Here is a 108277-nt window from a genome sequence, read left to right on the forward strand (position 1 = left end):
CGCCGGTCCTGCACACGCACGACCGCTACGGCCACCGCATCGACGAGGTCGAGTACCACCCGTACTACCACGAGCTGATGACCGTGGCGGTCGAGCACGGCCTGCACGCGGCGCCGTGGGCGTCCGACCGCGCCGGCGCGCACGTCGCGCGGGCGGCGAAGGTGCTGGTGTGGAACCAGGCCGAGGGCGGGCACGTCTGCCCGATCTCGATGACCTACGCCGCGGTCCCGACGCTGCGGCACAACCCGGAGCTGGCCGCGGTGTACGAGCCGCTGCTCGCCGCCACCGAGTACGACTTCGGCCTGCGCGTGCCGACGACCAAGCGCGGGCTGATCGCCGGCATGTCGATGACCGAGAAGCAGGGCGGCTCGGACGTCCGCGCCAACACCACGACCGCGCAGCCGTCCGGCGACGGAACGTACGTGCTGACCGGGCACAAGTGGTTCACCTCGGCGCCGATGTCGGACATGTTCCTGACGCTGGCGCAGGCGCCGGGCGGGTTGTCCTGCTTCATGCTGCCGCGCGTGCTGCCCGACGGCTCGCGCAACCGCATCTTCTTCCAGCGCCTGAAGGACAAGCTCGGCAACAAGTCGAACGCCTCGTCGGAGATCGAGTACGACGGCGCGGTCGGCTGGCTCGTCGGTGAGGAGGGCCGCGGGGTCCCGACGATCATCGAAATGGTCAACAACACCCGCCTCGACTGCGTGCTGGGCAGCACTTCGCTGATGCGCCAAGGGGTCGTGCAGGCCGTGCACCACGCGCGGCACCGGTCGGCGTTCGGTGCCCGGCTGGTGGACCAGCCCGCGATGGCGAACGTGCTGGCGGACCTGGTGGTGGAGTCCGAGGCCGCGACGACGGTCGCGTTGCGCCTGGCCGGTGCGACGGCCGATCCCGGACAGCAGGCCTTCCGGCGGCTGGCGCTGGCGGTGACGAAGTACTGGGTGTGCAAGCGCGGCGCCGCGCACACCGCCGAGGCGCTGGAATGCCTGGGCGGCAACGGTTACGTCGAGGACTCCGGCATGCCGCGCCTGTACCGCGAGGCGCCGCTGCTGTCCATCTGGGAGGGTTCCGGCAACGTCGCGGCGCTGGATTCCCTGCGCGCCATGGGCAAGCAACCGGAGTCGGTCGAGGCGTTCTTCGCCGAACTCGACCTCGCCGCCGGCGCCGACGCCCGGCTGGACGACGCGATCGCCCGGCTGCGGAAGGAACTGTCCGACCTGGAGGACCTGCCGTACCGGGCGCGGCGGCTGGCCGAGATGATGGCCCTGGTGCTGCAGGGCTCGCTGCTGGTGCGGTACGCGCCGAAGGCCGTGGCGGACGCCTTCTGCGCGTCCCGGCTGGGCGGTGACTGGGGCATCGCCTTCGGCACGTTGCCGACCGCGGTGGACACCAGGGCCATCATCGAGCGGGCGTTCGTCAGCTGACGTCCTCGATCGCGGTGCCCTTGGTCTCGCGGACGAACTTCAGCGCGAACGGGATCGACAGCAGCGCGAACGCGGCGTAGATCCAGTAGGTGACCGACAGGTTCCAGCCGGCCATGCTCGGGAAGCTGACCGTGACGGCCCAGTTGGCCACCCAGTTCGCGGCGGTGCCGACGGCGAGCGCGGCGCCGCGGATGCGCAGCGGGAACATCTCGCCGAGCATGACCCACAGGATCACGCCCCAGGACATCGCGAACGAGATGACGAACAGGTTCGCGAACACCAGCGCGACCGGGCCCCACGCGCCCGGCAGGGTCAGGTCGCCGTTGACGGTCTGCGCGTTGCCGAACGCGATGGCCGCGACGCCGAGGCCGACGAGCATGCCGACCGAGCCGATCAGCAGCAGCGGCTTGCGGCCCACCCGGTCGATGAAGGCGATCGCGATGAACGTGCCGATGATGTTGATGACCGGGCTGACCATCGAGATCAGCAGCGAGTCGGTGTTCTGGCCGACCGAGTGCCACAGCGTGTCGCTGTAGTAGAAGATCACGTTGATGCCGACGAACTGCTGGAACACCGCCAGCGCGATGCCCACCCAGACGATCGGCAGGAGGCCGAACCTGCCGCCGACCAGGTCGCGGACCTTGGAGCGCTGCTCGGTGCGCAGGCTGCGGCGGATGTCGGCGAGCTTGGCGTCGAGGACATCAGCGGTCCCGCCCTCGACCTCGCGCAGCACCTTGCGGGCCTTCTCGATCTTGCCGTTGGCCAGCAGGAAGTGCGGCGACTCGGGGATGATCGAGGCCAGCACGAAGTAGATCACCGCGGGCACGGCCGCGGCGCCGAGCATCCACTGCCAGGGTTCGATGCCGCCGAGGTTGCCGTTGAGGTCGTGCGAGCCGTCCGCGCCGGCCGGCGCCAGCGCCTTGATGACCCAGTTGACCAGCGCCGACACCCCGATGCCGAGGACGATGGCCAGTTGTTGCAGCGACGCGAGCCTGCCGCGGTAGGCGGGCGGGGCGACCTCGGCGATGTAGGCCGGGCCGATCACGGACGCGACGCCGATGGCGATGCCGCCGATCACGCGCCAGATCGCCAGGTCCCACACGCTGAACGGGAACATCGCTCCGAGGGCGCTGACCAGGAACAGGACCGCCGCGAGCTGCATCGTCCTGATCCGGCCGATCCGGTCGGACAGCAGACCGCCGAACCACGCGCCGACGGCCGAGCCGATCAGGGCGCTCGACACGGTCAGCCCGGTCACCCCGTCACCGACCTCGAAGTGCCGCTGGATGCCGAGAACGGCACCGTTGATGTTCGAGCTGTCGTAGCCGAAGAGGAACCCGCCGACGGCGGCCGCGCCGGCGATGAACACGACATGGGCGAGATGTTGCTGACCGGCTCGCTCCCCGGTCGTCGTCGAACTCACGACCCGTGCTCCTTTTGCCTGAGGTGATTCCGCCATTCGGGGCAACCTACAAAATGGTCCAGTCCATGCCGTACCGCTGGGTGACGTGGCCCACCCGAGCATGGGACGTGAGTGACTCGCGGGCGACGGGCACGGCCCGCGGCGGACCTGCGGAGAGTGGGAGCGTCGGGGCCCGGACCGGTTGAAGCCCGAGCCGCTGATGCCGTGGAGGAGGTCGAGGAACGCGCGCACGTCGTGACGTTCGGACGGCAGGTGCGCTCACGGGCATCGTCGGCGGGGTCCGGAGAAGCCGGACGGCACATCGGCTACCTGACGAAGTCCACCGGCGAGATGGTCGAGGCGACCTCGGCGAGGCAGCGGGAGCACCACGACCAGCTCCACGCCGAGTCGGCGATCACCCCGTGCCCGCCGCGTTACGCGATGCGAGGCCATGGCGGATCGCGGACGGGCCCTCCCGGCTCCTGGAGGAGCACCGGAACGGCAGGTGCCGTAACGGCCCGCCAATGGTCCGCGACCGAGTTGATCAAGAGACGACGAAGGCCAGGTCCGGAGTAGACAGCCGCTGACCTGGGCCTTCGCGCGAAGAGCGGATGACGGGAATCGAACCCGCGTTCTCAGCTTGGGAAGCTGATGTTCTACCATTGAACTACATCCGCAGCGACGCACAGCATACACAACGTCGCCCCCGCTGCCAGCCACCCCCTTGACTCCGTGGCCCGCAAGTGACAACACTCGTTGCCAAAAGGGGAGGTGGGTGTGCATGGACGAGCGGCTCCCGGATCCCGAGCTGTTCCGTCAGGGCGGCTTCCGCTTGGCGCAGAAGCTCTTCGTGAAGGACGACATCCGCGGGACGGAGCGCCAACTGCGCCGGTTCCGCGCGTTCGCCCAGGCCGAGGATCCCCCAGCCGACGCCGTCGTCGCCCTGTTCCACCGGCTTCCTCCCGGGCAGGGGCGGCGGCTGTTCGAGACTGCGCTCCGCCAGGGCGTCGCCGCGCTCGACAACCCGCCTCGGGAACTCGTCGACTTCTTCGAGACCGTCGAGGCCACCCCGTACTGGGTCGATCCCGCCCGCCTCGACCGCGGCGCCAAGGCGATCATCCGCACCGGGGTGCTCGGCCTGTTCCCCCTTGGCGACATGTCGCTCATGGGCGGCTACCTCGCCTCGCGCGCGACGAAATCGCTCGTCGGGACCGGGGAGATCGAGCGCATGGCCAGCCAGCGCCTCGTCGAGACCGCCCTGTGGTGGATGGACGTCACGACGCCCGGCGCACTCGCCGTCCACAGCACCGGCTACGCGTCCGCCCTGCGGGTCCGGCTCGTGCACGCCCACGTCCGCGCCGCCATGCACCGGCGCCCCGACTGGGACTACGACGAGTGGGACAAGCCGATCAACCAGGTCCAGACCGCCGGTACGCTCCTGCTGTTCTCCCTCGTCTTCGTCCACGGCACGCAACTGCTCGGCATCCGCTTCAGCGAGCGCGAGCGGGCCGACATCCTGCACCTGTGGCGCTACGTCGGCTGGCTGCTGGGCATCGACGAGGCACTCCTGCCGGCCACCGAGGACGACGCGTGGCGCCTGTTCTGGCTGCTCGCGTCCACCGAGTTCATACCCGACGAAGACTCCAAGCGCCTCGCCAAAGCCCTGATCGACTCGCACGCCGCGATCGGCGAGGGGCGCGGCGCCGTGGGCAAGGTCCTGTCGCACCTGTCCGTCGCCGTGCACTCCTCGATCAGCCGCCTGGTCCTCGGCAAGGTCAACGCGGACTTCCTCGAGATCCCCAACGACCCGATCGCGCAGGGCGCCGTTCTCGCTGTCGCCGCGGGCAACTTCGCCGCCGAGACCGCCCGGCGGCTCATCCCCGGCGCGACGGCGTTGCAGGAGTACCTCGGCACGCTCGAACGCCGCCGCTACGTCGAGCGCCTCGGCAAGATCTTCAAGGTCGATCCCACCTACGCCCGGCACATGCGAGCGGCCTAGTTAGGGTTAGCGCGTGCTGCTCAGTGACCGTGACCTTCGCAAAGAGCTCGAAGCCGGCCGGCTCGGCATCGACCCGTTCGACCCGGCGATGCTCCAGCCGTCGAGCATCGACGTGCGGTTGGACCGGTTCTTCCGGGTGTTCAACAACAGCCAGTACACCCACATCGACCCCAAGCTGCAGCAGGACGAGCTGACGTCGCTGGTGGAGAAGGACGGCGAGGACGCGTTCGTCCTGCACCCCGGCGAGTTCGTGCTCGCCTCGACGTTCGAGCTGGTCACGCTGCCCGACGACCTCGCCGGGCGGCTCGAGGGGAAGTCGTCGCTGGGCCGGCTGGGGCTGCTCACGCACTCCACCGCCGGGTTCATCGACCCCGGGTTCACCGGGCACATCACGCTGGAGCTGTCGAACGTCGCGAACCTGCCGATCACGCTGTGGCCGGGCATGAAGATCGGGCAGCTGTGCCTGTTCCGGCTCACCAGCCCGGCGGAGAACCCGTACGGCTCGCCCGCCGTCGGATCCCGCTACCAGGGACAACGCGGCCCCACGCCGTCGCGCGCGTACCTGAACTTCCACCGGGTGGACACCACCCAGCGCTAGCGGCGCTGCGCGCCCAGCCGCGGTCGCGTCGTCGATCCCCCGGCGGGCCTTGCGCTGGTCACCGGCCGAGCACGTTCTTGCGTGCCGAATTCCGCTGCCTTGGCGGTAGCCGGGGCCGGCTCAAGAAGTGATGGCGCGGAGCGGCCCGGACAGGCGGGCCGCGAGAGCAGCGTCCACGAATCGGGCCTCCGTGAGTAGCAGCGTGGCCACCACGCCGCACGCGCGTCGCAGTTCGGTGGGGTCCGTGGTCCTGACCAGGGCTTCCGAGAACGGCGCCACGACGTGCGCGGGCAGGTCGTCCATTCCCCGGCCTTGCACGGCGGGGACGTCGTGCCGCAGGCATGCCAGCGCCAGCACCTGGTCGCGCATGCCGCTGATCATGTACTCCGCCTGCCACACCCGGCCGCGGGCGAGACTCGATCGGGCGTGCAGCGCGTAGAGCCACGCCCAGCCGATCAGGTTCTCCGCGTCGGGCGGCGGCGTCTGCGGCAGCTCGTTCGACTCGCCGAACAGAGCCCGAAATTTCGGACCACGGGCGCCGAACTCGGACTCCGGCCAGAACGCGATGTCGACCTGCAGCGTGTCCGCCAGCAGGAACACCCGGAACACGTCCAGGTCCAGGTGGTGAACGGCCCCGTACGACCGGTACATCCGGTCGGTCCACTCGGCCCGGACCTCGTCCCGGTCGGTGACCACGGCGAGCGCCAGGTCGATGTCCGACCAACGGTCCGTTCGTCCGACCGATGCCGACCCGGTCAGCGCCGCGCCGCTGATGCGCGAGTCGGCGCGGGCCGCGGCGACCAGGTCGGCGAGCACGCGGTCACGGCTTTCCGGGGTGAACACCTCAACCTCCCGCCGATGGCTGTGCGCCGACCTTCCACAGCGCCCCCGCGCGCAGGCCCAGCAGCAACGGCACCGAACCGCTGCCGTGGATCAGCTCGGGCAGGGCCGGCGAGAACAGGTCCGCCCCCGCGGCGAGTTCGCGGCCGAACGCGTCGAGGTCGATCTTCTCGAACCGCACCGCCGACGTGAAGTCCCGCTCGGCCCGGCTCGGACGGCGGTCGACGAGCTCCTGACGCGTCACGGACAACTCGGTCAGCCCGAAGAACTCCGGCTTCGCGCCCCGCTCCATCCACCGGGCGAACCCGACGACCGTGGTGCGCGTGATCTCCGATCGCCGCAGCCCCGTCTCCTCGCACAGTTCCCGCTCCATACCCGCGCGCATGACGTCGTGCAGGTCGTCGCCGACGAGGTCGCGCGGCTCCAGCGAGCCGCTGCCCGAGGGCGCCAACAGCGACTGGCTCGCCGAATTCCGGTTCGACTGGACCACCAGCAGCACCCACCCGTCGGTCGTGACCGCCACCGTCGACACGCCCACGATGTCCGCGAGCGGGCTCTCGGCGAGCGTCCGCAGCCGGCCCGCGGCGTCGACCATCATGCGCCGCCGCAGGTCGAACACCACACCGGTGTCCCGGCGGGAGACCCGCAGCGTGGCCAGCTCGTTCGAGCACTGCCCGTCGAAGAACCGCGTGCGGTGCAGACGGATCGGCGCGCCGCGGCCGACCGAGGGCAACGGCTCACCGCGCATGCCCACCACCGTGCCGTTGAACAGCAACCGGCCGTGCGCGCGCAGCGGCAGCACGTGCGGCGCGGTGGCCTTGAGCTCGGCGGGCAGGTGGTAGGGGTCCGCGGCGACGTCGACCGGGAACTCCGCCGTCCACAGTGCCCGGTCAACCGCGTCGCTGACCAGGCCGGTTCCGCGTCCGGGCAGCTCGAGGTAGCGGGCGCCGGGGTAGCTCGCGGGCGGTGGGACGTCCACGTGGGGGAAGGGCGCGGCGATCACGGTGAACTCGTACGCAGCCCAGCGGCCGCGGAGCAGGCGCACGTCCCGGACCAGGGTCACCAGCCCGAGCGCCAGCGCGATCACCGACAGCACGATCCCGACCGCGCTCGGCACGAGCGTGACCACTCCCAGCAGCACGCCCAGCGCGGACACGAACACCGGCCACTCGCGGGAACCGATGAACCAGGCGTAGTCGGCCTTCGCCCTGGCGCGGTTGGTCAGCTTGCCCATCGATCACGGTGTCTACCAGAACCCGGGTGACGATCCGGGCGAAATGATCGGGATCACCGGCTCGCCGCGTGCGACGATCACGCCGAGGACGGGAGGAACGGCGATGTGGGAAAAGCGCATGGAGTGGCCGCTGACCGGAGTCGCGGTCCTGTTCCTGGCCGCCTACGCCTGGCCGATCCTGCAGCCGTCGCTGGGGAGTACCGGCCGGGCGTGGTGCGAGACCGTCACGTGGATCGCGTGGGCGCTGTTCGCCCTCGACTACGTCGTGCGGTTGGTCCAGTCGCCCGACCGCGTGCGGTTCCTGACGCGCAACGTTCTCGACCTGCTGGTCATCGTCCTGCCGCTGCTGCGGCCCCTGCGGCTGCTGCGCCTGGTGGCGATGCTGAACGTCCTCAACCGCAACGCGGCGCTCGCCCTGCGCGGCCGGGTCGTCGTCTACGTCGTCGGCTCCACGGTGCTGATCGTCTTCTGCGCGGCCCTCGCGGTGCTCGAGGCGGAGCGGCCGTTCTCCGACGCCGGCATCCGGACCTTCCCGGACGCGCTGTGGTGGGCGATCACCACGATCACGACCGTCGGCTACGGCGACCGCTACCCGGTGTCCGGCACCGGCCGGATGATCGCCGTCGGGCTGATGGTCGCGGGGATCGCGCTGCTGGGCGTGGTGACGGCCACGTTCGCGTCGTGGCTGGTCAAGCGCGTCGAGGAGGTCGAGGCGTCCTCGCAGACCGTGACCTGCGCGCAGATCGCCGAGCTGAGCCGCGAGATCGCCGAACTGCGCGCCGCGCTGGCCGCGAACGACCGGAAGGACCCCTGACGCGCACGTCACCGGAGCAGCTCGAGGGCGATTACTGGGAGGCCCGCCGCTCCACGAGGACCGAACGTCCCCGGCGGCGCAGCGGCGGTGCGCCGGGCTGACCGCCGGCGGCGGTGACGGCCGCGTGGCGCGGGCGACCGCAGCGGTGGGGGCGTCGTGCGGCGAGAGGAGGCTGCGGGCCGGCTGGCCGGGCCCTCGCCGCCCCGCGGTCCCGCGGAGCCGCTGTGGGAGATCTTGCAGCTGGGGGCGGGGCCCCCGGACGGCTAACCGCCCGAGTGCATGTCCTCGGCCTCGGGCACCAGGTCGTCGTCCGGGTTGTCGAGCCATCCGTGCGGCAGCGTGACCTTCCCGGGCGAGCCCTGCCGCCCGCGCGGGCCCAGCGCGTCCGCCGGGAAGGGGGCCGTGTGGTCCAGCTGGGCGATCAGCTCGTCCAGCTCCTCCATCGTCGACACCAGCGCGAACCGGCGTCGCAGCTCGGAGCCGACCGGGAAGCCCATGAAGTACCAGGCCATGTGCTTGCGCAGGTCGCGCATCGCCTTGGCCGGGCCGTCGTGCTGGACCAGCAGCTCCGCGTGCCGGCGCAGGACGCGCGCCACCTCGCCCAGGTTCGGCCCCTCGGGCACCGGGCGGCCGGCGAACGCGGCCTCCAGCTCGCCGAACAGCCACGGCCGGCCCAGGCAGCCGCGCCCGACGACCACGCCGTCGCACCCGGTCTCGGCGACCATGCGCAGCGCGTCGTCGGCCGTGAAGATGTCGCCGTTGCCCAGTACGGGGATGGTCTGGACGGCCTCCTTCAGCCGCGCCACCGCGCTCCAGTCGGCCTTGCCGGAGTAGCGCTGGGCGGCCGTGCGGGCGTGCAGCGACACCGCCGCCGCGCCCTCGGCCTCGGCGATGCGGCCGGCGTCGAGGAACGTGTGGTGGTCGTCGTCGATGCCGATGCGGAACTTGACCGTGAACGGGACGCCCGCGGCGTCGGCCGCCTCCACCGAGGCGCGCACGATCTGGGCGAACAGCTTCCGCTTGTACGGCAGCGCCGCGCCGCCACCCTTGCGGGTGACCTTGGCGACCGGGCAGCCGAAGTTGCTGTCGATGTGGTCCGCCAGGCCCTCACCGACGATGATCTTGACCGCTTCCCGCATGGTCTTCGGGTCGACCCCGTACAGCTGCATCGACCTGGGGTGTTCGTGCTCGCCGAACGTCATCATGTGCATCGTGCCCGGATGGCGCTCGACGACGGCGCGCGCGGTGATCATCTCGCACACGTAGATGCCGGCGCCGTACTCCTGGCACAACCGCCGGAAGGCGACGTTCGTGATGCCGGCCATGGGCGCGAGCACCACCGGCGGATCGACCTCGTACGGGCCGATCTTCAGCGCGGGCTTGCTCAGGGTCGCGGTCACGCCCTCCATTGTCGCTGGTGACTCGCGCCACCCGAAGTTAGGCCCGCTCGACGGCCGGGATCTCGGGGTGACGCCGCGACCGCGGCCGCCCGGCGGTGACCGTCCACAGGACCTTCCCGTCGGGGTGCGTGCCGCCCACGCAGGTCAGCCGCCGGCACACGACGTGCCCGGTGTGGCCCGTGGTGCCGAGCTCGATCTTCAGGTGCGGGATGTCCACGGTCGGGCTCTGCAGGATCGCGTCCTCGGCCCGGCCGACCACCAGACCGGTGAACCACAGCTGGTCGAAGTGCAGGGACAGGACGCACTCGAAGAGCAGTTCGACCGGTTCGTCGGGGTTGTCGTCCGTGCGCAGGACCAGCTCCGAGTGCTCGACGTCGTAGCGCCACACGCGGAAGTCCCGGGACGAGCTGAACAACGGCTCCGGCTGGTTCATGGCCCCAGTATGGGTGCTCGGCGCGCCCCGCGTGGCCTGGATGTCACCGGATCAGTTGGCGTTGCCTGCCCAGGCCGTCGATCTCGAGCTCGACCACGTCGCCCGGCCGCAGGTACGGGTAGCGGCCGCTCAGCGCGACGCCCTCCGGGGTGCCCGTGTTGATCACGTCGCCCGGGTCGAGGACCAGGTACTGCGACAGGTCGAACACCAGCTGCGCCACCGAGAAGATCATGTCCGCGGTCGTCGAGTTCTGGCGCGGCTCGCCGTTGACCCACGACCGCAGCCCGAGCTTCTGCGGGTCCTCGATGTCCGTCGCCAGCCACGGGCCCAGCGGGTTGAACGTCTCGGCGCTCTTGCCCTTCGACCACTGCCCGCCGGACTGCTCGATCTGCAGCGACCGCTCCGACACGTCGTTGCCGATCGCGTACCCGGCCACGTGCGCCAGCGCCTCCCCGGGCGAGGACAGGTACCGCGCCTGCTTCCCGATCACCACCGCCAGCTCGACCTCCCAGTCGACCTTCGTCGCGCCGGGCGGGATCAGCACGTCGTCGTCCGGGCCGACCACCGTGTTCGGGTGCTTGAAGAAGATGATCGGCCGTTCGGGCGGCGCGGAGCCGGACTCGGCGGCGTGGGCGGCGTAGTTCTGCCCGATGCAGATCACCGCGCCGGGCTTGGCGACCGGCGCGCCGATCCGCCGGCCCGGGTCCGCCACCACGGGCAGCGAACCGGCGGCCAGTTCGGCCCGGACGCGGTCCAGCCCGCCGTCGGCCAGGAAATCGCCGGTCACGTCCGCCGTCACCGAGCTCAGGTCGAACAAGCCACCGTCGTGGCGCACCGCGGGCCGTTCGGCGCCACGCTCACCGAGTCGCATCAGTTCCACGGGATCACTCTAGGAGCTTTTCCAGCGCCCGCTTCGCCGTGGACCCGTCGGCGAGCGTCTTCATCGCCAGGAAATCGGCCAGGTCGGGCGCCGGCCGGTCGAGGTAGCGCCCCGCCCGGTGCGCCGCGTCCACCGCGTCCTCGGCGAGCCCGTGGGAGACCAGCAGCGACACCGCGTCGTCCCACTTCGGGGAACCGATCAGGTCACGAACGGTCCGTACGTGCGGCTGCACCAGGCACGGATCCGGCACCGTCCAGCTGTGCCGGCCGTGCCGCACCTCGACCGCCGAATCGCCCGGCACGTGCACCTTCGCCGTCACCCCGGGCGGGACGACGACCTCCAGCGTCAATCGCCCGCTGTCCCGTCGCCAGGCCACGGACGCTTCGCCGTAGGGCGTTTCGTGCCGGGCCGAGGCGTGGGTGAGCGCCGCGTTCGGGACCGGGCGAACGGTCATCTCGCGGTACCCCGGAGCCCACGGGGCCAGGCCGGCGACCGTGCGGTGCATCCAGTCGGCCACCGCGCCCAGCGCGTAGTGGTTGAACGACGTCATCTCGCCGGGGTTGATCGACCCGTCCGGCAGCATGCTGTCCCAGCGCTCCCAGATCGTCGTCGCGCCCATCGTCACCGGGTACAGCCACGACGGGCACCCCCGTTCCAGCAGCAGCCGGTACGCCAGCCCGGGATACCCGGCGTCGGTCAGCGCGTCGGTGATCAGCGGTGTCCCGACGAACCCGGTCGCGATGCGGAAACCGTTGGTGCGCACCAGGTCCGCGAGCCGCCGCCCGGCCGCGCTCCGCTGTTCCGGCGTCGGCAGCAGCGCCCATTCGATCGCCTGCGCGTAGACGGTCGGCGCGTCCGAGAGCACCCGGCCCGAGCCGGTGACGTACTCGCGCGCGAACGCTGCCCGGGTTCGCTCGGACAGCGTCCGGTATTTCGAACCGTCCCGCCCCAGCACCTCCGCCGCGTCGGCGACGATCTCCGCGGACCGCGCGAGGTACGCCGTCGCGACCACGTCGGAGTCGGCCTTCGCGGCGAACGGGTCGTCCGGCGGCGCGGCCGGGTCGAGCCAGTCGCCGAACTGGAACCCGCCGGCCCACACGTCGTCCGTGGTGAGCGAGGCGATCTTGTCGACCCAGCCGCGCATGCTGTCGAACTGCCGCGCCAGCACCTCGGCATCGCCGAACCGCTGGTAGAGCACCCACGGCACGACGACGGCCGCGTCGCCCCACGCCGTCGCGGTCGGATCGTCGCCGGGCAGGACGTCCGGGATCACGAACGGCACCGCGCCATCCGGACGCTGGTCGGCCGCCAGGTCGGCCAGCCACGAACGGAGGAACCCGGCGCAGTCGTAGAGGAAGCTCGCGGTGGGCGAGAAGACCTGGATGTCCCCGGTCCAGCCGAGCCGCTCGTCCCGCTGCGGGCAGTCGGTCGGCACGTCCACGAAGTTGCCGCGCATGCCCCACACGACGTTGTCGTGGAACTTCTCCAGGTCCGGGTCCGAGCAGGTGAACCAGCCGGTGCGCCGCAGGTCGCTGTGGACCACCACGGCCTCCAGGTCCGCCGCGCGCAGATCGTCCACTCCGGACACCTCGGCGTAGCGGAAGCCGTGGAAGGTCAGGCTCGGTTCGAGCACGGTCTCGGTGCCGCCGGGCAGGACGTAGGTGTCGGTCGCCTTCGCCGACCGCAGCGGCCGCACGCCCAGTTCGCCGTTCTCCAGCACCTCCGCGTGCCGCACGGTGACCTCACGAGCGTCCCGCACGCGCACCCGCACCCAGCCGACCACGTTCTGCCCGAAGTCCACCAGCGTCTTCCCGGACGGCGACGACCACACCCGCACCGCGGGCACCACCTCGGTCACCCGCACCGGCGGGCCCTCCGGCGCGACGAGCCGTCCGAGGTCGGCCTCCACCACCTCGACCGAGTCCACTTCGGACTCGGTGAGCGTCAGGTCCGTGTGCTGCCCGTCGTACAGGTCGTCGGAGACGATCCGGCTCTCCCGCGCCGACCACCGCTCGTCGGTGCCGACGACCTCGGTGGTGCCGTCGGCGTAGGTGACCTCGAGCTGCGCCAGCAGCGCGAGCCGGTCGCCGTAGAGCGCGCGGCGGCCGCTCCAGCCCAGCCGCCCGCGGAACCAGCCGTTGCCGAGCAGGAACTCCAGATCGTTCGTCCCCTCGCGCAGCAGCGAGGTGACGTCGTGCGTCTGGTACCGCAGCCGGTGCCGGTAGCTGGTCCAGCCGGGCGCCAGCACCTCGTCACCGACGGGCGATCCGTTGATCGACGCGGTGTAGACGCCGTGCGCGGTCGCGTACAGCCGCGCCGAGACGATGCCCGGCCGCAGCTCGACGCTTCTGGTCAGGATCGGCGCACGCTGCCCGATGCCGCCGATCGTGCGCGGGCTGATGAACCTCGCCGACCAGTCCTCGGGCCGCAACAGCCCGGTTTCCACGGTCGCCGGTTCCGACCACTCGTCGCCGACGCGGATCCGCACGGTCGCGCGGGTCCGCGAGGGCAGCGGTTCGAACGGCCACGGCACCAGCACCTGCTCGGCCGAGGCGACCCGGACCGTGTGCGAACCGTCGATTTCGACCTCGTACCCGGTCTGCGTCCACTCCGGATCGTCGGTGCGCACCTGCCAGGACAGCCGGGGCGTGCCGGTGCCGATGCCCAGTGCGGTGTCGTGGTGCTCGAATCGGATGGCGGTGACGGTCAACGATCGCTCTCCTTCTCGTGCTGTACCAGCCGCACCGGCCCGAACAGGCCCGTGCGGACCTGCCCGGCGGCCACGGCCAACGTCGGCGACGCGTCGTCGAGGTACCCGGCGAGCGTCCCCCGGACGACGATCTCCAGCTCGTTAGCGCCGGGCCGGAGCGCGTCCGAGATTTCGGACCGCCACGGACCCCACACGAGCCGGTCCACCAGCTGCCCGTTCACCAGGACGTCCGCGGTGCCGCGTACCTCGCCGAGGTCGAGCACCACGCGACCGGGCAGTGCCTGGACCGTCGTGCGGTACCGGACCAGACCGCCCAGTGCACGCAGCCCGAGGTCCTCCCAGCTCCGCAGCTCGATCGGGGCCTCGGCGGTCTCGACTTCGATCCCGGCGTCGAGCAGGGCGCCGCCCCGGCGGCCGTCCACCGCGCGGAACCGCAGCTCGACGGGGGTGCCGGCGGCGAGCGGCGCCGGGAAGGCGACCCGCCGGCCGGCCGGCTTGTACTCCGTCTCGCCGACCCGCACGACCACCTCGAGGCCCGTCGGGATCCGCAGTGCCACCGCCCCCAGTGGAGCCGGGAACATCAGGGACTCGGTGCGCTCCCCGGCGGGCTCGACGTCGGGGACCACCGGCACCACGACGTCGCCGGGGGCCGCCTCCGGTTCGAGCCAGTGCGCGCCGGGCAGCGGGTGCGGCCGGGGCCGCAGGCACAGGAAGCGCGGGTCGCGCTTGTGCGTGCGGCGCACCTCGCCCCAGTCCGGGCCGCTGACCAGCCGCGGATCGGAGGAGTCGACCGCCACCGGTCCGGACGTGATCAGGGTGAGGGTGTTGTCCCCGGTCCGGAGGTGTTCGCGCAGGTCGTAGGGGTGGATGCGGATCTCGCGGAAGCCGGGGTAGGGGTTGAAGTCGCCCTGGCGGCCGACCTCGGTGCCGTTGACCAGCACCCGGCAGGCCTCCTCCGACGCGACCTGCACGGTCGCGTCGGTGGGCATCTCGTGGAGGGTGAAGGTGCGGTTGATCTCGCCGCCGGCGAGCCATTCCGGCCTGCGGTAGGCCGCCGGATCGGTCACGACCGCGAACGACGCCCGCAGCGGGCCGTCCTGGTCGGCGGTGAACTCGATCTCCACGCGGACGGTCCGGTCGGACGGGAGCGGGCTGAACGACTGGTACCCCGGGCCGTCGACCGGCACCTCAGCACCGTCCACGAACACCCGCCGCGCCGCACTCGCGCCGACCGCGAGGTGCAGGCCCTCCCGCTCGGGCAGTGGCAGATGCGTCCGCACGGCGACGGTTTCGCCGGCTCGGACGTGCCGCCAGTCGAGGAACTCCTCGGGCACGTAACCCTTGGGGCCCAGCGTTTCGCCGTGGCCGGGGTCGCTGCGGATGCCCCGCGACAGCGACCACTCCGCCGGACGCCACCCGTTCGCGTCGCGGACCTCGGCGAACACGCCGTACCCGGCGACGGCGTCCCCGAATCGCCAGACCTCCAGCGGCAGGACGCCTGCGCGCGACGGATCGGCGAGGTCGCCGTGCCGGTTGTCCAGAGTGGACTCCGCACGCGCGCGCCAGCCGTCGAGCGTCACGCTCCGGACGACCGGCCCGGGCGGGACGTGCGTGGCCTCCGGCAGGTCGTCACCGAACACCAGCAGCGTGATCGGGCCGTCGGTGAAGGCGACCTCCACCACGCCGTCCACGACAGGGACGTTCGTGCGCTCCCCGGTGCGCGGGTTCCACTGCTGCGCGCACCCGGTCACGCCGGTGACCCGTGCGACGCGGTCCGACGGCGGGACGAACTCGTAGCCCTCCTCGTGCAGCTGCCGCCAGTACTCGTCCCACGGGAAACCCTTGGTGGTCCACTCCTCGCGGTCGAGGTCGATGATCGGCGCGCGGGTGCCGGTGCGCTCGTCGTGCGCGGTGAGGAGCACGACGTGCCGGTCACCGTGACGGCGCAGCAGGAACGGAACGTCGGACGTGATCCGGGATTTCGGAAGCACGCCCGGCACGTCCTCGGGCACGGCGACCGAGAGCGCGCCCTCGACCGCCGTGCCGCCCACGCAGACCACCGTGCCGCCCGCCGCGGCGAACTCGGCCAGCCTCGCGGCCGCGGCCGGAAGCAGCAGCTCGACCTCGGGCAGGACCACCGCCCGGTAGGTCTCCGGGCCGATCCGCAGCCCGCCGGGCACCACCGTCCCGGACGCGATGGTCACCTCGTCGAGGGTGTCGTGGTCGATCCCGGCCCGCTCCAGCACACCGCGTTCCTCGGCGAACCAGGTGCCGACGCCGTTGAGGGCGTGGAACGTGGCCGCGGCGCGCTCGGCCGGCGGCAGGGGACCGTCGAGCGTGAGGTAGGCCTGCGCGGTGCTGGTCGGCGACAGCAGCACGACATCGCACTCGTGCGTCCCCGTCGTGAGCACCGAGCACAACCGGCTCACCGCACCGGAGAACTGGTGGTAGGCGGGCCAGTACGGCTGCCGCCAGCAGGTCGACGGCGGCGCCCACTCCCACCAGCCGCCGACGGTCGAGTAGTAGACCGCGTGCGGGTCGTAGAGGGTCGCGCCGCGGCGCAGGAACGGCGCGAGCCAGTCGTAGGTCTCTTCGAGCGTCCCGCCCCAGCCCGACGAGTGGAACGCCTCGATCCACGTGCGCGGGTGCCCGTGTGCGTGGGCGAGCGAGCTGTGCACCTTCGCGTCGCCCCAGTGGTCGCTGCCCGGCGCGCCGTACCCGGAATGCGTGCCCAGGTAGTCGCCGTAGATGCGGACGCCGCCCACCGGGTCGCCTTCGCGGGCCGGGCTCGCCTGGTCGAAACCGCAGATCAGACCCCGGTGGCTGAACCACTGAGCCAGTGGATCGAAGAACGCGCGGCGGGCCAGCCGGGCGCGGTGTTCCTGGTAGTCCCGCCGGATCCGGGCGGACTCGGGGTCCGCGCCCTCGTACAGCGCGGACAGCCGGGGCACCAGGTCGTACCCGTACTCGGCCTCGAACGTCTCCGCGAAGTCGTGCCCCCACGTCGGCAGTGGCGGCAGCTCGTCCTGGAAGAACCCCGGGATGACGGTCCCGAACCACCGGCCGACCTGCCGCTCCAGCTCGCCGTGCACCTGGTCGAGCAGTGCCGCGCAGGCGGCCTCGCCGAAGTAGTCGAAGCCGCTGACGTGGTGGCCGATCGTGCCGTCCGGCTCGCGGTGCAGGGCCAGCCCGGCGAACTCCGGGCGGGCCGCGGTGAGGCGGCCCTGGAAGTTCGCCCCGGAGAACCCGATCTGGTCGTACATCCACAGCTGGAAGCCCAGCTCGGCGGCGTCCGCGCAGGCGCCGTCGAGCAGCTCCGTCCACTCCGGACTCAGAAACGGCGGGTCGTCGGCCAGCGAACCGAACATCGGCCCGGTCGGCGCCAGGCACATCACCACCGCCTGCCGGACGCCCTGCGACACCAGTTGTTCCATCTGCCACCGGATCCGGTCCCCGGTGACCCGGCCGCCGCTCCACCACCAGATCGGCAGCGGGGAGAACTCGGGGCCGGGATCGGTGAACCGGGTCAGCAGCTCGTCGGAGCTCATGCGGTCGCGCGCTCCGCCTCGATCTGCTCCAGCGACTTGCCGGAGGTGTTCGGCATGAAGAAGAACCCGACCGCCCCGCTGATCACCAGGAACAGCGTGAGCAGGCCGCCGGCGAGGGTGAACCCACCGCTGGCCAGCGTCGGCAGGAAGAAGCTCCACACGCCGAGCATCGTGCGCGCCACGCCGAAGGTGAAGCCCTGGGCGGTGCCGCGCAGCATCGTCGGGAACAGTTCCTGGCTCCACACCTTGTAGAACGCCTCACCGGCGAGCGAGCAGCCGACGCCGAACAACACGATGTTCGCGATGATCACCGGGATGTTGAACGGCAGCACCACGTAGATGCCGTAGGCCACGATCTGCATCACCGCGCCGATGCCCCACATCCACTTGCGCGTGCTGTGGCTGCGGTCGGCGAACTTCATGAACACCAGGGTGGTGACCAGGATGCCGATCACGAACCCGGCGCAGGACAACGCGACGCTGGCCGCCTGGCTGCCCGCGTTGAGGGTCTTGATGACGTAGGGCGTGAAGATGCCGCCGGTGCCGGCCGCGATGTTCCAGAACACGTAGACGATCGCGGTGAACAGCAGGGCCTTGAGGTGCGCGCCGCGGAAGAGCGCTTTCAGCTGGTACTTGACTTCCCTGGTGGACGAGGCCGAGGTCCAGCGGGCCGATTCGGACAGCCCGCGCCGCAGCGCCCAGGTCACCAGGGCGACGACGAACAGGTGCAGGAACACGATCCGCGTGCCGAGCAGGTCCAGCGGGGTCAGCGCCAGCGACAGCAGCAGCACGATCACCGGGCCGACGTTCCAGGCGACCTGCGTGAAGCCGAGGAGTTTCCCGCGCGCCTTGGACGGGGAGAACTCGCCGACCAGCGCCAGTGACGTGGGCACGTCGGCACCCACCGCCACGCCGACGACGAACGTGCCGATGAACAGCATCGGCGCGTTGACCGCGAGCGCGATGCACAGGATGCCGGCCGCGTAGACGAGCAGGTCGTACTTGTAGATCCGTTTCCGGCCCAGCTTGTCGCCGAGGCGGCCGCCGATGAACGCGCCGATCGCGCAGCCGATGGCGTTCGGCCCGATCGCGGCGAGCGCGCCCACCGCGCCGTCGGACAGGCCCAGGTAGCTCTGGAACAGGGCCAGTCCGGCGCCGAGTGCGACGATCGAACCGGCGTCCAGGTAGGAGGCCATGCCGGCCAGCACCGACCACCGCCACTGCTGGCGGCTGATCGTCCCGCCGTCCTCGACGGCACTGGCCCCGATCGCTTCGCGTGAGGTCATGTGGGGTTCCTCGTCTTCCTTGACGCGGGTCACATTTTGAAACGTATTAAGGAGGCAGATTAGACCGGTAGTGGGCAAATCACAAGCTTCCGTTCAGAGCATTGAACGTTTCAGACGTGCTAGGGTGGGTGACCTCGCAGAACGAGGGGACGCATGGTTGGCATCAAGGATGTGGCCCGGCGAGCCGGGGTCTCCATCGGCACAGTGTCCAATGTGGTCAACCGGCCGCACATCGTCTCGGCCGCCACGCGGTCACGCGTGCTGTCGGTCATCGAGGAACTCGGCTACGTCCGCGACGAGTCCGCGCGCCAGCTCCGGGCCGGCCGCAGCCGCATCATGGCGTTGCTCGTCCTCGACCTGGCCAACCCGTTCTTCGTCGACCTGGCCCGCGGCGCCGAACAGGCCGCGCACGACGAGGGCCTGAACGTCATTACCTGCAACAGCGGCCAGCGCGTCGACCGCGAGGAGTCCTACTTGTCCCTGCTGGCCGAGCAGCGCGTGCGGGGACTGCTGCTGAGCCCGGTCGACACCTCCGGCGCGGCGCTGGAAACGTTCCGCCGCAGCGGGATCCCGTACGTGTTCGTGGACCGCAAGGTCCCGGCCGACGAGGCGAGCTCGGTGTCGGTGGACGACCTCGCAGGCGGGGAGCTGGCCGGGCGGCACCTGCTGGAGACCGGGCACCGGCACATCGCGTTCGTCAACGGGCCGCGGATCCTGACGCAGTGCCGGGACCGGGAGCAGGGGTTGCGGACCGCGCTGGAGGGGTCCGCGGCCGAGCTGACGGTGATCGAGACGGCGGAGCTGGACGTGGTGTCCGGGCGGGACGCCGGTGCGCGGCTGCTGGGGCGGAGCCCGCGCCCGACGGCGGTGTTCTGCGCCAACGACCTGCTCGCGCTGGGGGTGCTGCAGGCGATGGTCGGCGCGGGGGTGCGGGTGCCGGACGAGATGGCGATCGTGGGCTACGACGACATCGAGTTCGCCGGTGCCGCCGCCGTGCCGCTGACCTCGGTGCGGCAGCCCGCGCGGCGCCTGGGCCAGACGGCGGCCGAGTTGCTGATCGCGGAGACCGCGGATCCGGAGAACCGGCCGGCGCACCGGTCGGTGGTGTTCAAGCCCGAACTCGTGGTGCGGGCCTCGACGCAGCGGCGGTGACGGCTGGAGGGGCGGCGCTGACGCGCCCGCACTCGGCGCCCGGGGGGCGTCCGGTGGTGAGGCGCGCGGACCGGCGGGGCGTTGGCGTGGCTGGGCGTGCGTGCGGGGTTGGGCTGGGTGCGGAGAGGCTGTCGCGTCGAGCTGTGGGTCCGGTGGTGGGGCGCGCGCGGGCGCTGGCGGGGCCGGGCGCGCGTGCGAGGGGCGGGCAGTGTGCGGAGGGCGGTCGCGTCGGGTGGTGAGGCGCGCGGGCGCTGGCGTCGCTGGGCGCGCGTGCGAGGGTCAGTGCTTGGCGACGTAGCGGCGCCACAGCCGGCGCGGCTCGGGTTCGCGCGGGGCGGGCACCAGCAGGTGCGCCAGGCACTCCGGGCACGTCTTGCCCGGTGGAGCGGTCATCGCGGCGGGGAGGAACCTGGCGCCGCACACGGCCTCGAGTTCGAGGCCGGGCGCCATGGCCGTGTCGGGCACCGCGTGCTCGGCCGCTCCGTCCGCGCTGGTCACCCACACCGGATGGTCGTCCGGGGTCGCTTCCATCGCCACTCCCCTCGCCGATGTTGGCGGCGTACCCACGCGGGTCCGGCTCATGCCGGGATTCACCGGGCCGTGCGAGTCACCCCTGTCCGAACTGCAGGTCCAGGCAGGCCAGACGCCGACCCGCCGTCCCGGCGCGACCCGGGTCCCACCGAAGCCGGTCGCCGTACGTCCAGTCCACGTGCGAGACGGCGAGGCCGCTGCCCGTCGCGCCGGTGGTGAAGTCCAGCCAGATAGGCCGGGCCGGTCGACGGCTGCACCGGGTCGGCCACGTGCTGGTAGTGCGGGCCCGCGTCGCCGGGGGACGCGCCGCACTGCTTGGTGTGCACGTGCGCGCCGTACGCCCGGTGCGGGACCAGGCCGCGCACGGCCGGCGCGGTGAGGGTGCCTGCCGCGGACACCGTCGACGCCGTCGCCCCCGCCGGCACCAGTGTCCCGTCCCAACGCACCAGGTCAGCGCCGCGGCCGACCTGCGCCGGCGTCGCGGCGGAGGCGGTGCCCGACCCGGCCGCCGGCGCGAGCGCCGCGACCAGGCCAACGGGGACGATTCGCATGGTTTCCCGTCTACTCGCCAACCAGTGTCCGCGCAATTCCTCCCATAGGCTGATCATTGTGTCCGGTCACGATGAGGAGACCCCGAACCAGCGACTCGCGCGCAACGTGAACGAGCTGCTCGGCGAGCTGCGGGTGGCGCAGGCCGGGGTGCAGATCCTGTTCGGTTTCCTGTTGTCCGTGGTGTTCACCAACCAGTTCCGCGAGGCCAGCGGGTTCGAGAAGGCGGTGCACCTGGCCGCGGTCCTGCTCGCGGTCGTCTCCACGGCGTTGCTGTCCGCGCCGGCGGCGTGGCACCGGATCCTGTTCCGCGCCGGCCGCCGCGACGACATCCTGCGCGCCGGCAACAAGGCCGTGCTGGCCGGGTTGGTGTGCCTGGCCGCCGCGATCACCGCGACGGTCTCCCTGATCGCGAAGGTGGTCTACGGCCCGATCGCGATGGCGGTGGTCTGCGGGCTGGTCGGGATCACCTTCGCGGTGCTCTGGTTCGTCGTGCCGAACCTCCTGTCGAACCAGGCGGTGCGCGACACGCGCCCGGCTCCGAAGCCGCCCTCGGACTCCGCAGCCGCGGAGTGACTCACGGTAACCGGTGGAGCCAGGCGCGCCAGATCAGCGCCGTGGGGATCACGGAGGTGAACACGGTCCCGATCACGAACAGGATCAGCACGTGCGACTGGGCCGCGGCCACGAGCAGGAACAGCCCGATCACCGGGGAGCACAGGATTCCGAGGACGGACAGCAGGATGCCGGAGATGCGCATGGGCCGGAGCTCGGCCAGCCGCTGCGCAAGTCGTGGGTTCTCGGCGGCCAGTTGCCGCTCGATTTCCGACAGTCGTCGCTGTTCTTCGCCGTGGAGTGCCATCGCCCGCACCGCCTCTACCCACCAGTATCGCGCGCGGGCGGCCCCTTGTCACGGGTGTGATCTGCGTTGTGCTTCCGCTGTTGTCCCGTGCGTGTTCACGGTGAGTAGGTAATATTACCTCCCGTTAACCCGATCGCAGGACGAAAAGGGCGAGGGGAGAGCGCTCTTCCTGCGAAAACGAACCGTGTGGGAGTGCACGCGCGGGCGAGGGAGATGAGTGCGATGAGCAAAACCGACGAGCGGGTCCTCACTGACACGCCGATCTTCGAGGCGCTGCGCGAGGAGTTCGACTTCGACCGCCTGCTCGAGGACCTGATCGAGGAGCCGAAGCAGGGCGAGTGAGACGTTACGGTGGTGGTCGTGAGCGGTGATCCCGGTGCGGCCACCACCACTCGCCGGTCGCAGGCCCCCGTCGTGGCGGTCGTCGCGGCCGGCGGTGCGGTCGGCGCGCTAGCCAGATACGGCCTGGCCCAGGCGTGGCCGACCGCCGCGGGGCACTTCCCCTGGGCGACGTTCGTCACGAACGTGCTCGGGTGTTTTCTGATCGGCGTGCTGATGGTGCTGGTCACCGAGGTCCGCGTGGCGCACCGGCTGGTGCGGCCGTTCGTCGGCGTCGGCGTGCTCGGCGGCTTCACGACGTTCTCCACCTATGCCGTGGAGTTCCACGGGCTCCTGACGCCCGGCCACGCGGCCGTCGCGTTCGCCTACCTCGGCGGGACGCTGCTGGCCGCCATGCTCGCCGTCATCGCCGGTGTGGCCCTGACCCGCCGCGTGACCGTCCGGCGGACCGCGGCGCACCGCGAGGTGGCGGTCCGTTGATCGCCGTCCTGGTGATCGCCGGCGCGATCGTCGGTGCGCCCGTGCGCTACCTCGCCGACCGCGTCGTGCAGTCCCGGCACGGCGGGCCGTTTCCGTGGGGCACGCTCCTGGTCAACCTGTCCGGGTGTCTCATCCTGGGCGCGCTGACCGGCGCCGCGCTGCCGACGCCGGCGTTCGCGTTGCTCGGCACCGGGTTCTGCGGCGCGCTCACCACCTACAGCACGTTCAGTTTCGAGACGCTGCGGCTGATCGAGCAGCGGGCCTACTTCTACGCGGTGCTGAACATGGTGGTCAGCGTGGCCGCCGGGGTGGGCGCCGCGTTCGTCGGTTATGCGACGGCTCAGGCATTTGTAACGGTGTGACGAGCGCCCGGCGCCGTGCCAAGCTGGCGCCATGAGCGATGCGATGCGGGCCGAGACCGTCACGATCACCGGGCACGGCGGGGACGAGATCGAGGCCTACCTGGCCCGGCCCCTCGACCCGGCGCCGCGCGGCGGGGTCGTGGTGATCCACCACATGCCCGGCTACGACGAGGCGACCAAGGAGATCGTGCGGCGCTTCGCCGCGAACGGCTACCACGCGATCTGCCCCAACCTCTACACGCGCGAGGCGCCCGGCGCCGATCCCGACGACGCGGCGGCGGCCGCCCGCGCCCAGGGCGGCGTGCCCGACGACCGGCTCGTCGGCGACGTCGAGGGCGCGGCGACCTACCTCAAGGGACTCGACGGCGCCAACGGCAAGATCGGCGTGATCGGCTACTGCTCCGGCGGGAGGCAGACCTTCCTGACCGCGTGCAGCATCCAGATCGACGCCGCCGTCGACTGCTACGGCGCGTTCGTCGTCGGCGATCCGCCGCCCCAGATGGCGGGCATGAAGCCGCTGCTGGGGCTCGCGCCGCGGCTGTCGTGCCCGCTGCTCGGCCTGTTCGGCGCCGACGACAAGTACCCCTCGCCGGACGAGGTCGCCACCCTGTCCGCCGAGCTGGACCGGCTGGGCAAGCCGCACGAGTTCCACAGCTACGAAGGCGCCGGGCACGCGTTCTTCGCCGTCGACCGGCCCAGCTACCGCCCGGAGGCGGCGGTCGACGGCTGGCGGCGGATCTTCGACTTCTTCGGCAAGCACCTGGCGGCGTGAGGAGAGACGACATGTGCACCTACCTGACCGAGCAGATCGAGATCGACGGCAGCGGCAAGGCGGCGCGGGGGTGGATCCCGCTCACGCACGCTTCGGTCTACGTCGACCACCCGACCCACGCCCAGTACGCGCACACCGTGAACATCGACTTCCTCAACCCGGCGGAGGGGCCGTCCGCGCGGGTGCCGGTGGAGCTGACCGAGGAGGCCGCGCTGGCCCTCGCGGACGCGATCCACCGGGCGATCGCGTCCGCGCCGAAGGGCCTCGCGTCGGCGAACCAGCCGATGTGACCTTCGAGGACGGCCTGCCCACCGTGGCCGAGTACCGCGCCTTGCGGGCCGCTGTGGGCTGGCCCTCGCCGGGGCCGGACGTCTGCCGCGCCGCGCTGGCGAACTCGGTGCACGGCGTGGTGGCGCGGACCGGGCCCGAGCTGGTGGGCATGGGGCGGCTGATCGGCGACGGCGTGATGTACCTGCTGGTCGTGGACGTGGTGGTGCATCCCGCCGCCCAGGGCGCCGGGCGCGGCCGCCAGCTGGTGGCGGTCGCGGGCGCACGACGGGTGCAGCTCGTCGCGGCCGACGAGGTGGTGCCGTTCTACGAGCGGCTGGGGTTCGCGCGTGAGCCCAGCCACCTCATGGCGTACCGCACTCTGAGATGACTTGGGCGAATGTTTCACGGCCTCTTAACGTGGTCCGTGGTCGATCCCCCACGGTCCGTTTTGGAGTGCTCTGTGTCCGCTGTCACCGACCGGCCACCGGCCGGCAACTTCCTGCTGCGCTCGCCCACCTCGTGCGCCGCGCCGATCCCGGAGCCGGAGGCACCGGTCCGCTGGGTTCCACTGGCCGTCTCCGCCGCCGGGTCCGTCGCGCTCAGCTGGTACGTCTGGGCCACCTACGGCGGCAAGTTCGGTGCGCTGCTGGTGGTCGGGCTGTTCCTCGGCCTCGCGCTGTACCACTCGCGCTTCGGGTTCACCTCCGCCTGGCGGCAGCTCATCGCGGTCGGCAACGGGGAGGGCCTGCGCGCCCACGCCCTGCTGCTCGGCACCGCCGCCACGTTGATCGCACTGCTCGTCGGCACCGGAACCGGGCTGTTCGGCACCACGCCGAAGGTCACGGCCGGCCCGATCGGGCTCGCGTTGTTCGTCGGCGCGGCCCTGTTCGCCGTCGGGATGCAACTCGGCGGGGCGTGCGCGTCCGGGACGCTGTTCGCCGTCGGCGCGGGGCAGTCGTCCATCGTGCTCACGCTGGGTGGGTTCATCGCCGGCTCGGTGTTCTACACCTGGGCGTTCCCGGTCTTCGACGGGTGGCCGCAGGTGTCCGGTTTCCTGCTCGCCGACCACGTCGGCTGGTTCGGTTCCTGGGCGATCACCATCGCGGTGCTCGGGCTGGTCGTCGTCGCGACCCGGGTCGTGCAGGCGCGCCGCAACCCGCCGCCGCTGGGCGTACCGCCGACCGCCAAGGGTTTCGCGCGCGTCTTCCGCGGGTCGTGGCCGCTGCTCGCCGGCGCCGTCGTGCTCGCCGTGCTCGCCGCGGTGGTCGTGCTCGTGTCGGGCGGCACCTGGGGCGTCACGTTCGCCTTCGCGCTGTGGGGCGCGAAGCTGCTGCAGCTGATCGGCCTGCACCCGGAGACCTGGGAGTTCTGGCAGACCACCAGCAACGCCAAGTCGCTCGCCGGTCCGATCTGGACGGACAAGACCAGCCTCACCGACATCGGCATCGTCCTCGGCGCGGCGGTCGCGGCCGCGGCCGCAGGCACTTGGAAGATCCACTCCGAGATCCCGTGGCGCACCGCGGTCGCGTCCGTCCTCGGTGGAATCCTGATGGGAATCGGCGCCCGGCTCGCGGGCGGCTGCAACATCGGTGCCTACCTGGCCGGTATCTCCACCGGCAGCCTGCACGGGTGGCTGTGGGGGATCTTCGCCCTGGGCGGCACCTGGGTCGGGCTCAAGCTGCGTCCGCTGTTCGGGCTCACCAACCCGAAGCCGGCGGACAGCATCTGCTGACGTTCCCACGCCCTGGAATGGCAGGACAGCGAACCCGCTGTCCTGCCATTCTTCGTTCCGGGGAAGGAAAATCCCCGACCGAGAAAGGTGGGAACATGAAGAAGACCGTGATCCGGGGCCTCGTCGCGAGCGCCCTCGCCGGGGCGGCCGTGGTCGGTGCCGCGGCGCCCGCGCCGGCCGCCCCGTCCCCGGCTGACGTGGCCATTGTGGACGAGCCGGACACGACCAACCTCGACAACGCCTACACCTTCGCGCCGCTGGGCGTTCCGGTGTTCGGGCTGATCCGGTCCGTGAACGCGGTGCCGGGCAAGCTCCTGCCGAGCTTCGGCTGAGGCTGAGCACACCAAGAGGGCCCCGCGCCACCCACCTGGCGCGGGGCCCTCTCGCGTGTCCGGGCCTCAGCCGGCCAGGAACGTCAGCAGCTCGACGACCGGGGCCAGCGCCGTGGCCGGCACTTGGACGGCCGGGCCGAGCACCGAGCCGGCGTCCCCGCCCGGCACCAGCCAGATCGGCGTCTCCGCGGCGCTCGCCACACCGCCGCCCAGCCCCAGCGCGGCGGCCGCGATCGCGCCGCCGGCCAGCACCCTCGCCACACTCCTACGCACTTTTCTGCACTCTCCTTTCCTGTCCGCTCGCCTCAATCGAGCGGAAGACTGATCGCCACCACGGTTCCCCGTGGGATGAAGAAACCGGGTCCCTCACCGGGGACGTCCATGCCCGGCGCGTGCGGCTGGTCGGGGTTCATCGGCATCGCGTTCACCTGCGCCGTCGCGAACACCTGCACGCGCGGTGCGGCCGGCTGTCCCGGGCCCAGCCACTGCTGGAACCCGGTGACCGTCGGGTTCTCGCCGGGGAAGGCGTTGTCCAGCGCCACGGCGTAGCTGATCGCGGCCTGTTCCCGCGGGTCGAACCGCAGCGGAACCATCGAGCCGGCCACCGAGTTCACCAGCGGTCCGGTCAGCAGCCACGGCGCCACGTACAGCCCGTACGGGTAGGCCGGGCGTTCGCGCTGCGCGGCCGCCGCGCCGTCCAGCGTCGTCGCGGCCTTCGTCCAGCCCGAGACCACCACGAGCGCCGCGGCGTCCGGCCGGACGGTCAGGTGGTGGGCCGCGGCCGCGGCTTGGACCACCTGGGCGGCTGCCGTGCCGCGGGGCGACGAGTCGCCGACGACGGTGACCGAGTCGGCCTTGCGGGCGGCCAGGAATCCGACCAGCTTGCGCAGCGCGTCCGCGTCCTCTTCGGACAGGGCGTCGGCCGGGCAGCTCGTCAGGACGTCCTTGCGGCCGGCCACCAGGCCACCCAGTGCCGTGGTCGCGCACTCGGGGCCGTCCGGCCCGGACGCGCCGGCCGGGCCCGCCCCGTCTCCGGCGTCCACTTCGACCGTCCGGCCGTCCACCTCCAGCTCGCTGCGTCCCGCGGGCAGTTCCACCTCGGCCCAGAAACCCGAGGCGCCGGGCCGCGCGACGGCCTCGACGAGCGGTCCGTCCCCGACGCTGACCGAAGCCGGTTCGGCGAGGTGGACCAGGTTGCGCCCGGGCCGGTGCGGGCTCACCAGCACCGGGCTCCCGCCCGCGTCGGCGAGCAGCGGTACGCCGGGAACGGGCAGGTCGGCCGGCTTGGGCACCGCCACGAAGGCGCTCCACGCCAGGAAAGCCGCGGCGACGCCGACGATCGCGACCCGCCGCCACAGCGCGCTCGCGACGACCGGCAGCACGAACGCGGCCAGCAGCGCGACACCGAACAACGTTTCGTAGAGCCGCCGGTCGAACGCCACGCCCGACAGCACCAACTGCACCGCGGCGGCGAGCGTCAGCACGCCGCCGAGCGTCCACGACAGCGGTCCGGTCCGGGGTGGCTCGGCGCGGGCCAGTGACAAGGCGGACAGTCCGAACCAGACCGCCGTGCCACCCACGTAGACGGTGTCGATCGCGAACTCCACGCCGGACCGCCCGAGGGCCGTCTCGAGGACCAGCAACACGAGCAGCGCGACCGCGATCCAGCGGCCCACCGGCGGGCGGCGCGCGCTCAGGACCGGCACCGCCAGCACCAGGACGGCGTGCACGATCGCACCGACGACGTTGACGTCGAAGGCCACGGCCGACACGACGGCCAGCGCCGCGGACAGCCCGCCCAGCACAGCCGTGACCTGCCACAACCGGCGGGGCAGCGTATCGACCAGCGGCCGCAGCAGCCCGACACCGGCGACGAACGCGGTGGCGGGCAACAACACCAGCCGCACGACGAGCGCGGCCAGATCCAGCCCGGCCGAGCCGGTGACCGGATGGGACCCGTGGTCCATGAGGTACCTCTTCCGCACCGCGGCGGTGCGGGGCCGGGTCCGGCCCGGCCCCGCACGCCGAGGTGCTTACTTCACGTCCGCGTCAGCGACGACGAACAGTTCCGAGTGGGGTTTGGCGTTGCCGAAATCGCCGTGCGGCCACGACTTCCGGTTGAAGTTGATGCCCACCTGACCGGTGAACTCGTCGCGGAAGTCCTGGTCCACCGAGGCCCGGCCGTCGGGGGTCAGGTTCACGATGTTGACCTTGTGGTCGCCGTCCAGCCCGGACCGCGCCACGAAGTAGTTCGACACCGCGACCCGGTCCGGCGAGGTGGTCTCGTGGTAGAAACCGTCCTCGCCCAGCTCGAAGTTGTCGTACGCACCCCAGTGCGGGCCCGCGCCCGGGGTCCCCGGGTTGATCGCGGCGGCACCGGCGAGGGTCGGCAGGACGCCGTTGTCGGCGCCGCTGCGGGCCTGTTCCTTGGTCTGGATGCCGGGGCCCGCCCAGTCCGGACCCTGCGCGAGCAGGTTTTCGATGTTCAGCGCGTAGAAGCCGCCCGTCGTGCCGGGGTCGTCCGGCCCGAGGGTGCCCTTCTGCCGTCCCTGGATGGCCCGGTAGAGGAACCGGTCGTCCGGGCTGGTCTGGATCCAGCCGCCGTTGGAGCTCGCGCCGACGCTGTCGTTGTTCGCCGACAGCGCCTTCCCGGACGCGCCGTCGTCCCACACCTCGTACCAGTGCGGGTCGGGCTTGGTGATGTCCGGCGTGTAGAAGACCGCGCCGCCCTGCATGGTCTGGGCGAACGCGCCCCGGTGGCCGGGCAGGTTGGTCACCGTGGTCTCCATGACCGCGCGGCTCTCCGCGTACAGCGGGTCGTAGTCGTTGCCGCGCGGGCCGTCCGGCAGGTACGACACCGACTTGAGCTTGGGGTTGTTGCGGTCGGAGATGTCCCAGGTCCGGACGGTGGGCCGGCGCAGGTACGGCGACGGCTGCTTGACCGGGTCGAGGATGATGTTCCGCGGCTCCGCGTAGTCGCTCGTGACCAGTGTGTTCAGGTCCTCGCGGGCCTGGATGCCGTGCGGGTTGGCGCAGGTCGGCTGCCCCAGCGTGGGCAGGTTCTCGCACAGCTTGCTGTTGTCGCCCCGCGGGGTCGCCGCGGACGTCTGCGACAGGACCTGTGCGTTCTGGTCGAAGCGCACGACCTCACCGGGACTGCCGGCGAAGCCGTTGCCGACCACCGTCTGCCCGTTGGCGTAGGTGTACGGGCCGGGCGCGACCGGGCCACCCATGTAGGTGCCGTAGGCGGTGCCGTCCTTGAGCACCCAGTACGCGTCGGGCACCGAACCGCCGAGCGTCTGCGTCGGGAGACTGACGCCCTTGAGCTTGAGCTCGGGCAACGCGCTCACGTCGAACGCGTAGGTCGCGGCGAGGAACAGCGCACCGGCGTAGATGGTGTCGCCCTTGTGCCACACGTACTGCATGTGGTGCGGCTCGTTCTCCACCAGCGGGCCGACGGTGGCGGTGTTGACGACCTTGCCGTACGTCGGCGACCCCTTGGTCGCGTCGATGACGGCCAGGAAGTCCGGGCCGGGCAGGGCGTTCTTCACCTTGTTGAGGCCGCCGGCGAGGGTGCCGGGAAGGTTCTTGACGTCCTTCACGGCGGTGTCCGCGATGTTCTCGTCGCCCGCCCAGACCAGCAGCCATTCCTTGCGCTGCCCATTGTTTTCACTGCGAATTTTATCGACGTCGCCGCCGACGAGGTGGTTCTCCACCCAGTACTGCTTGCCGTCCGCCCCGGTCTTCGAGTCGGTCTTGACCTGCACATCCGCGTAGGCGCTGCTCGTCGTGCCCGTGTAGGTCACGGCGCCGGCCGCGAGCGCCGCGGTCGCGATACCGATCAATAATTTTCGCCATCCTGGCGATTTCAGGCGCATGCCTTCTCCACGTTCCGTTCCTGAATCCCGTGCCCCGGAAATGGGCGGATCGGAATGGTTTCGCGGAGGACCAAGAGGTGTCAAAGCAGTGTCAAAGGTTGGGAATCACGCACCATGAAAGTTCCCCGTGTCACCCTGACGAGTGACACGGGGAGGATGTCCGATACGGACGGTCGCGTTCGGAGGGCTCCGCTCAGGCGAGCGCGTCCAGGTGCGACCGCACCGGTGCCGAGAACGCCCAGCCGGACGAGGCGTCCCAGTTGATGGACCACGTCATCACGCCGCTGATCCCCGGCCACGCGGTCGTCGGCAGGTACGAACCGCACCCGGCGCGCTTCGCCAGGCAGTCGAGGGCCGAGTTGACCACCGACGGAGGCACGTAGCCGCTCCCGGCGGCCTGAGGCGTCGCCGGCACGCCGAGCGCCACCTGATCCGGCCGCAGCACCTGCAGCAGGTTGCACGCCTGCGCGGTGATGAAGTCGACGCTGCCCTGCGACACCAGCTGACCGGTGCAGCCGAGCATGCCGCCCGAGTTGTAGTACTGCGTGTGGACCACGGTGATCAGCGACTTCACACTCTCGATCAGCGCCATGTACCGTCCGCCCGGCTGCACGTCGAGCGTCTGGGGTGCCATGGTGACCAGGAAGCCGTCGCCCATGCGGTCGTGCACCTGCCTGATCGCGCTCGCGGTGTTCGCCGCGTCGAAGGTGCCCTCCAGGTCGATGTCGATGCCCTGGATGCCGAAATCGGTCGCGATGCGGGTGAACGAGCCGACGAAAGCGCTTACCCGATCGGCGCTGCTCAGGTCGGTGTTGCCCCGCTCACCCCCGATCGACAGGAGCACCGGCTTCCCGGCCGCCCGCTTCGCGGCGATGTCGGCCTTCAGGTCGGCGTCGGTGTAGCCGCCGAGCGCGTTCGACAGGTCCGGGTCGACGCCGAAGGTCACCGCGCCGGGCGTCGCGGGATCGGCGTTGGCGAAGGCCAGCACGATCACGTCGTAGGAGTCCGGGACCTGCGACAGCTTCAGCGGCTGCGCGGAGTTGACGAAGTTCTGCCAGTAGCCGGTGAGCTGCTTGGACGGCAGGGCGGCCTGAGCGGGCGTCCAGCCGAGCGCGACGAGGAGGCCGGCCAGTGCGAGCACGAGCAGTCGTTTCATCGTCGGGGCCTTCCTAGAACGGGGTCAGGGTGACGGTGCAGGAGGTGGGCGCGGGATCCTCGATGTAGGAGGCGAACCCGCCGACGTCGTCGAACGCGAAGCCGTACGCGCGGCCGTCGGCGGTCGCGGCGTGCATGATGCGCGCGTAGTGGTTGGTCACCGGGTTCCGGTAGAACGCGGCCGGGTCGGACACGGGCTGGTCCGGGTGGTCGAGCAGGGTGGTGCGGTTCAGCGCGGCGCCGAGCAGGGCGGCGACCGGGCCGGTGAGGCCGTCGTTGGGGGCGGCGAGCGCACCGTCGCAGAAGAGGATGTCGCGTGTGGACGGTCGGCGGATCGGGCTCGCCGTGCGGCCGGAGCCGTCCCGCACGACGAGGGTGCCGTCGGAGCCGATGCGGCCGGTGAAGGTGGCCGACCCGGTGTTCAGCCGCAGGTCCGTGCCGGTGTAGGTGGACCAGACCCGGTCGGTGTAGCTGTCGAAGTAGGTGGGCGAGAAGCGGCCGGCGTCGAGGCCGTGCCCGGGTGCGATGACGCGCAGGTCGTCCACGACGAGGTTCCCGAAGTCCGGCTGGGCGCGGATCTGGTCGAAGATCTGGGCCCGGCCGCCGGGCTTGAGCGTGCCCGTGGTCTGCGACGCGGCGCCGGTGAGCTGGATCGACAGCGGCACGCCGAACTGGTCGACCATCGTGGTGTTGCAGTGCATGCCCAGGTCGTCGAGGGTGAACTCGACGAAGTCGTGCAGGATCCGGTAGTTGGGGTCGCTGTCCACCCAGCCCGCCGGGTACTGCAGCGCCGGGCGGCCCGCGCCGTCGGTGACCGCCTTGAACCGGAGCTTCTGGCCGAGTGCGAAGTACAGGCGGCCGGACATCCTGGGCACGGTCAGCGTGGTCGGGCCGGTGGGCGCGAGCGGGATCGCGTAGTCGGTGAATCCGCCGGAACCGTTGTCGGACAAGGAAACCGGGACGATCGTGCCGTTCGGGGTGACGTGGAACTGGTTGCCCGCGCTGTCCGTGCCGACGAGGTAGCACCAGATCGAGGTGTTCGCGTAGGCGCCCGTGTTGTTGACGATCGTCAGGGGGAGCGCGGTGGCCGCGCTCGCCGGTCTGACGGTCATCGCCACCGCCCCCACGCCCGCGGCGACGAGGAAACTCCGGCGAGTCAGCATCGGCAGACCTCTTTCATCCGATCGAGTAGTGGTCTATACCAATGTGAGCGACTCCCGCGGCGACGGACAATAGGCTCATCAGGTGAAGGGTTGACAAGGAGTGTCCGGCCGCGGGACGGCAGGGAAGGGGTGGCTGCCCGTTCAGGCAGGAATCCGGCAGGTGGGTGCGCCCAGCTGCGGGAAGGTCCCGTCCGGCAGCGGGGGTCTGCGGCGGGCGGTGTGGCGGGCAGTGTGGGTTGCTCCGGGCGGCGCTGAGCTGCGGGAGGGGCCGCCCGGCGGCGGGCTGCGCCGGGCGGCGTGGCCGGGCAGCGTGGGTTGTGCCAGACCGCGTGGGTTGCTCAGGGCCGTGCCGAGTTGCGTCAGGGCCGCCCGGCGGCGGGTTGCGCGGGGCGGCGCCCGGCTGCGGGAGGGCCTGTCCGGCAGCGGCGGGCTGCGCCGGGCGGTGTGGGGTTGTCCCGGCCGCGTGGGTTGTGCCGGGCCGCGCTGAGCTGCGAGAGGGTCGGTCCGTAGGGCACCGGGGGTCTGCGCCGGTCGGCGTGGCCGGGCAGCGTGGGGTGTGCCGGGCCGTGCCGAGCTGCGGGAGGGTCGGTCCGGCAGCGGGGGTCCGCGCCGGGCGGTGTGGGGTTGTCTCAGACGGCGTGGGATTGTGCCGGGCGGCGCTGAGCTGCGGGAGGTCCCTCCGGCGGCGGGCGGCGCCCGGCCCGGAGGTGGGGCGTGCTGGGCAGGGGGAGGGCGTCTTCGGCTGCGCCGGCGGGGCTGTCCCCGCCGCCCGCCCAACGGGCCGCGGGCGCCCCCGCTCGCGGAGCATCGCCGCTCGGCGCTGGAGTATTCGGGCAGGCGGCGCCGCGCCTCGGCTGTTCGGCCGCTTGCCGCGGAGGGCCCTGGGCAGTCACCACATCGCGCCCGGCGTTTCGCCCCACTGGCGTCGGTCTTCCGGGGCGTGGTGCGGCCCGCTGCTCTCCGAGGATCGGCGCTCGGCACTGGAGTGGCCCAGCAGCCGCGCCCCGGCGTTTCGCCGCTACAGGGGGCCAGGACCACAGCGCGGCCCGCCGCTCGGCCGATCCGCCTCAGGCGGGCTGGAGCGTGTCCGCCTCCTCGGTGGGCGGCGGGGTGAGCGGGTCGTCCGCGGGGCGGCGGCCGTGCTGGGTGATCAGGACGACGGTGGCGCCCTCCTCGGCACCGGCGGCGCCGATGGGCGCCTGGGCGACGACCACGCCGTCCTCGGGCGCCGGCATGCCCTCGGGCCCGGCTGGAACCAGCCCGGCGCGGCGCACGATCGCGCAGGCGTCGTCGGCGCCCAGGCCCACGACGTCGGGCACCTCCACGACCGGCCGGTGTCGCCGCATGGCATCGAGTCTAGGCGCAGCACGGGCCGGGTATACGGGAAACGTCGATGCCGACCGAGGAGGACGCCATGGTGCATCCCGAGCCTCCGGGTCCGGAACCGATCCCGCCCGGACCGGAACCGGTCCCGCCGTCCCCGCCCGAACCACCCGTGCCGCCCACGCCGCCGCCGAAGCCGCCCGAGCCGCCGGTGCCACCGACGCCACCCGAACCGCCGATGCCGCCGCCGGACCCGCCGCTGTAGTGCGCGAGCCCGCCTGAGCACCCGGTCGCTGTGGCGCGGGGCGGCTCGGGCACGCGGCCCGGGCGGTCGGACCCCGGCGATGCCGCCGTCGTAGTGCGCAAAGCCCGCCTGCCCACCCGGACGCCGTGGCGGGGCGGCTCGGACACGCGACCCGGACGGCCGGACCCCGCCGATGCCGCCGTCGTAATGCGCGAGCCCGCCTGACCTGACCAACCCCGGACGCCGTGGCGAGGCGGCTCGGGCGCGCACCCCAGATCGTCCCAGCCGCGCACAGAACCAGGGAGCAAATCGATTCAGGGCCGCAGGGCGCCGATGCGGAGGCAGACCCCGGTGGTCAGGCTGAGGATGCCCACGAACAGCAACAGCACGTTGCTGACCGCCGCGCCGAGGGCGATCAACCCGACCCCCAGCACCATGAGCCCGAGGCACAGCAGCCGCCGGCCGAGGCCCCACTGCCGGAGCCGTCCCGAGCGCAGCGCTCTCGTCAGGTCGGGGTCCGAGATCTCGAACCACTGCTCGATCGCCCTGAGTTGCTGCTGCTCGTTTCGGCTCAACATGGCTGCCGCCCCTGGTCGCCGTCGACTGGTCCGCTCCCGCGGATACCCGGGATCAGCGCAGGTCAATCAGCCGAGCACGCGATTCAACCACGCTTCCCACGCACGCGTGAACCGCGGGACGTCGATCGACGTCCCGTAGACGTAGTGCGCCACCGCGACCGGCATGTCGATCTTGTCCCGCAGGTGGAACCGGATCAACCCGTCCACGGTGCGCAACCCGATCGTGCCGTGCCCGGTGTAGTCGACCTCGGCGTCCACGACCCCACCGTCGAGGGACAGCCGCACCCGCTCGCCGATCGAGGGGCGCTCGCCCAGGCCCAGCTCGTCGAGCAGCTTCTCCCGCGCGTCCGCGTCCGGGACCTTCGGCCCCTCCGCCTCGACGTAGGTCGCCCGCCGCCCGGGGAAGTGGCGGAAGTACTGGGCGAGCGTGTGGAAGTAGAGGTCCCAGCCCTTGCCGGTGAGGTCCTCGTACTCGCCGGTCCAGTTGTCGTCGAGGACGCCGCTGTGCACGAACCGCAACACGGCCGTCCCGCCGTCGCGCGCCTCGACCAGGTATTCGAACGCCTGGGTGCCCGCGTCCACCTTCAGGTGCCGCGGCGGGTCCCAGGCGACCACGTTCGCGGCGTCCGGATCCACGTCCTCGATCGGCTGGAACCACGCGGTGTTGCCGGCCCCGGTGCTGATCGCCTCCCAGACCTGCTCCGGGGTGGCCTCGAGGACCACTTCCTTGCGCAACTCGAATTCCCGTGACATCGGCCCACTGTCCTACCGACAAATTTATTTGTCAAGACTCGCGCGTCATCCACAGTGGACACGAGTGCCGACCGGGCGCGGCTCACGCGGGTAACTCCGGACGAGGGGTGGTTTCCACGCGGCGGAACGCGGGTACGCGCGGACGGTGCCAGAACCAGCCGAACCGCAGCAGCAGGACGTCAGCGTCGCGGATCCGGCGGTGGTGAAACGCGCCGTCGGCGCGGCCGCGATCGGCAACATCACCGAGTGGTACGACTTCGGCGTCTACGGCTACCTCACCACGACGATCAGCAAGGTCTTCTTCACCAACCTGTCCGGTCCGATGGCGACGATCGCCACGTTCGGGCTGTTCGCGGTGTCGTTCCTGATCCGGCCGTTCGGTGGTCTGCTGTTCGGCCCGCTGTCCGACCGCATCGGGCGCAAGCGCGTGCTGTCGCTCACCGTCATCCTCATGGCCGCCGGCACGTTCGCGATCGGGGTGATCCCCGGGTATTCGGCGATCGGCATCGCCGCGCCACTGCTGGTCCTGCTCGCCCGGCTGGTCCAGGGCGTGTCGACCGGTGGCGAGTACGGCAGCGCGATGACGTTCATCGCCGAGTACGCCCCGGACCGCAGGCGCGGATTCCTGGGCAGCTGGCTGGAGTTCGGCACGCTCACCGGATACGCCTTCGGCGCCACCATCGCCACGGTGCTGACCGCGGCGCTGCCCGAGGACCAGCTGCTGAGCTGGGGCTGGCGGATCCCGTTCCTGATCGCGCTGCCGATCGGCGCGGTCGGGCTCTACCTGCGGCTGCGGCTGGAGGAGACGCCGGCGTTCGAGCAGTTCATGCAAGCCGAGGGCAAGCAGCGGAACTCCGCCGGGCAGGAGTTGCGCGCGATCTTCGGCCGGTACTGGCCGGCCATGCTGCTGTGCGCCGGCCTGGTGCTGGCCTGGAACGTGACCAACTACATGCTCACCAGCTACATGCCGACCTACCTCACCGAGACGCTGCCCGGCCACGGCCGGGACGGCGTCGGCGAGACCGTCGCGCAGATCCTGCAGATCGTGGTGCTGGTGCTGCTGATGGTGGTCGTCACGTTCCTCGGCCGCCTGTCCGACCGGTTCGGGCGACGGCGGATCGTCATGACCGGCTGCGCCGGGCTCGTCGTGCTGTCACTGCCCGCGGTGCTGCTCCTGCGCGCGGGCGGGGACGTCGCGACGTTCGCCGGGCTGGCCGTGATGGGCCTGACGCTGGTGTGCTTCTCCAGCACCCTGCCGTCGACCTTGCCGGCGATGTTCCCGACGCACATCCGCGCCGGGGCGCTGTCGATCGCGTTCAACATCTCCGTGTCGCTGTTCGGCGGCACCACCTCGACCGTGATGGGCGCGCTGGTGGCCGCCACCGGCGACCTGAACTGGCCCGCGTACTACCTGATCGCGGCCGGGATCGTGGGCGCGGTGTGCATCCACTTCACCCGGGAGTCGGCGGGACGGCCGCTCCAGGGCTCGCCGGCGATCGTCAGCCCCGACGAGCCCGCCGCGTCACGCGGCTGACGTGGCGAGGACCGGTTCGACGACCCGGCGGCGCGACCGTTGCAGCGCGAGCGTCGCCACACCCGTCGCGGCGAGCGTGACCACCCCCGCGACCAGCAGGGCCTCGCCCGCGCCGAGCCGCTCGCACATCCAGCCCAGCAGCGGCGCCCCCGTCGCACCCGCGGCGGCGGCGACCGCGCCGTCGATCGACAGCACCCGGCCGCGCATGTCCTCGGCCGAGTCGAGCTGCAGACGGGTGGACTTCGCGGTGTCGATGAGGACCGCGCCCGCGGCGATCGGCAGGATCACCGCGCCGAACCCGAGCATGCCGGGCAGGAAACCGCTGGCGGCCTGCAGGACGCTGGTCACCGCGGCGGCCCCGAGGAGCAGCGGGATGGTCAGTTCGCGGACACGGGCCGCGATGATGCCGCCGAGGACGGTGCCGACGGCGAACACCGACGACAGCAGGCCGTAACCGGCGGCGCCCGAGGCGAGCGGTCCTTCGGCCATCGCGGCCATGGTGACCTGGTAGTTGCGGCCCAGCCCGGACAGCGCGAACCCGAGCGTGAACAGCACGACCAGGACGTGGCTGCGGCGCACGTAGGTCAACCCCGCGCGCACCCCGGCGCGCTCGGCCTTCGCGACGGCCAGCGGGTGCAGCTCCCCGGTGCGGATCACCAGGACGGTCACGATGACGGCGACGAAGCTGCCCGCGTTGAGGACGAACAGCAGCGCGTCACCCACCGCCGCAGCCAGCACACCGGCGAGGCTCATGCCGAGGACCCGGCCGGCGGAGTTGACCAGCGACCCGAGCGCGAGGGCGTTGCCCAGGTCCTGACGGGGGACCACCTGCCCGGCGAAGCGTCCCAGCGCCGGCGACTCGAACGCCCCGACCACGCCGGCGACCGCGGTGAGGCCGTAGATGGTGACCAGTGGCATGTCCTGCCACACCATGACGGCCAGCAGCAGCGCGATCACCAGGTGCGCCGACTGGCCGGCCAGGATGATGCGCCGCGGCGGGAACCGGTCGGCGACCGCGCCCGCCCACGGGCCGATGAGCAGGGCCGGGAGCGTGGACAGCAGCACCGACAGGCCGACCGAGGTGGCCGAGCCGGTGCGCGCCATGACCACCCAGTTCAGGCCGAGGACCTGCATCCAGGTACCGGTGACCGAGACGAGGTCGGCGGTGGCCCACAGCCGGTAGTTGTGGTTTCCGAGCGCGCGAAGCATCGGCGGCACGTTTCGCCGCAAGGTGTTTCCTTCCGAAGAGCCGGGGTTATCCCGAACGGGTCCCGGCAGGGGGACGTACTCAGTCCTGGGCGCTGGCCCAGGCGCGGTCCCACGCTACCGGCCGCACAAGGGTCTGTCGGCCTCTTCCTCTTGTGGCGCTGCCGACAGCGGGCGCTGCTAACACTTCTCCGGTGTGGCGAGCGCCGCAGTCAGCTCAACCGCTCGATCGCGAAGGCCGTCAGGAAGCCGAGGGCCGTCACCAGACCAGTCGCCAGCCCGGCCCGCTCGAAGGCCTCCGGGACCATCGTGTCGGCGATCATCGCGAGGATCGCGCCCGCCGCGATCGCGGTGATGACCGCCACGGTCGCCGGGGACGCCCCGTCCAGGAGCAGGTTCCCCAGCAGCGCGGACACCCCGCTGGCCACCGCGATGCCGCCCCACACGCCGAAGACGTACCCGGCGCCGCGGCCGGCCTGCTTCATGCCGGCCGCGCTGGACAGGCCCTCCGGCACGTTGGAGATGAAGACGGCCGCGAGGACCGCCACCCCGACCCCGCCGCCGCCCAGCAGCGACAGGCCCAGGACCACGGACTCCGGCACGCCGTCGAGCAGGGCGCCGATGGCGATCGCGCTCCCGCTGCCGCTGACCTCGCTCTCCGACGGCTGCCGGCCCCGCGAGCGTTTGCGGTGCCGCGCGCCCCGCCGCGACAGGGCCGCGTTGGCCAGCACGTAGACGATCGCGCCGCCGACGAACCCCGCCGCGGTGGCGGGCAGGCCACCGGTGCGTTCCGCCTCGTCCATCAGGTCGAAGGCGAGGGCCGAGATGAGCACACCCGCGCCGAACGCCATCACGTAGGACACGGCCTGCGCCGGTATGCGGACGAACCACGCCACGAGCGCACCGAGGACCAGCGCGGCCCCGCCGACGAGACCCCACCACGCCGCTTCCAGCCAGACCGGCACGCGCGCCTCCTCCCGTGACCCCGTGATCCTCTCCCGGGGCGGGCGCCGGCGCAGGCCTGTCCTAAGAGGACGATGTGGTCCTAGACCCCGCCGGGTCGGCGTTCGCGGAGGGCGTCGAGTTGTTTGCGCACGTCCTCGACGTCCCAGCGGTACTGGCCGCCGGGTGTTACCAGTGCGGGGCGGATCCACCCGCGCTCGGCGTAGCGGCTGATCGAACGCCGGGACAAGCCGAGTTCGGCCGCGAGTTCGCCCGAGCCCACCGTGCGTCGGCGTGCAGACATGATCGTCACCGTATTGGGTGACCCCCGGGCGCTGCGCGGCCGATGGCCTTCTTGGCCCGCATAGCCCCGATGTCCCTGTTGCCCCGGTTGACCCGGTTGGGTTATTGAGGTTGCCGCCGGTCAGCGCAAGCATCGCGGTGAGCCCGCCTGCCGACTCCCTCGTCCCGGGCAGGTCCGGGCGGGCTCCCCTACGCTTCGGGACGACTCTGCGAACGCTTTCCCCGTAACAGGCGTGCGACCCGGCCGACTTCCGGGCTGGGAGGACGACATGTCGAGATGGCGGCAACTGCACCGGGCGGCGGTGGACGCCGGCGCCGACCAGGCGAGCCGTCGCGTGCTCCGCCGCGTGACGTGCCCCCTGTGCGGCGCGCGGCGGCGGGAGATGCGCGTCTTCGGCACGCCGCGGCACGACGAGTCCGGGCGCCCCAAGTCGCGCCGGCAGATCCGCGCCGAACTGGCCGATCTCGCCGCGGCCTGGCAGCCGGACCCGCGGTGCGACCGCTGCCGCCGCTTGCGGGTGGACCGGGGCTAGCGAGGCCGCGGGCAGCGGCGCGTGTGATCGTTTCGGGCGTCCGGCTCGCCCGGCGCCCCGCCCAGGTTCTCGGCCGGCGACCTGCCGTCCGCGATGTCCGGGCGCAACACCAGCGTGGCAAGCAGGGCCTGCTGCCGGAGCAGGCCGGGGTCCAGCGGTTCGCCGTCCGCCACGCCCTTGGCGAGCCGGGCACCGAGATCTCCAGCCGCGGCGCGGCCGGCCTCGCCGCGACCGGGCTCGGCGCTCGCCGCGGACTGGCCGACTACCGCGGCACGCGCGGCTGCCGGACCACCTCGGCCGGGCTTCGCGGCGCTGACGTCCCGTTTCATCGGGATTTCATGGCCCGCCCCTACGTTCGCCCGTGTCCGGTGGGAACTGGGGAAAGGAACAGGGAATGCTGTCGAAGACCAAGCGCGTCGCCGCGGGAGTGGCGGCGCTGGCGATGGCCGGGGGCCTGGCCGTGGCGGGAGCGCAGAGCGCGTCGGCCGACGGGTCCTGTGCGCACACGAAGATCTTCGAGCTCGGGGGGACCGGCCACGGGGACGGCGTCGACTACTTCGCGTTCAACGCCACGGTGCCGGCGGGCGTCGCCACCGAGGTGATCGTGTACCCGGCCGAGATCGCGCCGCTGCCCGGTCACGCGAAGACGATGGACCAGTCCGTCGCCGAGGGAATGGCCGGTCTGGACCGGGCGGTGCGGGACTTCCACGCCGCCTGCGGCGATTCGACGATCATCATCACCGGCTACTCGCTGGGCGCACTCGTCGCGGGCAACGAGCTGGAAGCGCTTACTGCCTCCAGCGACATCCCCCACCACCTGCTGAAGGGTGTGCTCTACGGCGACCCGAGGCGGCCCGGTGACCCGGCCGCGGGCAGTGACGGCACCGCCGCCGGTGGCGCGGGCGGCGTCGCGACGAACCTGCCGACGTTCATCGGGGGCATCACGCTGCAGGGGCCGCGCCCGAGCTACGGCGACGTCGAGGTCAAGGAGATCTGCAACCAGAACGACGGCATCTGCAACTCGGTGAACCCGTTCACCAACCTGGCGGCCTTCGCCAACGGGATCGCCGGTTACCTCGGCGGCGACCACGGCGCCTACGCGATCAACCCGCTCGCCGACGTCGACCAGCCGTCGAAGTTCGTGCTGCAGACGCCGAAGATCCCCTACGGCCCGCCGCTGCCGGTCGCGGTGCCCAACCCGTACCAGATGTTCAACGGGAACTTCCAGCCGTCCCAGGACGCGGTGCGCGGGATCCGCGACTCCGTGCGGACGGTGCTGCCTCCGCAGCTGTGGCAGCAGCTCGTCGCCCTGTGCCCGTGGATCGAGCAGCTCTGACCGTCCGCTGAGGACATTCGGGGCCCGGCGTGCCGAGGGGGTGCGCCGGGTCGTTCTCGTCTCCGGGAGGAGTGCCGGTGGTGTTGCTGAGAGAGTTCGAAATTAGGCAAGATCTGTGCCTATTGCGGCCGTACTGTTGGCCCATGACCGAAAACAACTGGCGCGAACTGCTCGAGCGGAGCCATCAGGCCCTGGCCACCACGGTGGCGGCGATTCCGGACGACGGCTGGAAGCTCCCGACGCCGTGCGCGGAGTGGAACGTCACCCAGGTCGTGCAGCACGCCGTCGGCGACCAGATCGCCTACACCAGCGCATTGACCGGCGGTCCCGGGCCGGGCTGGAACCCGTTCGCGCCGTCCGGAACGCTGGACGTGGACGCCGCGGACCTGGTCCGGCAGACCCTGTCCGAGTCGGCCGCGGCCTGGGCCGGGGTGGACGACGACGCGGCCGACGTCCCCACTCCGCTTCCCCAGGGGCCGATGCCGGCCTGGCTCGCGGCCGGGGCGTGCGCCCTGGACGCCGCGGTGCACGCGTGGGACCTGGCGGTGGCGACCGGCTCGGCGAGCCCGCTCACCGACGAGATGGCGGCCGGGTTGCTGCGGGTGGCCGAGGAGATCGTCGAGCCGCTGCGGTCCTACGGTGCGTACGGGCCGGTCGTGGACGGCGGCGGAAGCCCGGTCGACACGCTGCTGCGCTACCTGGGCCGTCGTCCGGAGTGGACGGTCTGACGGGGGCGGTCACGACGTGGCCCGGGCGTAGCGCGCCGCCAGGGCCCGGATCATTTCGACGAGTTCCGGTGGATCGGTGACCGTGAAGTCGGCGCCCAGCATGCCGACGTGCACGGCGAGGGTGTCGAGCGAGTCGGCGCCGGTGTGCAGGGTGCAGGTGTGGGCGTCGACGGCCGTGACGACGCCGACCGCCGGGTTGATCCGCTCGGTGATCTGCTCCGCCGGGGCGTGCACGGTGATGTCGGCGCGGTAGCGCCAGCCGGCCGACGACACCCCGCGCATCACCCGGTCGACGACGTCCTCGGGCAGGTCCCGCGGCGTGAACCGGGGGCCTGCCGGTGGTTTCGGCGTCATGCGGTCGACGCGGAAGGTGCGCCAGTCGCCGCGGTCGACGTCCCAGCCGACGAGGTACCAGCGGCGGCCCCAGTTCACCAGCCGGTAGGGCTCGACGACGCGGCGCGTGTCCGCCCCGGCGTGGCTGTGGTAGTCGAAGCGAAGGCGTTCACGGTCGCGGCAGGCGGCCGACAGCAGGGTCAGGACCTCAGCGGTGACGCGCGGGCCGTCGTCGGTGCGCGCCACCGGCACGGCGTAGGTCTGCAGGGCGCGGACGCGGGCGCGCAGCCGGTTCGGCAGGACCTGTTCCAGTTTGGTGAAGGCGCGCAGCGACGTCTCCTCGATGCCCGCCACGGTGCCGCCGGCGGCGGTGCGCAGGCCGAGCGCGACCGCGACCGCCTCGTCGTCGTCCAGCAGCAGGGGTGGCAGTTTGGCGCCCGCGCCGAGCCGGTAGCCGCCGACCGCGCCGCGGGTCGCCTCGACCGGGTAGCCGAGGGTGCGCAGGCGATCGATGTCGTTGCGGATCGTGCGGGGACTCACCTCGAGGCGGCCGGCGAGCTCCGCGCCGGTCCAGTCGCGGGGCGTCTGCAGGAGCGAAAGCAACGCGAGCAGCCGCGCCGAGGTTTCCAGCATGAGGGCAGCTTAGGCAGCAATTAGGCAGGAAACGTGCCGGTATGCCCCGGCTGGCGGCGGTAAAGCCGGCGATCACCTACAGCGGCTCCGCCTCGTTCACGAGCTACGGCGCAGACGGCATCATGTGCACAATGAGCGGCGAGGTGGTCGAGACCGCGCACAGCGCGGGCGGAACGCGGTAAAGCGGGACGAACCGCTCTCACCAGGCGTAAGAGTGGGGCGCCTGGGCTCGAATCCAGAACTCGATGGTTGGAGGCAGACCCCCATGATCACCATCCCCTCTCGGGGCTATCTGGATCTGGACGTCGGAGGCCAAACGATCCGGCTTCAAGGCGAAGGGTTCCGGCAAGGTCCAGTCGACTTCGTCGTTGTTGGCGCCCAGATACGACGTTGGGACGACGGAGCAGAGGTGACTGAGAGCGAACGCGAAGCGATCCTTGACCATCTCTTGGCCTGCGCGGCTCGACAAGGGCTCACCATCGAGATCGACTGAAGCTACTCTTGGTCCCCTGCTGAGGTGATCTCCTCGCGGCGCGGGTTCACCCCTGCCAGTCCGGGTGGTGCCGGTCCAGGGGCTGCCGGAGGCCGCGAAGCGCCCTTGACCGGTGCCGGCCGGGCTGGCTGCCTTCGGGTGCGGCGCGAGGAGGTCACCGGTGGTAGCCCCTCCCCTGGTCTCCGAAGCGGTGCCGGGTCCAGGGCGGAGCCCTGGCCGCAGGAGGCCCTATTCGTTCCGGACGTCCTCGACGTGGAAGTATCCGACCGGCTTGGGTCCCTCGGTGATCACAACCACCGTTCCTGTTTGGATCCGGTAGGGACTGGCGTTCTCGACCGCCAGCCAACGCCCTTCCGCTGGTGAGACCAGCGCCCCCGGCATGAGGCTGCGCAGCAGGAACGACGCGAGACCAGTACGCGCTGTCTCGGGCGGGACGAATGCGTTGGCGACGTAGTCGTGTTCGTCGTCGGCGCGTGGAGGCCCTGAGCGGCGTCCGCCCTGTTCAGGCATCAGCCAAACGACCCGGCCGCGGAACGGGAACCGCGCGTCGCTAGGAAACTTCGCCACGAGGGCCAGTATGGCGTCTCGACGGGTGGCCCAGGACGGAGCAAGCGATGCCGGGACCGCCGGCCGAAGCGGAGCGGCAGGCCGTGCGGTTCCCGGCGGCGGCGCGCTCGCGCGCCGCCCTTGATCGGCGGGCGCGGGTTGCGGCCAAGCGGGGCGTGAAGCCGGAGGAGCTGACCGGCTGGGTCTTCCCGAACAGCAAGGGAGGCCTCCGGGAGGCGAGCAACCTCCGGCGGGACTGGCGGGCCTTCCGGGAACGTCACAAGATCGGCGACTGGTTCACCCCTCGGACCTTCCGGCGCACCGTGGCTACCCTGGTCACGGAGGCGCTGCCTGCCCGGGAAGCCAGTGACATGCTCGGCCACTCGCGGGTCTCGCAGACCACCGACACTACGTCGGGCGCATGGCTCCGTCCCGGAAGCCGGCCGAAGTGCTCCGCGTGCTCGGTGGGTCGAAAAACGGCAGCAAAGCGGCACCAAGATCAACAGGCGAACCGCCACAACCGCTCTGACCAGGCGAAAGAGTGGGGCGCCTGGGGCTCGAACCCAGAACCTACGGATTAAAAGTCCGCAGCTCTACCAATTGAGCTAACGCCCCGCGAAGCTCAGCTTAGCGACCACCGCCCGCCACGCGCCGCAGGGGTGACCAGCCGCGCCGGCGGGTAACGACCGTCCGCGCCGCGCCGACGAACGGCAACCCGCGCCACAGCCGCCCCCGCCCCAACGCCACAGCCGCCCGCCCGAAAGCCACGGCCGCCCCCGCCCGAAACGGTCATCCGGGCCTCAACGCGGCGCCCCCGGTGTGAGGGCTGCCACCCGTCATGAACCGGCAACACGGCTGTAACACGTCGCGGTTACGTTACGCCGCCGATATGCACGTGTAACACCGAGAGGCGGGTTGAGGGGCAGTGATCGACACCGGGGACACGGCCTGGCTCCTCGTCTCGGCGGCGCTCGTCATGCTCATGACACCGGGCCTCGCCCTGTTCTACGGCGGCATGGTGCGCTCCCGGAGCGTCCTGAACGTCATGGTGCTGACCTTCGTGTGCCTCGCGGCCGTCGGCGTCGTCTGGCTGCTCTTCGGCTACTCGCTCGCGTTCGGGGACAGCGTCGGCGGCGTCATCGGCGACTTCGGTCTCGCCGGGTTGCACGGGCTCGGCGAACGGACCGTGGGCCCGCCCGGCCACCAGGTCCCCCTCCTCGCGTTCGTCGCCTTCCAGCTCATGTTCGCCGTCATCACCGTCGCCCTGCTGGTGGGTGCCGTGGCGGAGCGGGCCCGGTTCTGGCCGTGGCTGCTGTTCGTCGTCGTGTGGGTGACGGTCGTCTACGTCCCCATCGCCCACTGGATCTTCGCCTTCGACGGGTACCAGGCGCCCCACGGCGGGTGGGCCGCGAACAAGCTGCACGCCCTCGACTTCGCCGGCGGGACCGCCGTCGAGGTCAACTCCGGTGCCGCCGCGGTCGCGCTCGCCCTCGTCATCGGCAACCGCCACGGCTGGCCCCGCCAGGCGCCCCGCCCGCACAACCTGCCCTTCGTCATGTTCGGCGCCGGCCTGCTGTGGTTCGGCTGGTTCGGCTTCAACGCCGGCTCCGCCCTCGGCGCCAACGGCGTCGCCGCCACCAGCTTCGTCAACACCACCGTTGCCGCCGCCACCGCCGTCCTCGGCTGGCTCGTCGTCGAACAACTCCGCGACGGCAAACCCACCACCCTCGGCGCCGCCTCCGGTGCGGTCGCCGGCCTGGTCGGCATCACCCCCGGCTGCGGCTACGTCGAACCCCTCGGCGCCGCCGCCATCGGCGTCATCGCCGGGGTCGTCTGCTCGCTCGCCATCGGCCTCAAGTACCGCCTCGGCCTCGACGACTCGCTCGACGTGCTCGCCGTGCACGGCATCGGCGGCTTCGCCGGCATGCTCCTCGTCGGCCTGTTCGCTTCGACGGGGGTGAACAGCGCGGGCGCGAACGGCCTCTTCTACGGTGGTGGCCTCGACCAGCTGTGGCGTCAGGCGGTCGCGACGTTGGCCGCGCTCGGCTGGTCGCTCGTCGCCACGCTGGTCATCGCGTGGGTCATCCACCGCACACTCGGCCTGCGGGCCGATCGGGAATCCGAACTGGACGGCATCGACGAGGCCGAACACGCGGAAAGCGCCTACGACCTGGCGGTCCACCCGAGCCGCCGCGGCGTGGGCGCGGGAGGAGAAGTGCATCGGTGAAGCTGCTGACCGCGGTCGTGCGCCCGTTCGTGGTCGACGACGTCCGCGACGCCCTCGAGCGGCTCGCGATCCTCGGCATGACCGTCACCGAGGCGCAGGGGTACGGCAGGCAGAAGGGGCACCGCGAGGTCTACCGCGGCGCCGAGTACCAGGTCGACTTCGTGCAGAAGCTGCGCGTCGAGGTGCTGCTCGACGACGACCTCGTCGAACGCGCACTGGAGGCGGTCGTCAAGGCGTGCCACACCGGGCGCATCGGCGACGGCAAGGTGTGGGTGACACCGGTTGACACGGTCGTCCGCGTCCGCACCGGCGAACGCGGCTCCGACGCTATCTAGACGCGGTGCGCCGCAGCCAGAGCAGCCCGATCACCGGCAGCACGAGCGGGATGAACAGGTAGCCCTCCCCGTAGCCCGACCACACGGTCGCATCGGGGAAGGCCTCCTGGTCGAACACGCTCAGCGTCCCGACGACGAGCACGCCCAGCAGCTCGATCCCGATCGCCGCGACCGCGAGCCGGAACGAGCCCTCCCCGCGGCGGGCCAGCGCGATCGTCGCCACGATGTAGATCACCGCGGCGACCGCGGACAGCGTGTAGGCCAGCGGGGCCTCGTGCCACTTCGTGGAGATCTGCACGGCCGCCCGCGAGGTCGCGGCCAGCGCGAAGATCCCGTAGACGGCCACCAGGATCCGGCCGGGGCCGGTCGCGGTGTTGCGCCTGGTCCGCTGCTGCGAAGGCTCAGCCATGTCCGGCACCCCAAATCTGGTGGATCCGCTCGACCATCACCGGGATCGCCAGGCAGGCGACGCCCAGGATGACGGTGCTCGACCGGCTGCGCTCGGCCAGCGCCCAAGCCGCGCCCACCGGGAGGATCACCAGCGAGCCGACGAGGTAGGCCAGGTAGGTCACCATGCTGTGCGGCCGGTCGCCGGCGATGAGCAGCACGATCCCGATGACCAGCTGCGCGACGACGAGCGCCTCGACCACGCCCAGCGACACCAGCAAGGCGCGTCCCGGTTCGCGGCCGCGCGCGGCGGAGACGAAGGCCCACACGGCGACCAGTGCCGCGCTCGCCGCGACGACCACGCCGAACCCAGTGATCACCCGTTCTCACCCACCGTCGAACTCCGTTACCGGTCGCAGCTTAGCCGCGTGCCGTGCAGCACCGGCCGGCAGGAGCAGCGCCGGCGGACAATTTCTCACCATTTTCGCGTCCACCCGGATGGCCGTACCGCACCCGGGTGTTCGATACGGCGATGACCAGTCCAGAGGGGCCAGGAGCAGCCTGTTACGCGGCGAACGGGTGGTGGAAACCCCACCTCGGTCACTGTGGGTAAGACCAGAAAACCCTGCGCACCGCCGGTTCGGCGGTGCGGCGCGCCCGGTCCCGGGAGGCACCATGAACCCCGGGCAGGGACGTGCGCATCAGGCGAGGGGGATTCGCGTGATCTTCCATTTGACGTGGCGCGGGAATCCGGACCGGATATTCGCGACGGTCATTTCCCTGGCGACGGCGCGGTCGCCGGGGCTGCGGCCGCCCGGCCGCTGTCCGCGGGCGTGCCCGTGTCACGCGGGCTTGAGCGCGGCCAGCGACTCGCGCAGCTTCCCCTCGATCGGCACCGGGCGACGGGTCTCGCGGTCGACGAACACGTGCACGAAATGACCTTCGGCGACCGGTTCGCCGCGGTCCTCCCGGAATATCCCGATCTCGTAGCGGACGCTGCTGCGGCCCAGGTGCCCGACGCGCAGGCCGACCGACAGCACGTCGGGGAACGCGACCGAGCCGTGGTAGTTGCAGTGCGACTCGACGCAGAGCCCGATCACGCCGCCGTCGTGGATGTCCAGCCCGCCCCGCTCGATGAGCCACGTGTTGATCACGGTGTCCATCAGGGCGTAGTGGACGACGTTGTTGACGTGCCCGTACACGTCGTTGTCCTTCCACCGGGTCGGCACCTGCTGCCAATGCGGGTACGAGGTCACGGCCCGCAGCCTAGGCGGTTCTACTCTGGGGTGACCGTTCACTCGTCGGGAATCTCAAGATCACTTGACCGGACCAACGCCGCGCTGGGAACCTTTCCCCATCGGGTACGAAGAGAGATGGACCGTCGCCGAGATCACGGTCCGGGTGCTGGTGGACGCCGGGGTCCGGCGTGCGTACACCGTTGCCGGTGACTCGTTCCTCGAGCTCCTCGACGCCCTCCGGTTCGAGCCGCTGCTGGCGCTGGTCACCGCGCGGCAGGACACCGGTGCCGCGTTCATGGCCGAGGCCGAGGGCAAGCTGCGCGAGGTGCCTGCCCTGCTGCTCGGCGGGCCGGGCCCGGGCGTCGCCGACTTCCTGGTCGCCGTCCGCAGCGCCTACCAGGACGGCACCCCGATGGTCGTGCTGGTCGAGGAGCGGGCGAGCGTCCGGCTGAGCGGTCCCGGCATCCAGGACGGGCTCGCCGAACTGGACCCGCTCGCGCTGTTCGGCCCGTTCGCCAAGTGGACCGGGCGCGCCGAGACGGCCGCGCAGGTGCCGGTGCTCGCCGCGCAGGCGGCGCGGGCCGCGCGCGCCGGGCGCAAGGGGCCGGCGGTCCTGGCCGTGCCCGCCGACTTCTGGGTCGCGCCGTTCGACGGCACGATCCCCGAGCCCGAGCCGCTTCCGGACGACACCGGCGCGGTGCTGCGGTCCGCGCACGAGGTCGCCGCGTTGCTGGCGGACTCACGCTACCCGGTGGTGATCGCCGGCGGCATCGGCCGCGCCGCCCGCAAGGACCTGGTCGCCGCCGCCGAGCAGCTCGGTCTGGCCGTCTACACCGCGTACCGCCGCCAGGACAGCTTCCCGGAGAACCACGCGCGCTACGCCGGTCATCTCGGCCTCGGGATCCCGCCCGGTCAGCTGGACGCGCTGGAGCGCGCCGACGTGGTGCTGGCCATCGGCACCCGGCTGGACGAGGTGACCACGCAGAACCACCGGTACCCGACTTCCGGGCAGACGCTGGTGGTGATCGGTCCCGGGCTGCCCGCCACGCACCGGCGCGGGCTGACGTTCCGGATCGACTGCGAGATCGCCCCGTTCCTCAAGCAGCTGGTCGCGGTCGGCGTCGCCCGCTCGCGCCGCAGCTCGGCCGCCAACGCCGCGACGCACACCCACATGACCCCGCCGCAGACCAGCCCGGACCACCCCCTGGTGCACCCCGCCGACGTGGTCCGCGTGCTGCGCAAGGTCGCGCCGGAGGACACGGTGGTGACGGCCGACTCGGACAAGACCGCGCGGTTCGTGCACCGCTACTGGTGCTTCACCGAGCCGCACACCCAGATCGAGCCGCCGGAGGGCGTGCGCGGGTACGCCGTCCCGGCCGCGCTCGGCGCGAAGCTCGCGGCCCCGAAGCGCACGGTGGTGGCGGTGATTTCGGACACCGCGGCGATGATGACCGGGCAGGAGCTGGAGACCGCGGTGCGCCACCGCGCACCGATCCTCGTGGTGGTGTTCCAGAACGGCCTGTACGCCGACATCGCCATGCACCAGGCGGCCAAGCACGGGCGGCTGAACGGCGTGTCACTCACGGCGGTGGACTTCGCGGCGTGGGCGCGGTCGTTCGGCGCGGCGGGCTACACGATCGAATCGCCCGAGCAGCTCGAACCGACCCTCACGCGGGCGCTGCAGCACCAGCGTCCCAGCGTCGTCGACGTGCGCACCGACCCGGACGTGATCGACCCCGACACCCGCCTGTCCGCCCTGTTCCAGCGTGTGCGCAAAAGCTAGCGTTCCGGGCCGATCTGTGATCTACTGACGTTGGTCTTCGAAGATTTTGTGTTCGTGCTCAGTCACGCTCGCAAGATTTGGCGGGCGTAGTGGTTCCCCGGTCGGGGAGGCAAACCGATCCGTCATTGACCCGGTGCACCGGAGCGGTGTGCCGTTTTGTTTGCAGTATATGGAGATTTTTTCATGGCTCAGGGCACCGTGAAGTGGTTCAACTCCGAGAAGGGGTTCGGCTTCATCACTCCCGACGAGGGCGGCGGCGACGTCTTCGTCCACTACTCGGAGATCCAGGGGCGCGGCTTCCGCACCCTGGAGGAGAACCAGCGGGTTGAGTTCGAGATCGGCCAGGGCCAGAAGGGCCCGCAGGCGACCGGCGTCAACGTCCTCTGATTCGACTTCGAACGGCAGCCCCCGTCTCATTGCGAGGCGGGGGCTGCCTTCGTTTGCGCGCCTTCCGATAACGGTGTTCGCACGACGCCCGCCGATCACGCCGACCTCGGTCCGGAAGATCGTGCCGTCCGGTACCTTCATGCCCGTGTGGTTCGAGGGCGAGGGGTGGAACCGATGACTGCTACCGCGACGCGGCCAGCCGTGCCCGGTGGCCCCGGCGGTGGTGTGCCGGAACCCGCCACGTCCCCGAACGCCCCGCGCTCCGGCCTGGCCGGCCTGTTCGACCTGCCCGGTGCCGCGGTCCGCGGTGTCGTGCGCTCCGCCCGCACCACGCCCGGCCGTCTCACGGTCATCGCGGTCGGGCTCGTCGTGCTGGCCCTGGTCACCGGGGTCGTCGCGACGATCACGTTGCAGGAGCGCAAGAACACGATCAACGACCTCGTCGACCACCGGGAACCGCTGGCCGCCGCCTCGCAGGAGGTCTACCGCTCGCTGTCGGACGCCGACGCGACCGCGGCGAGCGCGTTCCTCGCGATCGGCGTCGAGCCGGCGCCGCTGCGCCAGCGCTACGACACCGACATCGCGCGCGCCGGTGTCGCGCTGGCGAGGGCCGCGTCCGACTCGGCGGGTGTGGCGGAGGCCGCCGCGCAGGTGGAGGTGCTGTCCCGCCAGCTGCCCGTCTACACCGGCCTGGTCGAGACGGCCCGCGCGAACAAGCGGCAGGGTTTCCCGGTCGGCTCGTCCTACCTGCGCGAGGCGTCGAACCTGATGCGCACGACGATCCTGCCCGCCGCCGAGGACCTGTACCGCATCGACACCGACGGCCTGGCCGAGGAGCAGGACGACGCGAGCGGTGTCCCGTGGGCGGCCGGGCTGCTGGTGCTCGCCCTGCTCGGCGCGCTCGTCGCGACCCAGGTGTACCTGACGCGCAAGACGAACCGCGTCCTCAACGTCGGGCTCGTGGTGGCCACCGCGGCCACGGTCGTCGCGTTGCTGTGGGGCGCGGTGGCGGTGACCGTGCAGAGCGTGCTGGTCAGCTCGGGCGACGAGGACGGCAGCCACCAGGTGGACGTGCTGGTCCGCGCCCGCATCGCGGCGCTGCAGGCCCGCGCGAACGAGATGCTGACGCTGGTCGCCCGCGGCGACGGCGGCGGCTACGAACAGGACTTCGCCGAGCTCGCCCCGCAGGTGACCGGTCTGCTCGACGAGGCGAGGGGGTTCGCCACCGGTGACCTGGCCCGCGAGGTCCAGGGTGCGGCCGACAGCGCCGAGCGGTGGCTGAACACGCACCAGGAGATCCGGGCCAAGGACGTCGACGGCGCCTACTCCGACGCGGTCAAGCTCGCCGTGGACTCGTCGGTGCAAGGCGGCGCCGCCACCACGTTCGCCAACCTCGACGACGCGCTCGTGGCCGCGATCGGGCACGGCCGCCAGTCGTTCCTCGACGACACCCGCGCTGGCGACCGCGCGCTGACGCTGCTCGCGCCGGGCTTCGCGGTGCTCGCCGTGGTCGCGGCGGGCGGCGCCACGATGGGGATCCGTGACAGGCTGAGGGAGTACCGCTGATGGCTCGGGGGAAGGTGGCCGCTCTCGTGGCGGCCGTCGCGCTGCTGGCCGCCGGGTGCGGCAGCGCCGGGACGCCGGCCGACCCGGCGCCGGTCGGTGACGTGCAGGCGCCGTTGCCCGCCGGGGTGGGCGGCGGCGACACCAGCAGCGGCAGTTCGGCCGACAACAACTGCGACACGCGCAGCCTGTCGCCGAACGGCTCGATCCCGAACGGGTCCACGATGGACAAGATCCGGGATCGCGGCCGCCTGATCGCTGGTGTCGACCAGACCAACTTCCTGTTCGGGTTCCTCAACCCCTCCAGCGGCAACCTGGAGGGCTTCGACATCGAGATCGTCAAGCAGATCGCGGCGTCGATCTTCGGCGACTGGCAGGGCCACGTGCAGTGGGTGGCCATCCCGTCGTCGGCGCGCGAGCAGGTGCTGAAGGACCACCAGGTCGACATCGTCGTCCGGACCTACAGCATCACCTGCAGCCGCATGAAGGACGTCGCGTTCTCCGCACCGTACTACCAGGCCGGGCAGGCGGTGCTGGCGCCGAAGAACTCCGGGGTGCGCGGCATGTCCGACCTCGGCGGCAAGCGCGTGTGCGCCGCGACGAACTCGACCTCGCTGGCCACGATCGCCAAGGCGCAGCCGCGGCCGATCCCGGTGTCGGTGAACAACTGGTCGGACTGCCTGCTGCTGATCCAGCAGGGCCAGGTCGACGCGATCTCCACCGACGATGTGATCCTGGCCGGCATGGCGCGGCAGGACCCCAACCTCGAGGTCGTCGGTCAGCCGTTCACCCGGGAGTTCTACGGAGTGGGGATCCCGCTCGGGCAGGACGACATGGTCCGGTTCGTCAACGCCGTGCTGGAGAACGTCCGCAACGGCAGCGCCTGGCAGAACACCTACAAGTACTGGATCGAGCCCGCGCTCGGCCCGGCGTCGCCGCCGGCCGTGTCCTACCGCTGAGGGGGCGCCACCCGTGTCCGAAGAGGAGCGCCGTCCGCGTCACGCACGCCCGGACGACCAGCCGATCACCGGCTCGCTCGACGACGAGCCCCGCCGCACGTCGTTGCACGAACCGGTGCCCTCGGCCGCCGAAACGCAGATCATCGAACCGGTCCGCCCGCCGGCGCAGCCGGTGCAGCCGGACGACGTCCAGCTCACCAGCGTGCTCGCGTCACCGGCGCCGATGACCGAGATGATCCGCCCGCCCGCGCCGCCGCCGGAACCGAGCGGCCCCGGCGTGCTGCCCGACCCCGGTACCGACAGCGTGCTGCCCGAACAGTCCAGTGGCCACACGGGTTCGGGCAGCCGGCCCGGCACCGGACCGGGCACCGGCACCGGGGCGTTCCCGGGCACCGCACGGCGCACCGGACGGCGATCGCGCCGCGGTCGTCTCGGCGCCGGGCTGGTCGAAGTGCCGCCGGTGCCCTACCGCGACCCGGCGTCGGCCGTGCTCACCAACCCGGTGGTGTCGGAGGAGAAGCGCTACTGCGGCAACTGTTCCGCCAAGGTCGGCCGTGGTTCGGCCGGACCGGAGGGCGTGTGCGAGAAGTGCGGCACGGCCTACTCCTTCCTGCCCACGCTGCAGCCCGGCGACCTGGTCGGCGGGCAGTACGAGGTGCTCGGCGCGATCGCCTACGGCGGTCTGGGCTGGATCTACCTCGCCAAGGACCGCAACGTCAACGACCGCTGGGTCGTCCTCAAAGGACTGATCGACACCGGTGACCCGACGGCCGTCGCGGCGGCGGTGAACGAGACCCGGTTCCTGGCCGAGGTCGAGCACCCGAACATCGTCAAGATCTACAACTTCGTGCAGCACCCGGACGCGCGCACCGGGCACGCCATCGGCTACATCGTGATGGAGTACATCGGCGGCCAGTCGCTGCGCCAGCTCGCGCTGGCCCACCAGCGCGCCGCCGGCCGGCCGGAACCGCTGCCGATCGCCCAGGTGATCGCCTACGGCCTGGAGATCCTGCCCGCGCTCGGCTACCTGCACAGCCAGGGGCTGCTGTACTGCGATCTCAAGCCGGACAACGTGATCCAGACCCACGAGCAGCTCAAGCTGATCGACCTGGGCGCGGTGCGGCGCATCGACGACTACACCAGCCCGCTGTTCTTCACCACCGGTTACAGCGCGCCGGAGCTGACCACGCACGGTGCGTCGGTCGCCTCCGACCTCTACACCGTGGGCCGCACACTGGCCGTGCTGAGCTTCGAGTTCAACGGCTACACCACGAAGTACAAGGCCGGGTTGCCCACGCCGGACCAGGTGCCGCTGTTCAAGCTCTTCGGCTCCTACTACCGGTTCCTCAAGCGCGCGACGCACCCGGACCCGGACCGGCGGTTCCTCTCCGCCGAGGAGATGGCCGACCAGCTGGCCGGTGTGCTGCGCGAGATCATCGCGATGGGCACCGGGAAACCGCGTCCCGCGGTGTCCACTGTGTTCGGTCCGGAGACCAACGCCTTCGGCGTGGACCTGGTAGTGCCCGAGGCGGGCTGGACCGTTCCGCTGCCGGACGCCGTCGAGGTCGTGTCCGGCCTGCCGATCCCGCAGGTGGACACCGACGACCCGGCGGCGGGCATCCTGGCCACCACGACGGCCGTGGACCCGCGCAGCGCCATCGACGCGCTGGCCGGTGCGCCGCCGGACTCGATCGAGGTGCGGCTGCGGATCGTCCGCGCGCGCATCGAGCTGGGCGAGCTGGCCGAGGCGAGCCGTCAGCTGCAGGCGGCGCAGTACCTGGCGATCCGGGCGGGCTACCCGCACGACTGGCGCATCGACTGGCACCGCGGGCTGATCGAGCTCGCCGGCGGGCGGCCGCGTGTCGCGAACGTGGCGTTCGAGACGGTGTACGACGACCTGCCCGGCGAGATCGCGCCGAAGCTGGCGCTCGCGGTGAGTGCCGAGGGCATCGGTGACTACTTCACCGCCGCCCGGCTGTACGAGCAGGTGTGGCGCACGGACCGGGCATACGTGAGCGCGGCCTTCGGCCTGGCGCGGGTGTACCTGGCGCAGGGCGCGCGGGCGGGGGCGATCGAGGTGCTGGAGTCGGTGCCGTCGGCGTCCACGCACTACGTCGCCGCGCAGGTCGCCGCCATCAAGATCAAGACCCGCGCGGCCGGCCCCAGCACCGCGGTCAGCGAAGCCGATCTGGTGGACGCGAGCTCGAAGCTGGAACGGCTGCGGCTGGACGCGGAGCGGCACACGCGGATGTCGGCTGAGGTGCTCGAGGCGGCGTTCGCATTCGTGCAGGGCGCCCCGCCGGGATACCGCACCAGCGCGAAGGTCCTGGGCTGCGAACTGTCCGAACGGGACGTTCGCTTCGGACTGGAACGCTGCTACCGCACGCTGGCGCGGCTGGCGCACACCCCGGGCGACCGCATCGAACTGGTCGACCGCGCCAACTCGGTCCGGCCGCGCACGCTCACCTGACCGCGCCGCGTCAGGGGTTGATGTCCCAGTCCTCGCGGCGGCGCGGTTGCTGGGTGAACTTGCTGAGTGCGTCCGGGTCGCCGTGGTTGGTGAAGTGCTCCAGTCCGACCTGGACGAACAGCCCGCGGGCGCGCAGCGCGACCGGGCCGTCCGCGGAGTCGAGGTGTCCGTCGGCGCTGGCGTAGATCTTGCGCCCCGCCACGCCGTCCACCCGCGCCGCGATGAACAGCGTCGTCCCGACCGGGACCGGCCGCAGGAAATCCGTTTCCAGCTTGCCGGTCACCGCGGGGCGGCGCAGCAGGTTGCCGACGGCGGATCCGAGCGCCTCGTCGAACGCGCACGCCAGCAACCCGCCGTGGGCGAGGCCGGGCGCGCCCTGGTGCGCACGCGTGACCGGGAACTTCGAGTACACGACGCCGCCGTCACCGACGGTGGAACGCATGTGCAGTCCGTTGTCGACATCGCCGCACCCGAAGCACTCCGCGTAGTGCATGGCCAGCTCGGTACCGGGTCCCGGTGCCTCCGGGTGGAACCGCGGCGCCTCGGTCTCGACCGGGGGCCACGGAGTCGCAGGTCGGCGCTTCTCGCTCACCTCGACACGGTAACCGGTTCTAGCGCGAATCACGCGGGGTACCCCGGCTTCGGAGAGACAAAAACCACGAGAAGAGAGAAAATCACTACCCGATGGTACTAAGGTCGCAACCTTGACCGCGCTGGAACGAAACGGTTTGAGGAGGTCGGGGCGAACATGACACACGCAGCGCAGGCACCCGAAGTGGACGAGAAGACGGTCAAGAGAGCCGTCCTCGCGTCCGCGATGGGTAACGCAACAGAGTGGTACGACTACGGGGTGTTCACCTCGGGCGCGATCGCCGCCAGCATCGGCACGGTGTTCTTTCCCGGCGAAGGAAACGCGATCCTCAAATCGCTGGCTCTGGTGGCGATCGGGTTCGTGGTACGGCCGTTCGGCGGAGCGTTCTTCGGCCCACTGGGCGACAAGATCGGCCGCCAGAAGGTGCTGGCGATCACGATCCTGCTGATGTCGGGGTGCACGTTCCTGGTCGGCTGCCTGCCCACGTACGCGGGCGACTACGCCATCGGCATCGGCGCGCCGATCCTGGTGCTGCTGCTGCGGCTGATCCAGGGCTTCTCCACCGGTGGTGAGTACGGCGGCGCGGCGACGTTCATCGCCGAGTACGCACCCACCCGCAGGCGCGGGTTCTGGGGCAGCTTCCTGGAGATGGGCACGCTCGCCGGTTACGTGCTGGGCAACCTGGTCGTGCTGGCGGTGACGCTGTCGTTCACCGCGGAGCAGGTGGACAGCTGGGCGTGGCGGATCCCGTTCTTCGTGGCCCTGCCGCTCGGCCTGATCGGTCTCTACCTCCGGAACAAGCTGGAGGACACGCCGGAGTTCCGGCGCCTGGAGGCCGCGGGTGAGAAGGCGGAGAAGGCTCCGTTGAAGGAGACCCTGTCGCGCAACTGGCGCATGATCCTCAACCTGATCGGGATCGTGCTGCTGCTCAACATCGCCGACTACATGTTGCTGACCACGATGCCGACCTACTTCACGGACACGTTGAAGATCAGCGACAACACGTCGACGATCATCATCGTGATCGTCGAGGTCATCCAGATCGCGCTGATCGCTCCCCTCGGCGCGCTCTCCGACCGGATCGGCCGGAAACCGATGCTGCTCACCGCGGCCATCGGGTTCCTCGTGCTGAGCTACCCGTCGATCAAGCTGATGCAGAGCGGCAACACCGTGTTGCTGTTCCTCGGGTTCCTCATCGTCGCGCTGCTGCTGGTGCTGATGCTGGCCGTGATCGGTTCGACGTTCCCGGCGATGTTCCCGACCCGCGTCCGCTACGGCGCCTTCGCGATCGGCTACAACGTCTCGACGTCGCTGTTCGGCGGTACCTGCGGTGTCGTTGTGACCGCGCTGATCCACGGCACGGGCAACGACGACTGGCCGGCCTTCTACCTGATGATCGCCGCGGCGATCGCGCTGTTCCCGATCATCAAGATCCCGGAGACCGCGCGGGTCCCGATGGACCACATCAACGAGCAGGGCCTGACCGCCGTTCCGGCGGCCAAGGCCGCGACGAACTGACCGTTCGGCAAAAGGTGAGGGCCGGGTCCCGTGGGGGGCCCGGCCCTCGCTCACTCGGTGACGTCGGCAGCGGCCGTGCCACGAGGAGCGAACTGACGACGCGCGTAGGCCGCCAGAGCCGATGCCACCGCAACCGCAACGCCGGCTTCCACCAGCAGTGCCGTGAAGACCATTGCTTCCTCCTCGCGAGGGTTCGGGCGCGGCTGATCACCGCGCCGTGTTACTGGGGTGTGTTCCGGGGGATGATCCCCGTGTTACTCATCGCCACGAAGTCGGTGAGTATTTCTCCCACAGCCCCCCGTTGAGGGGTGATCTCGACCACGGCAGAATGAACCGCGGCGAAACCGCAACACGAGAGGAGGCGGCTGGGGTAATGGGCGAACCACCTCGGCCCGGCGTCGGTGAGGCGGCGCGGCTGCTGGACGACCGGACGCAGCAGATCGTCGCGGTGCCCCCGCTGCTCGACGACGCCGAACCCGACCAGAGCCCGCTGGCCCCCACGCCTCCGCCGGCCCTCGACGGGCACGCCCTGTAGGAACGGCGAAGGCCACCCCCGCTGCGGGAGTGGCCTTCGTGTCGTGACGGGATCAGCTCGCGAGGGCGGACAACTTCGTCCAGTCCGCCCAGGAGTAGGTCCAGTCGGAGTAGTCGCCGTCCTTGGCCGACAGCGTCTGGGTGCTGCCGGTGATCTCGACCGGGTCGCCGATCAGCGCGCCGTCGTAGTACTCCTTCGCCCGCGCCGGCGACAGGTTGACGCAGCCGTGCGACACGTTCTGCTTGCCCTGCGCCCACACCGACGACGCCAGGCCGTGGATGAACTCCCCGTTGTTCGAGATCCGCACCGCCCACGGCACGTTGACGTCGAAGTAGTCGTAGCGCGGGTTGCTCATCGAGTAGGTCGGGTGCTTGGACATCACGACGTGGATGCCGCTGTGCGTGACGCGGCCCGGGTCGGAGTCCAGCCCGTAGCTGGCGGGGTAGTCGGCGATCTGCACGCCGTCCCGGATCACCTGCATGTGGTGGGACTTGACGTCGCCCTTGACGATCTGCGAGCGGCCGATCGAGAACGACGCCGTCACGTCCTGCTTGCCGTAGGTGCCGTCACCGATCTTGAGACCGTAGAGGTTCGCGGCCACCTTCACCTGCGTGTTCGGCTGCCAGTACTCCTTGGGCCGCCAGTGCACGCTGGTGTCGGACACCCAGGCCCAGGAACCCTCGGTGTGCGGCGCGGTCTCGACGGTCAGGGCGCGTTCGACCGCGGCCTTGTCGGTGACCTTGGAGCTGAAGGTGAGCGCGATCGGCATCGCGATGCCGTAGGTCTGGTTGTCGCCGACGTTCAGGCTGGCCGTCAGCTGCTTGCGCGGACTGACCGTGGTGAACGAACCGGCGATGGTGATCTGCTTGCCGTCGGCGCCCAGCGCGGTGCCCGACCACGTGTACTTCTTGCCGTAGCCGAGGTCCTCGGTGGCCGCCCAGCTGCGCTTGTCGGCCGCGAGCTGGCCGGCGACCTGCTTGCCGTCCGGGTTGGTGAGGGTGACCGTCTGCAGTTCACCGTTGGCGACCGTCACCTGGGCCGCGTCGCTGGGCGCCACGTCCTTGGCGCCGTCGGCGGGCTGCACGGTCAGCTTCGCCGGCTGCGCCGACGTCTGCTGCGCGTCGGCCGACGTCCCCGCCCCGCCCGTCGCGGCGCTGCCGGAGCCGTCACCGCTGCACGCGCTCAAGGTCAGTACCGCGGCCAGTCCGAGGCCGAACAGCGCCAGCGGTCCCCGTCGTCTGTGAAGTTGTGTCACCTGTGCATCCCCTTCATCCCCTGTCGCCAGTCAGACGCGTGTCCGTAGGTGATCGTTGACGCTCAGGAGTGTGACTCGCGTCACTATCAAGGGAACCCCAGTGTCGGAACGCCACGGCCGGCCGCTAGATGATCAGCCTATCGAGTGGGTCCGACAGTGATCGGGTGACGCCTTTACGCCATCTCGGTGACTGAGTCAAAGGGGTCCGAAATCGCGCACATCCGGGTAGGCTGCCGCGCAGGCCGTTGTTTTGCGTGGTCGTGGCTACACACTCGCGGAACTTTCGACGCGGGCCCTGAGCCGCCGCGCTCGTCGCTCGATCGAACCGTCCGGGCGGCCCGGAAGGCCGCTCGCGGCCTTCGCTCGAGTACTGACGAGGAGCAACAGCGGTGGCGCAAGGCACTGTGAAGTGGTTCAACGCCGAGAAGGGCTTCGGCTTCATCGCCCAGGACAACGGTGAGGGCGACGTGTTCGTGCACTACTCGGAGATCGAGGGCCGGGGTTTCCGCACCCTCGAGGAGAACCAGCGCGTGGAGTTCGAGATCGGCCAGGGGCAGAAGGGGCCGCAGGCCCAGAAGGTGCGGGTCATCTGACACCGGCCTTCATCAAGCCGTCCCGTCCCCGGCGATCCTTCGCCGGGGACGGTTTTGTCCGGGTCAGCGCCGCGCGGCGTGCTGGCGGTCCCAGTTCTGGTCGAAGTGGTGCTGGTCGGTGTCGGCGACGCCGGTGTGGTCGGCGAACTGGCGGCGCTCCTGTGAGGCGGCCTGGGCCTCCCAGGCCAGGCGCTCGAGGACCCATTCCCGGGCCAGCGCCTGCGGCGAGGTGCCGCGCTCCGCGGCGAGGTCCTTGAGCTGGGAGCTCGCGACCAGGTTCATGCGCAGCTGGTAGACCTGCGCCTCGCCGAAGCGCTTGCCGGTCCCGGTGCTTTCCGGGCCGGTCTCCGGCGCGAGGGCGGCCAGGTAACTGGTCAGCTCGTGGTCCTCGACGGCGCTCTGCGCTTCCTTGTCCGGCGAGTTCCGGTGCTTGCCCGGGTTGACCGGCTTCAGGTTGGTCCGGGTGGGGTTCCGGCGTCCGAGAGAGGGAAGAGGCACCCGGCCACGATAACGGTTGGGTCTCGAGACGACCGCCATTGTGGTGCACGACACACCGATTCCCGTCGGTCGGCTGGGCCGTTCAGGGGGTGCGTACGCCCGGATGTCGCAGCGCGTGAGCTCACGGAAAGTCATTCACGCAGGCCGCGCGGGACGCCGGGAATGCGCAGGAAAAAGGTCCGGAAATGGAGGGGCCCCCGCGCCAGGGGGAGGAACGCGGGGGCCGGAGGGGATCTCCACAGGCGCTGACCGGGGGTGTGTCAGCAAGTCGATTGTTACATGATGCGGCCCGATGACGCGAGTGCTGGACGGGAAAAATTGCCCCGGCCCGTCATCGTCCCGTTGTTCGCGGTTCATCTGCGGGAACGGGGAACGGGGACGTTGCGTGTTCACAGGTTCACTCTGCGGGGGGCTGCGTGGCCGGCGCCACGGTCGCTAGCCTCGCGGCGAAGTTGTTGCTGTCACAGTTCTTTCGGGAGGAGCTATGAGCGGGTCTGTGGAAGTTCGGCAGTTCCTCCTTCGACACGAAGGCGGCGATCCGGTCGGCGGTGTGCCCTCGCAGCGGTCCGGCCAGGCGGATGCGCCGCGCGTTTCGGACGACCAGGTGCGGCGGGCGCGGCTGGCGGTGGCCGCCGGCGCGATCGACGCGCGGGACTGTGCGCAGCTGCTGGAGATGCTGGGCCTGGTGCCGGACGAGGAAGGCGTGAACCCGGTGCAGCGCTGACGTCCGGTCAGGGGTGCACCCCCTGGTCGCACCCCTGACCGTCCGGGTCGGAAAAGATATCGTCGTTGCTCCGGTCGGCGCAAACGTTTTTCGGCCGGCCGAAGTAATGGGTGGCGAAATTCTTCGAGATCGTTATGCGCCGATTTTCGTAACGGTGTTATGTTCGCGCTATGACAATCGTTCGCGAGATCCGGCCCCTCGTGCAGCGGTGGGGCGGGAAGTTCATGACCTCGCCCGAGCTGGCGGAAGTGGAACGCGAGGTGGGGCTGGGGCAGCGCGCGCTGTACTTCCGCGGCCGGTCGGCGGTGCTCGGTGATCCGCCGCCGGGGGTGGTCGCCGAGCTGTTCGGGATCTTCCCGCGCTGGGTGGTCGACTTCGTCCTGCCCACCGCGACGCAGGCCCTCGACGCGGCCGCGGCGGTCTCGGCGTACACCGAGGCGCTGTCGCGCTGGTCGGAGGCGCACGTGCCAGAGGACGCGCGGCTGGGGGAGCTGCTGTTCCGGTTGGTGGAGGCGGCGGATGCGAGCGGGCTGGCGCTGTTCGCCGGCTGGCGGCAGGTCGAGTGGCCCTGCGGCCTGGTCGCGCGGATCGGCCACGGGTTGATGCTGCTGCGCGAGTACCGCGGTGGTCTGCACTTCGCCTGCCTGCGCGCCGTGGGGTTGACGGTGCCGGAGGCGGTGGTGGCCGACCCGGAGGGCGGGCGGGCGCGGTTGTTGCGGACGGCCTGGTCCCCGGAGGCGGCGGACGCGCTGATCGCGCGGGCGCGCCCGGATGTGCAGGAGCGCTGGCGCCGGGCGGAGGAGCTGACGGACGAGCGGATGGCGGAGCTGCTGGCCGTTCTGAGCCCTGCGGAGCAGACGGAACTGGTCTCGTCGCTGCAGGAGTTGGACCGGGTCGCGTCGGCTTCGGCGCCGACGGTCGCCGGAGAGTGACCGGGCCCACAATGATCGACTCCGCTGCCCCGGTGGCCGGTCCGGGCCCCGGTCGGGCGGCGTTTCCGCAGCTCAGAGTATTCATGCGGGGTTAAGGGATACCGGGTGGAGGGGCGGTTTCGGGGTGCCCTATGCTTGTAATCGCTCCCAGGGAGACCTGAGAGCGCGGTCGGTCGGTCACCCGAACCGGCCGGGCTCCCATCGTCTAGCGGCCTAGGACTCCGCCCTTTCAAGGCGGCAACGCGGGTTCGAATCCCGTTGGGAGTACGCATGACAAATGCATATGGCCCTGTGGCGCAGTTGGTTAGCGCGTCGCCCTGTCACGGCGAAGGTCGCGGGTTCGAGTCCCGTCAGGGTCGCAGTAGCGTCTGGCTTCAGCCGGCGTTTCCGGCCAGGTAGCTCAGTTGGTACGAGCGTCCGCCTGAAAAGCGGAAGGTCGCCGGTTCGACCCCGGCCCTGGCCACCGCTTCTAGCAGCACAAACGGCCCCCGCCGATCACGACGGGGGCCGTTTGGCGTTCGAGGGTGCTCAATTAGGGTCTCAGTTGGGGTTCCAGAAGTACCCGTTGAGCTGGTCGGCGACGTCCCTCCGGATCTCGTCCGTCACATGCATGTAGCGCGCCTTCATCGACACGGTCGACCAGCCCATGAGGTCCATCACAGTCCGGTCGGGCACGCCGAGGATGAGAAGCACGGTTGCCGCGGTGTGGCGCGCATCGTGGAGTCGCGCCTCCCGAACGCCAGCCTCGGCAAGGAGCGCCTTCCAGTCGCCGTAATCCGCTCGTGGATCGAGCGGTTTACCGTTTGGTTGGGTGAAGATCCAGTCCCCCTCGTGCCACTCGCTGCCGGCGCGATCACGTTCACGGGCCTGCCGCTCGCGGTGGCGCATCAGCAGGTTGAACAGTTCGTCAGGTAGCGGGAACGTTCGTCGGCCCGCCCTGGACTTGACGTCAACCTCGACGAGTCCCCCACCCTTCCGTTGTGGGCATTTCCGGGCGTGCTCGGTACAGGTGGGCGAGCAAGGTTCCGGGCACGGTCGGGTGTGCTTTTTGCAAGGCTGCTTGCACTTCTCGGTCCGGTGGTAGGGCCCGCCGCACGCATGCGGGTTGTCGCACCCGTGCTGCCACTTCTGCCGCTGCAGGGCCTTCTTGACGCGGAGCGTCTTCCGTCGCTCATCGAGGTAGCTCCACCGCATACCCAGGGCCTCGCCTTGTCGAGCGCCGAGCGCGAGTGCCAGGACGTAACGGACGCCGTTCCGGCGGCTCAAAGCTGCGGAAAGGAGGCGCTGAATCTCGTCGGCTTCGAGAGGCTCCACTTCCTCTTCTTCGACCCGTGGTGCCTTGGCGAGTGCAGCCGGATTGCGCTGGATGATCCCGCGCCGTTCGGCCTCACCGAAGGCGGTGCGTGCCGTTCGATGAACTTGGTGTGCGGTTCCGGGCTTGAGACCAGACTCCAGCATTTTCGCGTACAGCTTCTCGAAATGCTCCGGCTCGATGCGCTTCATGCGGTGTGCACCGACACCGGGGATGAGGTGCTTGTTCACGGCGGTCTGATAGCCGCGGAGCGTCTTGTACCTGACCGTCAGCGGGGCGATGTTGTCGACCCAGTGGCGTAGCCACGCTTCAACCGTCCAGTCGCGTCCCTTGCGGCGCACGTTCCCCTGATCGCGCTCGTTCAGAAGTTTCCGGTACTCCTCGCGAGCGTCATCTTCACGCCGCCGTTTGATGTGGCGACGATCCGGCCTGCCGTCGTCGAGCACGCCGACAGTGACTCGTGCGTGCCAGTACCCGTCGTACTCGCTGAAATAGAGACTCCCTTCGCCGTTCGGGTTCCGGGTGCCTTGTGGACGCTTGCTGCGAGCCAAAGATGGTTCCTTTCTCAGGCGGCGGTTGCACTGGCGCTGGCGACAAGCCGAGCGGCGTAGTCCTGAATCGCGGACGCCGGAACGCGACGGAGTCTGCCGATGCGGACGGACTCGATCTGGCCCGTGCGAAGCAGTTTGAACATCAGCGTCCGTCCGATGCCGAGTCGTTCGGCTGCCTCTTCGACCGTGAGCATGACTCGTTCCGGGGGGAAGCTCGGAGGGGCAGACTGCGTCGGCCGCGTCTCTTGTTCCGCCAGTGTCCGAGCGAGCTTGGCGAGAGTGGCGGCCAGTTCGGTGATCTCGTCGGCGGTAGCCATGCGGCCCCTTTCGATCTCTCGGTGACGGCGGGAGGCATCGTCTCCGGCGGCTACGGACTGTCACCCCCGAGCGTGCATCTCGGAGGCGGGTACGGGGGTGGTCGGCGGAATGTCTAGGCGAGGTGGCGGAAGTGCGGGTTGAAACCCGGAAACCCCGCAAAGTGGCCCTGGAGCTGGGGATTGCTCGCGGGGTTTGGTGAGATCGGCGGGTTCGGCAAACCCCGCAAACCTCGTAGAGTCGCGGGGTTTGCGGGTTTTGACGGTGAGTCGCCGGGGGTGAAACCCCGCAGCCGGTAGTCGTCGTTTTCCCTGGTCAGTGAGGGTTGTTCTGGTCGGCAGCGGGGTTTGCGGGGTTTCCGGGTTTGATTCCCGGGTTCGAACTTGTCACCCGGTGCGTTCGACCCAGTAGAGGCGCATCTTGGTGTGTGGGTCGGGCACGCTGCGTAGCACGACGTCGCCGCGCCAGCGGTCGAGTTGTCCGGTGAGACGCCGACCGAGGGCTTTGGTGGAGAGCGGTTTGCCGGCTGCGGTGGTGGGGAAGGTGCCGGCCCAGGGGTCGGGTCCGACGATGGTTTCGGCGCTTCCCCGTACCTGCTGGGCGGTGAGGGGCTGTTCGCCGTGCAGGTCGTGCCAGGCCAGCAGGAACGCTCGCCATTCGGCGGCGTCGTCGTCGAGTTCGCGGGCGTGTTCGGCGTTGCCGAGGAAGTCGGCGATGCCGTGGTGGGCGAGGAAGCCGCCGAGGTGCTGGGCCCAGCGGGTGAATTGGCGCATCTGCGGGACACCAGCGGCGGTGGGGGCGCCGGCGGCGGTCCAGTCGAGGATGAGCACGAGTAGGTGCCACAGCACGGTGGCCTGGTTGGCCGGGTCGAGGATCCAGCTGTCGAGGTTGGGGATGGTGAACCCGGTGCGGGCCTCTGGGCGGGGGCAGTTGGGGTCGAGGCGGACCCAGACGGTGCGGGAGGCCATGTCCCCGCCGGTGCGGAGGTTGTTGCCGGTGGCCAGCCAGAGCCGGTCGTTGGGGTAGGTGGCGGCGGCGTTGGTCCCGAGCCGCCGGTCGGTCCAGGTGCGTTCGGTGACCAGCCGTGCGAGCACGGCGGAGTCAATCACGTGTCCCTCCACGAGGTTGTCGAACACGACCGCGCCGCATTGGTCGGCGAGCACGGTGGTGATGGCTTTGCGGAGTTCGTCTTCGGAGTCGGTCCAGGTCAGCACCCGCTGCCCGACGAGCAGCCCGACACAGCCGGCGAGGATGGTCTTGCCGGAGCCGGGCATCGAGGCGTCGATGACGCCGAACGGGGAGAGGGTGCGGGTGAAGGGCCGGATGATCGGCGTGACCAGCAGCGCGAGGTAGTTCGCCCGGTCGGCCGGCTCCCGCCAGGGGAAGTCCCGCAGGAACCGCTCCAGCAGGAACTCCCGCGCCGCGGCGACCTGGTCGGCGCTGGGGCGATCAGGCACCGGCGGGAGGTGCGTGTTGCCGGCGAGGTAGAACCCGGTGGCCGGGTCGTAGCCGGGGGTCTGCAGGAGCGTGCCGTCCGGGCGCAGCACCGGGGTGGAGATGATCCGGCGCAGCACCGGCAGCCCCGGCCAGGAGCGGCGGGCCAGCACCGCGGCCAGCACGGGCCCGGGCGGGGAGACCTCGACGTCGGCGGTGTTGCCCTTCTCGTCCACGCGCGGCCGCACGACGTCGGCGTGCTGCGCGAGCAGCGACGCCAGCAGCGGCGGTTTCAGCGGGGTGGCCGACAGGGGCAGCGCCACGTCCTCGTCCCCGGCGGTGGGGTCGGCCGCGCCGGAGACGGACTCCAGGGCGACCGGGTTGCCGTCGCTGACGTAGGTGTCGGGGATCAGGCGGGCGTCGAGTGCTTCGGTCAGGACGCGGATGGTCTCGGGTGCGGCCCCCACCCGCACCCGGGGACGTCCGCCCGCACCGACCGGCCACAGGCGCGACCGCTGGCCGGCCTCGGGGGTGCTGTCCGGGGTGCTGCTCATGATCAGGACTCCTTGGCGTCTCCGGTTACGTGGTCGGCGCGCGAGCGAACGCGGCTGCGGGTGACGGTGCGGGGCGCGATGCCGATCCGGTCGGCAATCTGCTGCCCGAGCCGTCGTCCGGGGTCGAGGGCGCGGGGTATGGGCATTAGGCAGCCTCCTTGCGGCGGACGGGGTTGTGCGATCCGGCGGTGAGCCCGGCGTCGACGACGCGGGCGACTTCGGCCTCGTTGGGTGGCCAGTGCTGGGAGCCGATGAGGGTTTGCCCGGCGGCGATCAGTTCGGCGCGGGCGGTGGCGTGGTCGATCAGTCCGGCTCCGACCTTGCGGCCGATGGTGTAGGCCGCGGAGGCGAGCGTTTCGTTGTGGCGGCCGGGGTCGGCGGCGCGCACGCGGTCGCACTCGCCGCGCAGTGCGGCGGCGCCGTAGGCGGTCGGGTTGGCCGAGCGCAGCGCGACGGGTTTGGAGGTGGCGGCAGGAGCGGCCTTTTCGGTGCACAGCTGCACGAGCCAGGCGGGGAGCTCGACCGGGTCGCGTTCGTCGAGCAGTTCGTAGCCGCCCTGCTCGGTGACCGAGCCGGGGCCTACCACGTACCCGCCTCCCGATCGGGTGTCCACGCGCGGGCAGATCTGGCCCTGGGAGTTGCGCAGCCGCACTCCGGGCGGGGCTTGGAAGTACAGGTGGCGCCCGCCGGAGGGTGTGGCGACGGTGAAGGTGTCCGGCAGCGGCCCGCCGCGCTGCTCGGCGAGCGCGGCCAGAGCGTTGGCGCCGTCCGGGCCGGCCTCGTCGCCTTTGGGCATGTCCAGGTCGACCACCACCAGGCGGGCGGGCCCGGTGGCGACGGCGATGTTCCAGGCGTCGGCCGCCCAGGTCCGGCGGAGTCGCGCCGGGTCGGTGGTGGCGCGGTTCTCCCAGTTCTTGATCGCGGGTTGCCGCTTGGTGCCCGGCCGCAGCGGGAAGACCGGCCAGTCCATCGCGGCGAGGTAGAGCGCCCAGTCCAGTAGCGGATTCGTGGTGTCCATCGATCACTCTCCAGAAGGGGGTGCGACGCCGTGGGTGGGGAGCCCGAGCGGCTGACGCCGGAGCAACGGCGCGCGGCGTTGGTGATGGCGGTGGCCGGCACCGTTGCCGTCGTCGGCTTCGTGGTGGCCGGTGTGCTGATGGGTAAGGCGTGGATGGGCCTGGGTGCCGCGTTGGCGGTGTCGGCCGGCACCGTCGTGTCCTGGATCCGCTACGGCGGAAGCCGCCCAGGCAAGGGACGATCCGGTGGGTGAGCAGCCGGAGCGGTTGACACCGGGGCAGGTTCGTCTCGCGTTCTGGCTGGCCCTCGGCTTGTCCCTGTGCTCCGCGGGGTCTGTGGTGCTGGCGGTGCTGTCGCCGAGCCCCTGGATGGGCCTGCTCATGGCGTTCGCCTTCGGTGTCCAGGCCCCATATCAGTGGCTGCGCTACTTCCGGCGCCGCCCGTGACTCGGCGAGTACGGCGGGTGGGGCGGCTTCGGCCTGTTCTCCTGGGCGGGAGCGTTAAGCGCCGCGGGCTGGGGGCTGCCGGGCCGCGCGGAGGTGGTGGTCACGCGCGGCCCGGCAGCAGCAGGGGTGGTCACCAGTGCCGGAGTCCTTCGAACTTGCGTCGGGCGCCGATGGCCTGGTGGAGGACCTTGGCCTCCAATGCCTTTGTGCTCAGCCGCCCCAGGCGGGAGAGGCCGAGCGCGGTGGCGACGGCGAGTAGGTCGTCGCGGTTGAGGCGGAGTGAGCGCAGGTAGGCGGCGCCTTCGTCTTCGGTCCCGGTCGCCCGGAGGCGGGCGGCGACGGCCTCGGGAGTGGTGGTCATGCTGGGGGTCCTCCAACGGGGTGGTCGGTGTGGGGTGGGGTTCAGAGGGCGGAGCCGGAGAGGCGGCCGCGGGTGTAGAGGCGGTGGGTGGCGCGGTCGATGCGGCCCCAGTGGCGCCGCACGAGTGCGCGGGTATGGGAGCGGATCCGGCTTTCGGACGAGCCGGTGTGTTTGCGGAGGCGGCGGACTTCGCGCAGGTCGTCCTCGGAGGCCTTGGCGGCCAGGCGCAGCGCGGAGCCGAACCACAAGCCGGCGTGGCGGGTGAGCCAGTAGGCCTCGGCTTCCTGCCCGGCGAGCAGGATCGCCAGCTCGATCTCGGGATGGTCGGCGGGGACGTCGCGGTGGCGGGTGTAGCCGCCGGTTGGTCCGAGGCGGCAGTGCTGGACCGCGATGCCCTGAACGACCGCGATGACGCCGTGTCCGGCTTCGTGGGCGGCCAGGGCGCCGAGGCTGACGGCGTCGTCGGTGTCGTAGCGGGGGCGTCCCATCGTGAAGGGTCCTTCCAGGGGTGTGGGGGCAGGAGGTGGCGCAGCCGCTGTACCTGAGCTGGTCGGCCTGGATCGGCTTGTGGCAGCACGCGCCGGTGGCGGTGAACGGGGCGCGCCGCCGCGCGAGCCGGGCAGCACCAGCGCATTCGCTACACTGGGTGACCATTTGAGGTGTGAGCGGGCGGGGCGGATGCGTCCCCGACGGGTGGGGAGGCGAGTTACGGAGCGGGTTACGGCCCGGGAGACGAGTTACGGACGTAACTCGCCCCCGGATCGGGGCCGTAATCCGGTCTGATCAGCGTAAAGTTACGCAGTTACGGCGCAGCGCAGCGTCGTGAGAGCGGCCGCCGAACCCCCGAAATCGGGGGTCGGCGACGCCGCGACAGCCGTAACTCAGGCGGTCGGGCCGCCCTGTTCGAGCTGGGCAACCCGCGCCGCGTGGAGTTGACGGACAGTGACCGGATCGACGGGGTAGAGGTTGCCGGTGGAGGGTGGCTTGATCCCGAGTTCGGCCAGCGCGGCGACCAGCTTGGTCTTGGTCAGCTCCCGGTAGGGCTTGTATCCGGGGGCCAGGCCGCGCAGGGCCCCGACCAGGTCCCCGGCGTTGACCGGGTCGTCGCCGATCATGACCGTGGTCAGGTCCTCGACCAGGTCGCGGACCTCGGGTTCGGGGGCCGCCGGGGTGGTGGCCCCGCCGCGCAGCTCGGCCCCGCGGGCGGCGATGCCGGCCAGGTCCTCGGGGGTGAGGTAGAACGAGCGCACCACCCCCGGGGTGTCCATGAACCCGCTGGTCATCAGGGTTCCGCAGTCGTTGAGCTTGTCCTTGGTCTTGGCCTTCAACCCGAGCGCGGAGATGCCGTTTTCGTGGGCCTTCTCGCCGAGCACGATGTTGTTGCGGGCCTTGTCGTCGATGGCGCCGCAGGCCTTGTTGCTGGTCACGGCCATCAGGTCGCGCGGCAGCGACTGGTCGGAGGGGTTCGGGGTGGCGAAGACCAGCACGATCCCGTACTTGCGGGCCGCCGAGTAGAACCGCACCAGCAGGTTGACCAGTTGCTTGCGCTCCTGCGGGTCGTCCTGCCGGAAGAAGGCCTGGCACTCCTCGATGACCACGATCCGGGGCCGCAGGCCGGGCTCCTTCGCCGCGACCTCCCGGTTGACCTCGGTGATGCCGTGCTTGACCAGCAGTTGCCCGCGCACGGCAAGATCGGCCTGCAGGCCCTTGATGTGTTCCAGGCAGGCCTGCACATTGGCCTCGGTGTCGCCCTTGAGGAACGTCGACAGCACCGGGGCCAGCGGGTCGAAGTCGAAGTTGTCGGCGAAGACGAACACGTCGATGTCGACCAGCGGGTCCAGCGCCGCCCCGGCCAGCAGCGCCTTGATCATGGTGGACTTGCCCGATCCCATGCGCCCGGCGAACACGAAGTTGCGCTCCCACACCGTGGTCTCCACGACCGTGCCGCGGGGGCTCATCCCGACCGGGAACCCGGAGAAGAAGTCCGTCGTCCCCTCGGTGAGCAGCGGATACGGGTCGACCGGCTCGCGCAGCACACCCGGCTCCAGCCGGTAGAGGTCCATCACGGTCGGGTCGTCCTCGTCCGGGTCGACGAAGAGTTCCTGCGGGCGGCAGCCCAGGTTGTGGGCCAGCAGATCCTTGGCCTTGGCCACGTCCTTGACCCCGGCGCCCATCGGCAGGCGCAGCTTGGCGGTGTAAGCCTTGCCACCTTCGGCCATCATCGGCGGCCGTACCCACGCGTGATCGGTGTCCCGGTTGGGCCAACCCTCCTTGATCGCCGCCGACAGGCGCGCGACGCCGATGTTCGTCAACGCTGTGACCAGCGCGTTCTCCGTCAGCTCGACGTAGGCCACGCGCTTGCCCGTCTGGCGCAGGTGCGCGGGCAGGACCTGCTCGCCGAGCTTCTGGCCGTCCTTCCAGCGGCGGAAGCCCCACACCCCCAGCCCGGCCAGCACGAACGCCCACCAGTGCGCCACGCTCCAGCCCACGATCGTGCCGGTGGTGGTGATGATCGAGCCCAGCGTGTGCAGGACATCCACGACGTTCCACGCCCCGAGCCAGTGGCCGAACCCGTTGATCACCCCGGCCACCAGCGCCACGCCCAGGGCGATGACCAGCGCCAACGCGGCCTTCTTGCCCGCCGACCAGGTCAGCTCGACCCACTTGGTCAAGGCATCGACCCGGGTGTGGCGGGTCTGCTGGATCTGCTCGTTGAGCCGCGCCGCCAGCTCCAGGTCGTTCTGCTCCAGCGCCCGGGCGCGGGCGGCGCGGGCGTCCGCCTGGCCGCGTTCGGCCTTCTTGCGCTGCCGCTCGGCGTCCACCCCCTTGGTGAAGTAGGTGGCGTGCCGGCGCGCGAACTTCCCGATCGGGCTGTCCGCGCAATCCCGCCCCTTCTGCATCGTCCAGCGCACCGCCGTCCGGGTGCCGCGGCCGACCGTGACGATGTCGTTGCGGTAGCCGCGGTAGCGTTCGATCGCCAGCTCACGCTGCCGGGCCCGGTACTCGGCTTCGGTGACGATCTCGGCCTCGATCACCTCCGTATCCGCCTCCACGGTCGAGGTGTCGGCGCGGTGGGCGGGCAGGTAGTGCACCCGCGCCAGGTCGGCCTCGGGTTCGTGGTCGATGGTCATCGGTTCTGGCCTCCCTTGCGGTACTCGTCGCGCAGCTGCCGCGCGGTCTTGGGCGAGCAACGCAGCGCCTTGCGGATCTGCTCGGCCTTGGTCGGATCGATCGAGCCCGGGCGGGCCTGGAGCGCCTTGTCGAGTTCGGCGCGCAACTGCTCGATCGAGCGGCCCGGGCGGCCCCCGATCTTCGGGCCGCGTCGGCTCGATTTTTGCTGGTCACCGGGACGATCGAGAGTGGCGATCGCGCCGCCCTCGATCGAGTCGCGCGGGGTCGGGTCCGGCTCGATCTCCGGCGCCGCCCCGGTGGTGGTCGCCGCGTTCTGCTCGGCGAGCAGATCGGCCAGCGCGCGGTCCCAATCTGTCGAGTCGGCCACCGGCAGGCCGGGCACGATCGCCGACTCCAGGCGGTCCCGCCCGGCCACGACGTAGCGACCCGGCGCGTACACCAGGCGGGCGGACCCGGCCTCGTCGATCTCGGCCACCGCGTTCTTCACGGCGGCGCGGCGGACACGGGCGATCTTGCGGGCGGCGGCCCGCTCGATCCGCGCCTCCCGCCGCTGCTGCCCGGACTTGGGGGCGGTGGCCAGGGTGAGCTGGTGGGCCACCACCCCGGCGATCGAGGCGGTGCCCATGACCACGCCGTGGTCCCAGGCGCTGGTCAGGCCGTGGGTGAAGTTGATGCCGAACGCGACCGCGCCGAACACCAGCACCCCGGCCACCAGCCCCCACACCGAGTGGTCCGGGCGGCGGCGCCGCTCGATCACCACCGCGATCGCGAACGCCCACATGCCCAGCTCGGTGATCCCGGGCAGCAACGCGCCCAGCGCCGAGCCGTAGACGGCCCGCCCGTAGGCGGCCATCGACGGGGCCGCCAGCGCGAACGACAGCAGCGCGATCGGGTAGATCAGCAGCTCCACCACGTGCGCACCCAGCCAGCAGCGCAGCCCCCGCCACACCGCCGCCCGGCGGGCCCGCCGCGCGGCGACGGCCTGCGCCTTGGCCTCGCGGCGGGCCTGCTCGTCGGCCCGCTGGATCTGGGCGGCGGCCTGGCGCTCCGCGATGCGCACCTGCGCGGCCGCGGCGGCGTCCTCGCGCCGGATCATCGCCTCGGCGCGCTTGTTCGCGCGCCGCTCCTCCTGCCAGCTCATCCCCACACACCCCTTTCCAGCTCACTGGTCAGTCGCTGTGCCGCCACCAGTGCCACCACCGCCCGCACCCGGGCCACCCGGGAGCGGTTGGTCTCCCGTGCCCAGGTGCGGGCCTCGATCAGGTCGGGCCAGTTCCCGGCCGCGACGGTCTCTCCGGTCGGGACGGTCACCACGACCGTCCAGGCCTGAGCCACATCACCGACGTGGGTCGCCTTCATGCCGACGGCCCTCCGTCCTTCGTGGACCGACGGCGGCGGCTGGTGTGGGTGCGCAGTTCGTGGGCGGCCCAGCCCAGCGCGGCCAGTACCGAGATGGCGTAGAAGCCCTCCCACACCGCGGCGCCGAGTCCGATCGGGACGACCACGCCGGCCAGCTCACCCAGGTGGAACCCGGCCCACGTCACCGCCCGGGTGGTGCGGGTGACGGTGCTGCCGGACACCACGACCTCGCCGGTCGGGCGCGCCACGGGTGATCCGGTGGGCTGTCCGATGTGGATGGTGTCCGGGGTGTGCTCAGGCGTGGACATTGACGGCCTCCTCCCGAGGGACGTTGGTGGGGTGGAAGAACTGGTTGACCGGGCCGGTCGGCGCGCGGCTGGCCTGCTCGACGATGAAGGTGTCCAGCCGCCGCATGCACACCTCGATCACCTTCGCGATCAGCACCGGAACGATCCGGATCAGGTGCAGCAGCAGGAACAACCCCACCGCGGCGGCGAACTTCAACAACACCTTCGTGCCGAACCGGCGCAGCACCTCGAACATCGACATCACCGACCACCCCAGCCGGAGAACACCACGGACAGGGCGTGCACGAGCTGGTCGAGCCCGTCGCGGACCTGGTAGGGGTTCTTCACGACCCACGCCAGGATGACGACGGCGAGAGCGAGCCAGCACAGCTTGCGCAGCTTGCTGGACTTGGGCAGCGCGATCTTGGTCTTGCTCATGTCGGCACCTCCGTGTCGGTGGCGGTCAGGGAGAACAGGTCGGTCTGGCCGGCGGGCTGCCACGCCCCGTCCCGCCACACCGCGTCGGGGGCGATGCCTTCCTCGGCGCGGATCACCGGCTCGGTCTTGTCCAGCCAGGCCTGCTTCTGAGACTCGGTGGCTTCCCGCCACCGTGTGCCGGTGGTGGCCTCGTAGCGGCGGATGCACAGCGTCTTGAGCTGGGCGGGGGTGGTGCCGATCGCGATTCGGGCGCTCACGTGGCCTCACCGCCCAAGGCGGTCAGTTCGCGATCCCAGTCGATGCGCGCGGACTCGGTGCCCCGCGGTACCAGGGCCTCGGTCTTGGCCAGCACCGCGGCGAGGGTGTCCCGCTTGAACGCGTACTGGCCGATCCCGGAGGGCGAGCGCAGCTCCAGCCACACCCGCCACTCCACGTCCCGGGCCGGGCGGATCACCACGTCCCCGTCACCGACCGCGGTCTCCGACAGCGGCTCCAGCGCCAGCCCGGCGGCCAGCAGGTCCCGCCCGATCAGCCAGCACACCCACACCCCGGCCCCGACCTCGAACTCCAGCCCGACCGCGTACGGGTCGTCCACGCGGTAGCGGATCTGCACCTTCAACGGCGCCAGCTCGATCACCTCACCCGAGAGATCCAGCAGTTCCGCCCACGTCGGCACCACCAGGCTCTGCGGCATCACCGGGAACCACCCCCGGTGGCGGTGATGACCCACTGCACGAACGACCGCGACGCGGCGCGGTGGTCCGGTCCGAGCTGGGATTGCAGGTAGCGGGTGATCTGGGCGAGTGACTGGCCCTCGCGGTGGCGGCGGGCGATGATCTCGACCGGTGCGGCGACCAGCTCGTAGCGGTAGCCGGTGCGCTGTGCGGCCTGGTGGTAGATGGTCTGTGAGACCATGTGTGTCCCCTTCGAGTCACTAGTTGGTTGGTTGGGGAGTCCCGGCGCGGTGGCGTTCTTGGCGGGATGCGCCGTGCCGGGGTCCGTCCTGGTGGTGCGGGTTGGGCGGGTCACGAGAGGACGATCTTTCGGACCATCGCGAGTTTGTGGCCGTGGGGACAGGTGCCTTCGCTGACGACGGTCACGGTGTCGCCGGGGCGGCCCTCGACCTCGCCGCGGACCATTCCGGCGCTGTCGCAGCCCGGTTCCTCGCAGCGGATGAAGGCCTGGTGGATGTAGGTGTCCTTGCTAGCCATGTCAGTTCTCCTTGCCCAGAGTGTCGGTGAGGATCTGGTGGTGGTCGAAGGCCAGCAGCTCGGGCGCGGCCTTCAGCTCGGTCACTGGCCACCAGCGGGCGTCGGTGGCGTCGTCACCGGCACGCGGTGCCGGGAGCGGCCCGCTCAGGTGGGCGGTGTAGGCGAAGGTGACGTAGCGGCCCCGGGGGTCCCGGCCCGGTGCGGCATACACCCCGACCGGAGACAGCGCGGCGATGTGCAGCCCGGTTTCCTCGGCCAGCTCGCGCCGCGCCGCGTCTTCGGTGTCTTCCCCGGCGTCGACGTGGCCGCCCGGTAGCGCCCAGCGCCCGGCGAAGGGGTCCCAGCCGCGCCGGATCAACAACACGCACAGCGCGCCGTCGCCCGACCGTCCGAACAGGACCACGTCCGCGGTCAGCCGCACCGGCTCCGCGGCGCTCATCGGCCACCACCCACCACGACGGGCACCTCCATGCGGTCGCGCCAGGTCACGCGCAAGTGGTCGGTCAGGATGGTCACACCACTGGCTGTGTGGGTCAGCTTGCGGACCGGGGCCGGGCGACCGTCGTGCAGCACGACCCAGTCCCCGACCCGCAACGTCTCGGCGGGTTTGCTGCTCATACGCACATTCATCGATGCTCCCGAGGTGTGCCGGTGTCAGAACGTGACGTGCCCGGTCATGTGGGCGGTCCCGCCGCAGCCCTTGACGCCGCAGGTGGCCGAGGCGGCGACGATCCCGACCGCGCCGCGCGGGCCGCTCTTGGTCAGATCGCGGTAGTTGAGCTGGCCGCATTTGCGGCAGGGACCGGACACGCGGACGGTGCGGGTGACGGTGCTCATCTCAGTCAGTTCTCCTTGACGGTGACGCGGATACGGGGTCAGAGCTGGGAGGCGATACGACGGGAACAGGCGGGCTTGCCGCAGCAGTTGGCGTGCTTGCTGACCCGCTTCCCGCACCCCGCGCACAGCCCGGACCGGTGCAGCACCTGCACCTGCGCGACGTCGTTGCGCTTGCGGTTCTTCTTGCCGAACATCAGGCCGCCTCCTCGGTCACCACGTCGATCCGGACCGGCAGCGACCGCAACGACTCCCGCGTCGCCCGGCGTGCGGTCCGGCGAGCCCGCACCTGGTCGGTCAGCTCCCGCGACACCCGGAACATCTCGGCATGCTCGGCAGCAGCCCAGCCACGCTCGGCTTCCTCGATCAGGGCGTCGATCTCGGCGATCTCAGCCGCCATCTGGTCCTCCCTCGCCTCCGCGGCGATGTCGTCGTCGAACAGCGGAAACAGCGCCTCTTTGGCTTCGCTGCTGGTGATCAACACGGTCTTCATCAGGCAGCCCGCCCCTCGGTCGCCGTCCAGTGCGCGTCGGATCGCAGCTGCGCTCGCTGCCACCGCTGGTAGGCCAGCCCGGCGCGCTCGACCGCCGCGCCGTGTGCGACCTGCGCGTCCCGCAGCGCCACCCGGTAGTCCGCGCGCATCGGTTGCTCGCTGGCCAGCTGGCGGAGTGACGCGATCCGCGAAGCCAGCCGGACCATGTCCCGCCGGGCGGCCAGGTACCCCTCGGCCGCCCGCTCTTCCGACAGGCGAAGCGCCACCAGAGCGGGACGCTCGATAACATTCGAATCCATATCAACTCTTCTCGTTAAAAAGGAAATGGACAGATATGAACGGGCGGTGGTGCGACTCATGCTGCGTCGCACCACGCACCCGATGTCGCTCTGACCAGCAGTGATGACAGTGTCAGAGGATGGTGAATTGCATTTTGCCCAGTTTCTTGCATCAGGGCGACGGACTAGGCGGGTCGCTTACGGCTTAGCTACCTGTCCGCCCCTGGCTTTTCTCCGAGCCAGGCCGGGTAAATGAAGTTTTCAAACAACAGAAATGGGTTCCGCCGAGGCCGCCGCGGCCGGTCCTTGTGGGCCTTGAAGTCCGACCTGCCGTCGCGGCGATGCGCTAAAAGTAGCGCTACTAGTAGCGCTACGACAACGCGTCCGATCGGGTGAAGGTCGCGGTGGTGTGGTGAGCTGAAACCAATCTCAGGCGAAAATCGCTACCATTTGCGCTGGTAGTAGCGCTATCTCGGAGGCTGTATGGCGAAGGACTGGCAAGCTGTAGCGAAGGCGATCAACACCCGAATGGCGGAGCGCTCCATCGGTCAAGCGGAGCTGGCCAACCAGGCTCGTGTCGCTGTAGCTACATTGCGGCAGATCCAGCACGGCGTTCCGAAGGAGCGCAACCCGCGCACCCTTGCGGCACTCTCCGAGGCCTTGGGGTGGCCGGCGAACCACCTTGAGCAGATCGCGGCTGGACAGGAACCGGACGGTGCCCCGGATCGGCTCGCGCAGCTCGAATCTGCATTGGCCGGGCTCCAGGAGCGGGTTGTCGCGCTTGAGCAGCGGATCGAGTCCGAGCGCGGCTAGCTGGCAACCTGCCGGATGAACGTCGCGACGCCGTCGATCACCCGGCCGGCTGCGCTCGCGAGCGTCTTGGCCCAAGTCGCCGCGTCGCTGGGGTGCTTAATCACCACGGCGAGGGCCGCGACGGTGACCAAGACGCCGATCAGCTTCGGAAGGATGGTTCCGCCTCCGCTGGTTGGCAGCGGAACCATGTTGCTCTTCTTGCCCATCGTTACCTCGCCTCGGTGGGGGTTCGTGTTCGCTGTCATGAACCAAGAACACCACCGAGGAGGCCGTGCTGGTAGGCGTTGCGCAGTCGCGTCCGCGCTATTCCGGAAAGGACTATTCCGGGGTGGCATACGCGCTGGTCAGGGCCTTCCAGCCGTCCGAAAGAATCTGCGACAAATCCGAGTTCGGGGCTTGCCAACCTAGTTCGTCGCGGATGCGCTGGCTGTCCGCGAGCAGCACGCGGGGCTCGTTCGCGGGTGGGTTCCGCGTGATTCGGACCGGGCGACCGGTGATCTGCTCGGCGGCCGCGAGAACGTCGTTGATGGACGTCTCGCGGCCGCTGCCGACGTTGTAGGCGCGCCACTCGCCAGGGGTGCACGACTCGATGGCGAGGACGAAGGCGTGCGCCATGTCGGCGACGTGCACGAAGTCGCGGACGGCGGAGCCGTCGCCGTTGACGCCCAGCTCGTCGGCCAGGCCGGCCTGGACGGCGAGCACCTTGGGGATCAGGCGGGTGAAGTCGCGGTCCGGGTGGCCGTCGACGGCGCCGGCGATGTTGAACGCGCGCAAGCTGGTCACTCCAAGCTGACCGGTTGCCGCGACGTTCGCCGCCGCGAGGTCGGCCGCGGCTTTGGTCGCTCCGTACGGGTTCGTAGGAGCGATCGGCGCGTCTTCGTTGATGGGCTGGGTGGTCGGGGTGCCGTAGACGGCTGCCGTCGACGCGAGCACGAGCTTGGCCGGCGCGTCCCGGTCGGTGAGGGCTTCGAGCACGTTGAGCGTGCCGTTGACGTTGGTGCGCCAGTAGGGCAAGGGATCGGCCAGGGACTCGCGAACTCGAGCGCGCGCCGCGAGGTGGCACACGCCGTCGACGTCGCGGATCGCTTCGCGGAGGCTGGCCGGGTCTTCGACGTTCCCGACTGCCATTGCCGCTGCCTGCCGTGGAGCGTTGGCGGCGTCGCGCACGAACGCCACCGGCTCGTGTCCCCGCTCGGCGAGGGCAGCGACGACCGCGTGTCCGAGGTACCCGGCAGCGCCGGTGACGAGAACGCGCACGTGTTCAGCTTGCCAGGAGCGTGTTCCGGTGCTGCCAGGCCAGCTCGATGCACGCCCGCGAGATCGGCGACAGCGGTTCCGACTTCAGCCGCTCGCGCGACTCGGTGTTGAAGGGGATGCCGACGGTCGGCCGGGACGCGTCGGTGCTGACGGCGGCACCTTCCTCGTTGACCTCGACCATGCCGGCGAAGAGCTGGTCGAACACCGGTCCCTCGACGACGGCGACGGTCAGCAGCTCCACCCACAGGGTCAGCGGTTCGAGCACAACCGCGCAGGTGAAGACCCGGAAGTCACCGGCCGCGCGAGCTGCCGCGAAGGACCGGAACGGCTCGTCGTGCTCGTAATCGATCGGGTCTAGGGAGTTGCCGTCGTGCTCGGGGTTGCCGAGGAACTCTTCGGAGTACTCGCGCTGAATGTTGCGCCACAGGGAGAAGTCGTTGGCCTGGTGCGCGGGCGCCAGGGCGGCGGGCTGGAACACCCCGGCGGGGATGACGTGGAACATTCCACCGGCGACCGCGGTGGCCTTGGCGTCGCGGCGGTGCAGGTACATCCGGTGCCCGTCGATCGGGTCGCGCCGGATGGTCAGGGTGTTGATGCTGGGCAGCATCGGGCGGGCGAGCAGGTCGAACGGGTCGGTGATGTGGCGGCGCAGCGGCAGGTGGGCGAGGCTGGGTCGCTTCCGGCCGGCGCGGAGCCAGGCGTCGGCGAACTCGTGGGCCGCGGCCTCGCAGACGTCCAGCACGTCGAAGTAGGTGGTGTAGCTGAATCCGAGGCGGCCCTTGTCGCCGGTCCAGTCGACCTCGGCGAGCCGGTAGCTGACGCGGTTGTCCAGCAGCTTCGGTCGGGCGAGGTCGCGCAGGGCGCGGGAGTAGAGCCGGAAGTGCTCGCCGTCCGCGGCGAGCGGCCGGACGCTCTCGGTCTGCTCGATGCCGCCCGTGATGGCCGGCTTGGGCAGGGCCTCGGCGAGCCAGTACAGCTCGATGTCGGACAGCTCGACCGGCTCGGAGGGCAGCCAGCCCGGCTGGGTCAGGACGGTGGTGCCGGGGATGCAGTGGGCCTGCGGGTACAGCTCGGACGCGAGGTCGCCGAGCCGGGCACGGTTCGCGTTCAGCTCACGTCGCACGAGCTTCCAGTGCTCCTGGCTCTCGTGCGGGGCGCCGGCCTCGCTGACCTGCCCGGGCTTCGGGACGGCGTCCGCGGAGTGGTCCGGGAGGACGCCCAGCCGCTCTGGTGGGATGTGCAGCTTGGCCGCGATCCACCGCAGCTCGGCCAGGCCGGGCACGAGCTTGCCCTTCTCGACCTTCGACACCCAGGATTGCGTGGTGTTGAGCAGGTCAGCGGCTTCCTGCTGGGTGAGGTTGTGGTGCTGCCGGTACCAGCGGATGACCTCGCCGGCGTCGGAACCGTCCGGGGGCGCGGCGACTGCCTGGGCCACGTGAAGCCACCTTTCAGTGTCTGCGCTATCAGCCATTCCGTCCCCCGGCTCTCTGTCGTCTTTCCGCCAGGGTATTGGAGCCTGCGGTACCTTGTCGTCCACCTTGAGAACGTTGCATCGGCGTGGTGTGGAATCAATCGCCGTGGTATCCTTCGCCCGCCGAATGCGATGCTTCATAACACGGTCGAACCATCACCAGAGGTCTTCGGACTGGTTCACGTTAACCTTATGCGGTAAAGTTTTAACCTGAAAGGACTGCATGAGTTGAAGGTGTTTCTCAGTTGGTCTGGCGACTACAGTCGTGATGTCGCAGGTGCCTTTGGTGAGTTCTTACGGTTTCTGATCGATGAAGTTGATCCTTTCGTGTCGACCAATATGGACCCGGGCACGCGTTGGTTAGACAAGTTGTCGACAGAATTAGAATTGACCAATTTTGGCATCGTGTTTGTAACGCGTGAGAATCAGCAAAAGCCGTGGTTGAATTTTGAGGCGGGAGCGTTAGCGAAGAGCGTTGAACATGGCCGGGTCATCCCTATTGCGATCGACTTAAAGACCACTGATATAGATCCTCCTCTTGGGCAGTTTCAAGTTCAGGCACTTGATGAAGAGTCGGTGCGTCGCGTAGTCGAGCAGCTGAATTCGGCTGCCGACCGGCCGTTGAAATCCGACATATTGAACGCAAAGTTCGATAAATGGTGGCCGGACTTTAATTCACGACTGGATGCCATAGGGGCGAATATTGGGAAGAGTACCGTCTCTGCTCCCGTTCGCGATGACCGCGACATCCTCGAAGAAGTGCTCGCCACCGTACGTGAGATAGCTCGCTCGACCAGGAGTAAGGAGTCGGATCTGGTTTGGGGGGATCTGGCGTCGCGCCCTTCTTTCGAAGATTTCCTGAGGGCAAGACGGTCCCCCTCATCTTCAAAGCTCTCGCCTAATGCTCTCGAAACCATTCTGCGCCTGGACGCCACGTCGCGTCCTCTTTCGTCGGACATGGTTTCGCACCTAGTCGGTGCTTTCAAGATTAAAGAGCACGGAGATGGCGCACTCACTCTATACTACAAAGATTCCCCTCATGCTAAGGAAAGAGAGTTGATTGACATAATATCCAAGGCGATGAAGGTTAGGATCAACGTGGTTGTGGGAGAGGGTGGGGACGATTAACTCCGGGGAATTATCGATCAGCGCTTGTACTTGATCTGGCGCGCGGCCCGTGTGCGGCGCATCGACATTCTTGTCGCGGCGGCCCGCTGCGGCCTGTGGAACCTCCAGAGGCAATCAAGGGCGCAGGTCTCAATCACCGAAGATGGTGGCTCCGCCGCACGCACGGCTAGGCCGCGGTCGTCTCAGTTATCGTCTCAGTCTTCAGGGGCCAGCAAGGGCCGCGATAGGACGTGTGGTTTCCTGAACTGGGCGTTTGCCTGACAGGTACCGACATGCATCTCGTACCCCACAGCTTGTAAACAGCGGGTCTGCGGCGGCTGCTCGTCGCGCCCGACAAGCGGCGAGGGGGACGGTTGGGCGGCCGACCGGTGCTCACTTCGGGTCTCAGTCACCTGCGGTCGCCAAGGTTCTCGAACGTTCATCGAATGGCCTGACCAGCGGTTTCAGGTCGGAAGTACCTTGCTGAACCGATTACCTGAGACCTGAAAAGCGGAAGGTCGCCGGTTCGACCCCGGCCCTGGCCACCTTCCGAAGAGCCGCTCCGATGCAGGTCGGGCGGTTTTTTCATGCCCGCGGTCTGCAGTGGTGCTGTCCGGCGGTGATCTACTCAGCTTGTGACGGACAGGTACCCGGAGCTACGCGTCGATCGGGATGTGAGGGTCGTCCAGGGCGATCACTATCACCGGGCTCGGTTGCGTGGTTGGTTGGATGGCTATGACGGGCCGCAAGCGGTCTACCGGCTTGAGCTGCTTACCCGCCAGGGGACGTACGGAGGTCCCTATACGGCGACCGGCCCGGACATGTTCGAGGCGTTGGTGCGACTGCGGCGTCAGTTGGAAGCGGAAGGGCTCAGCATCGCGGTCCAAGGCTCCCGGCGTGACACCTACCCCAGCGGGATGGCGCGCGACATGGGGGGCGGGGAGCGGGTGTATGTCCTACGTCCGGGACAGGCAGCCCGCGGTGACGACCTCGTGGACACCTTCGCCGAAGCGTCGCTCGACCAGTTGGCGACAGTCGAGGAACAGCGCACCTTCTGGGAAGCATGGCTCAAGGACACGGACGAGGCGTAAGCATGGTCTTGTTGCCAGCCTTTCCGGAATCGAGTAGTCGCCGGCCGGAGCGGCGCGTTTACGCGCCGCCTTGATGAACCAGGTGAAGCGGGGCGATCCAGGGTCAACCCGTGCCGGATCCCGGGCGCTGGTCCCGACAAGGCCAAGGAACGGGGAATCGCGACACCGGGCCAGGCGGCGGAGCCGGTTGAGGCGACCATTCCTCGGAGGGCGGCCGTGCTGCTCTCAGCCGATGTGGAACGAGGCGATCACCCCGAGCCCGCTCAGCACACCGACGAGCGTCAGTGCCGCGCAGGCGACGACGGCGGACAGCACCCACGCGCGGCGCCTGTGCGCCGCGACCAGGGTGAGACCGAGCGCCCCCCAGAGCAGGCCCTCGATCAGGAACCACGGCTCGTTCAGCAGCAGGTCCTGCAGATCCGCGGCCCCCCGGTCGAAGGAGGACCAGAAGGACGCCTGCAGTTCGGTCGGGTGCACGCCGGTCACGCTGAGCACCCGGAGCGTTCCGTCGACCAACGCGTGCATGCAGCACCCGACAGCCGCGATCCAGCTGACCGCCGGAAGAGCCCGCCGGAGCGCGGCCACCCGGACCGCGACCAGTGGCAGCACCGCGGCGACGAGGATGATCGCGGCCCCGGCCGCGTTGACGGCGCGGAACCGCTCTCCGGAGACCGGCTCGCCGATCATGCCGAGCGTTCCCCCGACCGCGTAGTAGGCGCGGTAAGCCGCGTACGCGAACGCCCACACGGCCAGCGCGACAGCGATGCGCCGGGCCTGCCTCGTGTCCGAGGGCGGGGCGAAACCGCGTGGCATCGTGGCTGCTGTCCCCATCTCGTCAGCTTCCCGCACCCGCCCTGAGGGTCCCCTGAGGACGGAGTCCCACGATCAGGTGGCCCTCGTCCTCGCGGTGGGGCTCGTTGTGGTTCGCTCGATCACTCCGGCCGCGAGTGTCGAGAACGCGGCCCCGGCTCCGTCTCAGGGCTACGAGCGGCCACGAGGGCCGCGCGACACGGGAGGTAATCATGACGCTCCAGCGGATGGACAACGTCGGCATCGTGGTCGGGGACCTGCAGGCTGCCGTCGCGTTCTTCGTCGAACTGGGCCTGGAACTCGAGGGCGAAGCGCACGTCGAGGGGCCGTCGGTGGACAGCCTCGTCGCCCTCGACGGTGTCCGGTGCGACATGGCCGTGGTGCGGACCCCGGACGGCCACGGACGGCTCGAGCTGATGAAGTTCCACACGCCGCCGGCCACCGCGGCGGAGCCGAACGCGCCCGTCAACGCCTTCGGCATCCGCCGAATCATGTTCGCCGTCGAGGACATCGAGGACACCCTCGCCCGGCTGCGCGGTCACGGCGCCGAACCCATCGGTGAGCTGGTGCAGTACGAGGACAGCCACCGGCTTTGCTACGTCCGCGGACCTGAGGGCATCATCGTCGCCCTCGCCGAGAAGCTCGGCTGAGGAACGCGGGACCGCGCCGCCGAGCGCAGCCGCACGTTTCTGGCACCGGCCAGACCCCGAGGAGAGCGCCAGTTACGCGGGCAGGTCCTCCACGGTGGGGGCGATGGTGCCGAACAGGTCGCCGATCGTGGTCAGCGCCGCGGCGTGGAGCGTGGCGGCCGGGACGGGGGTGCCGTCGGGCGCGGGCAGGTTCCGGGTGGCCGTGGCTTCCGCGACGACCGTCGGCCGGTAGCCGAGGTTGAACGCGCCTTGTGCGGTGAACGTGATGCACATGTGGGTCATGAATCCGGCCAGCACGAGGTCGGTACCGGCGCCCAGCTCGCGCAGGACCTTGTCCAGCTCGGTGTCGTGGAAGGCGTTCGGGAACCGTTTGACCACAACGGTTTCCCCGTCGACGGGCGCGACCTGCGGGCTGATCGCGCCGATGTCGGCGCGGATGTCGTACAGGCTCCCGGGCCCGCCGTCGTTGACGACGTGGACGACCGGCGTCCCGGCGCGGCGTGCGGCGGCGAGCAGGCGGGCCCCGGCGGCGAGCGCGGCTTCGGCGCCCTCGAGGGCCATCACCCCGGTGCGGTAGGTGTTCTGGAAGTCGATCAGCACGACGGTGGCGTCGGCCAGCCGGGGCAACCGGTTGTCGAGGCCGAGGGCGTCGCGCAGGGTCGGGGAAACGGGCATGGCGAAGTCCTTCTCGGTAGGGGAAGTCCGGCACGGCGGCGCCGGGCCGGAAGTTCAGACCGTGGTGCGGAAACGGCGCCGGTAGGCCGCCGGGGTGGTGCCGATCTGCTTGCGCAGCGACCGGTGCAGTGTCTCGACCGAGCCGAGCCCGCAGGCTGCGGCGACTTCGTCCAGCGGCTCGTCGGTGCTCTCCAGCAGGCGACGGGCCGCCTCCACCCGGGCGGCCTCGACGTACGCGGCCGGTGTGATTCCGGTTTCGCGGCGGAACACGCGGGCGAAATGCCGCTCGCTCAAGCACATCCGCGCCGCCAGCGCCGTCGTCGACAGGTCGCCGTCCAGGTGGTCGGCGATGAACATCCGCAGCTCGTCGATGTCCCGGCGCGCGGCCGGGGGACGGCTCAACGGGACCGAGAACTGGCTCTGCCCGCCCTGGCGCTTGAGGTACATGACCAGCTGCCGCGCCACCGCGAGGGCGACCTCCTCGCCCAGGTCCTCGGCCACCAGTGCCAGCGAAAGGTCCATGCAGGCGCTGATCCCGGCGCCGGTCCAGACCTTCCCGCACCGCACGAAGATCGGGTCGGGGTCCACCCGCACCGCCGGGTGCTCTGCCGCCAGCTGGGCGGCGGTCGACCAGTGGGTGGTGGCGGTCTTGCCGTCCAGCAGCCCCGCCGCGGCCAGCAGGTGCGCGCCCACGCACACGGAGGCGACCCGGCGGGCCAGCGGCGCGGTTTCGGTCAGCCAGGCCACCACGTCCCGGTCGATCCGGGCGACGGGCCGGTCCCGGTGCAGGTCCACCGCGCCGGGCACCAAGAGCGTGTCCAGCGAGCCGGTCACCTCGGCGAAGGTGACGTCCGGCGCCAGCCGCACCCCCGCCGCGGTCCGGACCTCGCCCGGCGCCGGCCCGGCGAGCTGCACGCGGTAGCCCGCCGCGCCCCTGGTCGCCCGGTTGGCGAGCATGAACACCTCCGCCGGACCGGTCACGTCGAGGAGGTCGACGTCGGGGAACACCGCGATCACGACGCGGCGGGTGGTTGCCATGGACCCATCGTCACCGAGGTGGGCCGTGGCGGCAATGACCAGGTTCTGTCACATCCGGACACGGCCCGAGCGCGTGAAGGCGAAAATCCTGTGACCTGCCTCACTTGTTCCGCACATTGATCACTGCTAACGTGCTTGCTTGGCGGAGTGGATATCGAGCAGATCACTCAGGTTCTCGCCTCCTTCGAGGGCACTCGCATCGCGGAAGCCGGCGGGGATGTCTTCGCCTTGTACGACCCTCGTGGCGATCTTCCGCCGGAGCGGCAGATGCCCTGGGCCACCATCGTCACGCACGACGGGCCCTACGATTCGGCGTCCGAACTGGACCGTGATGGCGTCTTCCGGCTCAACATCGGCCTCCCGCGGGATCGGTTCACCGAACTCGTCGACCGCGATCGCGACCACGACGTCACCGCCCTCGACGTCCTGCTTCCGCATCCGGTGTACGGCAAGCAGCACTGGGTCTGCGTGCTCAACCCGGACCGCACCTGGCCGACCGCGCGGGCACTCCTCGACGAGGCCCACGCGTTCGCCGTGCGGAAGTTCACCAACGCGGACCGCCGGCGTCGCTAGGCTCCCTCCGTGAACGCACGGCGCCGGCGGGTCGCGGCCCAGCTCCTGGACCGCCCGGGAAACCTCACGCTCATCGACGCCGTGCGGCACCTCGTCGCCGTGCAGGCCCAGGACCCCGCCGCCTTCCCGCTCGCGCTGCGCGCCCGGGTCCCCGGCCTGACCGCCGCCGCACTCGACGAAGCCCGCCACGACCGGGAGCTCGTGCGCTGCTGGGGCCCGCGCGGCACCCTGCACCTCATCGCGCGCGACGACCTCGCGTGGCTCTACCCCCTCGTCAAGCCGTCCCCGGCGAACCCGCTGCGCCGGTTGCGGCAACTCGGCGTCGATGCGCCCGATCCGACGACGGCGGCCAGGGCGCTCGCCGGGCAGGGCCCGCTCACCAAGGCCGAACTCGGTGAGCGGGTCGGCGCGCAGGGGCAGGCGATCGTCCACCTGGCGATGCTCGCCGCCGCCGCGGGGCTCGTCGTGCTCGGCCCGGAACGCCGCGGCAAGCCCACCTACGTCCACGCCGGCGACTGGCTGGGCGCGCCCCTGCCGACCGAGCCCGGCGACGCGGCGCTCGGGCGGCTCGTCGAGCGGTACCGGGCCGCGCACGAGCCGGCCGAGCCGGACGACTTCGCCGCCTGGTCGGGATTGCCGGTGAGCCGGGTGAAACCACTGTGGCGCGAGTCCAGATCGGACGGACGTGCGGCCGAACCGGTGGTGCGCCTGATCCCCGCCTTCGACGAGTACCTGCTCGGCTGGCGCGACCGCGACCACGCCGTCGCCCCGGAACACCGCAAGATCGTCCACCCCGGCGGCGGCATCATCAAGCCGGCCGTTCTCGTCGACGGGCGGGTCGCGGGCACCTGGACCCGCACCGGGGACGGCATCGACGTGCAGCCCTTCGAACCCCTGCCCGATCTCACCGCGGAAATCGAGGACCTGTGCGCGTTCCGCGGAAGGTGAGTCGATCACTCACGACCGTGGGGTTGGATCTCGCAGTGACCGCCCGCTGCACAGCGAACCTCGCCTTCCGGTCGCCGGTCGTGGTCAGCCGCGCAGGTGTACCGCGAGGTCCGTCCGGCCCGTAGCGAGATCGCCGCGTAGTACCAGGTTCTCGTCGTAGTCGCCGCGGTTCTGGTACCGGAACGGGATGGGCTCCGCCGTCTCCAGCGTGCGCAGCCGGTCCCGCAGCCCGTCCGCCGCGGCGGCGAAACCGGCGTCGTCGAGCCGGTCCGCGCTCAGCACGGCGTAGGGTGGCAGCGGCGCGATCCCGGTGTACCAGAACGTGCCGTGGTGCAAGGGGAAGAGCAGGTCGTCCAGTCCACCGTGGACTCCGCGGGGCCCGATGCTCGATTCGCGGGCACCGATCGTCGTCACCACCATGCCCCGTTTGCCGGTCAGTTTCCCGTCGCCGTAGCGCAGCACCGTGCCGTCCTCCGCGGCGATGCCGTAGCCGAGGCCCTTGACGAGGACGCGGTCGAACCAGCCCTTGAGGATCGCCGGCATCCCGTACCACCACATCGGGAACTGCAGCACGATCGCGTCCGCCCACGCCAGCTTCTCCTGCTCGGCCCGGATGTCCGCGGACAGCCGCCCGGTCTCGTACGCCTCCTGCGAAGCGGACGCCACGAGCAACCGCTCGCCGGGCTCGCGGTCGAAGTCGTCGTGGCCGACGACCGGGTTCCACTTCATCGCGTACAGGTCCGACACCCGGTACGAGTGGCCGGACTCCTCGAGCGCGCGCAGCCCCTCGTCGCGCAGGGCGGCGTTGAGCGAACGTCCCTCCGGGTGGGCGAAGATCCACAAAACGTTCATGAGCCCAGGTTCCACCTCGCGGCGTGAGCCGACGAGTGGCCCGATGGTCAGTATGTGTCAGGATCGGGCCATGACGGTTTTCGCCGACGACGGACGACACCGGGTCGCCCTGCTGGTCCGCGCCGGGCTGCTGCCGATCGAGGTGGGCATCGTGCACCGCCTGTTCGGGCAGGCCAGGGCCGGCGAGCGCCCGCTCTACGAGGTCGTCACCTGCACGCTCGAACCCGGCGCGGTGCGCACCGACGCCGATTTCACGGTCAACGTCGAGCACGGCCTGGAGGCCCTGGCCGCGGCCGACACGATCATCGTCTCCTCCTCCGACGAGGACTACGGCCCGCAACCCGGCGGCCCGCTGCAGGGCCCGCTCGCCGACGCCTTCGCCGCGATCGAGCCCGGCACCCGCGTCGCCTCCATCTGCAGCGGCGCGTTCGTGCTCGCCGCCGCGGGGCTGCTCGACGGCCGCCCGGCCACGACGCACTGGCAGTCCGCGGACGACCTGCAGACGCTCTACCCGCGGGTGCGGGTAGACCCGAACGTCCTCTACACCGAGTCCGGGCACGTCCTGACCTCGGCGGGTGTCGCGTCCGGCATCGACCTGTGCCTGCACATGATCCGCCGCGACCACGGCGCCGCGGTGGCCAACGAGGTCGCGCGCGGCACCATCGTCGCCCCGCACCGCGAAGGCGGCCAGGCCCAGTACATCCCGCGGCCGGTGCCCCAGCCCACGGTGTCCTCGACCGGCGCGGCCCGCGCGTGGGCGCAGGAGAACCTGCACCGCCCGCTGACGTTGCGTCAGCTCGCCGCGCGCGAGTCGATGAGCGTGCGCACCTTCACCCGCCGCTTCCGCGAGGAGGTCGGGATCTCACCCGGCCAGTGGCTCACGCAGCAGCGCATCGAGCGCGCCCGGCAGCTGCTCGAGGAGACCGACCTGCCGATCGACCGGGTCGCCGAGGACGCGGGCTTCGGCAGCGCCGGATCGCTGCGCCAGCACCTGCAGGCCGCGCTCGGCGTCTCACCCAGCGGCTACCGCTACACCTTCCGCGGCAGCCGGGATCACGGCCACAGCTCGCCGGCCGCGGACGGTTTGCCCAGGTAGTACCCCTGGGCCTGGTCGCAGCCGAGCCGCTTGAGGATCTCCAGCTGCTCCGCGTTCTCCACGCCCTCCGCGACGACGGTCAGGTGCACGGCGTGAGCCATCGCGATGATGCTGGTGACGATCACCTCGGCGTCGCCGGCCTCGCCCAGCCGGGTGATGAACGACCGGTCGATCTTCAACGTGTCGAGGGTCAGCCGCTGTAACTGGGCGAGGGACGAGTAGCCCGTGCCGAAGTCGTCGATCGCCAGGCACACGCCGATGTCACGCAGTGCGGCCAGGGTCTTGCTGGTGACCGTCGAATCGCGCATCAGCGCGCTCTCGGTGATCTCCAGGCACAGCGCGTCGGCGGGCAGGCCGGTCACGGCCAGCGCCTCCTCGACGGCCAGGACCAGCGTCGGGTCGTCCAGCTGCCGGGTCGACAGGTTGATCTTCAACCCGACGTCGGCGCCCGCCGCGCGGCGCGTCGCCACCTCGCGGGTGGTCTCCCGGAGGATGTGCGAGCCGAGCAGGTTGATCAGGTCGCTCTCCTCGGCCAGCGGGATGAACTCCGCCGGTGCGATCGGCCCGTGCACGGGGTGCGTCCAGCGCAGCAGCGCCTCGACCGCGACCATCTTGTCCGTGCGCAGGTCGACCACCGGCTGGTAGGCCGCCCACAGGCGGCCGTGCCGGACCGCGTCGCGCAGGTCCTGCTCCAGCCGCAGCCGCCGCTGCATCCGCATCCGCAGCTCGACGTCGAAGAACTCGTAGCGGCCGCGGCCCAGCGTCTTCGCGTGGTACATCGCCACGTCCGCGTCGCGCAGCAGCTCGTCGGCGTCGCGCTGGTCACCGGGTCCGGTCAGCACGATCCCGATGCTCGCGTCGACGTGCAGGCGCCGCCCGTCGACCGAGATCGGGGTGGTCAGTGCGTCGCGGATGTGGTTGGTCAGGGCCTGGACGCCGGACTCGTCGTGCACGCCGAACGCGATCACGACGAACTCGTCGCCGCCGAGCCTGCCCACCACGTCCCCGGCGCGGACGGCGTGCCGCAGCCGCTCACCGGCGATCTGCAGCACCCGGTCGCCGACCGTGTGGCCCAGCGAGTCGTTGATGACCTTGAACTTGTCCAGGTCGATGAACAGGACCGCGGTGGCGCCGTAGCCGGCTTCGTGCAGGGCCGAGTTCAGCTTCTGCAGCACCAGCGTGCGGTTGGCCAGCCCGGTCAGCGGGTCGTGGGTGGCGTCGTGGGCGAGCCGCTCGCCGATCGCCTTGCGCTCGGTGATGTCGGTGAACGACAGCACGAACGCCGACGAGGGCATGTCCTCCGGGTTCATCGCCCGGCACGACACCGACAGCCACACGATCCGGCCGTCGGCGCGTTTGGTCCGCATCACCCGGCCCTGCTGCGGCTCGCCACCGCCGCGCAGCTGCGCCGACGGGTACTCCGACGGGTCGAGCCTGCGGCCGTCCTCGTCGTAGAGCGGCCAGGTGTCCGGGGGTGTCCCGAGCATCTCCGCCTCGCTGATGCCGAGGATGTGCTCGGCCGCCGGGTTGGCCGACACCACCCGGCCGTTCGGGCCGATCACCAGGACACCCTCGTCGAGGGCCGCGACGACCGTGCTGAACTGGCGTTCCGCGCGGCGGCGGGCGGTCTCGTCCGCGCACACCAGCACGTACCCGCCGTCCATCTCGGCCGCCGACACCCGCACCGCCAGGGCCGACCCGTCGGCCGCGCGGTGCGTCGCCTGCGCCACCCCGCCGCGGGCGAGCACCTCGCCCGGGTCGAGCGGCGCGCCGACGAGTTCGCCGACCGCGCGGCCCAGCGCCTCCGCGGCGGAACGGCCGTAGATGGCCTCGGCGGCGGGGTTCCAGCTGGTCACGCGGCCGCGGCCGTCGGTGGCGATGATCGCGTCGCTGACGTGCTGGACGAGCGCGGCCTGGTAGCGCAGCGCGGCTTCGGCGGCCTTCTGCGCACTGACGTCGCGCATGATCACCTGGAACGCGGGCTTGCCCTCCCAGGTGGTGCGCACCGACACCGACTCGACGGTGACCCGCCCGCCGTCCAGCCTGGTCAGGGTCGCCTCCGCGGGCTCGGACGTCGCGCCCGGTGCGCTCAGCCCGGCGATCCGGCGCAGCATCGACGGCGCCGACGGCGGGTCGACGAAGTCCGTGATCGGGCGTCCGATCAGCTCGGACGCGGTCCGGGCGCCCACGAACCGGACCGCGGCCGGGTTGGCGTAGGTCAGCACGCCGTACTGGTGCACCACGATCCCGTCCGGGCTCAGCTCGACCAGCAGGCGGTAGCGGTCGGCGAGGTCGGCCAGTTCCCGCCGGTCCTCGTGCCGGTCGGTGACGTCGGTGGCGATGCCGAGCAGCCCGCCGGCGAACGTGCGGGCGCGGAACCGGATCCACCGCGCGTCGCCGGCCGGGGTCGCGTACGGCTGCTCGAGCTCCAGGTCCTGCCACACCGGAGCGGTGCGCGCGGCCACGATCAGCGGCTCGACCAGCTCGGCGAGGCGGGCGCGGACCTCCTCCTCGGGTGCACCGGGCAGGGCGAGCATGCGGTCCAGGCCCGGACGCCAGGACAACACCTCGTCGGCGGTACCGAACGACCAGATGACGGCGCGATCGGCCGACAGTGCCAGATCGACCACCTGTTCATGATCGACGGACAGGCCAGTCGCGCCTCCCCCGGGGCTGGCGTTTGGCTCCATCTTCCGTCCGATCCGCCGAGCATTTCTCTGCAGTCCGATTACATCATTCGGCGGCATCGCCGTGGGTCATCCGTACCAATCTCCGGTGGCAGGCCCCACTCGATTATGGCCTTTCCGCCCGCTCGACGTTCGCTTGAGACGAGTCCGTCTCCCGGGACGGATCGTAGAGGCAAGTACGAAGGAGGGGCGAGTGCGATGGACTCGCGGCAAATGGCAATCTGCGGAATCGGTGCGGTCACGGGCTACGGATGGGGGCGCGAGCACCTGTGGGACGGCCTGGTCGCCGGCAAACCCGCGGCCGGTCTGGAAGCCGGTTACGGAGCGCATCCGGATGAGCCCGGCTGGGTGGCGAAGGTGACCGACGGCGGTCACCCGATGGACGGGCCGAGCCGGTTCGCGCGGGCGATGCGGGCGGCGGCCCGCGAAGCGATCGCCGACGCGGGTGAGCGCGGCTGGCAGCCCGGCCGCCGGGTCGGGCTGCTGCACGCGGTGGTGCTCGGCGAGGTCGACCTGTGGCGGCAGTTCTACCTCGAACGCGGCGGCGACGTGCGACCCCGCGAGTACCTGGGCCTGATGCCCTCCACCCCGATGTCCACGTTCATGCAGGAGTACGGGTTCCACGGCCCGGCGATGAACGTGTCGGCCATGTGCGCGTCCGGCAACGCGGGGCTGCTCACCGCGAAGGGGTGGCTGGACGCCGGGGTGGTGGACGACGTGGTGTTCGTCGCGACGGACATCTCCGCGACACCGGAGAACGTGCGGCACTTCGTGCGGCTCGGGGTCGCGGTCACCGACACCGAGCCGCTCGAGGCGTGCCGTCCCTTCCAGCGCGGCAGCCGCGGGTTCCTGATGGGCGAGGCGTCGGTGGCGTTCGTGCTGTCCCGCAACGCCACCCGGCCCTACGCGCTCGCCCTGGGCGGCGCGATGTCGCACGACGGGTACCACGTGACCTCGGTGGACCCGGACCTCGAACAGGTCCGCGGCTGCTTCCGGGACGCGCTGGCCAACGCCGGGGTGCCCGCGGGGGCGGTGCGCTACCTCAACGCGCACGGGCCGGGGACCAGGCAGTGCGACACCGCGGAGGCGACGATCCTGGAGCAGGAGTTCGGGCCGGAGACCGGGGTGTACTCGGTCAAGCCGCTCGTCGGGCACTGCCAGGGCGCGGCGTCGGCGGTCGAGGTGTCGGTCGCGGCGCTCGGCTACGACCGCGGATACGTCCCGGCGCCGCCCGCGGTGGCTCCGGCGCACCCGCAGCTGCTCACCGGCCGGGTGCCGGTCGGTGACGGCCTGACGGTCAAGTCGTCGCTCGGCATGGGCGGCCACAACTCGGTGGTCGTGCTCGCCCCGCCCGCCTGATCGCGGCTTCCGCCCCGCGGCTTCCGTCCGGGTTGCCGCGGGGCGGAAGGCAGGGTTGTGCCGGCTGGTGCCCTGTCCGAAGATCGGGGCATGACTGTGCGCACGACACCGCCGTTCCGCGCCGATCACGTGGGCAGCCTGCTGCGACCCGGCGAACTGCACCGGGCGCGGGAGGACTTCGCGAAGGGCACCATCGGCGCCGACGACCTGAAGGCCGTGGAGGACCGGTGCATCCGCGACGTCGTCGCGATGCAGCGGGAGGTCGGGCTGCGCTCGGCCACCGACGGCGAGTTCCGCCGGGCCTCCTGGCACATGGACTTCATCTACCAGCTCGACGGCATTGCCCGCAGCGACGAGAAGCTGCACGTCAAGTTCCACAACGCGGCCGGGGACATCGAGTTCAGCCCGGCCGGCCTGAAGGTCGACGGCAAGGTCGGCCTGAGCGGCACGATCTTCGGCGACCACTTCACGTTCCTGAAGTCCATTGTGGACTCCAGTCAGACGCCGAAGCAGACCATCCCCTCGCCCAGCATGATCTACTACCGCGGCGGGCGGCGGGCCGTCTCCGAGCGGGTCTACCCGGACCTGGAGGACTTCTACACCGACCTCGCCGCGGCCTACGCCAAGGAGATCGCGGGCATGGCCGAGCTGGGGTGCACCTACCTGCAGCTCGACGACACCAGCCTGGCCTACCTCAACGACCCCGAGCAGCGCCGGCTGGTCGCCGAGATGGGCGGCGACCCGGACAAGCAGCACGTCCGCAACATCAAGACGATGAACGCGGCGCTGGCGGGGCGTCCCGAGGGCCTCACCGTCACCACCCACCTGTGCCGCGGGAACTTCCGCTCCTCGTGGGTCGCCTCCGGCGGGTACGACTTCGTCGCCGACGCGCTGTTCAACGAGCTGAACGTGGACGGCTACTTCCTCGAGTTCGACGACGAGCGCTCCGGCGGGTTCGAGCCGCTGCGGTTCGTGCCGAAGGGCAAGTACGTCGTGCTCGGCCTGGTCACCACCAAGCGCGGCGAGCTGGAGTCGGTCGACTCGCTGCGGCGGCGCATCGACGAGGCCGCCCGGTACGTCGACCTCGACCAGCTGTGCCTGTCCGGGCAGTGCGGGTTCTCCTCCACCGAGGAGGGCAACGACCTCACACCGGACGAGCAGAAGGCGAAGCTGGAGCGCATCGTCGAAACCGCCGCGCTGGTGTGGGGCGATTAGCCTGAGCTGATGCGGCACACTTCGGCGCAGGCGCCCTCCGTCGTCGACCGCGTGCTGGACGTGCTGGCCGCGTTCACCCCGGACCGGCCGGCGCTGACGCTGTCCGAGCTGAGCCGCCGCACCGGGCTGCCGCTGTCGACCACGCACCGGATCGTCGGCGAGCTGTCCCGGCGCGGCGCGCTGGAGCGTCAGGAGGACGGGCAGTACCGGGTCGGGCTGTGGCTGTGGGAGGTCGCGTCGCTGTCGCCGCGCGGCATGGTCCTGCGGGACGCCGCGATGCCGTTCCTGGAGGACCTGTACGAGGCCACGCACGAGAACGTCCAGCTCGCGGTGCTCGACGTGCCGGACGTGGTGTACGTGGAGCGGATCTCCGGGCGCAACGCGGTGAGCATCGTGTCCCGGCCCGGCGGACGGCTGGCCGCGCACGCCACCGGGGTCGGGCTGGTGCTGCTGGCCTTCGCCCCGGCGGAGGTGCAGGAGCAGGTGCTGGCCGCGCCGCTGCGCCGGTACACCCCGAAGACGGTCACCGTGGCCGAAGAGCTGCGCCGCGTGCTGGCCGACGTGCGGCGCGACGGGTACGTGATCAGCGACCGGCAGGTGGAGATGGTGTCGGCCTCGGTGGCGGCGCCGGTCTACGGGGCCGACGACGCGGTGGTCGCCGCCATCTCGATCGTCATCCCCGCCACGGGCCCCGATCCGCGGTCGATGGTGCCCGCGGTGCGCGCCGCCGCACGGGGCATCTCCCGGACGCTGGGCGCACCCAGGGCGCTCCGCCAGCCGAGCTGAGCCGCGGCGACGGTCAGGTCGTGGTGCGGGCCGTCGCGCCGGCGAGCAGTCGCCGGGTCCGCTCCGGCGCCCACTCCGGCAACTCACCGAGCACGTCGGCCAGCGACTCCGCCGCCAGGCTCCGCCGCCAGGCTGCGTGAGCCGCGTCCATCTTCGCCGCCAGCAGGCACCGGTCGCGGCAGTCCTCGGGCGGCAGCGCGCCCCGGCCCTGCTGCCGGATCTCCCGGCACTCGTACGGCGCGGAGGCCCCGTCGACCGCTTCGACGATCTCCAGCAGCGTGATTTCCGCCGCCGGACGGGCGAGCCGGAAGCCGCCGCGCGGGCCCGTCGTCGCGGTCAGCACACCGGCCCGCACCAGCGCCTTCAGCTGTTTGGCGAGGTAGGGAGCGGGGAGGTCGAAGTACTCCGCGAGCTGCGCCGTCGAGGCGGTGGCCCCCGGCTCGAGCTGCGCCAGCGTGGTGGCGCAGTGCAGGACCCATTCGGTGCTCGAAGGCAGCTTCACACGGACCAGTGTATCTGCGATATTATGGACCTACGTTATCCACAATAGGAGGAAGTCATGCGGATCGCAGTCGTGGGCGCCACGGGCAACATCGGACGGCTCGCCGTCGCCGGGCTGGAGCGGGACGGGCACGACGTCGTGCGCGTGAGCCGGTCGCTGGGCGTCGACCTGCAGAGCGGTGCGGGCCTGGACGAAGCCCTGCGGGACGTCGAGGTCGTGATCGATGCGATGAGCGCCCCGGTCATGAGCAGGGACGAGACGGTGGCCTACTTCGGGACCGCGACGCGGAACCTCCTGGCCGCCGAGGAGCGGGCCGGGGTGCGCCACCACGTCCTGCTGTCGATCCTCGGCGTTGACCGGGTGGAGGGCAACGCGCACTACGCGGGCAAGCGCGAGCAGGAACGCCTGGTCGCCGAGGCGCCGGTGCCGTGGTCGATCGTCCGCGCCGCGCAGTTCCACGACTTCGCCGAGATGGTCGCGGGCTGGGGCGAGAGCGACGGGGTCGTGTCGATCGCGCCGCTGCTGGTGCAGCCGGTCGCGCCGGCGGACGTGGCGGCTGTGCTCGACGAGGTCGCCGTCGGCGCGCCGATCCGCGGCCGCCTCGACCTCGCCGGCCCGGAGCCGCAGGACCTGGTGGACATGGCGCGCCGCAGCTACGCGGCGCGCGGCCGCTCGGCGAAGTTCGTGCCGACCTGGTCGGGGCTGTTCGGCACGGACATGGCGGGGGACGTGATGCTCCCCGGCGACGGAGCTCGCCTCGCGCCGACCACGTTCGACGAGTGGCTGGCCGAGCAGCGGCACTGAGCTTCCAGTGGATGGGCTTCCACTGGATGGGAGGAGTGCTGGCCCGCGGCCCGGGCCGCCCGCATGCTGGGTGCCGGAACGGCGAGGTTTGGAGGTTCGCGTGACGCGCACACAGGTCGGGATCATCGGTGCCGGGCCGGCGGGGCTGCTGCTGTCGTATCTGCTGCACGCCGAGGGTGTCGACGCCGTGGTCCTGGAGTCGCGCAGCCGCGAGTACGTCGAGAAGCGGGTGCGCGCGGGCGTCTGCGAACACCCCACGGTGGAGCTGCTGCGCGAAATCGGTGTCGGCACCCGGATGGACGCCGAAGGCCTGCCGCACGAAGGGTTTTCGCTGCGGTTCGACGGCCAGGACCACCGGATCGCGCTGACCGAGCTGACCGGCAAGTCGATCACGGTGTACGGCCAGCAGGAGATCGTGAAGGACCTGATCGCCGCGCACGAGGCCAAGGGGTACCCGATCCACTTCGAGGTCTCCGACGTCGCACTGCACGACCTCGACACGGACAGCCCGCGCGTCACCTACCGGGACGCGGACGGGGTGGCGCGGACGCTGGAGTGCGACGTGATCGCCGGCTGCGACGGATTCCACGGCGTCAGCCGCCCGGCCATCCCCGCGGGCGCGATCACGACCTTCGACCGCGAATACCCGTTCGCGTGGCTGGGTGTCCTCGCGCGGACACCGCCCTCGCACGAGGAGCTGATCTACACCCACCACGAGCGCGGGTTCGCCTTGCACAGCATGCGGTCGCCGGAGATCACGCGCCTGTACCTGCAGGTGCCGACCGACGAGAAGATCGAGGACTGGTCGGACGACCGCATCTGGTCCGAACTGGAAGTCCGCCTGACCACGAGCGCGCGGGACTTCGTGCTGCGCGAGGGGCCGATCCTGGACAAGGGCATCACGACGATGCGCAGCTTCGTCACCGAACCCATGCAGTACGGGCGGCTCTTCCTCGCCGGCGACGCGGCGCACATCGTCCCGCCGACCGGGGCCAAGGGCATGAACCTGGCGGTCGCCGACGTGCGCGTGCTCTCCCGAGCGCTGGTGGAACTGGTGCAGCACAAGCGATCCGAGCTGGCTGAGTCTTATTCGGACACCTGCCTGCGGCGGGTCTGGCGGGCCGAGCACTTCTCCTGGTACATGACCACGATGCTGCACGTGGACCCCGCGGCGGACGCCTTCGCCCGGCGGCTGCAGCTGTCCCAGCTCCGGTACACGGCGTCCTCCCGGGCCGCGGCGACCAGCATCGCGGAGAACTACGTGGGGTTGCCGTTCGCCTGAAGCGGAATCGTCAACCTCAGGTTGACACCGGCGAGATCGTCAACCTAGGGTTGACGTATGACCGGTTCCGTGAAACTCGACGACCTGATCGAGGCCGTCAAACGCCAGCACCCCGACGCCGACCCCCTGCAGCACCTCGCCGACGCGGTCCTGCTCGGCGAGCACCTCGGTGACCTCGCCGATCACCTCATCGGCCATTTCGTCGACCAGGCACGGCGAAGTGGCGCGTCCTGGACGGAAATCGGGACCAGCATGGGGGTTTCGAAGCAGGCCGCGCAGAAACGGTTCGTGCCCAAGGAGTCCGCCGGCCCCGACCTGCAGGCGTTCAGCCGCTTCACCGATCGTGCCCGCCGCGCGATCGCCAACGCCGAGAAGGTCGCGCGGGCCACCGGCGGCCAGCAGATCGAGACCGGGCACATCCTGATCGGCGTGGTCGGCGAGCGGGAGGGCCTCGCCGCGAAGGCGCTGGAGAAGCTCGGTGCCGGCCCGGAGGCGGTGGGCGAGCGGGTCCACGCCGTCCTGCCGCCGCCCGGGGAAACGGTGCTGGAGCACATCCCGTTCAGCCCGCGCGGCCGCAAGGCGATCGAGCTGACCGTGCGGGAAGCGTTGCGGCTGGGGCACAACTACGTCGGCACCGAGCACATCCTGCTCGGCCTGCTCGACCAGGCCGAGGGGCCGGCCTACGACGTGCTCACCGAGCTCGGCATCACCAAGGACGCCGTCGAAGGGGAGATCCGCGCGATGCTGCGGACCATGTTCCCGGACGCGTGACGGGCGCCGGCGCGGACGCCCGTCACGCCGGCGATCAGGGCCGGCCGCCTCCCCGCCACCACCCTCAACGGAGCCGCTGCGCGTCCGGCTATGACTCGACCTCGGGGCGGCCGTCCTCGGCCCAGCGGGTGTGGAACGAGCCCTCCCGGTCGACCCGGCGGTAGGTGTGCGCGCCGAAGAAGTCGCGCTGCCCCTGCACCAGGGCGGCCGGGAGCCGCTCGGCGCGCAGGCCGTCGTAGTAGGCCAGCGCGGTCGAGAAGCCCGGCGTCGGGATGCCCAGCCGCACCGCGGTGGAGATCACCGAACGCCACGAGTCCTGCGCGTCCTCGACGGCCTTGCGGAAGTCGCCCGCGGTGAGCAGCGTCGGCAGACCCGGCTCGGCCGCGTAGGCGGCGCGGATGTCGTCGAGGAACTTCGCCCGGATGATGCAGCCGCCGCGCCAGATCGCCGCCAGCGCACCGAGGTCGATGTCCCAGCCGTACTCGGCGCCACCGGCCTGGATCTGGTTGAAGCCCTGGGCGTAGGCGACGATCTTCGACGCGTACAGGGCGCGCTCGACGTCGTCGGCGAAGGTCTCCGCCGCCGCGCCGGTCAGCGGGGCGCGCGACGGGCCGGGCAGGCCGCGGCTGGCCTTGCGCAGGTTCGCGCTGCCGGACAGCGACCGCGCGAACACCGCCTCGGCGATACCGCTGATCGGCACGCCGAGGTCGAGGCCGATCTGCACGGTCCAGCGGCCGGTGCCCTTCTGCTCGGCCTGGTCGGCGACGACGTCCACGAACGGCCTGCCGGTCGCCGCGTCCACGTGCGCCAGCACCTCGGCCGTGATCTCGATCAGGTACGAGTCGAGCCGCCCGGTGTTCCAGGTGCGGAAGACGTCCGCGATCTGCGCCGGCTCGTAGCCCAGCGCGCCGCGCAGCAGGTCGAAGGACTCCGCGATCAGCTGCATGTCGGAGTACTCGATGCCGTTGTGCACCATCTTCACGAAGTGCCCGGCGCCGTCGGGGCCGATGTGGGTGCAGCACGGGTCGCCGTCGACCTTCGCCGAGATGCTCTCGAACAGCGGCCCGAGCGACTCGTAGGACTCCGGCGACCCGCCGGGCATGATGCTCGGCCCGTGCAGGGCGCCCTCCTCGCCGCCGGAGACGCCGGTGCCGACGAAGTGCAGCCCGCGCTCGCGCAGGGCCGCCTCGCGGCGGCGGGTGTCGGCGAAGTGCGCGTTGCCGGCGTCGACGATCACATCGCCCTCTTCGAGCAGCGGCGCGAACTCCTCGATCACCGCGTCGGTCGGCGCGCCGGCCTTGACCATGATCACCAGCTGGCGCGGCCGCTCGAGCGCGTCCACGAACTCCTGCGCGGAGTAGGTGGGGATGAACTCGCCCTCGTCGCCGAACTGCTCCACCAGTTCGCGGGTGCGCTGTTCCGAGCGGTTGTGCAGGGCGACGGTGTGCCCGTGCCGCGCCAGGTTGCGCGCCAGGTTCCGGCCCATGACCGCCAGACCCGTGACGCCGATGCTCGCCTTCTTGCTCATGCGCAGCCTTCCCTCTCGAAGCTCTCTCCGCACCCTAGCGCGGAGCCGCGTTCCCCCAGGTGAACCCGTGGGTGACTAGCGTTCAACCGACTTTCCTGCCATGCTTCATGCGGTCACTGCCGCGCTACGGTGCGGCATGGAGTACGGTCGTGGGTTCCACTACCGGGGGACGAGCGGGACGAGGTGCCGTGGAGCGGGTGAGGGCGCGGAAATAGGCAATGGCAAGCACCGTTACTTCCCGTCGCAAGCAACTCGGCAACGAGCTCCGGCACGCCCGGCTCGCCGCCAAGATGACCCAGCAGCAGGTCGCCGACGTCCTCGGCTGCACTCAGGGCAAGGTCAACAAGATCGAGTCCGGTGCGGTCGGCGTCAAGCTCGGCGACGTGCGCACGATGCTCGAGGCGTTCGGCGTCAACGGCGACGAGTCGGAGGCGCTGATGAGCCTGGCGCGGGCGTCCGCAGGCCAGCGCGGCGCCTGGTCGGGTTACCGGTCGGTGGTCCCGCACTGGTTCCGCACCTTCACCGACCTCGAGCCGGCGGCCGTCGAGATCATGACGTGGCACGGCGAGCGCATCCCCGGGCCGCTGCAGTCCGAGCACTACATGCTCAAGCAGTTCACCGAGTTCGGCGCCACCGACGTCACCTCGCTGGTGCGCAACAGGCTGGACCGCAAGGCGGTGTTCGACCAGCCGCAGCCGCCCTACTACCGGTTCATCATCAGCGAGGCCGCGCTGCACCGCGCGCCGGGCGGGCGCGCGCCGGCGGTGATGCTGGACCAGATCGAGCACCTGCTGGAGCTGGACCGCCGGCAGCGCGTGTACATCCACGTGCTGCCCTTCGGCGCCCGGCTGGCCGCGGTGCCCAACGACTTCACGATCATGCGCTTCCCCGACCGGACCCGGGACTTCGTCTACATCGAACACTCGGCGGGCGGGATCTACCTGGACGACCAGAAGGACTTCCAGCTGTTCGTCGACGCGTGGGACCGCCTGCGCGGCGCGGCCATGGAACGGCAGGACACGCGGCAGTTCCTCAAGGAGATGGCCGAGAAGTACCGGGTCGCCATGGGTGCCTAGGGCGCACACCGCCAACGCCGCGGTTCCCGCGGCGGTCGACCGCCTGCCTACGACGCGGTGGACTACCGCGGCCCCAACGTCGTCGAACGACGGTTCAACCTGCCCAAACAATGGCGCGGCCTGGGCACTCGCTACGACACGTTGGGCATCGTCGACCGCTCAGCGGTGCCTGCATGCCCTGATCACCTGGACAAACGCTTTGTCAGACACGCTTTCGGCTTCGCCGGGCTGGAGGAGGCCCGTCGCCGGTGACGCGGCGGTTCGTGGCGCCCCGTGCAGCGCTCAGCCGCGCGGCCGCGGCAGGGCGAGTTCCGCGCTGTGGCGCCACGCGTGCCAGTGCCGCCGGAAGGAGCGCGGCAGCAGTGTCCACCTGGGACGGACCGGGGGTTCCGGCGTGTGTTCGGCGCGCTCGGGTGCGGTCGGCCCGGTCAGGATGCGGACGGTCATCGGTGTCCACCTTCCAGTAGCGGCCGCGGGTTCCGGCACACGCCGGCCTTCGCGAGGCAGTACTCGCACGGCATGCCCGCGCCCGGGGCCAGCCACTCGATCTCGGGCAGCGTGAGCCGGGCGCCGCAACGGGCGGTCATCGCGCCGCGCAGCACGGCGCCGGGTTCGAGCGGGAACAGGTGCGCGCACCGGCGGGACTCCGGGACGCGGCCGCGAACAGCGCGACCGATGACGGTGAACGGCTCCGGCCAGTCCTCGCGCAGGTACCAGACGGCCGACGCGTCGCGGTCGGCGGCGAGCCACTCGAGCATCCGGGACAGCGCCTCCGCGGGGCTCGCCGCGCGGGCCGCCTCGTCCCGGCCGTTGACCTTGCCGACGACCATGAACGGGGCGGGGCTGCGCGCCGGCGCGGGCCGTTCCGCGACTTGTCCTCCGAGCACCGTTCCAACCCCCAGTACGTGCACCGCTGCGGGAACCGGGCCGTGTGATCGACCCGACCGGCAGGAATAATCCTAGTCCTGGAATAATCCCGGTGTCGAGTGATCAACACTTGCATCACCCGACTGGACCCGCTGGGTTCCAACGAACGGACCAGGACCCGGTGCGCATCGCAGATGGCGACCGGGACCGACTGCACGGAGGTAGGGACTGATGCCGGAACACCCGCGGCCGGTTGATTACGACCCGCACACGGCGGTGCGGCTGTTCGACGAGTCGAAGTGGCAGAAGTCCTTCGCCAGCGAGCCCAACGGCGGCAACTGCGTCGAGGTGAACTTCGCCGCGTCCGGGCTCGTCGGCGTCCGGGACACCAAGCTGGTCGGCAGCCCGGTCTTCGTCTTCGACGCCGGAGAGTGGGCCGCCTTCCTCGAGGGCGCCAAGGCGGGGCAGTTCGACCTGCCGGCCTGAAAACCCGATTATCGGAACTCGTGTGTTATTGACCACAACGTGGGGCCGGTGCGCTTCCGGGACGCCGGACGACCCGGAAGCGCACCGGCTCAGTTCTGGGACCGGCCGGGGAACCCGCCCTGACCAGCGCGGGGAACGCCGCCCTGCGGGGACGAACCGTCGGTGATCGAGGTCGCGGTGGCGGTGTCGCCCGAGACCTTCGCCAGGACCGTCACCGACGAACCCGCGGCCGGGTTGCCGGCCTTCTCGGTCGACGAGTCGATCACGTAGCTCTGGGTGTAGCCGTCCCTGCTCCGGACCGTGATCGAGTTCGCGCTCACCGCGGTGGCCTCGCCGCTCTGGAAGCGCTCGACCGCGTAGCCGCCGTCGGCCGAAACGGTGAAGTCGCCGTGCAGCGCCTCGCGCAGGATCGACGCCGTGCCGCCCACGCCCCCCAGCTGGCCCGTGCGGCCGCCGCCCGGGAATCCGCCGGCCTGCTGGTCGGTCCCGGACGAGGTGCCCAGGTAGATCGCCACCCCGCCGACGGCGGCGATGACCACCGCGACGGCCGCTGCGATCGCGGTCTTCGTGCCGGACCACTTCGGCGCGGGCGGCTGCGGGTCCCCCCAAGCGGCGGCAGGTGCCTCGGTGGTCGTCGGCTCCGTGCTCATCGTGTCCCTTTCGCGTAGGCCGGCGCAGGGGCCACCCCTGCCACCCCACAGGTTCGGCACCCAGCCTGTGCGCGGGCTGTGAGCGAGGTGGGCTGACGCTGTGCGGCCCGCCGTTCACAGGAAACGCACAGCCGGGGCACAGGGTGGACCCACCGGAGCGGCCGAAGGTGGGACCATGACCAGCGTGAACGCCGCGATGTCCGGCTCCGGCAAGGCCGACCTCAAGCACCCCGACGGGTCGGCGGTGCGCGTCCTCGTCGTGGACGACGAGGAGACCCTGGCGGAGCTGGTGTCGATGGCGCTGCGCATGGAGGGGTGGGAGACCCGCAGCGCCGGCACCGGCACCGAGGCGGTGCGCGTGGCCCGCGACTTCCGCCCGGACGCGGTGGTGCTCGACGTCATGCTGCCCGACTTCAGCGGCCTGGAGGTGCTGAGCAAACTGCGTGCCGAGAGGCCGCACCTGCCGGTCCTGTTCCTGACCGCGCGCGACGCGGTCGAGGACCGCATCGCCGGTCTCACCGCCGGCGGCGACGACTACGTGACCAAGCCGTTCAGCCTGGAGGAGGTCGTCCTCCGGCTGCGTGCGCTGCTCCGCCGGTCGCGGGTGGTGTCGGCGCACGAGGGTTCGACGCTGATGGTCGGTGACCTGTCGCTGGACGAGGACAGCCGCGAGGTGTTCCGCGGCGGCGACCCCATTTCGCTGACCGCCACCGAGTTCGAGCTGCTGCGCTTCCTGATGCGCAACCCGAAGCGGGTGCTGTCCAAGGCCCAGATCCTGGACCGGGTGTGGAGCTACGACTTCGGCGGGCAGGCCAACATCGTGGAGCTCTACATTTCCTACCTGCGGAAGAAGATCGACGCGGGCAGGGAGCCCATGATCCACACGATGCGTGGCGCGGGTTATGTCCTCAAGCCCGCAGGCTGAGCACGCCCGCCCGCGGCGGCTCCTGCCCTCGTCCCTGCGCGGCAAGCTGATCGCGCAGGTCATCGCGCTGCTCGCGCTCGTGTGCCTGGTCGTCGGCCTGGTCACCGAGATCGCGCTGCGCAGTTTCCTCTACCACCAGCTCGACGACCGGCTGGCCGCGGCGAGCGAACGCGGCACCCGCCAGCCCCCGCCGGGCGCGTGGAACGGCTCGCCGTACCAGCCGCCGCCGGACTCGCTGCGCGTACCCGGCCAGGGCATCGGCACGCTGGCCGTCGCCGTCTTCCCGGACGGCACGACGCGGGCGGGCGTGCTGCGCGGCGGCGCCGGTCCCTCGGAGAACAACCCGTTCCCCAGCGACCCGGTGCCCGGCGAAGACCTTCCGACGCTCCTCGCGCTGCCGGCCGACGGCAAGCGGCGCAGCGTCGACCTCGGCGCGCTGGGCGACTACCGGGTCGTCTCGGTGCGCACCCACGACGGGACGCTGCTGATCACCGGTCTGCCGCTCGCCGAGGTCGACGAGACGCTGCTGCGGCTCGGGATCATCTTCGGCGGCGTCGCGCTCGGCGGCCTGCTCCTCGCGGGCGGCGCCGCGGCGGTCACGATCCGCCGGACCATGCGACCCCTGGACCGGCTGGCCGGCACCGCGTCGAAGGTGTCCCAGCTGCAACTCGACCGCGGCGAGGTCGCGCTGTCGATCCGGGTGCCGCCGCGGGACACCGACACGCGCACCGAGGTCGGCAAGGTCGGCGCGGCGTTCAACCAGATGCTCGGGCACGTCGGCGCGGCCCTGAACGCGCGGCAGGCCAGCGAGAGCCGCGTGCGGCAGTTCGTCGCCGACGCCAGCCACGAGCTGCGCACCCCGCTCGCGGCCATCCGCGGCTACGCCGAGCTGGCCCGGCGCAGCGGGGACAGCGGCGACAGCGTGCCGCCGGACATCGCGTTCGCGATGGGACGCGTCGAGTCCGAGTCGGCCCGCATGACCACGCTGGTCGAGGACCTGCTGCTGCTCGCGCGCCTGGACTCCGGACGGCACCGGGTCTACGAGCCGGTCGACTTCTCCCGGATCGTCGCGGACGCCGTGTCCGACGCGCACGTCGCGGGCCGCGACCACCGGTGGCTGCTCGACGTCCCGGCCGAGCCGATCACCGTCGTCGGCGACGCCGACCAGCTGCACCAGGTCGTGCTCAACCTGCTCAACAACGCCCGCACGCACACCCCGCCGGCCACCGAGGTCGCCACCCAGCTGTCCACTGAGGACGGCGAAGTGGTGCTGCGCGTGACCGACAACGGCCCCGGCATCGCCCCGGAGGTCCTGCCGACCGTGTTCGAGCGGTTCGCCCGCGGCGACACGTCGCGGTCCCGCGCGGCGGGCAGCACCGGTCTCGGACTGGCGATCGTGGCCGCCGTCGTCGCCGCCCACCGCGGCCGCGTCGATGTGGAAAGCAGGCCGGGGCACACCCGGTTCACGGTGCGTTTTCCCAGCTGACCCGATCGGGGAGCGTTCACAGGTTCCGCACAGCTGAGCCACAAGACCGGCACAACGCGGCGGGCCAGCGTGGACACCATGACGACCTCCGCCGACGCCTCTCCCGCACCTCGGCCGGCCGGCTCCCCGCGACGAAGGACGTCCCCGGTCCTCGACGTCGTCGTCCCCGTGCACAACGAGGAGACCGACCTCGCGCCCTGCGTGCGCCGCCTGCACGCCTACCTGACCGACGCGCTGCCCTACCCGTTCCGCATCACCGTCGCCGACAACGCCAGCACGGACCGCACCCTCGCCATCGCCGAGGGCCTGGCCGCCGAGTTGCCCGGGGTCGAGGTGCGGCACCTGGAGGACAAGGGCCGCGGCCGAGCGCTCAACGCGGCCTGGTCGGCCTCCGACGCGCAGGTCCTGGCCTACCTGGACGTCGACCTGTCCACCGACCTCGCCGCGCTGTTCCCGCTGGTCGCGCCGTTGATCTCCGGGCACTCCGACCTGGCGATCGGGTCCCGGCTCGCCCGCGGCGCCCGTGTCGTGCGCGGCCCGAAGCGGGAGTTGATCTCACGGTGCTACAACCTGATCCTGCGCGGCGCGCTGGCCGCGCGGTTCACCGACGCGCAGTGCGGGTTCAAGGCCATCCGCGCCGACGTGGCGCGCCGGTTGCTGCCGCTGGTCGAGGACACCGGCTGGTTCTTCGACACCGAACTGCTGGTGCTCGCGCAGCGGTCCGGCCTGCGCATCCACGAGGTGCCGGTCGACTGGGTCGACGACCCGAACTCGTCGGTCGACATCGTGGCGACCGCGACCGCCGACCTGAAGGGGGTCGCCCGCATGATCCGCGGTTTCGCGCGCGGCACGCTGCCGGTCAGCCAGATCCGGGCCCAGCTGGGGAGGCATCCGATCGAGGTCACCGAACCCGGCGTCCCGCCGAAGCTCGCCAGGCAGCTGGTGCGGTTCGCCGCGATCGGCGTCGGCAGCACTCTCGCCTACCTGGTGCTCTACGTCCTGCTGCGCACCGGCGTCGGCGCCCAGGCGGCGAACCTGATCGCGTTGCTGGTCACCGCGATCGCCAACACCGCCGCCAACCGGCGGTTCACGTTCGGCGTGCGCGGGTCCGAGAGCGCCGGGCGGCACCAGTTCGAGGGGCTGATCGTGTTCGGCCTCGGGCTCGCCCTGACCAGCGGATCGCTCGCGCTGCTGCACGCCGGGGGCGAACCCGGGCGGTTCGCCGAGCTGGCGGTGCTCGTCCTGGCCAACCTGGCCGCGACCGTCCTGCGGTTCCTGCTGTTCCGCAACTGGGTCTTCCGGAAGAACCGATAGACATCCCAGGGAGCTGACGTGTCAAGCGGCGAGGTTCTCGGCGTGGTGCGACCAGGCGGTCGTCTCGTTGTCGAGGGTGCCGGTCTTGAGGCAGCCGTGCAGATGCCGACGAGCCCGTTGGCCAGTTGGCGCAGGGCGGCGTTGTGGCCGGCGCCGCGCGACCTGATCAACCAGTGCTCACCAGCCGGCCGGCTACCACCCGGAGTGCGCCGAGTCGCTCACTCCCACAACTGATTAGGAGAACCGACTCGACATGTCGACTGCGGCTGTTTCCTCCGATCCGGCCCGCCTCGGGCCGGTCCCCGCCGCGGCGCGAACCCGGACGGCCGGACGGCCCGCGTGGGTCCGGCCGTCGGTCGCCGTCCTGCTGGTCGCGACCGCCGCGCTCTACCTGTGGAACCTGAGCGCGTCCGGCTACGCCAACGACTTCTACGCGATGGCCGTGCAGGCCGGGACGAAGAACTGGGAGGCGTTGTTCTTCGGATCGCTCGACCCGGGCAACGTCATCACGGTCGACAAACCGCCGGCATCGCTGTGGCTGATGGCGCTGTCCGGACGGCTCCTCGGCTTCTCCAGCTTCAGCATGCTGCTGCCCAACGCGCTGTGCGGCGTCGCTTCGGTGGCGCTGTTGCACGCGGCGGTGCGGCGCACGTCCGGCCCGCTGGCCGGGCTCCTCGCCGGGGCGGCGCTCGCGCTGACCCCGGTGGCGGCGCTGATGTTCAAGTTCAACAACCCCGACGCGCTGCTGGTGCTGCTCATGGTGGCCGGCGCGTACTGCACCGTGCGGGCGCTGGACCGGGCCGGCACCGGCTGGCTGCTGCTCGCCGGTGTCGCGCTCGGGTTCGGGTTCCTCACCAAGATGCTGCAGGCGTTCCTGGTGCTGCCCGCGTTCGCGCTGGTGTACCTGGTGGCGGCGCCGGCCGGGCTGGGCAAGCGCGTGCTCCAGCTGGCCGGAGCCGGGATCGCGGTGGTCGTCGCCGCGGGCTGGTGGATCGTGGCGGTCGCGTTGTGGCCGACGGAATCACGGCCCTACATCGGCGGGTCCACGGACAACACGCCGCTGGAGCTGGCCTTCGGCTACAACGGTCTGAGCCGGATCTTCGGCGGCGAGCGCAACGCCGGTGGCGGTTTCGGCGGCGGGAACGCGATGTTCGGCGGCGAGACCGGGCTGCTGCGCATGTTCGGGTCGTCGTTCGGGCTGGAGATCTCGTGGCTGCTGCCCGCGGCGCTGGTCGCGCTGGTCGCCGGCCTGTGGTTCACGCGGTTCGCGCCGCGGCTGGACCGGAGCCGTGCCGCGCTGCTGCTGTGGGGCGGCTGGACGGTCGTCACCGCGCTGGTGTTCAGCTTCATGAGCGGCACGATCCACCCGTACTACACGGTCGCGCTGGCGCCGGGAATCGCCGGGCTGGTCGCCATCGGCGCGATCGAACTGTGGCGCGGGCGGCACAACTTCGCCGCCCGGATCGTGCTGGCGCTGATGGTCGCCGCGACCGGTGTGTGGGACTTCATCCTGCTCGACCGGACGCCGGAGTGGCAGCCGTGGTTGCGGTGGGTGCTGTTGCCGCTGACCGCGGCGGTGGTCGCCGGGCTGCTGTTCGGGCTCGACCGGATCCGCCGGGCCGGGATCGTGCTCGCGGTCGCCGGGGTGTGCACCGGGTTGCTGGCGCCCGCGGCGTACACCGTGGTGACGGCCGGGCAGGGCCACAGCGGCTCCCTCCCGACCTCCGGGCCGTCCGGGAACTCGATGGGCTTCGGCGGTGGCGTGCGTGGTGGGCCGACGAGCAGCGAGCTGATCGCGCTGCTGAAGCAGACCACGACCAAGTGGTCCGCGGCGACGAACGGGTCCCAGTCCGCGGCCGGCCTCGCGCTGAACTCGGACACCGCGGTGATCGCGATCGGCGGCTTCAACGGCGGCGACCCCGCGCCGACGCTCGAGCAGTTCAAGCGGTACGTCGCCGACGGCGACATCACCTACTACGTCTCCGGCGGCGCGGGTGGCACGGGCCGGGGTGGGTCCGGCGAGATCGCCACCTGGGTCGAGCAGAACTTCACCCCCCAGACGATCGGCGGCACGACGGTCTACGACCTGACGTCAGGCGCGACGACCGGTTGAGTACACTGGAGCCGGACCCCCGCGGCGTCCATCCTGTGAACCTCCCCAGGGCCGGAAGGCAGCAAGGATAAGCAGGCTCTGACGGGTGCGGGGGTCCCCTTTCATGAAGGGCCGGGCGCTGGGCGCGTTCGGTGTGGACCAGCGACGGTCGCTCTCGGGTTCTCGCTTGCTCCCGGTGGTGAGTGGGCTGGGCTGGGGGTGTCGGTGGGGGCCGGTACTCTCGCGTCGTGGCCCTGGCTCTTTACCGCAAGTACCGTCCGGCGACCTTCGCCGAGGTCGTCGGGCAGGAGCACGTCACCGAACCGCTGCGCGCCGCCCTCACGGCGGGCCGCATCAACCACGCGTACCTGTTCTCCGGGCCGCGCGGCTGCGGCAAGACGTCGAGTGCGCGCATCAT

122 protein-coding genes, 6 tRNA genes and 1 other RNA gene (2 of these 129 running past the window's edge) are annotated in these 108277 nt (G+C 70.9%); 59 read left to right on the forward strand and 70 right to left on the reverse strand.

Translation table 11 applies throughout. The features are described from left to right. On the forward strand, positions 1-1424 hold the 3' portion of the coding sequence (locus FB470_RS12565; protein ID WP_306991289.1) for an acyl-CoA dehydrogenase family protein. It extends 190 nt beyond the left edge of the window; only the last 1424 of its 1614 coding nucleotides appear in the window; its start codon lies beyond the left edge, outside the window; it ends in the stop codon at positions 1422-1424. Here FB470_RS12565 and FB470_RS12570 read toward each other — a convergent pair. Next, the gene (locus FB470_RS12570) at positions 1417-2847 is read right to left on the reverse strand and encodes a sugar porter family MFS transporter (protein WP_306991291.1); all 1431 of its coding nucleotides are present in this window, start codon (positions 2845-2847) and stop codon (positions 1417-1419) included. The two genes, FB470_RS12565 and FB470_RS12570, sit on opposite strands and share 8 nt — an antisense overlap. Before the next feature lie 585 nt (positions 2848-3432). Next, positions 3433-3503: transfer RNA gene (locus tag FB470_RS12580), tRNA-Gly, on the reverse strand. A 104-nt stretch (positions 3504-3607) separates the two neighbouring features. Here FB470_RS12580 and FB470_RS12585 point away from each other — a divergent pair. Then, the gene (locus tag FB470_RS12585) at positions 3608-4825 is read left to right on the forward strand and encodes an oxygenase MpaB family protein (protein ID WP_306991293.1); all 1218 of its coding nucleotides are present in this window, start codon (positions 3608-3610) and stop codon (positions 4823-4825) included. Positions 4826-4838: 13 nt separating this feature from the next. Beyond that, positions 4839-5423 carry a dCTP deaminase gene (dcd, locus tag FB470_RS12590; protein ID WP_306991295.1) on the forward strand — a complete coding sequence of 195 codons (585 nt, stop codon included), beginning with the start codon at positions 4839-4841 and terminating at the stop codon, positions 5421-5423. Between the two features lie 120 nt (positions 5424-5543). On the opposite strand, the gene FB470_RS12595 is transcribed toward dcd, so the two are convergent. Further along, entirely contained in the window at positions 5544-6266 is a 723-nt protein-coding gene (locus tag FB470_RS12595; protein ID WP_306991297.1) for a nucleotidyltransferase domain-containing protein, read from the reverse strand. Position 6267: 1 nt separating this feature from the next. Then, entirely contained in the window at positions 6268-7497 is a 1230-nt protein-coding gene (locus FB470_RS12600; protein WP_306991299.1) for a hypothetical protein, read from the reverse strand. Between FB470_RS12600 and FB470_RS12605 the strand changes: the two genes are divergently transcribed. Beyond that, positions 7490-8311: a potassium channel family protein gene (locus FB470_RS12605; RefSeq protein ID WP_306991301.1), complete on the forward strand. Its 822-nt coding sequence runs from the start codon at positions 7490-7492 to the stop codon at positions 8309-8311. The genes FB470_RS12600 and FB470_RS12605 overlap by 8 nt on opposite strands. Before the next feature lie 263 nt (positions 8312-8574). Here FB470_RS12605 and dusB read toward each other — a convergent pair whose 3' ends face one another. Genes dusB through FB470_RS12635 form a run of 6 tightly spaced genes read right to left on the reverse strand, consistent with a single transcriptional unit; the run spans position 8575 to position 18568 of the window. Further along, entirely contained in the window at positions 8575-9720 is a 1146-nt protein-coding gene (dusB, locus tag FB470_RS12610; RefSeq protein WP_306991303.1) for a tRNA dihydrouridine synthase DusB, read from the reverse strand. A 28-nt stretch (positions 9721-9748) separates the two neighbouring features. After that, on the reverse strand, positions 9749-10144 hold the full coding sequence (locus FB470_RS12615) for a hypothetical protein (protein WP_306991305.1): 396 nt from the start codon (positions 10142-10144) through the stop codon (positions 9749-9751). Positions 10145-10187: 43 nt separating this feature from the next. Further along, entirely contained in the window at positions 10188-11024 is an 837-nt protein-coding gene (locus tag FB470_RS12620; protein ID WP_306991306.1) for a fumarylacetoacetate hydrolase family protein, read from the reverse strand. Between the two features lie 4 nt (positions 11025-11028). Then, positions 11029-13734 carry a glycoside hydrolase family 78 protein gene (locus FB470_RS12625; protein ID WP_306991308.1) on the reverse strand — a complete coding sequence of 902 codons (2706 nt, stop codon included), beginning with the start codon at positions 13732-13734 and terminating at the stop codon, positions 11029-11031. After that, positions 13731-17282 carry a hypothetical protein gene (locus FB470_RS12630; RefSeq protein WP_306991310.1) on the reverse strand — a complete coding sequence of 1184 codons (3552 nt, stop codon included), beginning with the start codon at positions 17280-17282 and terminating at the stop codon, positions 13731-13733. Before FB470_RS12630 ends, FB470_RS12625 begins: the two co-directional genes overlap by 4 nt. Continuing rightward, positions 17279-18568: an MFS transporter gene (locus tag FB470_RS12635; RefSeq protein ID WP_306991311.1), complete on the reverse strand. Its 1290-nt coding sequence runs from the start codon at positions 18566-18568 to the stop codon at positions 17279-17281. Before FB470_RS12635 ends, FB470_RS12630 begins: the two co-directional genes overlap by 4 nt. 153 nt (positions 18569-18721) lie before the next feature. On the opposite strand from FB470_RS12635, the gene FB470_RS12640 reads away from it, so the two are divergent. Further along, a complete protein-coding gene (locus FB470_RS12640) occupies positions 18722-19720 on the forward strand; it encodes a LacI family DNA-binding transcriptional regulator (RefSeq protein WP_306991313.1) in 999 nt (332 codons plus the stop codon). A gap of 279 nt (positions 19721-19999) precedes the next feature. Here FB470_RS12640 and FB470_RS12645 read toward each other — a convergent pair whose 3' ends face one another. Next, on the reverse strand, positions 20000-20251 hold the full coding sequence (locus FB470_RS12645) for a hypothetical protein (protein ID WP_306991314.1): 252 nt from the start codon (positions 20249-20251) through the stop codon (positions 20000-20002). Positions 20252-20860: 609 nt separating this feature from the next. Here FB470_RS12645 and FB470_RS12650 point away from each other — a divergent pair. Then, the gene (locus FB470_RS12650; protein ID WP_306991316.1) at positions 20861-21376 is read left to right on the forward strand and encodes a DUF6328 family protein; all 516 of its coding nucleotides are present in this window, start codon (positions 20861-20863) and stop codon (positions 21374-21376) included. 1 nt (position 21377) lies between these two features. On the opposite strand, the gene FB470_RS12655 is transcribed toward FB470_RS12650, so the two are convergent. Then, positions 21378-21662 (reverse strand): DUF3040 domain-containing protein, encoded by a 285-nt coding sequence (locus FB470_RS12655; RefSeq protein WP_306991318.1) that lies wholly within the window; start codon positions 21660-21662, stop codon positions 21378-21380. Positions 21663-22022: 360 nt separating this feature from the next. On the opposite strand from FB470_RS12655, the gene FB470_RS12660 reads away from it, so the two are divergent. The 7 genes from FB470_RS12660 to FB470_RS12690 all read left to right on the forward strand — a co-directional run bounded on the left by FB470_RS12660 (position 22023) and on the right by FB470_RS12690 (position 25949). Then, positions 22023-22481, forward strand: coding sequence for a fluoride efflux transporter FluC (locus FB470_RS12660; RefSeq protein ID WP_306991320.1), 459 nt, complete (start codon positions 22023-22025; stop codon positions 22479-22481). Continuing rightward, positions 22478-22843 carry a fluoride efflux transporter CrcB gene (crcB, locus tag FB470_RS12665; protein ID WP_306991322.1) on the forward strand — a complete coding sequence of 122 codons (366 nt, stop codon included), beginning with the start codon at positions 22478-22480 and terminating at the stop codon, positions 22841-22843. Before FB470_RS12660 ends, crcB begins: the two co-directional genes overlap by 4 nt. A 31-nt stretch (positions 22844-22874) precedes the next feature. Further along, positions 22875-23615 (forward strand): dienelactone hydrolase family protein, encoded by a 741-nt coding sequence (locus FB470_RS12670; protein ID WP_306991324.1) that lies wholly within the window; start codon positions 22875-22877, stop codon positions 23613-23615. Between the two features lie 11 nt (positions 23616-23626). Then, a complete protein-coding gene (locus FB470_RS12675) occupies positions 23627-23905 on the forward strand; it encodes a DUF6295 family protein (RefSeq protein ID WP_306991326.1) in 279 nt (92 codons plus the stop codon). Then, complete coding sequence (locus FB470_RS12680; RefSeq protein ID WP_306991328.1) at positions 23902-24273, forward strand: GNAT family N-acetyltransferase; 372 nt, start codon at positions 23902-23904, stop codon at positions 24271-24273. The genes FB470_RS12675 and FB470_RS12680 overlap by 4 nt, the downstream gene beginning before the upstream one ends. Before the next feature lie 72 nt (positions 24274-24345). Further along, positions 24346-25617 carry a YeeE/YedE family protein gene (locus FB470_RS12685; RefSeq protein ID WP_306991330.1) on the forward strand — a complete coding sequence of 424 codons (1272 nt, stop codon included), beginning with the start codon at positions 24346-24348 and terminating at the stop codon, positions 25615-25617. Between the two features lie 95 nt (positions 25618-25712). Continuing rightward, on the forward strand, positions 25713-25949 hold the full coding sequence (locus tag FB470_RS12690) for a hypothetical protein (protein ID WP_306991331.1): 237 nt from the start codon (positions 25713-25715) through the stop codon (positions 25947-25949). A 66-nt stretch (positions 25950-26015) separates the two neighbouring features. Here the strand turns inward: FB470_RS12690 and FB470_RS12695 are convergent, their stop codons facing one another. The 8 genes from FB470_RS12695 to FB470_RS12730 form a co-directional block, all read right to left on the reverse strand. Then, complete coding sequence (locus FB470_RS12695) at positions 26016-26222, reverse strand: hypothetical protein (RefSeq protein ID WP_306991333.1); 207 nt, start codon at positions 26220-26222, stop codon at positions 26016-26018. A 32-nt stretch (positions 26223-26254) separates the two neighbouring features. Then, positions 26255-27916: a hypothetical protein gene (locus FB470_RS12700; RefSeq protein WP_306991335.1), complete on the reverse strand. Its 1662-nt coding sequence runs from the start codon at positions 27914-27916 to the stop codon at positions 26255-26257. 66 nt (positions 27917-27982) lie between these two features. Further along, positions 27983-29827, reverse strand: coding sequence for a hypothetical protein (locus FB470_RS12705; RefSeq protein WP_306991337.1), 1845 nt, complete (start codon positions 29825-29827; stop codon positions 27983-27985). 193 nt (positions 29828-30020) lie between these two features. Then, entirely contained in the window at positions 30021-30983 is a 963-nt protein-coding gene (locus tag FB470_RS12710; RefSeq protein ID WP_306991339.1) for a chitinase, read from the reverse strand. A gap of 13 nt (positions 30984-30996) precedes the next feature. Beyond that, positions 30997-32145, reverse strand: coding sequence for a beta-1,3-glucanase family protein (locus FB470_RS12715; RefSeq protein WP_306991341.1), 1149 nt, complete (start codon positions 32143-32145; stop codon positions 30997-30999). 1067 nt (positions 32146-33212) lie between these two features. After that, complete coding sequence (locus FB470_RS12720; RefSeq protein WP_306991342.1) at positions 33213-33491, reverse strand: PASTA domain-containing protein; 279 nt, start codon at positions 33489-33491, stop codon at positions 33213-33215. A gap of 535 nt (positions 33492-34026) precedes the next feature. Continuing rightward, the gene (locus FB470_RS12725) at positions 34027-34290 is read right to left on the reverse strand and encodes a DUF3040 domain-containing protein (RefSeq protein WP_306991344.1); all 264 of its coding nucleotides are present in this window, start codon (positions 34288-34290) and stop codon (positions 34027-34029) included. Between the two features lie 66 nt (positions 34291-34356). Further along, positions 34357-35043: an SRPBCC family protein gene (locus FB470_RS12730; RefSeq protein WP_306991346.1), complete on the reverse strand. Its 687-nt coding sequence runs from the start codon at positions 35041-35043 to the stop codon at positions 34357-34359. Between the two features lie 145 nt (positions 35044-35188). On the opposite strand from FB470_RS12730, the gene FB470_RS12735 reads away from it, so the two are divergent. Continuing rightward, complete coding sequence (locus FB470_RS12735) at positions 35189-36577, forward strand: MFS transporter (RefSeq protein WP_306991348.1); 1389 nt, start codon at positions 35189-35191, stop codon at positions 36575-36577. On the opposite strand, the gene FB470_RS12740 is transcribed toward FB470_RS12735, so the two are convergent. From FB470_RS12740 to FB470_RS12750, 3 genes are all read right to left on the reverse strand, one after another. Continuing rightward, a complete protein-coding gene (locus FB470_RS12740) occupies positions 36566-37786 on the reverse strand; it encodes an MFS transporter (protein ID WP_306991349.1) in 1221 nt (406 codons plus the stop codon). The two genes, FB470_RS12735 and FB470_RS12740, sit on opposite strands and share 12 nt — an antisense overlap. Positions 37787-37995: 209 nt before the next feature. Then, on the reverse strand, positions 37996-38748 hold the full coding sequence (locus FB470_RS12745; RefSeq protein ID WP_306991351.1) for a ZIP family metal transporter: 753 nt from the start codon (positions 38746-38748) through the stop codon (positions 37996-37998). An 80-nt stretch (positions 38749-38828) separates the two neighbouring features. After that, entirely contained in the window at positions 38829-39029 is a 201-nt protein-coding gene (locus FB470_RS12750) for a MerR family transcriptional regulator (RefSeq protein WP_370876462.1), read from the reverse strand. A 268-nt stretch (positions 39030-39297) separates the two neighbouring features. Here FB470_RS12750 and FB470_RS12755 point away from each other — a divergent pair, with 268 nt between their 5' ends. Continuing rightward, positions 39298-39561 (forward strand): hypothetical protein, encoded by a 264-nt coding sequence (locus FB470_RS12755; RefSeq protein ID WP_306991353.1) that lies wholly within the window; start codon positions 39298-39300, stop codon positions 39559-39561. Here the strand turns inward: FB470_RS12755 and FB470_RS12760 are convergent. After that, positions 39558-39890 carry a hypothetical protein gene (locus tag FB470_RS12760; protein ID WP_306991355.1) on the reverse strand — a complete coding sequence of 111 codons (333 nt, stop codon included), beginning with the start codon at positions 39888-39890 and terminating at the stop codon, positions 39558-39560. The genes FB470_RS12755 and FB470_RS12760 overlap by 4 nt on opposite strands. 65 nt (positions 39891-39955) lie before the next feature. Here FB470_RS12760 and FB470_RS12765 point away from each other — a divergent pair, with 65 nt between their 5' ends. Together FB470_RS12765 and FB470_RS12770 are read left to right on the forward strand one after the other, a co-directional pair. Then, a complete protein-coding gene (locus FB470_RS12765; RefSeq protein WP_306991357.1) occupies positions 39956-40897 on the forward strand; it encodes a PE-PPE domain-containing protein in 942 nt (313 codons plus the stop codon). Between the two features lie 143 nt (positions 40898-41040). After that, positions 41041-41625, forward strand: a complete 585-nt coding sequence (locus tag FB470_RS12770) for a TIGR03086 family metal-binding protein (protein ID WP_306991359.1) — start codon at positions 41041-41043, stop codon at positions 41623-41625. Between the two features lie 9 nt (positions 41626-41634). Here the strand turns inward: FB470_RS12770 and FB470_RS12775 are convergent, their stop codons facing one another. Next, positions 41635-42591, reverse strand: a complete 957-nt coding sequence (locus FB470_RS12775) for a helix-turn-helix transcriptional regulator (RefSeq protein WP_306991362.1) — start codon at positions 42589-42591, stop codon at positions 41635-41637. A gap of 265 nt (positions 42592-42856) precedes the next feature. On the opposite strand from FB470_RS12775, the gene FB470_RS12780 reads away from it, so the two are divergent. Further along, positions 42857-43084: an Imm74 family immunity protein gene (locus FB470_RS12780; RefSeq protein ID WP_306991364.1), complete on the forward strand. Its 228-nt coding sequence runs from the start codon at positions 42857-42859 to the stop codon at positions 43082-43084. A gap of 228 nt (positions 43085-43312) precedes the next feature. On the opposite strand, the gene FB470_RS12785 is transcribed toward FB470_RS12780, so the two are convergent. Further along, the gene (locus FB470_RS12785; RefSeq protein ID WP_306991365.1) at positions 43313-43651 is read right to left on the reverse strand and encodes a hypothetical protein; all 339 of its coding nucleotides are present in this window, start codon (positions 43649-43651) and stop codon (positions 43313-43315) included. A gap of 47 nt (positions 43652-43698) precedes the next feature. On the opposite strand from FB470_RS12785, the gene FB470_RS35745 reads away from it, so the two are divergent. Further along, positions 43699-44211, forward strand: coding sequence for a tyrosine-type recombinase/integrase (locus FB470_RS35745; RefSeq protein ID WP_370876663.1), 513 nt, complete (start codon positions 43699-43701; stop codon positions 44209-44211). On the opposite strand, the gene FB470_RS12790 is transcribed toward FB470_RS35745, so the two are convergent. Beyond that, positions 44173-44245: transfer RNA gene (locus tag FB470_RS12790), tRNA-Lys, on the reverse strand. The genes FB470_RS35745 and FB470_RS12790 overlap by 39 nt on opposite strands. Before the next feature lie 310 nt (positions 44246-44555). On the opposite strand from FB470_RS12790, the gene FB470_RS12795 reads away from it, so the two are divergent. Together FB470_RS12795 and FB470_RS12800 are read left to right on the forward strand one after the other, a co-directional pair. Next, positions 44556-45857, forward strand: a complete 1302-nt coding sequence (locus FB470_RS12795; protein WP_306991368.1) for an ammonium transporter — start codon at positions 44556-44558, stop codon at positions 45855-45857. Then, the gene (locus FB470_RS12800) at positions 45854-46192 is read left to right on the forward strand and encodes a P-II family nitrogen regulator (protein WP_306991370.1); all 339 of its coding nucleotides are present in this window, start codon (positions 45854-45856) and stop codon (positions 46190-46192) included. Before FB470_RS12795 ends, FB470_RS12800 begins: the two co-directional genes overlap by 4 nt. Here the strand turns inward: FB470_RS12800 and FB470_RS12805 are convergent. From FB470_RS12805 to FB470_RS12815, 3 genes are all read right to left on the reverse strand, one after another. Beyond that, the gene (locus tag FB470_RS12805; RefSeq protein ID WP_306991372.1) at positions 46185-46601 is read right to left on the reverse strand and encodes a hypothetical protein; all 417 of its coding nucleotides are present in this window, start codon (positions 46599-46601) and stop codon (positions 46185-46187) included. The two genes, FB470_RS12800 and FB470_RS12805, sit on opposite strands and share 8 nt — an antisense overlap. Further along, a complete protein-coding gene (locus tag FB470_RS12810) occupies positions 46594-46959 on the reverse strand; it encodes a hypothetical protein (RefSeq protein WP_306991374.1) in 366 nt (121 codons plus the stop codon). The genes FB470_RS12805 and FB470_RS12810 overlap by 8 nt, the downstream gene beginning before the upstream one ends. A 462-nt stretch (positions 46960-47421) precedes the next feature. Beyond that, a complete protein-coding gene (locus tag FB470_RS12815) occupies positions 47422-47835 on the reverse strand; it encodes an acyl-CoA thioesterase (protein WP_306991375.1) in 414 nt (137 codons plus the stop codon). A gap of 100 nt (positions 47836-47935) precedes the next feature. Between FB470_RS12815 and FB470_RS12820 the strand changes: the two genes are divergently transcribed. The 5 genes from FB470_RS12820 to FB470_RS12840 all read left to right on the forward strand — a co-directional run bounded on the left by FB470_RS12820 (position 47936) and on the right by FB470_RS12840 (position 54979). Continuing rightward, positions 47936-49600 carry a thiamine pyrophosphate-dependent enzyme gene (locus FB470_RS12820; protein WP_442320542.1) on the forward strand — a complete coding sequence of 555 codons (1665 nt, stop codon included), beginning with the start codon at positions 47936-47938 and terminating at the stop codon, positions 49598-49600. Positions 49601-49783: 183 nt separating this feature from the next. Beyond that, a complete protein-coding gene (locus tag FB470_RS12825) occupies positions 49784-49987 on the forward strand; it encodes a cold-shock protein (RefSeq protein WP_094006388.1) in 204 nt (67 codons plus the stop codon). A 174-nt stretch (positions 49988-50161) separates the two neighbouring features. Beyond that, the gene (locus FB470_RS12830) at positions 50162-51553 is read left to right on the forward strand and encodes a hypothetical protein (RefSeq protein WP_306991379.1); all 1392 of its coding nucleotides are present in this window, start codon (positions 50162-50164) and stop codon (positions 51551-51553) included. Then, positions 51553-52509, forward strand: a complete 957-nt coding sequence (locus FB470_RS12835) for a glutamate ABC transporter substrate-binding protein (protein ID WP_306991380.1) — start codon at positions 51553-51555, stop codon at positions 52507-52509. The genes FB470_RS12830 and FB470_RS12835 overlap by 1 nt, the downstream gene beginning before the upstream one ends. Before the next feature lie 13 nt (positions 52510-52522). After that, on the forward strand, positions 52523-54979 hold the full coding sequence (locus tag FB470_RS12840) for a serine/threonine-protein kinase (protein WP_306991381.1): 2457 nt from the start codon (positions 52523-52525) through the stop codon (positions 54977-54979). Positions 54980-54989: 10 nt separating this feature from the next. Here FB470_RS12840 and FB470_RS12845 read toward each other — a convergent pair whose 3' ends face one another. Further along, positions 54990-55472 (reverse strand): PaaI family thioesterase, encoded by a 483-nt coding sequence (locus tag FB470_RS12845; RefSeq protein ID WP_306999230.1) that lies wholly within the window; start codon positions 55470-55472, stop codon positions 54990-54992. 255 nt (positions 55473-55727) lie between these two features. Between FB470_RS12845 and FB470_RS12850 the strand changes: the two genes are divergently transcribed. Continuing rightward, positions 55728-57089 (forward strand): MFS transporter, encoded by a 1362-nt coding sequence (locus tag FB470_RS12850; RefSeq protein WP_306991383.1) that lies wholly within the window; start codon positions 55728-55730, stop codon positions 57087-57089. 50 nt (positions 57090-57139) lie between these two features. Here the strand turns inward: FB470_RS12850 and FB470_RS12855 are convergent, their stop codons facing one another. Further along, positions 57140-57262 carry a hypothetical protein gene (locus tag FB470_RS12855; protein ID WP_306991385.1) on the reverse strand — a complete coding sequence of 41 codons (123 nt, stop codon included), beginning with the start codon at positions 57260-57262 and terminating at the stop codon, positions 57140-57142. Positions 57263-57462: 200 nt separating this feature from the next. Between FB470_RS12855 and FB470_RS12860 the strand changes: the two genes are divergently transcribed. Next, on the forward strand, positions 57463-57624 hold the full coding sequence (locus FB470_RS12860) for a hypothetical protein (protein ID WP_306991387.1): 162 nt from the start codon (positions 57463-57465) through the stop codon (positions 57622-57624). Between the two features lie 52 nt (positions 57625-57676). On the opposite strand, the gene FB470_RS12865 is transcribed toward FB470_RS12860, so the two are convergent. Further along, positions 57677-58879 (reverse strand): L,D-transpeptidase, encoded by a 1203-nt coding sequence (locus FB470_RS12865; RefSeq protein WP_306991389.1) that lies wholly within the window; start codon positions 58877-58879, stop codon positions 57677-57679. A 389-nt stretch (positions 58880-59268) separates the two neighbouring features. On the opposite strand from FB470_RS12865, the gene FB470_RS12870 reads away from it, so the two are divergent. After that, positions 59269-59472 carry a cold-shock protein gene (locus FB470_RS12870; RefSeq protein ID WP_094006381.1) on the forward strand — a complete coding sequence of 68 codons (204 nt, stop codon included), beginning with the start codon at positions 59269-59271 and terminating at the stop codon, positions 59470-59472. A gap of 63 nt (positions 59473-59535) precedes the next feature. Here FB470_RS12870 and FB470_RS12875 read toward each other — a convergent pair whose 3' ends face one another. Continuing rightward, entirely contained in the window at positions 59536-59970 is a 435-nt protein-coding gene (locus FB470_RS12875) for a hypothetical protein (protein ID WP_306991393.1), read from the reverse strand. A 484-nt stretch (positions 59971-60454) separates the two neighbouring features. On the opposite strand from FB470_RS12875, the gene FB470_RS12880 reads away from it, so the two are divergent. The 5 genes from FB470_RS12880 to FB470_RS12900 all read left to right on the forward strand — a co-directional run bounded on the left by FB470_RS12880 (position 60455) and on the right by FB470_RS12900 (position 62089). After that, on the forward strand, positions 60455-60694 hold the full coding sequence (locus tag FB470_RS12880; RefSeq protein ID WP_306991394.1) for a hypothetical protein: 240 nt from the start codon (positions 60455-60457) through the stop codon (positions 60692-60694). A gap of 170 nt (positions 60695-60864) precedes the next feature. Next, positions 60865-61626: an SCO6745 family protein gene (locus FB470_RS12885; RefSeq protein ID WP_306991395.1), complete on the forward strand. Its 762-nt coding sequence runs from the start codon at positions 60865-60867 to the stop codon at positions 61624-61626. Between the two features lie 194 nt (positions 61627-61820). Continuing rightward, positions 61821-61893 (forward strand) — tRNA-Glu (locus FB470_RS12890). Positions 61894-61911: 18 nt separating this feature from the next. Then, positions 61912-61985 (forward strand) — tRNA-Asp (locus FB470_RS12895). Between the two features lie 30 nt (positions 61986-62015). Next, positions 62016-62089, forward strand: a tRNA-Phe gene (locus FB470_RS12900). A gap of 77 nt (positions 62090-62166) precedes the next feature. Here FB470_RS12900 and FB470_RS12905 read toward each other — a convergent pair. The 5 genes from FB470_RS12905 to FB470_RS12925 all read right to left on the reverse strand — a co-directional run bounded on the left by FB470_RS12905 (position 62167) and on the right by FB470_RS12925 (position 66810). Further along, entirely contained in the window at positions 62167-63489 is a 1323-nt protein-coding gene (locus tag FB470_RS12905) for a tyrosine-type recombinase/integrase (protein WP_306991397.1), read from the reverse strand. 14 nt (positions 63490-63503) lie between these two features. After that, positions 63504-63806 carry an excisionase family DNA-binding protein gene (locus FB470_RS12910; protein WP_306991399.1) on the reverse strand — a complete coding sequence of 101 codons (303 nt, stop codon included), beginning with the start codon at positions 63804-63806 and terminating at the stop codon, positions 63504-63506. 384 nt (positions 63807-64190) lie between these two features. Then, the gene (locus FB470_RS12915) at positions 64191-65792 is read right to left on the reverse strand and encodes a hypothetical protein (protein WP_306991401.1); all 1602 of its coding nucleotides are present in this window, start codon (positions 65790-65792) and stop codon (positions 64191-64193) included. 2 nt (positions 65793-65794) lie between these two features. Then, on the reverse strand, positions 65795-65938 hold the full coding sequence (locus FB470_RS12920; protein WP_306991402.1) for a hypothetical protein: 144 nt from the start codon (positions 65936-65938) through the stop codon (positions 65795-65797). Next, positions 65938-66810 carry a bifunctional DNA primase/polymerase gene (locus FB470_RS12925; RefSeq protein WP_306991404.1) on the reverse strand — a complete coding sequence of 291 codons (873 nt, stop codon included), beginning with the start codon at positions 66808-66810 and terminating at the stop codon, positions 65938-65940. The genes FB470_RS12920 and FB470_RS12925 overlap by 1 nt, the downstream gene beginning before the upstream one ends. A 30-nt stretch (positions 66811-66840) precedes the next feature. On the opposite strand from FB470_RS12925, the gene FB470_RS12930 reads away from it, so the two are divergent. Further along, complete coding sequence (locus FB470_RS12930) at positions 66841-67062, forward strand: hypothetical protein (protein ID WP_306991406.1); 222 nt, start codon at positions 66841-66843, stop codon at positions 67060-67062. Beyond that, positions 67055-67255, forward strand: a complete 201-nt coding sequence (locus FB470_RS12935) for a hypothetical protein (protein WP_306991408.1) — start codon at positions 67055-67057, stop codon at positions 67253-67255. Before FB470_RS12930 ends, FB470_RS12935 begins: the two co-directional genes overlap by 8 nt. Before the next feature lie 130 nt (positions 67256-67385). Here FB470_RS12935 and FB470_RS12940 read toward each other — a convergent pair whose 3' ends face one another. The 18 genes from FB470_RS12940 to FB470_RS13025 all read right to left on the reverse strand — a co-directional run bounded on the left by FB470_RS12940 (position 67386) and on the right by FB470_RS13025 (position 75669). Next, complete coding sequence (locus FB470_RS12940) at positions 67386-67616, reverse strand: hypothetical protein (RefSeq protein ID WP_306991409.1); 231 nt, start codon at positions 67614-67616, stop codon at positions 67386-67388. Between the two features lie 41 nt (positions 67617-67657). Continuing rightward, on the reverse strand, positions 67658-68104 hold the full coding sequence (locus FB470_RS12945; protein WP_306991410.1) for a hypothetical protein: 447 nt from the start codon (positions 68102-68104) through the stop codon (positions 67658-67660). 393 nt (positions 68105-68497) lie between these two features. Continuing rightward, on the reverse strand, positions 68498-70747 hold the full coding sequence (locus FB470_RS12950; RefSeq protein WP_306991411.1) for an ATP-binding protein: 2250 nt from the start codon (positions 70745-70747) through the stop codon (positions 68498-68500). Beyond that, a complete protein-coding gene (locus FB470_RS12955; protein WP_306991412.1) occupies positions 70744-71889 on the reverse strand; it encodes a hypothetical protein in 1146 nt (381 codons plus the stop codon). The genes FB470_RS12950 and FB470_RS12955 overlap by 4 nt, the downstream gene beginning before the upstream one ends. After that, a complete protein-coding gene (locus FB470_RS12960) occupies positions 71886-72107 on the reverse strand; it encodes a hypothetical protein (RefSeq protein ID WP_306991414.1) in 222 nt (73 codons plus the stop codon). The genes FB470_RS12955 and FB470_RS12960 overlap by 4 nt, the downstream gene beginning before the upstream one ends. After that, positions 72104-72415: a hypothetical protein gene (locus tag FB470_RS12965; protein ID WP_306991415.1), complete on the reverse strand. Its 312-nt coding sequence runs from the start codon at positions 72413-72415 to the stop codon at positions 72104-72106. The genes FB470_RS12960 and FB470_RS12965 overlap by 4 nt, the downstream gene beginning before the upstream one ends. Beyond that, positions 72402-72656: a hypothetical protein gene (locus tag FB470_RS12970; RefSeq protein ID WP_306991417.1), complete on the reverse strand. Its 255-nt coding sequence runs from the start codon at positions 72654-72656 to the stop codon at positions 72402-72404. Before FB470_RS12970 ends, FB470_RS12965 begins: the two co-directional genes overlap by 14 nt. Next, complete coding sequence (locus FB470_RS12975) at positions 72656-72832, reverse strand: hypothetical protein (protein WP_306991420.1); 177 nt, start codon at positions 72830-72832, stop codon at positions 72656-72658. Before FB470_RS12975 ends, FB470_RS12970 begins: the two co-directional genes overlap by 1 nt. Then, positions 72829-73089 (reverse strand): hypothetical protein, encoded by a 261-nt coding sequence (locus tag FB470_RS12980; protein WP_306991422.1) that lies wholly within the window; start codon positions 73087-73089, stop codon positions 72829-72831. Before FB470_RS12980 ends, FB470_RS12975 begins: the two co-directional genes overlap by 4 nt. Beyond that, complete coding sequence (locus tag FB470_RS12985) at positions 73086-73526, reverse strand: SsgA family sporulation/cell division regulator (RefSeq protein ID WP_306991424.1); 441 nt, start codon at positions 73524-73526, stop codon at positions 73086-73088. Before FB470_RS12985 ends, FB470_RS12980 begins: the two co-directional genes overlap by 4 nt. After that, entirely contained in the window at positions 73526-73747 is a 222-nt protein-coding gene (locus tag FB470_RS12990) for a hypothetical protein (RefSeq protein ID WP_306991426.1), read from the reverse strand. The genes FB470_RS12985 and FB470_RS12990 overlap by 1 nt, the downstream gene beginning before the upstream one ends. Before the next feature lie 110 nt (positions 73748-73857). Continuing rightward, a complete protein-coding gene (locus FB470_RS12995) occupies positions 73858-74043 on the reverse strand; it encodes a hypothetical protein (RefSeq protein ID WP_306991428.1) in 186 nt (61 codons plus the stop codon). 1 nt (position 74044) lies between these two features. After that, entirely contained in the window at positions 74045-74482 is a 438-nt protein-coding gene (locus FB470_RS13000) for an NUDIX hydrolase (RefSeq protein WP_306991429.1), read from the reverse strand. Beyond that, positions 74479-74661 carry a hypothetical protein gene (locus FB470_RS13005; protein ID WP_306991431.1) on the reverse strand — a complete coding sequence of 61 codons (183 nt, stop codon included), beginning with the start codon at positions 74659-74661 and terminating at the stop codon, positions 74479-74481. Before FB470_RS13005 ends, FB470_RS13000 begins: the two co-directional genes overlap by 4 nt. Before the next feature lie 36 nt (positions 74662-74697). Then, complete coding sequence (locus FB470_RS13010; RefSeq protein ID WP_306991433.1) at positions 74698-74880, reverse strand: hypothetical protein; 183 nt, start codon at positions 74878-74880, stop codon at positions 74698-74700. A 38-nt stretch (positions 74881-74918) separates the two neighbouring features. Beyond that, positions 74919-75074 (reverse strand): hypothetical protein, encoded by a 156-nt coding sequence (locus tag FB470_RS13015; RefSeq protein ID WP_306991434.1) that lies wholly within the window; start codon positions 75072-75074, stop codon positions 74919-74921. Beyond that, on the reverse strand, positions 75074-75370 hold the full coding sequence (locus FB470_RS13020) for a hypothetical protein (RefSeq protein ID WP_306991435.1): 297 nt from the start codon (positions 75368-75370) through the stop codon (positions 75074-75076). Before FB470_RS13020 ends, FB470_RS13015 begins: the two co-directional genes overlap by 1 nt. Continuing rightward, positions 75370-75669: a hypothetical protein gene (locus tag FB470_RS13025; protein WP_306991436.1), complete on the reverse strand. Its 300-nt coding sequence runs from the start codon at positions 75667-75669 to the stop codon at positions 75370-75372. Before FB470_RS13025 ends, FB470_RS13020 begins: the two co-directional genes overlap by 1 nt. A 462-nt stretch (positions 75670-76131) precedes the next feature. Here FB470_RS13025 and FB470_RS13030 point away from each other — a divergent pair, with 462 nt between their 5' ends. Then, positions 76132-76461, forward strand: coding sequence for an XRE family transcriptional regulator (locus FB470_RS13030; protein ID WP_306991438.1), 330 nt, complete (start codon positions 76132-76134; stop codon positions 76459-76461). On the opposite strand, the gene FB470_RS13035 is transcribed toward FB470_RS13030, so the two are convergent. From FB470_RS13035 to FB470_RS13045, 3 genes are all read right to left on the reverse strand, one after another. Continuing rightward, entirely contained in the window at positions 76458-76667 is a 210-nt protein-coding gene (locus FB470_RS13035) for a hypothetical protein (RefSeq protein WP_306991439.1), read from the reverse strand. The genes FB470_RS13030 and FB470_RS13035 overlap by 4 nt on opposite strands. A 112-nt stretch (positions 76668-76779) precedes the next feature. Further along, positions 76780-77718, reverse strand: coding sequence for an NAD-dependent epimerase/dehydratase family protein (locus FB470_RS13040; protein ID WP_306991441.1), 939 nt, complete (start codon positions 77716-77718; stop codon positions 76780-76782). A 4-nt stretch (positions 77719-77722) separates the two neighbouring features. Beyond that, entirely contained in the window at positions 77723-79153 is a 1431-nt protein-coding gene (locus FB470_RS13045) for a helix-turn-helix domain-containing protein (protein WP_306991443.1), read from the reverse strand. A gap of 270 nt (positions 79154-79423) precedes the next feature. Between FB470_RS13045 and FB470_RS13050 the strand changes: the two genes are divergently transcribed. From FB470_RS13050 to FB470_RS13060, 3 genes are all read left to right on the forward strand, one after another. Next, positions 79424-80317 (forward strand): TIR domain-containing protein, encoded by an 894-nt coding sequence (locus FB470_RS13050; RefSeq protein WP_306999231.1) that lies wholly within the window; start codon positions 79424-79426, stop codon positions 80315-80317. Between the two features lie 427 nt (positions 80318-80744). Beyond that, positions 80745-80841, forward strand: a tRNA-OTHER gene (locus tag FB470_RS13055). Positions 80842-80931: 90 nt separating this feature from the next. Continuing rightward, positions 80932-81387 (forward strand): hypothetical protein, encoded by a 456-nt coding sequence (locus FB470_RS13060; protein ID WP_306991445.1) that lies wholly within the window; start codon positions 80932-80934, stop codon positions 81385-81387. 225 nt (positions 81388-81612) lie between these two features. On the opposite strand, the gene FB470_RS13065 is transcribed toward FB470_RS13060, so the two are convergent. Then, a complete protein-coding gene (locus tag FB470_RS13065) occupies positions 81613-82218 on the reverse strand; it encodes a hypothetical protein (RefSeq protein WP_306991446.1) in 606 nt (201 codons plus the stop codon). 191 nt (positions 82219-82409) lie between these two features. On the opposite strand from FB470_RS13065, the gene FB470_RS13070 reads away from it, so the two are divergent. Then, entirely contained in the window at positions 82410-82847 is a 438-nt protein-coding gene (locus FB470_RS13070; RefSeq protein WP_306991448.1) for a VOC family protein, read from the forward strand. A 72-nt stretch (positions 82848-82919) separates the two neighbouring features. Here the strand turns inward: FB470_RS13070 and FB470_RS13075 are convergent, their stop codons facing one another. Both FB470_RS13075 and FB470_RS13080 read right to left on the reverse strand, forming a co-directional pair. Next, positions 82920-83522 (reverse strand): isochorismatase family protein, encoded by a 603-nt coding sequence (locus FB470_RS13075; RefSeq protein ID WP_306991449.1) that lies wholly within the window; start codon positions 83520-83522, stop codon positions 82920-82922. A 54-nt stretch (positions 83523-83576) separates the two neighbouring features. Then, positions 83577-84560, reverse strand: coding sequence for a GlxA family transcriptional regulator (locus FB470_RS13080; protein ID WP_306991450.1), 984 nt, complete (start codon positions 84558-84560; stop codon positions 83577-83579). Between the two features lie 147 nt (positions 84561-84707). On the opposite strand from FB470_RS13080, the gene FB470_RS13085 reads away from it, so the two are divergent. Together FB470_RS13085 and FB470_RS13090 are read left to right on the forward strand one after the other, a co-directional pair. Next, positions 84708-85133: a DUF6194 family protein gene (locus FB470_RS13085; RefSeq protein ID WP_306991453.1), complete on the forward strand. Its 426-nt coding sequence runs from the start codon at positions 84708-84710 to the stop codon at positions 85131-85133. Between the two features lie 9 nt (positions 85134-85142). Further along, positions 85143-86081, forward strand: coding sequence for a winged helix DNA-binding domain-containing protein (locus FB470_RS13090; RefSeq protein WP_306991455.1), 939 nt, complete (start codon positions 85143-85145; stop codon positions 86079-86081). Between the two features lie 84 nt (positions 86082-86165). Here the strand turns inward: FB470_RS13090 and FB470_RS13095 are convergent, their stop codons facing one another. Then, a complete protein-coding gene (locus tag FB470_RS13095; protein WP_306991456.1) occupies positions 86166-86933 on the reverse strand; it encodes an NAD(P)H-dependent oxidoreductase in 768 nt (255 codons plus the stop codon). A gap of 70 nt (positions 86934-87003) precedes the next feature. Here FB470_RS13095 and FB470_RS13100 point away from each other — a divergent pair, with 70 nt between their 5' ends. Beyond that, positions 87004-88029, forward strand: coding sequence for a GlxA family transcriptional regulator (locus tag FB470_RS13100; RefSeq protein WP_370876463.1), 1026 nt, complete (start codon positions 87004-87006; stop codon positions 88027-88029). Here the strand turns inward: FB470_RS13100 and FB470_RS13105 are convergent. After that, on the reverse strand, positions 87987-90719 hold the full coding sequence (locus tag FB470_RS13105; RefSeq protein WP_306991460.1) for a sensor domain-containing protein: 2733 nt from the start codon (positions 90717-90719) through the stop codon (positions 87987-87989). The genes FB470_RS13100 and FB470_RS13105 overlap by 43 nt on opposite strands. A 210-nt stretch (positions 90720-90929) precedes the next feature. Here FB470_RS13105 and FB470_RS13110 point away from each other — a divergent pair, with 210 nt between their 5' ends. The 3 genes from FB470_RS13110 (at position 90930) to FB470_RS13120 (ending at position 94076) form a co-directional block, all read left to right on the forward strand. Beyond that, on the forward strand, positions 90930-92075 hold the full coding sequence (locus FB470_RS13110; RefSeq protein ID WP_306991462.1) for a beta-ketoacyl synthase N-terminal-like domain-containing protein: 1146 nt from the start codon (positions 90930-90932) through the stop codon (positions 92073-92075). A 90-nt stretch (positions 92076-92165) separates the two neighbouring features. Next, positions 92166-93290: a 5-methyltetrahydropteroyltriglutamate--homocysteine S-methyltransferase gene (locus FB470_RS13115; protein ID WP_306991464.1), complete on the forward strand. Its 1125-nt coding sequence runs from the start codon at positions 92166-92168 to the stop codon at positions 93288-93290. A 9-nt stretch (positions 93291-93299) separates the two neighbouring features. Further along, positions 93300-94076 carry an IclR family transcriptional regulator gene (locus FB470_RS13120; protein ID WP_306991466.1) on the forward strand — a complete coding sequence of 259 codons (777 nt, stop codon included), beginning with the start codon at positions 93300-93302 and terminating at the stop codon, positions 94074-94076. Positions 94077-94089: 13 nt separating this feature from the next. Here FB470_RS13120 and FB470_RS13125 read toward each other — a convergent pair whose 3' ends face one another. Beyond that, positions 94090-94578, reverse strand: coding sequence for an RrF2 family transcriptional regulator (locus FB470_RS13125; protein ID WP_306991467.1), 489 nt, complete (start codon positions 94576-94578; stop codon positions 94090-94092). Between the two features lie 57 nt (positions 94579-94635). Here FB470_RS13125 and FB470_RS13130 point away from each other — a divergent pair, with 57 nt between their 5' ends. The 3 genes from FB470_RS13130 (at position 94636) to FB470_RS13140 (ending at position 97435) form a co-directional block, all read left to right on the forward strand. Continuing rightward, complete coding sequence (locus tag FB470_RS13130) at positions 94636-95382, forward strand: SDR family oxidoreductase (protein ID WP_306991469.1); 747 nt, start codon at positions 94636-94638, stop codon at positions 95380-95382. A gap of 100 nt (positions 95383-95482) precedes the next feature. Then, a complete protein-coding gene (gene pobA / locus FB470_RS13135; RefSeq protein ID WP_306991470.1) occupies positions 95483-96664 on the forward strand; it encodes a 4-hydroxybenzoate 3-monooxygenase in 1182 nt (393 codons plus the stop codon). A gap of 57 nt (positions 96665-96721) precedes the next feature. Further along, entirely contained in the window at positions 96722-97435 is a 714-nt protein-coding gene (locus FB470_RS13140; protein WP_306991471.1) for a Clp protease N-terminal domain-containing protein, read from the forward strand. An 88-nt stretch (positions 97436-97523) separates the two neighbouring features. On the opposite strand, the gene gndA is transcribed toward FB470_RS13140, so the two are convergent. Next, entirely contained in the window at positions 97524-98963 is a 1440-nt protein-coding gene (gene gndA / locus FB470_RS13145) for an NADP-dependent phosphogluconate dehydrogenase (protein WP_306991473.1), read from the reverse strand. Between the two features lie 218 nt (positions 98964-99181). On the opposite strand from gndA, the gene FB470_RS13150 reads away from it, so the two are divergent. Then, a complete protein-coding gene (locus FB470_RS13150; protein WP_306991474.1) occupies positions 99182-100039 on the forward strand; it encodes a helix-turn-helix domain-containing protein in 858 nt (285 codons plus the stop codon). A gap of 57 nt (positions 100040-100096) precedes the next feature. Then, complete coding sequence (locus tag FB470_RS35750) at positions 100097-100291, forward strand: hypothetical protein (protein WP_370876464.1); 195 nt, start codon at positions 100097-100099, stop codon at positions 100289-100291. 30 nt (positions 100292-100321) lie between these two features. On the opposite strand, the gene FB470_RS13160 is transcribed toward FB470_RS35750, so the two are convergent. Both FB470_RS13160 and FB470_RS13165 read right to left on the reverse strand, forming a co-directional pair. Beyond that, positions 100322-100486 carry a hypothetical protein gene (locus tag FB470_RS13160; RefSeq protein ID WP_306991476.1) on the reverse strand — a complete coding sequence of 55 codons (165 nt, stop codon included), beginning with the start codon at positions 100484-100486 and terminating at the stop codon, positions 100322-100324. After that, the gene (locus FB470_RS13165; RefSeq protein ID WP_306991478.1) at positions 100483-100926 is read right to left on the reverse strand and encodes a hypothetical protein; all 444 of its coding nucleotides are present in this window, start codon (positions 100924-100926) and stop codon (positions 100483-100485) included. Before FB470_RS13165 ends, FB470_RS13160 begins: the two co-directional genes overlap by 4 nt. A gap of 211 nt (positions 100927-101137) precedes the next feature. On the opposite strand from FB470_RS13165, the gene FB470_RS13170 reads away from it, so the two are divergent. Continuing rightward, positions 101138-101392, forward strand: coding sequence for a DUF397 domain-containing protein (locus tag FB470_RS13170; RefSeq protein WP_306991480.1), 255 nt, complete (start codon positions 101138-101140; stop codon positions 101390-101392). A gap of 89 nt (positions 101393-101481) precedes the next feature. Here FB470_RS13170 and FB470_RS13175 read toward each other — a convergent pair whose 3' ends face one another. Further along, a complete protein-coding gene (locus FB470_RS13175; protein WP_306991482.1) occupies positions 101482-102042 on the reverse strand; it encodes a hypothetical protein in 561 nt (186 codons plus the stop codon). 175 nt (positions 102043-102217) lie between these two features. On the opposite strand from FB470_RS13175, the gene FB470_RS13180 reads away from it, so the two are divergent. The 6 genes from FB470_RS13180 to FB470_RS13205 form a co-directional block, all read left to right on the forward strand. After that, positions 102218-102967 carry a response regulator transcription factor gene (locus tag FB470_RS13180; protein WP_306991484.1) on the forward strand — a complete coding sequence of 250 codons (750 nt, stop codon included), beginning with the start codon at positions 102218-102220 and terminating at the stop codon, positions 102965-102967. Further along, positions 102945-104453, forward strand: a complete 1509-nt coding sequence (locus FB470_RS13185; RefSeq protein ID WP_306991487.1) for a HAMP domain-containing sensor histidine kinase — start codon at positions 102945-102947, stop codon at positions 104451-104453. Before FB470_RS13180 ends, FB470_RS13185 begins: the two co-directional genes overlap by 23 nt. 78 nt (positions 104454-104531) lie before the next feature. Continuing rightward, positions 104532-105767: a bifunctional glycosyltransferase family 2/GtrA family protein gene (locus FB470_RS13190; RefSeq protein ID WP_306991488.1), complete on the forward strand. Its 1236-nt coding sequence runs from the start codon at positions 104532-104534 to the stop codon at positions 105765-105767. Positions 105768-106020: 253 nt separating this feature from the next. Continuing rightward, complete coding sequence (locus FB470_RS13195) at positions 106021-107880, forward strand: ArnT family glycosyltransferase (RefSeq protein ID WP_306991489.1); 1860 nt, start codon at positions 106021-106023, stop codon at positions 107878-107880. A gap of 10 nt (positions 107881-107890) precedes the next feature. After that, an RNA gene (ffs, locus tag FB470_RS13200) (signal recognition particle sRNA small type) lies at positions 107891-107983 on the forward strand. 124 nt (positions 107984-108107) lie between these two features. Then, positions 108108-108277, forward strand: the start of a protein-coding gene (locus FB470_RS13205; RefSeq protein ID WP_306991491.1) for a DNA polymerase III subunit gamma and tau. 1933 nt of this gene lie beyond the right edge of the window; 170 of the gene's 2103 nt are visible here — the first part of the coding sequence; the start codon lies at positions 108108-108110; the stop codon falls past the right edge of the window.

This window comes from Amycolatopsis thermophila (assembly GCF_030814215.1).
GTDB classification, from domain to species: domain Bacteria; phylum Actinomycetota; class Actinomycetes; order Mycobacteriales; family Pseudonocardiaceae; genus Amycolatopsis_E; species Amycolatopsis_E thermophila.

Excerpts from the sequence above, each read along its gene's own strand:
- FB470_RS12585 (WP_306991293.1), top strand. The coding sequence starts at position 3,608 with ATGGACGAGCGGCTCCCGGATCCCGAGCTGTTCCGTCAGGGCGGCTTC.
- FB470_RS12600 (WP_306991299.1), bottom strand. The coding sequence starts at position 7,497 with ATGGGCAAGCTGACCAACCGCGCCAGGGCGAAGGCCGACTACGCCTGG.
- dusB (WP_306991303.1), bottom strand. The coding sequence starts at position 9,720 with ATGGAGGGCGTGACCGCGACCCTGAGCAAGCCCGCGCTGAAGATCGGC.
- FB470_RS12615 (WP_306991305.1), bottom strand. The coding sequence starts at position 10,144 with ATGAACCAGCCGGAGCCGTTGTTCAGCTCGTCCCGGGACTTCCGCGTG.
- FB470_RS12630 (WP_306991310.1), bottom strand. The coding sequence starts at position 17,282 with ATGAGCTCCGACGAGCTGCTGACCCGGTTCACCGATCCCGGCCCCGAG.
- FB470_RS12635 (WP_306991311.1), bottom strand. The coding sequence starts at position 18,568 with ATGACCTCACGCGAAGCGATCGGGGCCAGTGCCGTCGAGGACGGCGGG.
- FB470_RS12640 (WP_306991313.1), top strand. The coding sequence starts at position 18,722 with ATGGTTGGCATCAAGGATGTGGCCCGGCGAGCCGGGGTCTCCATCGGC.
- FB470_RS12645 (WP_306991314.1), bottom strand. The coding sequence starts at position 20,251 with ATGGAAGCGACCCCGGACGACCATCCGGTGTGGGTGACCAGCGCGGAC.
- FB470_RS12655 (WP_306991318.1), bottom strand. The coding sequence starts at position 21,662 with ATGGCACTCCACGGCGAAGAACAGCGACGACTGTCGGAAATCGAGCGG.
- FB470_RS12670 (WP_306991324.1), top strand. The coding sequence starts at position 22,875 with ATGAGCGATGCGATGCGGGCCGAGACCGTCACGATCACCGGGCACGGC.
- FB470_RS12675 (WP_306991326.1), top strand. The coding sequence starts at position 23,627 with ATGTGCACCTACCTGACCGAGCAGATCGAGATCGACGGCAGCGGCAAG.
- FB470_RS12690 (WP_306991331.1), top strand. The coding sequence starts at position 25,713 with ATGAAGAAGACCGTGATCCGGGGCCTCGTCGCGAGCGCCCTCGCCGGG.
- FB470_RS12700 (WP_306991335.1), bottom strand. The coding sequence starts at position 27,916 with ATGGACCACGGGTCCCATCCGGTCACCGGCTCGGCCGGGCTGGATCTG.
- FB470_RS12705 (WP_306991337.1), bottom strand. The coding sequence starts at position 29,827 with ATGCGCCTGAAATCGCCAGGATGGCGAAAATTATTGATCGGTATCGCG.
- FB470_RS12710 (WP_306991339.1), bottom strand. The coding sequence starts at position 30,983 with ATGAAACGACTGCTCGTGCTCGCACTGGCCGGCCTCCTCGTCGCGCTC.
- FB470_RS12715 (WP_306991341.1), bottom strand. The coding sequence starts at position 32,145 with ATGCTGACTCGCCGGAGTTTCCTCGTCGCCGCGGGCGTGGGGGCGGTG.
- FB470_RS12720 (WP_306991342.1), bottom strand. The coding sequence starts at position 33,491 with ATGCGGCGACACCGGCCGGTCGTGGAGGTGCCCGACGTCGTGGGCCTG.
- FB470_RS12725 (WP_306991344.1), bottom strand. The coding sequence starts at position 34,290 with ATGTTGAGCCGAAACGAGCAGCAGCAACTCAGGGCGATCGAGCAGTGG.
- FB470_RS12730 (WP_306991346.1), bottom strand. The coding sequence starts at position 35,043 with ATGTCACGGGAATTCGAGTTGCGCAAGGAAGTGGTCCTCGAGGCCACC.
- FB470_RS12740 (WP_306991349.1), bottom strand. The coding sequence starts at position 37,786 with ATGCTTCGCGCGCTCGGAAACCACAACTACCGGCTGTGGGCCACCGCC.
- FB470_RS12750 (WP_370876462.1), bottom strand. The coding sequence starts at position 39,029 with ATGTCTGCACGCCGACGCACGGTGGGCTCGGGCGAACTCGCGGCCGAA.
- FB470_RS12755 (WP_306991353.1), top strand. The coding sequence starts at position 39,298 with ATGTCGAGATGGCGGCAACTGCACCGGGCGGCGGTGGACGCCGGCGCC.
- FB470_RS12760 (WP_306991355.1), bottom strand. The coding sequence starts at position 39,890 with ATGAAACGGGACGTCAGCGCCGCGAAGCCCGGCCGAGGTGGTCCGGCA.
- FB470_RS12765 (WP_306991357.1), top strand. The coding sequence starts at position 39,956 with ATGCTGTCGAAGACCAAGCGCGTCGCCGCGGGAGTGGCGGCGCTGGCG.
- FB470_RS12770 (WP_306991359.1), top strand. The coding sequence starts at position 41,041 with ATGACCGAAAACAACTGGCGCGAACTGCTCGAGCGGAGCCATCAGGCC.
- FB470_RS12775 (WP_306991362.1), bottom strand. The coding sequence starts at position 42,591 with ATGCTGGAAACCTCGGCGCGGCTGCTCGCGTTGCTTTCGCTCCTGCAG.
- FB470_RS12780 (WP_306991364.1), top strand. The coding sequence starts at position 42,857 with ATGATCACCATCCCCTCTCGGGGCTATCTGGATCTGGACGTCGGAGGC.
- FB470_RS35745 (WP_370876663.1), top strand. The coding sequence starts at position 43,699 with ATGCCGGGACCGCCGGCCGAAGCGGAGCGGCAGGCCGTGCGGTTCCCG.
- FB470_RS12805 (WP_306991372.1), bottom strand. The coding sequence starts at position 46,601 with ATGGCTGAGCCTTCGCAGCAGCGGACCAGGCGCAACACCGCGACCGGC.
- FB470_RS12825 (WP_094006388.1), top strand. The coding sequence starts at position 49,784 with ATGGCTCAGGGCACCGTGAAGTGGTTCAACTCCGAGAAGGGGTTCGGC.
- FB470_RS12830 (WP_306991379.1), top strand. The coding sequence starts at position 50,162 with ATGACTGCTACCGCGACGCGGCCAGCCGTGCCCGGTGGCCCCGGCGGT.
- FB470_RS12835 (WP_306991380.1), top strand. The coding sequence starts at position 51,553 with ATGGCTCGGGGGAAGGTGGCCGCTCTCGTGGCGGCCGTCGCGCTGCTG.
- FB470_RS12845 (WP_306999230.1), bottom strand. The coding sequence starts at position 55,472 with ATGCACTACGCGGAGTGCTTCGGGTGCGGCGATGTCGACAACGGACTG.
- FB470_RS12850 (WP_306991383.1), top strand. The coding sequence starts at position 55,728 with ATGACACACGCAGCGCAGGCACCCGAAGTGGACGAGAAGACGGTCAAG.
- FB470_RS12855 (WP_306991385.1), bottom strand. The coding sequence starts at position 57,262 with ATGGTCTTCACGGCACTGCTGGTGGAAGCCGGCGTTGCGGTTGCGGTG.
- FB470_RS12860 (WP_306991387.1), top strand. The coding sequence starts at position 57,463 with ATGGGCGAACCACCTCGGCCCGGCGTCGGTGAGGCGGCGCGGCTGCTG.
- FB470_RS12880 (WP_306991394.1), top strand. The coding sequence starts at position 60,455 with ATGAGCGGGTCTGTGGAAGTTCGGCAGTTCCTCCTTCGACACGAAGGC.
- FB470_RS12885 (WP_306991395.1), top strand. The coding sequence starts at position 60,865 with ATGACAATCGTTCGCGAGATCCGGCCCCTCGTGCAGCGGTGGGGCGGG.
- FB470_RS12910 (WP_306991399.1), bottom strand. The coding sequence starts at position 63,806 with ATGGCTACCGCCGACGAGATCACCGAACTGGCCGCCACTCTCGCCAAG.
- FB470_RS12915 (WP_306991401.1), bottom strand. The coding sequence starts at position 65,792 with ATGAGCAGCACCCCGGACAGCACCCCCGAGGCCGGCCAGCGGTCGCGC.
- FB470_RS12920 (WP_306991402.1), bottom strand. The coding sequence starts at position 65,938 with ATGCCCATACCCCGCGCCCTCGACCCCGGACGACGGCTCGGGCAGCAG.
- FB470_RS12925 (WP_306991404.1), bottom strand. The coding sequence starts at position 66,810 with ATGGACACCACGAATCCGCTACTGGACTGGGCGCTCTACCTCGCCGCG.
- FB470_RS12940 (WP_306991409.1), bottom strand. The coding sequence starts at position 67,616 with ATGACCACCACTCCCGAGGCCGTCGCCGCCCGCCTCCGGGCGACCGGG.
- FB470_RS12945 (WP_306991410.1), bottom strand. The coding sequence starts at position 68,104 with ATGGGACGCCCCCGCTACGACACCGACGACGCCGTCAGCCTCGGCGCC.
- FB470_RS12950 (WP_306991411.1), bottom strand. The coding sequence starts at position 70,747 with ATGACCATCGACCACGAACCCGAGGCCGACCTGGCGCGGGTGCACTAC.
- FB470_RS12955 (WP_306991412.1), bottom strand. The coding sequence starts at position 71,889 with ATGAGCTGGCAGGAGGAGCGGCGCGCGAACAAGCGCGCCGAGGCGATG.
- FB470_RS12960 (WP_306991414.1), bottom strand. The coding sequence starts at position 72,107 with ATGAAGGCGACCCACGTCGGTGATGTGGCTCAGGCCTGGACGGTCGTG.
- FB470_RS12965 (WP_306991415.1), bottom strand. The coding sequence starts at position 72,415 with ATGTCCACGCCTGAGCACACCCCGGACACCATCCACATCGGACAGCCC.
- FB470_RS12970 (WP_306991417.1), bottom strand. The coding sequence starts at position 72,656 with ATGTCGATGTTCGAGGTGCTGCGCCGGTTCGGCACGAAGGTGTTGTTG.
- FB470_RS12975 (WP_306991420.1), bottom strand. The coding sequence starts at position 72,832 with ATGAGCAAGACCAAGATCGCGCTGCCCAAGTCCAGCAAGCTGCGCAAG.
- FB470_RS12985 (WP_306991424.1), bottom strand. The coding sequence starts at position 73,526 with ATGCCGCAGAGCCTGGTGGTGCCGACGTGGGCGGAACTGCTGGATCTC.
- FB470_RS12990 (WP_306991426.1), bottom strand. The coding sequence starts at position 73,747 with ATGGTCTCACAGACCATCTACCACCAGGCCGCACAGCGCACCGGCTAC.
- FB470_RS12995 (WP_306991428.1), bottom strand. The coding sequence starts at position 74,043 with ATGGCTAGCAAGGACACCTACATCCACCAGGCCTTCATCCGCTGCGAG.
- FB470_RS13000 (WP_306991429.1), bottom strand. The coding sequence starts at position 74,482 with ATGAGCGCCGCGGAGCCGGTGCGGCTGACCGCGGACGTGGTCCTGTTC.
- FB470_RS13005 (WP_306991431.1), bottom strand. The coding sequence starts at position 74,661 with ATGAGCAGCAAACCCGCCGAGACGTTGCGGGTCGGGGACTGGGTCGTG.
- FB470_RS13010 (WP_306991433.1), bottom strand. The coding sequence starts at position 74,880 with ATGAGCACCGTCACCCGCACCGTCCGCGTGTCCGGTCCCTGCCGCAAA.
- FB470_RS13015 (WP_306991434.1), bottom strand. The coding sequence starts at position 75,074 with ATGTTCGGCAAGAAGAACCGCAAGCGCAACGACGTCGCGCAGGTGCAG.
- FB470_RS13020 (WP_306991435.1), bottom strand. The coding sequence starts at position 75,370 with ATGAAGACCGTGTTGATCACCAGCAGCGAAGCCAAAGAGGCGCTGTTT.
- FB470_RS13025 (WP_306991436.1), bottom strand. The coding sequence starts at position 75,669 with ATGGATTCGAATGTTATCGAGCGTCCCGCTCTGGTGGCGCTTCGCCTG.
- FB470_RS13030 (WP_306991438.1), top strand. The coding sequence starts at position 76,132 with ATGGCGAAGGACTGGCAAGCTGTAGCGAAGGCGATCAACACCCGAATG.
- FB470_RS13035 (WP_306991439.1), bottom strand. The coding sequence starts at position 76,667 with ATGGGCAAGAAGAGCAACATGGTTCCGCTGCCAACCAGCGGAGGCGGA.
- FB470_RS13065 (WP_306991446.1), bottom strand. The coding sequence starts at position 82,218 with ATGGGGACAGCAGCCACGATGCCACGCGGTTTCGCCCCGCCCTCGGAC.
- FB470_RS13070 (WP_306991448.1), top strand. The coding sequence starts at position 82,410 with ATGACGCTCCAGCGGATGGACAACGTCGGCATCGTGGTCGGGGACCTG.
- FB470_RS13075 (WP_306991449.1), bottom strand. The coding sequence starts at position 83,522 with ATGCCCGTTTCCCCGACCCTGCGCGACGCCCTCGGCCTCGACAACCGG.
- FB470_RS13080 (WP_306991450.1), bottom strand. The coding sequence starts at position 84,560 with ATGGCAACCACCCGCCGCGTCGTGATCGCGGTGTTCCCCGACGTCGAC.
- FB470_RS13095 (WP_306991456.1), bottom strand. The coding sequence starts at position 86,933 with ATGAACGTTTTGTGGATCTTCGCCCACCCGGAGGGACGTTCGCTCAAC.
- FB470_RS13100 (WP_370876463.1), top strand. The coding sequence starts at position 87,004 with ATGACGGTTTTCGCCGACGACGGACGACACCGGGTCGCCCTGCTGGTC.
- FB470_RS13105 (WP_306991460.1), bottom strand. The coding sequence starts at position 90,719 with ATGGAGCCAAACGCCAGCCCCGGGGGAGGCGCGACTGGCCTGTCCGTC.
- FB470_RS13110 (WP_306991462.1), top strand. The coding sequence starts at position 90,930 with ATGGCAATCTGCGGAATCGGTGCGGTCACGGGCTACGGATGGGGGCGC.
- FB470_RS13115 (WP_306991464.1), top strand. The coding sequence starts at position 92,166 with ATGACTGTGCGCACGACACCGCCGTTCCGCGCCGATCACGTGGGCAGC.
- FB470_RS13120 (WP_306991466.1), top strand. The coding sequence starts at position 93,300 with ATGCGGCACACTTCGGCGCAGGCGCCCTCCGTCGTCGACCGCGTGCTG.
- FB470_RS13130 (WP_306991469.1), top strand. The coding sequence starts at position 94,636 with ATGCGGATCGCAGTCGTGGGCGCCACGGGCAACATCGGACGGCTCGCC.
- FB470_RS13140 (WP_306991471.1), top strand. The coding sequence starts at position 96,722 with ATGACCGGTTCCGTGAAACTCGACGACCTGATCGAGGCCGTCAAACGC.
- gndA (WP_306991473.1), bottom strand. The coding sequence starts at position 98,963 with ATGAGCAAGAAGGCGAGCATCGGCGTCACGGGTCTGGCGGTCATGGGC.
- FB470_RS13150 (WP_306991474.1), top strand. The coding sequence starts at position 99,182 with ATGGCAAGCACCGTTACTTCCCGTCGCAAGCAACTCGGCAACGAGCTC.
- FB470_RS13160 (WP_306991476.1), bottom strand. The coding sequence starts at position 100,486 with ATGACCGTCCGCATCCTGACCGGGCCGACCGCACCCGAGCGCGCCGAA.
- FB470_RS13170 (WP_306991480.1), top strand. The coding sequence starts at position 101,138 with ATGCCGGAACACCCGCGGCCGGTTGATTACGACCCGCACACGGCGGTG.
- FB470_RS13175 (WP_306991482.1), bottom strand. The coding sequence starts at position 102,042 with ATGAGCACGGAGCCGACGACCACCGAGGCACCTGCCGCCGCTTGGGGG.
- FB470_RS13180 (WP_306991484.1), top strand. The coding sequence starts at position 102,218 with ATGACCAGCGTGAACGCCGCGATGTCCGGCTCCGGCAAGGCCGACCTC.
- FB470_RS13185 (WP_306991487.1), top strand. The coding sequence starts at position 102,945 with ATGTCCTCAAGCCCGCAGGCTGAGCACGCCCGCCCGCGGCGGCTCCTG.
- FB470_RS13190 (WP_306991488.1), top strand. The coding sequence starts at position 104,532 with ATGACGACCTCCGCCGACGCCTCTCCCGCACCTCGGCCGGCCGGCTCC.
- FB470_RS13195 (WP_306991489.1), top strand. The coding sequence starts at position 106,021 with ATGTCGACTGCGGCTGTTTCCTCCGATCCGGCCCGCCTCGGGCCGGTC.